This window comes from Neobacillus cucumis (assembly GCF_016908975.1).
GTDB classification, from domain to species: domain Bacteria; phylum Bacillota; class Bacilli; order Bacillales; family Cytobacillaceae; genus Neobacillus; species Neobacillus cucumis.
This window is the reverse complement of the sequence record NZ_JAFBEX010000004.1, coordinates 230,687-322,548: the sequence shown is the minus strand read 5'-3', so window position 1 is coordinate 322,548 and position 91,862 is coordinate 230,687. Positions and strand designations below refer to the sequence as shown.

Here is a 91,862-nt window from a genome sequence, read left to right as displayed (position 1 = left end):
AAAGGTGACATTTCATCAAATTTAAGACGGAATGTCACCTTTTTTTATTAGCTCAAAATGAAAAGTTTAAAAAACGTAAGTTTTTCAGTGCCCTCCGCTTTAGCGCCGAGGAGGCTCCCCGGCACGCCCGCGGAAAGCGAGCGCCTGGAGCGGAAATCAACATCCATGTTTAACACAGCCAATAATAAAAAAGGCATAAAGACTTTTTCTACAAAAAATCCTTTATGCCTTTCAATCAATTATGAACAGCGTGTTTATGATAGTACTTATCCAATACTTCCAAGGTCGTTTCTTTTGCTTTTTTTATGACTTCATTAAAATTTTTGTCTTTAACCTTCTTCGGTGTTCTTTCCGATTCCCCTTTAGAAATTTATTGAAGAAACTGGTGTTAGACTCATTATTTTTTTAGAAATGGGGCAGCAAATTCAGTAAGAGAGCCATGATCAATCCAACAATTCCGATAATTGATTGAATAATGGTGATCGTTTTAAAGGTTTCTCCCATTGACATGCTAAAAGATTCCTTAACTAACCAGAATCCTGCGTGATTTGCGTAGTTAAAAAATAATGAACCTGCACCGATGGCAACCACTAATAATTCCTTATTAATGTGCGGGTCTGATCCAACAAGTGGTGCTAACAAACCTGTAGCCCCAACTATACCTACGGTAGCAGACCCTGTGGTGACAGAAAGTAAAGCAGCAATCAGCCAACCTATTGCAATGGCTGAGAGTTTCAACCCAGATGAAAGGTGGATGATAGCGTCTCCAACATGAGAGTTTACGAGTATCTTCGCAAATGCACCGCCGCCAGCAATAATTAATAAGATTCCGGCAATTGGTTTAAGACTTGCGCCGAGTGAATCACGAATTTTTTGTGTATCTGCTCCACGTCCATACCCCAATAAAATTATTCCTACTATTAGCCCGATTAATAAAGCTATAAATGGTTCTCCAATAAATCCTGTTATTATATTAAGTGTGACTGATTTTTTAAACAATGTCTCCGCTAATGTATGGCTTAACATCATTAGCATTGGAAGTAAAACAACGATAAATGCAGTTACAGGAGAGACAGGCTTTTCGACGGTTGCTGCCGTAAAATTTGAAGCGTCAATTTGGTCTGATATTTTTCCCTTTGATTCTACCGAAAGAGCCGTATATTGATTAAGCAGTTGTTGGTCAGGACGAACAGTCATCCGTGGCGCTATAAATTTAGCATATACAGGTCCTCCAAGAATAGCAGCAGGAATTGCACAGATAGTACCATAAATCATTGTAACTCCTAAGTTTGATTTAAAGCCTGCAATAGCAGTTAGGGGACCAGGATGTGGAGGGACCATGCCATGCATTGTAGCCAGTGCAGCTACTACCGGCACACCGATAAGAACGAATGCCGAACCCTTTATATTCCCTTGTTTCTCAACTTTGGCAGCCACAGTAAATACAAGAGGTAAAAGCATAATTAATCCTACTTCAAAGAACATTGGGATTCCGATAATGAATGCCACAGCACCCATTAACCAGGGTAAAGTTCGGTTAGTGGAACGCTTCAGTATAGTCGAAGCAATTTGGTCACTAGCACCTGAATCGCCTAAGAGTTTTCCTATCATTGCACCAAGTGCTACTTGTAGGCCGACACCGCCTAAGGTTCCCCCAGCACCTTCCTCAATTGTATTTAATATGCTCTCAGTATCAAGTCCCGATGCAAAGCCTACACAAACTGCTACCACTAAAAGGGCTATCATAGGATGAAATCTTAATTTTGAAACAATGAGAAGGACTAACAATAAAATGCTGCAAACTGCCACAATAAGTAATGAAATATCATGACCTGTCATAATTAACCACCCCTTAATTGAATAATGAATGCAAGATTCATAAATTTGAGCAAGAGAGCGCTCTCAATTCTCCCTAGCAATATAGATAACGCTTTCAAGTGTGCGTTTCGGTTGCTAATAATATAAATGTACATTCTTTTAAGAAAAATGAGAATATTAACTAAATTAACTGAATTAAATGAATTAAAATATTATTAACATTATTTGTAAGTTGTGAATAAAAAAATGTCTAACAGTGTCTAAACAAGTTTTCTTCAAAAAAAATGATTGGCTTTCGCCAATCACTTTTATAACTTCTTTTTACATTTGTATTTTCGTTCAGGGCGACCAACCATTCCATATTGAATATCAACTTCCAATTCATCAATTGAAGAAAGGTATTCTAAATACTTTCGTGCAGTGGAATCCGTGATTCCAAGGAGAACCGCTAATTCCTCAGCACTTACACTTTCTTTTTCGAATCGGAGTTTATCCCTTACTCTTATTAACGTAAATTTGTCAATGCCTTTTGGCAGTTGTTTTTCATTTGTACGTATTTGATTTGCATTCTCTTTTAAGGAGAAATAGGAATCAATTTCTCGCTGATCCATCGTTTTCTTTACTTTAAGTTGCTGCATTGTTTGTTTGTATCTAATCATTTCATCAGTAAATTTCTTTACATCAATTGGCTTAATTAAATAACTGAAAACTCCCCCGCGAATCGCCTCTGTAACTGTTTCAGCATCATTAGCAGCAGTTATGGGAATAACATCAATACCGCGATGATTCATTCTTATTATCCGTAATAAGTCTATTCCATTCACATCCGGCAGATAAATATCTAATAAAATTAATTGGGGCTTAAATGTCTGGAGATACATAAGCGCCTCATTCCCAGAATTAGCAATAGCTGAAACTTCAAAACCATCTATTTTTTCAGCGAATTGTTTATAAACCTTTGCTGCTAGGGGATCATCTTCCACGATCATAACTTGAGTGAGGTTCTCTCCCATTTGCATTCTCCTTCTTATCTTTTAGGAATTACAAGTGTAAATTTTGCACCGCCCAATAAGCTGTTTATTATATATACTTGTCCATTTAATTTTTGTAGAGAATTCTTAACGATACTTAGTCCGATGCCGCGATTATTTCCTGGTTTGGTGGTATATCCTTCTGTGAAGATATCGTCTTGTTCTTTAGCTAAAATACCTGTCCCATTGTCTTGTATATCGAAAACAATATCCCTTCCAATGTCAGTAAAGGAAACAGTTACGGCTGCACTTGCATTATTTTTTTCTTTCGCAGCTTCCATAGCGTTATCAATAATATTACCTAAAATGGTCACCAGCAGATGCGTATCAATTGAATCAGGGATTTCATCCAAGCAGCTCTCCTGATCAATTTTTAGATTTACTTTTAATTCTTTGGACCGATTTATTTTACCCAGAAGGCAGGCAACAAGCAAAGGTTCCTTAACTGCAGTCATTAGAAAAACAATCGTACTTTGACGTTCTGTGACTTCACTTGAGATGAGTTCCCGTGCTTTATCGTATTCTTCTATGCATAACAACCCATAAATGGTATTTAATTTGTTTAAAAATTCATGGTTTAGTGCTCGGATATTTTCAGAATAAGACTTTATTTTTGATACCTCATTAAAGAGTTGTTCAATTTCAAACTCTGTCCGGATCGTCAAAACTACTCCGTCTATCCGGTCCATTTGTTTAACTAGTGATAAATCAATTACATACAATTGATCGACAATAAATACCTTTTGATTGCTTTTTTCTTTTTTTGAAAAAATAACTTCTTGAATCAATTCCCTTAACCGGTGGTTTTGGATAAAGGAATCATCCAGTTGCAAATTTTGTACAAGTAATTCGCGTGCTCGTTTATTCATAGAAAGTACACGGAAATCCTTATCAACTGCAATAATTCCATCGCGAATGGATTCTAAAATTGCTTCTTTTTCTTTAAAAACATAGGATATCTCTTCCGGCTCAAGACCAAACATTTTTCGTTTTATTCTCCTCGCAATAAAAAAAGAGGATATTATTCCAATTAGCAATAATAAAAAAGCAAGTGCAATAATTTCTTCTTTATATGTTAGGATTCTTTTTTTTACATCAACCATTAAAAATCCGACGGAAGATACACCAATAATATCTCCTTTTTCATTTAAAATCGGTGTTTTGGCTTTAATTGCAGGACCAGAGATTCCCTCTCCAAAATAAACAACTGAAGTATGCTGTTTAAAAACAGGATCATTAGTTGTGCCCATTGGTTTACCAATATATTTTGGATTCGGGTGAGAATAACGAATTCCTTGTTTATTCCCAATTACAATATAACTTGCCCCTGTCAATTTCCTCATCTTTTCTGCAATCGGTTGAATTTCCTTTGAAGGGTTAGTGCTATCAAAAGCATGAATGATCCTTTTATCATTCGCAGCTAATTGAGCGACAGACATAGCCTCCTTACCGAGATATTCCGTTGAAAGATCGTCTATAATTTTTGTGAAAAAAAGGGCTGCCAGAATGGATGTTACACATATGACAATAGATATGTGTAATACCATTTGGGTAAACAATTTCAATTTCATGTTTGGTAGTTTCATCTTTTAATCTCCGACTTTAAAGCGTATTATATTTCAAGTATACCAAATTGTTTTACCGCGAAACGACAAAACCTATATATGATTTTGGGTTTATGCGAATTGTGAAAGTTTACACTTAAAGTAAACAGGATCTATGTCCCAACCAGCCTGAAAAATGATTATACAAGCAGGGGGTGGACAGTTTACTTGACGGGTTCAAGATCCACGGGTGCTACGTCCTCCCCCGATTACCGATATAATAAAACCATATAAAAAAAGGTCAACCAGAAAAATCTGGCTTACCTTATATTTCGAACGTAGGCTTTAACACAACAAGGAATAAAAGAAAAGAGCCTAAAATATGCAAGGTTTAATGGGATCCCTTGCGTATTTAGGCTCTTTAATTTTTACATACAAAAAAGATTCTATCATTTATAGCATTTACTTATTGCCAAATACAATAAAGGACCTTTTCCACAAAAAATCCTTTATGCCTTTCAATGAACAGCGTGTTTATTATAGTACTTATCCAATACTTCCAAGGTCGTTTCTTTTGCTTTTTTTATGACTTCCTCAGGATCCATTTGATAATATTCCGGTCTGAATAACTCAACGGATGCGACAAAATCATAATTCAATTCTTTTAATCTTTTCAAATGCGCCTCTAGATCAATCACACCGTGACCAGGCCATACTCTGTTAGTGTCATGCATTTGGCCAATCGGAAAATCCTCAACATCATTGATATGGAAAATAAACAATTTATCTGCTGTTTCATCTGTTACATCTTCTAATCTTGAGCCCATTCCAGTGAATTGGAATGTATCATACACAAGACCCACATTATCTCGATCAACTGCTTTTACAATGTTGTATGCTTGGGCAAATGTATTAACGGTATTTTGCGGAATTCCGATAAACTCAATCGCAATCTTTACGCCGTATGGTTCAGCCAAATCAGATAGATGAGTTAAAACCCGAATACAACTTGCATTGACTTCTTCCGTCAATGTTTTTCCTTTTTCGGTCACATCAATATTAGAAGGTACCACGCAAATATATGGGCAATCTATTTTTTTACAAATCTCTAAGTATTCTTTGAATTCTTCAATAATCTTCTCTTCGTCTTCCTTCGTACGGTTATTAAAAAAGCATAATGCGTTCAAAGAAAGTGGTTTAATATGATGGGTATCAAAATAGGCTTTTAAATCATCTAATGTATATTCTTTAAGATAATCCTTTAACTGATCAATTGAGCGAATTTCAATAAAATCGTAACCGTGTTTTTCACAATACTCTAAATTTTGTTGAAGAGTCGCACTTTCCCATGTTGTTCCTTCGTTAAATGATAATTTCATTGGTAAACCTCCATTATATAACTTATGTATGCGATTTCAGTTTAAAGGAAAATTTCCTTGTTTATTCTATATAATCTTGCTATAAAATTGTGTTTTGGTGCTATTTTATAAAAGTTTCTAAAATAAACCATTACTTTTGAGTCAGTATAAAATATACTATAATAGTAATGTTAGTGTTTCCGATTAGTGAGAGGTGAAAAAATGAATTACTATATTCCAAACGTAGAACCAGGCATCAAATCAAAAGGATTATATTTTTATGAACCCTCCGCTTTAACGAAAGAATTATATCATTATGTCCTATGGGGCGGTGAATATATAGTAGATGTTCCATACAGCATTAAGCGTGATTACATGAATTCCTTTATCATTTTTTATATAAAAAAAGGATCGATGCAATTCCACTATCTTGACCAATCATTTGTCGCCTCGAAAGATGACATTGTTATTTTAGATTGTAAAGAAAAAAATAACTACTCTGCACTGGAAGAAACAACCTTCCAATTTTTTCACTTTACAGGCGGTCACACTCAAGATATGTATAACGAGTTATACAAAAGAAAGGGTTGTACGTTTAGACTGCCGGCTGAACAAAATAATATTCCAGATATTTTATCCCTTATTGCGTCGAACCAGGAAATAGACTTTAAAATATCCTTAGAAATTTATAAACTGTTGGGTAATTTAGTAGAGAGTACCCGTAAGACGTTTGAAAACAGGGATGCTAACGTGGCAAAAGCAGTACCAACCGAAATTCAAGCCGTACTATCATATATAAGTGAGAATTACTCATCCAAAATTTCCATCGACCAGCTGAGTGAAATATCTAATATAAGTACCTATCATTTTTGCCGTACGTTTAAAAAGTATGTAGGAACCAGCCCCCATCAATATGTACTAAATTACAGAGTGCTGCAAGCCAAGAATCGATTGGTGGAAACCAATCTCTCAATCGAGCAAATTAGCATGGAGTGCGGATTTAATAGTATTGGCCATTTTATTAAAGTATTCTCCCAATCTACTGGCGGCATTACCCCTGGAAAGTTTAGAAAACTTTGTTTTTAATTATTATCTATTAAACGAAATTGTTGCTTTTATACTAATTTGATTGGAGCGGAAGGTGCTCGACTCCTCGAAAATGCTATCGCATTTTCTTCGTGCGTGGGCGAATTCGAGGAAGAATTTCAATGTCCTGCGGGAGTACGGGGCCGAGGAGGCTCCCCGGCACGCCAGCGGGTTTGCTGAGCACCTGGAGCGGAAATCAACTGAGCATATTTTTAAAAGATATCCATTTTTCGTGGATATCTTTTTGTTATTTTTTGATAAACTTATAAAAGTTTAGCAAGAAATGATAATTTGAGAGCAATATTTTATAATACAAAGATTCGCCATAATTTATAAAATAATGACATCAGGTTCTCCAGAATTTATAAAATGGGGACATCAGGTGAAACAGTCCTACTTTAAAAGGAAGAAGGTTAAACGATGGAAAATAAAAAAATTTCATGGGGGATTGCACCAATTGGATGGCGCAATGATGACATTCCTGAAATTGGGGCAGAGAATACATTGTCCCACTTATTAAGTGATATTGTGGTGGCAGGCTTTGAAGGAACAGAAGTTGGCGGTTTTTTTCCAGAGCCTAAAGTATTGAACAAAGAGCTTCAACTTCGCAACTTAAGAATTGCCGGACAATGGTTTAGTAGTTTTATTATTCGGGACGGTGTAGAGGAAGCCGCTAAAGCTTTCCATAAACATTGCGAGTATTTGAAAGCGGTTAACGCAGCTGTTGCTGTCGTTTCAGAACAAACCTATAGTATTCAAGGTACAGAGAAAAATGTTTTCAAAGAAAAACCATACTTTACAGATTCAGAATGGGATCAGTTATGCAAAGGACTAAATGAATTAGGAAAAATTGCTGAAGAATATGATTTGAAGCTCGTTTTTCATCATCATATGGGGACAGGCGTACAAACATTAGCCGAGATTGATCGTCTGATGGAAAACACGGATCCTAATCATGTTCACTTGCTGTATGATACCGGCCATATCTACGTATCTGATGCTGATTATATGACTCTCTTAAATAAACATATCAATCGTATCCATCATGTTCATTTTAAAGATATGCGTCTAGCGGTTAAAGAACAATGTGAAAAAGAAGGAAAGTCGTTCTTACAATCCTTTTTGGCAGGAATGTTTACAGTACCTGGTGACGGCTGCATTGATTTTACTGAAGTATACAACAAGCTTCTCGAAACGAATTACTCAGGCTGGATTGTCATTGAAGCAGAACAAGACCCCTCAGTTGCACATCCGTTGGAGTATGCCTTGAAAGCCCGTAATTATATTAACCAAGAATTAATTCCGTTAGAAAATGGTTCATTGATTAAAGCTTAAAAAAAAACGAACCCTGGGGAGGGAGAACATGAGTAATCAGGCGATTGGAAAACCACGTGATTACGAGAAAGCTTTAAAAAAGATTACGGTTATATCCACATTTGGAGGACTTCTTTTTGGATATGACACAGGTGTTATTAACGGTGCATTACCTTTTATGGCCAAACCTGACCAGCTAAACTTGACACCGGCGACGGAAGGTTTTGTTACCAGTTCATTACTTTTTGGAGCTGCATTTGGATCCATATTTGGTGGGCGATTATCGGACCGTTTTGGCCGTCGCAAAATGATTCTAAATCTTGCATTACTATTCTTTATTGCCGCAATTGGATGTACGTTATCACCGTCTGCAGGTGTTATGATCGGCTTCCGATTCTTGCTGGGGTTGGCTGTAGGGGCTGCATCCGTAATGGTACCGTCCTTTTTAGCAGAAATGTCTCCAGTAGAGAAGCGGGGAAGGATGGTTACCCAGAACGAATTAATGATTGTTACCGGTCAATTGTTAGCGTTTGTCTTTAATGCCATCCTAGGAAATACGATTGGTGAAGGTGCTTCACATGTTTGGCGTTATATGTTATCGATTGCGTCACTTCCGGCTGTGGTCTTATGGTTTGGAATGTTAGCGGTTCCAGAGAGCCCTCGTTGGCTGGCATCAAAAGGAAAACTGGGGGATGCACTAAAAGTCCTTAAAGAAATACGCGAAGCAAACGCTGCGGATTCTGAGCTTAAAGAGATTACAGATAATCTTGATCAAGAATCAGGAGTTCAACATGCGACATTTAAAGATTTAAACGTACCATGGGTTCGCCGAATTATCGGGATTGGAATTGGCATTGCGATTGTCCAACAAATAACTGGTGTTAATTCCATCATGTATTATGGTACTCAGATTCTTGAAAAATCAGGTTTTTCAACCAATGCAGCACTTATCGGTAATATTGCAAATGGAGCAATCTCAGTCATAGCCACTTTTGTAGGTATTTGGTTACTTGGAAAAATTGGACGACGTCCGATGCTTATTACAGGATTGGCGGGAACAACAGCAGCACTTGCCTTAATAGGGGTATTCTCGTTAGTACTTAAAGGATCACCAGCACTTCCGTTTGTCGTTCTTAGCTTGACGGTTATCTTCCTTGCCTTTCAACAGGGTGCGATTTCGCCTGTAACCTGGTTAATGTTATCGGAAATCTTCCCGTTAAAATTACGTGGTATTGGAATGGGTGTAACGGTATTCTGCTTATGGATCACCAACTTCCTTGTTGGGCTATTTTTCCCAATATTACTAAGTGCAGTGGGCTTATCCGTCACATTCTTCATCTTCGCTGTGTGTGGAATTGGTGCCATTACATTTGTGCATAAAATCTTGCCAGAGACCAAAGGAAAGTCACTTGAGCAGTTAGAAAGTTATTTCCGTAACTATGGACAAGAAAGTGAACAAGCTTCCAATCAGGAATCTTATCAAACACTGGTTAAATAATGAATGAAAGTTAAAATGAGAGCGTTGTCTAGATCTATCACATAATTTCGTAAACATAAAGGAGAGTATAAACATGACTTTAAAATTTGGTGTTGTAGGAACTGGTGCCATTGGCAGAGAGCATATTAATCGGATTACTAATAAATTAGCCGGTGGAAAAATTGTCGCAGTAACGGACGTTAATCAGGAATCCGCTAAACAAACGGTTGAAATGTATCAATTAGATGCTGTTGTTTATTCAGACGATCAAGCCCTAATTGCCGATGAGAATGTGGATGCAGTTATAGTAACAAGCTGGGGACCAGCACACGAGGCAACTGTTGTAGCTGCAGTTGAGGCTGGTAAATATGTTTTCTGTGAAAAACCGTTAGCGACTACTGCGGAAGGCTGTATGAGAATCGTGGAAGCGGAAATAAAACAAGGGAAAAAATTGGTCCAAGTAGGCTTCATGCGCCGTTACGATAGTGGATATGTTCAATTAAAACAAGCCATTGATAACAATGCAATTGGTGCGCCATTAATGATTCATGCTGCACACCGTAATCCAACTGTAGGTGGAAATTATGTAACAGAAATGGCTGTGGTCGATACATTAATTCACGAAATTGATGTTCTTCACTGGCTTGTAAATGATGACTATAAATCTGTTCAAGTTGTGTTTCCAAGGAAAACAAAGTACTCACATGAAAAGCTGCATGATCCACAATTATTTACAATCGAAACCAATGGCGGAATTGTGATGAATGTGGAAGTGTTTGTCAATTGTAAGTATGGCTATGATATTCAATGTGAAGTCGTCGGTGAAGATGGAATTGCCAGATTACCTGAATTCTCAAGTATTGTAATGCGAAAAGATGAAAAACTGAGCACAAGCATTTTAAATGATTGGAAATACCGTTTTATGGATGCTTACAATGTTGAAATCCAAGATTTTATTGATTCCGTTACTAAAAAGGGTGAGCCACAAGGACCAACATCATGGGATGGCTATATCGCAGCCGTAACAGCGGATGCATGTGTGAAAGCCCAGCAAACAGGAGAAAAAGAAGCAATTACCCTTAATGAAAGACCAGCATTTTATAGTGAGAAGCAGCTTCAACAGGCGTAATTCTTGAGTGGTGGTAAAAAAGCTGAGAGGAATCCAAGTGGTTCTTCTCAGCTTTTTTTGTAATGATAAAGGGAGCAAATTACTTGTTTTTGAGTGTTTTAATAAGCTCTTTTTGTTCCTCTTTTAGTGAAATGATTTCTCTTTCTAACGTTTCCATCTTCAAAAGTAACGGTGACAATGCCTCTTGAAGCATTGTACGTAGACGATCACTTTTTTCAGTATCCATTTTTTTATCCTCCTTAAACTCTAGCGGTGAGATTCTTATTTTTATATTTTCTTATTAGAAAGCTTATTTAACACCACATACAAACTAACACGGTCACTACTCGTATTGGCAAAAGAAAGTTCCTCTTCATCACTGGTATGGATTACATCCGTTTCTGTTACTTCCGTTTCCTTACCGTCAATGATCATGGTGCCATTTCCGGACACAACAAACAGATAGACTTCTGCGCCAGGGTGTTTATGTGCAGGGAGCTTTTGACCAGGCAAGAAGTTTAGAACAAAAGCGGTACTGCTGTCATTATTATAAATTACTCGTTTTGTAAACTTGTCCTCATTAAATTCCTGTAATGTCTTAATCGATTGCTTATCCATGATACACCTCCAAATTTTAAGTATAACTTTCCTATCAGGCATAAGTGCGACTACGCCTCATGAACCGCCTCTTACGGAGCTCGTCAATATGGCTCTGTTATTATTCATTGTTGATTTTCGTGTAGGTATGAGAATTCATAGGCGGAGAATTTCCGTCTAATGTATATAGAGACCGCTTAAGAAGCAAAGATAAGCGGAAATCTTCCGCTTAACTGTTCTAAATAAGACGAAATCCAGAGGTTTGGATCATATAAACGGAAAAACTCCCTTTATTTTTAAAGAAATAAGGATATTTCCCAATTTAAACGGAATTTTTCCGTTTATTTTTAAACATAGTGAAATCAACATTAAGTTATAACGGGGCCTATTTATAGTATAAATGAAAATAATTATCAATTAAGTGAGATGAATCACTCATTTCGATATTTTGATATTTTGATCTGGAACCAACGCTAATATGTAATGATGCTCAGACACCACCGCATCAAAACTACTTGTATATATTTAGGTTGTAGGATTTTTTAGATAAAACAATTGACAAAGCCAAAATAAAATTATATGATTATCTCGAATTAAAAATAAATCACTTTGAGATACTCACATCAGAGATATATACAACAATAAGGGGTGCAGGCAATGGGCTTTTTAAATCGATTATTTGGTCAAACACCAGAGGAGGAAAATAAAATGACAAAATTAAACATCGGAATCATCTTAGGAAGTACACGTCAAGGACGCGTGAGTCCACAAGTGGGCGAATGGGTGAAAAGCATTGCAGATAAACGCGGAGATGCGAATTACGAAATCGTAGATATCGCAGATTTCAACCTGCCATTCTTAGGTACTACAGATGGTACAGAACCAGGAATTGCTGCATGGAATCAAAAATTAGACAGCTTAGATGGTTTCGTCTTCATCGTTCAAGAATACAACCACAGCATTACAGGTGCACTTAAAAATGCCCTTGATTTTGCCCGTGAAGCATGGAATGACAAAGCGGCAGGTATTGTAAGCTACGGATCAACAGGTGGTGCCCGTGCGGCTGAACATTTGCGCGGTATCTTAGGAGAACTTAAAGTTGCAGACGTTCGTACACATCCAACTTTGTCTCTATTCACGGACTTTGAAAATGGCAGTGTCTTCAAACCTGCTGAACTACACCTTACAAATGTAACTGCGATGCTTGACGAAGTCGTCAAATGGAGCGGCGCATTAAAAACAATCAGATAATCTGGTGCTGTCACCGTTTTCCCTATAAACACTCCTTCCATAGTGAAGGAGTGTTTTTTGTTTTATAGGAAATTATAATTTTCGCTTGTGGATAACTGTTAATATAAGGACTGTCGACGTCCAGCTCCAGCGCCTAGCCCCTCGATGGTCTACAGCCACTCAGGGAATGAAGGCAAAGAACGCCTTCTTTCCCTGAGCGTCTTATGCTTGTCGGGGCTGTTCAAGGCGCTTGCGCTTTTGTTCGTGTCAGGCAGCTTTCACATTAATTAGGAATCATTTGGTATATTTACCTGCTATGCAGTTAATCCTATAATCGGAAATTCTTAAACGTGAGAGGTGGTTTAGCCATGATGATTCATAGCTGGGTAAAGGGCTTGGAACTTCAACTTGTAGAAGTACTTACGATGGAAGGAGCCGCCGCCATTCTTTTTTATTTCACGATTTATTCATTTATAGGCTGGCTGCTTGAAAATAGTTATAACTACATCACCAAACGTGAATTTTTTAAGGAAAATTTTTTGTTTGGTCCTTTCAAGCCAATGTACGGTATTACTCCAGTGTTGTTAGTGTATTTCACTCCACAGCACTCACATTGGGCATACGTACTTCTTTTATGTTTTCTTATTCCTACCTTCATCGAGTATGTAAGTGGGGCAATGCTGCAGAAACTTTTCCAAAGGCAGTGGTGGGACTATTCAAATACACCTTTGCAGCTGCACGGGCATATTTGTTTGCCCTTCTCCATCTGTTGGGGTTTCTTATCATTGCTCTGTATCAAAATGCTTCATCCAGCCATTGTTTTGATGTATGGAGTCATCAATCCATTTTGGGCGTGGATCTGGTCAGCTGTAGGACTCTACTTCCTAGCAGACCTCGTCCTCACCATCCGAAAACACTCCCTGCAAGATCTCGCTGGTGCCTGACACCATTTCTAAGATAAACACTCCTTCTATAGTAAGTAGAAGGGGTGTTTTATTTCTAGGCTTAATGGCCCGAGCTGTATGAATATTTTGATACAAAAATCATATAATCTAGAGTTCGAAATAATGGTTAGTGATTCAGCTTTCTCCAATTTCCATGAGCACATCAGGATTTATCAGGGGGAGGAAGAGGTGAATTTTAGATGTTAGAGGTGTTTTTTCTTGAAGGTCAATTAGAGTGGAACATTCCATTATTAGTTATTCTTATTGGAATTGGTGTTTCATATGTGGTTCTATTGCGAATATTTACAGACAACAAAATTTACCATCAGCAGCCCGTACTCTTCTTCTTCTCGCTCACCTTACTTTATCTGATCATCGGCAGCCCTTTTTCCACACTCAATCACCTATCAATCAGTTTGCACATGTTGCAGATGAGTGTCTTATTTTTTGTCATCCCGCCACTGTTGATTCTAAGTATTCCGAGCAACTTTCCTCCCATCTCGATTGCATTCAATATTCCCCCAACAGTACCTCTTATTACTTTTGCCGTGATGTTTTTCTCCTATCATCTTCAAGTGGTATTAACGTATCTTTCATTACATCCATTTATCCATAACAGCTACCTAATCCTGCTATTGCTTCTATCATTCTTTATTTGGCAACCGATTGTAAAGAAACACGATCAACGATTCGCCTTCTTAAGTGGAATCGTCCTGCTGCCGGCGTGCAGTCTGCTTATATTGAACGGACTTCTTGGCGATTCGGAGAATCCACTCATGAGTGGCATAATGTCTAGTCTGTGTATGTCACCATCGACTTTAAGTTCTCTCCATATCCTTCCTGCACCTTTCAATACAAGGGGAGATCTCATTTTGGCTGGTATCTTAATGATGGGCATGCATAAATTTGCGTTACTCCTAACCATCCGGTTGAAAAATAAGGTACAACCAGGGAATAGCTGACGGCTATTTCCTTTTTTCTGACCACTTTCCCACTTCGAGAATCGTCCAGCTTCAGGCGCCATCGGCTCGAGGTCACAAGCTTATCCAGTTGGGGCTCCTTGGGACTCGAAGTCTAAGCCGCCCCCTGAAGAAGGCAAAAAGCGCCTTCTTACAGGGGTCATCTTAGCCTAGAGTCCCAGAACAGTCGCCTCCACATTTAAATCAATCCTTCCAAAAGGTTAAAAAGCAACCTTTCGGCCGGCTCGTCTTGTGCTTGTCGCCGAAAGCTAAGCGCCTTGCGTTTTCGGTTAAATATTTGATTAAAATTCAATTAAATCAAGTAAAATAAAGAAAATAAGTGCTAAATTTGAAAAGAATGAAGTAGATTAAAATTTCTCTGCCTTGAAAAAAAGGGGGGCTAATGAATGCAGCAACAACAGCGAATTTTGGTTGTCGAAGATGAACGACATATTTCAAAAATCTTAAAAATAGAGCTTCAATATGAAGGATACGAGGTGTTGACTGCCTTTGATGGGAAGTCAGGCTTGCAGATGGCACTAACAGAAAAATTGGATTTAATTCTATTGGATGTTATGCTGCCTGAAATGAATGGGATCGAGATATTAAGAAGGATTCGCAAAGAAAACAATCTTATCCCCATTATTTTATTAACCGCTCGGAACCTGACAATGGACAAGGTGACGGGTCTTGACCAAGGGGCCAATGATTACATCACAAAACCATTTGAAATGGTAGAAGTATTAGCACGCGTCCGTTCCTGTCTACGGCAAAATGCCTTGGCAATGAAGGTATCACAAGCAGCGGAGGATACGATCTTATCGTTTCAAGATCTCACCGTAAATCGTGAAACACGTGAGGTGACAAGAGGGGATATTTCGATTACGCTCACCCCGAAGGAATTTGATTTGCTCGTTTATCTGCTAGCAAATAAAAATAAAATTGTTACCAGAGAAAATATCCTTTTTCATGTCTGGGGCTATGAATATGAAGGGGAAACAAATGTAATTGATGTGTTTATCCGACATTTACGAAAAAAAATTGAAGAAGGCTTCCCAGAGCCGACCATTATCCAAACAGTGAGAGGAATTGGTTATACGATAAAGGAGAATTAAGCAAATGAAGATTACCACCAAAATTAACATCATGACCTCTGCTTGGATTCTCTGTGTATTAGTGGCTGTTAATGCGGTCGTTTTTTTGTCATTTATGAAAATAACCGTCAACATGGAAGATACGGATCTTTATCAAAAAGCAGACAGCATTATAAAGGAAATTAATCTGGGTGACTCTTCTGCAGAAATAAAAGAACATTTAACTCCTTATTTATCGATGCATTCGTTTATCAGAATCATTCAGCCAGATGCAAAAATCATGTATGAAGTCACCAATGCGGAAGAAATGGCAGAGAAAGTGAAACCTCATTTTGTAGAGAAAAAACAATCCGAAAGGAAAATCATTACTGAGAAGCACCGTGAAGAGCAAATTGTCATCGTCAGGGTACCGATCTCTTCCAAAGGTCAAATTGTTGGGACATTAGAGATAGGTGAAAAATTATCAGGATTAGAAGCTGCGAAGGATGTATTACTCTCGATTCTTACCATTTGCACGATTTTAGGTGCCTTATTTGCTATGCTCGGCGGCAGATGGCTATCGAATCTAATCATGAGGCCAATCTCCAATATGATCAACACCATGGAGGATATTGAACAAAGTGGAATCCCCAAAAAAATTGTCATCCAGCATGAGACAAGGGATGAACTACAAAAAATGGCCGTCACTTTTAATCGGATGATTGGAAGATTAGAAGAAAATCTCGAGAAACAAAAGCAATTTATTTCTGACGCTTCCCACGAATTAAAAACCCCGCTGACGGTCATTAAGAGTTTTGCTGACCATTTATTAAGAAGGGGAATTCAAAATGAGGCTGATGCTTTAGACGCGATTGAAACAATTCATTCAGAGGCCACAAGAATTCAAAAAATGACCGAAAGATTCCTAGATTTAGCTGCGACGGAATCAGCCGCTGTTTTAGAAGTAAAGCAGCTGGATTTAGTTGAGCTATGCCAAAAAATCATCAAACAACTACAAAGTGCCTATAAGCGGGAAATCCAGCTTCACTTTGCCACACCGTCCATTACGGTCACAGCAGATGAACTAAAGCTGAAACAGGCGATTATTATATTAATCGATAATGCCATTAAATATAGTACCGACAAAATAGATGTTTATCTAAATGTGAACGAATTAAATACGGTCATTAAAGTAAAAGATTATGGGATCGGGATTCCGGAATATGAAATTCAAAATATCTTTGAACGTTTTTACCGTGTGGACAAGGCAAGAAGTCGGGAAACAGGTGGGACAGGCCTCGGTCTTGCGATTGCTAAAAATATCATGAAACAGCATCATGGCGAAGTCAAAATAAGCAGTACTGAAGGAGTCGGAACAGAAGCGGAATTATTTTTACCAAAACAGTAATGAAGTGAAATAGTATGAAACTAAACCGGGCAATTTTGCCCGGTTCCATTTCTTAAGGCCGTTAGTTATCTATATGATGTATGCGGTGGGAGCTTTTATTTTATGGCAAAAAGGCAAGCGATGATGAAGACTTTTGTACCAATATGCCTCGTTGCAGAACTGGTTGTCTTATTCTGTGCGGAACGATGAAATTGTTTATCGGGTTGCTGGAAAGCCATCGGTCAAAAATTTGCAGTTAAATACAAATGTGTTTAAGAAAATGGGCGGAGAGTATATCTTTTTGCTGTACCCATTCTAAATGCCAAGGAAGATCATTTAGAATTGAAAAAGACCTTTAATCAAAAGGATTCAGCCTGGAAAATTTACCTTTATCAAATTATGTAAGGAAGGAGGCTAATTCAGAATGAATAAGCCGATTTTAACGATTGTCGTTCCGTGCTATAACGAAGAAGCGGTTCTGAATGAAACCATTTTGCAACTAACTGGGGTAGTGAATGATTTAATCGAGGATTCCCTTGTTTCTAAAAATAGTAAACTATTATTTGTTGATGATGGCAGTAGTGATCAAACCTGGAATATGATCGAGCAAGAGTGCGAGAAAAATAACTTTGTTACGGGATTGAAATTAGCAGGTAATGTCGGTCATCAAAATGCTTTGATTGCTGGCCTTGAGACAGCCAATCAATACTCCGATTGCGTCATTTCGATCGACGCTGACCTTCAGGATGATATTAATGTAATCAAAACCTTTCTGGAGAAATACTGGGAGGGAATTGATATTGTCTATGGAGTGAGAGACAGTCGAGAGACTGATACCTTCTTTAAACGGAACACTGCGTTGTTTTTTTATCGATCCATGGAGCGGATTGGCATCAAACTGGTCCCCAATCATGCCGATTTTCGGCTGATGAGTAAACGGGCATTGGATGAATTATTGAAATATAAAGAAACCAATTTATTTTTGCGCGGTCTAGTCCCTCTAGTTGGATTCTCGTCCGCGAAGGTCTATTATGACCGGAAAGAAAGGCAGGCTGGGGAATCGAAATACCCGTTGAAAAAAATGCTTGCCTTCGCCTTTGATGGAATGACTTCCTTTAGTGTAGCGCCAATTCGATTGGTTACCTTTATAGGTTTTCTCTCTGTGCTGATTAGTGTCTTGGTTGGCGCTTATGCGATTATTCAAAGAATACTGGGTCATACTGAGTCTGGATGGACCTCAATCGTGATTTCAATCTGGTTTATGGGCGGACTGCAATTAATGGGCATCGGGATGATTGGCGAGTATATCGGTAAAATCTATCATGAAGTAAAGCGCCGGCCAAGGTATGCCATCGAAGTGGACCGTTTTACATCATTGATGAAAGAAAAACAACAAGAACTTGTTATGAAATAAAGGATGACGAAGGACCTATGATGGGTCCTTTTTGTGTGCCCATTTTTTCATAGGACTAGGCTCTCTTCTGTGGAATGTATAATAAATCCTTACTTGGAAAATATTAAGTCGAAATAATATTTTATAAGAAGTAGGTTAAGTTTTGTCATACGCAAGACTTTTATCAGCAGTAGGGAGAAAATGTATGGCTAAAGAGAAAATAAGTTCCCTCCAACTTTTTTATTTAATGACGGGATATGTCTTAGGGACTGCCATTATTTTAGGATTAGGTGCACCAGCCAAACAAGATGCATGGCTCTTTATACTTATTGGTATAGTAGGCGGTTTAGTTTTAATGGTTGTATTTTGTCAATTATCCTCCTACTATCCTGGTGATACCTTGGTTCAGATGCTGCCAAAAATTATAGGAAAGTATCTTGCATACCCAGTTGCCATACTCTACATTATCCATTTTACCTATTCGGCTGCTAGGGCCTGCAGAGAATTAGGTGATCTTATCGTTACAACCATATTAAGTGAAACCCCTATGATTGTGGTAATTGGAAGTTTTATGGTGTTAATGGTTTATTGTTTACTCGGTGGGATGGAGACCATTGGCAGAATGGCCGAAATTGTTTTCCCTATTTATATTTTTGCTCTTATCCTGATTTGGATTTTATTACTCAGTATTACAGAATTTAATCTTAAGAATCTTACACCTGTATTAGGGAATGGCCTAATGCCATTATTGAAAAATGCATTCCCAACAGCCATCAATTTTCCATTTGGAGAAACCATTGTCATCATGATGTTTTTTCCTTTTCTAAATAAAAATGGACGTCAAAGAAAGATAGGAATGCTTAGCATTACCGTTGGCGGGTTCCTCTTAACAGTTAATTCAATTATGATGATCTCTGTATTGGGACCAGAAATTTACAGTAGGGATCTTTTTAACCTTCTTGCGGCTACTCAAATGGTTTCGATCGCGGATTTCCTAGAACGCTTTGATGCTCTAGTTATTTTAATGATGGTCACAGGCGTTTTTTTTAAGATGGGTGGGTTTACACTTGGAGCCGCCCTTGGAATATCTCAATTATTTAAATTAAAGCAGACTCGTTCTGTAGTGCTTGTACTTGGTATCATCATTCCCCCCTTATCGCTAATAAGTGCATCTAGTTATGTGGAACACTTAGAATTTGGATTCAAGTTTTATGTTCCTTATATTCATACCAGTTTGCAAATAATCTTACCGGTTTTACTACTTTTCATTGCATTTATCCAAAGAAAAGTAGTAAAAAAATAGTCCCTTCATAAAGGAGGTGTTAGACTTGAGATTTTTAAGAATGATAAAAAAAATCATGTCATCCGATCAAAAACAGAATAAATACCACAGTCTCGACCAAAAGGGGATGGGAGTATTAACTGGAACCCTTTATGAAGATTTTAATCAGATTAAGCAGCTTTTTACAGGTGCTGAAGATTTTGCTTACCGGGAACTACAAATAAATTCTACATGCTTTGCCATCATTTTGTTCCTTGATGGTTTGGTCGATATCGAAAGAATCGAATTACATGTGATAGACCCTTTGGTAAGACAAGCTGAAAAACTCCTGCAGAAATCAAAAGCTGAAATAAATCACATAAAAGCAGTCCTTAGCTCAGCTCAAATATCGGAAGGAGATACGTTTGAGCAAATCATTGATCAAATTTTGTCAGGAGGAACGGTTGTATTAATTAATGGTTGTCCAAAAGCACTTATTATAAGTGAACAATCATGGGAACAACGGTCCGTTGAAGAACCTCTAACGGAAGCAGTCGTTTTAGGACCGAGAGAAGGCTTTACTGAAAATATTCGAACCAATGTAAGCTTGATTCGAAGACGCTTAAAAACAACAAAACTGAAATTTGAATTTATGAAGATAGGAAATCTATCTCAAACAGAAGTGGCAATTACCTATCTTGATAATATTGCAGAATTTTCAATAGTAGACGAGGTACGAAGCAGGTTAAAACAGATTAACATCGATGCGATTGAGGACAGTGGGTACATACTAGAATTAATTGAGGACCATCCTTATTCCGTGTTTCCACAAGTTGTGCAGACTGAACGACCGGATCGGGTAGTAGGAAATCTTTTGGAAGGCAGAATTGGGATTATCGTGGATAATAGTCCATTTGCTCTCATAGTTCCTGTCACTTTTTTTCAGATGATGAATTCTCCAGAGGATTATTATGGCAGGTTTATCATGACATCGTTTATTCGATTCATACGGTATTTATTTTTATTGATTGCATTGTTATTTCCCGCCATCTATATTGCTGTGACCACATTCCATCATGAATTGATGCCAACAAACCTTATATTCAGTGTTGCGGCGTCAAGAGAGAAGGTACCATTTCCCGCGGTCATAGAAGTTCTGTTAATGGAAATTACTTTTGAAGCATTACGCGAAGCTGGTTTGCGGCTGCCAAGGCCAATAGGGTCAACAGTAAGTATTGTTGGAGCGTTGGTGATTGGTCAAGCAGCTGTGGAGGCTGGTATTGTTTCGGCTCCATTAGTCATTGTCGTATCAACAACTGGTATTGCCTCATTTATGTTTCCCAATTATGCCTTTACTGGAGCTATTCGACTCCTTCGTTTTATCATGATGTTTCTAGCCGCAAATCTAGGGTTTTATGGCATTTTGCTTGGAGTTTTCTTCATTGTGGCTCATCTTGTTCAACTTCGTTCTTTTGGTGTACCATATCTGGCACCTTTAGCTCCATTTAACTTTAATAACCTTAAAGATATACTTATTCGAGCCCCATGGTGGAAGATGAATGAACGTCCAGAACAAACTGGCAAAAGAAATCTGAAGAGGTTAGGCCCTCGAAATCGTAAATATTAACTCGTTTATCATATGACAGGATGGGCACTAATGAAAGCAATTAGACAACTGATACTATTAATTATGATCGTTATGGTGCTTACAGGTTGTTGGAACCGTATTGAAATTAATGATGTTGCGATTGTTACTGCAATTGGATTAGACCTTGTGGGAGGAGACCGGATTTTATTAACACTTCAAGTAGCGGTTCCATCAAAGTTAGGTCCAACTGGAGCTAGTAGTGGAGGCAGCAATGAAAAAGGGACCTTTGCCATTTCAGAGACGGGTTCAACGGTTTCTGAAGCCTATCGAAATATACAATACAAGTTGTCAAGGCGTATTTTCTTTTCCCAAAGCAGGGTATTATTAATCGGAAATGAGTTAGCTAAAAAGGGTGTCTCTCATATAATTGATTTCCATACAAGGTATCAAGAACCCCGGATTAACAGTTTTATCATGTTTACAAAGGGAAAAGCAAACAAAATTATTAAAAGTACACCAAATTTTGAAAGTGTCTCGACAGAAGAAACAAAAGAGCTTGCAAAGAGTGGGGTGGGTCTAAAAATTACCGTAATGGATTTTTTAAACATGCTTCTTACCGACGGTTTAGAACCCATTGCGCCACAATTTACATTAGTATCTAGAGAAGTAAATATCAAAAATAAATCAAATAAGACACAAGCGATTAATGGGGCAGCGGTATTTAAAAAGGATAAATTAGTGGGCTGGATGGATAAAAGTGAAATTCGGGGACTTTTATGGCTTCGAAATGAAATAAAGGAAGGCGTTATAACAGTTAAGATCCCCAATCAAAATGGCGGTGGAAAAGTTAGTTTTGATATTGTTAGTACGAAAGCAAAAATCATTCCAACGCATAGGAACGGAGTAATAAATCTTGGAGTTAAAATTACTTCAGAAATGAATGTTATAGAAAATGATTCTACATTGAATTTAACTGAGCAAAAAGTACTCGAAGAATTACAAAAAGATATTGAAAAAAGGATTAATAAAAGAATTCAGGTGGCAGTAGATATTGCTCAGAAACAATATCAGTCAGATATTTTGGGATTTGGACAAGCGATATATAAAAAATATCCAAAGGAATGGCATACACAGTACAAAAATAATTGGGAGCAAGAATTTCCCCAAGTAGGTGTTTCCATCCATTCACAGGTTACTGTAAAAAGAATTGGATTAACTAAATAAAAGCTAAAAAGACACCAAGTGGACATTTTCAGGTGTCTTTTTAAAATTGTGACCTTATCTGTGAAATTTCCTATAAAAATACGATTTAAATTTTCACAATATGTTTGACATTCAAACGCACATTTAAATATCATATAATCAAACAATCGTTTGAATGAAGAGAGTGACGATAAATATTATCTGTGAAAACGAAACGTTACTCTGTCAAACATGTATGGAAAAATAAACATGAGAAAGACTAGCCTAAATCGGAATATTTTCCGTTTAGAAAGAGAAAAGAGCCACTTAACCTATAAGAGCTCTGGGGGGATAAACATGGGTCATCATCACCATCACGGACATTCACACGGCCATGGACACCATCATGGTCATCATCATCACGCACCAGCCAATTATGGATTTGCTTTTGGTTTTGGAATCACTTTAAATATTATCTTTATTATTATTGAAGTCATATTTGGACTTCTTGGCGACTCACTGGCATTACTAGCCGACGCAGGACATAATTTAAGTGATGTTTTAGGATTAATTATTGCATGGATTGCGGTTTGGTTAGGGAAAAAAGCCCCTACATCCAAACGGACCTATGGCTTTAAGAAGAGTTCCATTCTTGCTGCCCTTTTTAATGCCGTATTTTTACTCGTGGCGATTGGGGCAATTGCTTGGGAAGCTGTTCAAAGGTTCTCCTCTCCAGCCCCTGTAGCTGGCAAGACTGTTATCATTGTAGCTCTTATTGGAATCGTCATTAACTCGGTTACTGCCTTATTATTTATGTCAGGCAGAAAAAGTGATTTAAATATCCGCGGAGCCTATTTACACATGGTTGCCGACGCAGTGGTATCTTTAGGGGTTGTCATATCAGGCTTCATTATGCTGTGGTCCGGCTGGCAATGGATTGATCCCCTTGTAAGTTTAGTCATTGCGGTTGTTATCTTTATTGGAACGTGGGGATTATTGAATGAATCTCTCAATTTATCATTGGATGCTGTTCCAAATGGGATTGATATCAATAAATTAAAAGCCTATTTGATGAATCAACCGTCCGTTTTAGAAGTACATGATTTGCATGTGTGGGGAATGAGCACAACGGAGCCGGCACTAACTGTTCATTTAGTGCGCAAAGAAACTGCAGATAATGATCAATTGTTACAACGATTAAATAAGGAATTACATGATGAATTTGGAATCGAACATACCACGATTCAGATCGAAAAAGGGACCTTTAATTGTTCGCAAGCGCCGGTTGATTCGATTTAAACATCATAATCTAACACGATTAAGAAACAAAAATATGGCAAAAACCTGTCGATAGTTAAGCTAGGGCAGGTTCTAAAGAAAAGTAGATATTCTTTACTAATTATTTTTATAAGAGTAATATAATATTTAATCAAGTTTGTATAAACAATAGCACTAGGGGAGCCGGGTGAAGCCGGCTGAGATTAGACCGAAAGGCCTTAACCCTTACTACCTGATCTGGTTAATACCAGCGTAGGGAAGTGTTTATATCATAGGAATGGTTTATTGGACCGTAATTTTGATATTTTCAACTCCTCCAGTGCTATAAAACGGGGGGGTTTTTTATTTTGTAAAGATATGAATTTGTATACCTTGTGTTCTCTTAATAAAGAGGTACATATGGTCCGCTTTACAGTCTTCAAATAGAAAAGGGGTTTTTGAAATGAAAGAGACAGATAACTATCAAGAAAATCAAGTAACCATAGGAATCGATGAAAGGCTTCCTGGTTTAAGGACTTTTTTATATGGTCTCCAGCATGTTTTTGTTTCTAATGTTTGGCTCGATCCTATTTTTGTAGCGGCAATGATTGGGCTGCCGCTTTCACAATCGGCAAATATTGTAAATGCTATATTTATCACGGCGGGGATTGTAACTTTGATTCAAGCGACCAAGCTTGTTAAGCTGCCGATTATACAGGGCCCTTCAGCTGCATTCGATGCACTAATGATTTCTGCTGGTAAGACAAATAATCTGGCAGCTGCAAGCGGAAGTATTTTTATTAGTGCTATTATTGTTTTTTTACTGTCGATTACCGGTATAATTGGTAAATTAAAAGTCATTTTTACTCCTGTTGTATCAGGCACAGTCATATTCCTCGTTGGAGTTTCTTTATCCCATTTTACTTTATATGAATTTTTAGGCGGTGTACCAGGGGATAAAACATTTGCCAGCCCTGATACGCTGATCTTGTCTATCTCAACAGCTGTTATTGTTTTGCTGTTATCCCTTTTTGGTAAAGGCATGTGGAAGTCATTTTCCTTTTTAATTGCCTTGATTATTGGAGATATCACAGCTTTCGCGATAGGAAAAACCAATTTTTCCATCCTTTCGGATAAAGCTTGGTTCGGCATTCCTGATGTATTGCCATATGGTGGTCTAACTTTTGACTGGAGCACGTTCTTGACATTCTTTATCGCCTATATGGTAGCAGTCATTGAGGCAATGGGTGTATATCAGGCTTCAGCAGCAATGATTCATACCGAATTAGATTCAAAACGTATCCGAAATGGATTTGCAGGGGAAGCCGCGGGCTCATTTGTTTCTTCTTTAATCGGAGGATTTCCTACTACTGCTTATGCCCAAAATGTCGGGCTGCTGCGTTTAACGGGAGTCGGCTCTAGATTTCCGGTTATGGTAGCAGGGCTTATTTTCGTTGTACTAGGTTTAGTACCAAAGGCGGGAGCACTGCTTGCTTTAACACCAGACGCGGTAGTTGGGGGAATCTTTTTACCAGCAGCAGCTACTTTAATCTATACCGGGATCTCTATTCTTAAAAAAGTTGAAAGCTTGGAGAAAAATTATATGATTATAGGTTTATCGATTTTGCTTTCGATCTCATTACCAGCTTATTTTGAAAATGCCAAAGGAACCCTTGGCGCGTTCCTATCAAATAGCATATTGATTGGAGCCTTTTTATCGGTGCTTCTACAACTTCTATTCGTCAATATTCCTAATTGGATCAAGAGAGGAGAGTCTGTATGAGAGAAAATTCAATAAAATTAACCACACAAATTTTACAGTTCATAGAGACGTATAACGAGAAAACGGCTAATGAAAAGGAATATGAGCGCGATTTTAATGATCTTGCTCTAACGCTTTTTCGATTTCAGTTTGAGCATAATCTGCCCTATAAGAAGTTCTGCCAAACTAGCAGGAAGACACCTTTAACCATCAAGCGATGGGAACAAATTCCTCCGATGCCTATTCAGGGTTATAAATATTTAACCCTTTCTTGTGAGCCAGTTGAAAATGCTCGTGTGTTTATGACAAGTGGAACCACCAACCCTGATGAGAAGGGGAAAAATTTTCATCCGACGTTCTCGGTGTGGGATTCATCCATGAAGGGTCCTTTTAAACAATATGTACTGCCAGACAGGGAACGAATTAAAATTTTCGTTCTATCTCCTGCAGAGGATTTGAATAAAAACTCTTCCCTTTCTAGATATTTAACCAATGCCGTTTCCTTCTTCGGTAAGGAAGGGAGTCAGTTTTTCTTTGGTCAGGAGGGTTTGAAATTAGATGAACTTGTTTCCGCACTGAAACAATCAGAGGATGATGGGGAACCGGTCATGCTGATGGGGGCGACTTTTTCTTATGTCCATATTCTAGATTACTTAAAAGAAAAGGGCCTAAAAGTTTCCCTTCCTAAAGGTAGTCGTCTATTTGATACGGGAGGCTTTAAAGGACAAGCGAGGGAGATTGAAAAAGAAAGTTTATATGATATGTTCCAAGAATTTTTCCAAGTTGGCAGAAATGGGATTATTAATATGTATGGAATGACAGAATTAAGTTCACAAATCTATGATCAAACGATTAGAAGTGCCTATTTTAAAAAAAGTGTTACACATGATAAGGCTGGACCAGCGTGGGTGAAAACCAGGGTGCTTAACACCGAAACATTGGAGCCATTACCTGACGGGGAAATCGGGGTTCTTGCCCACTATGATCTGGCCAATTGGAACTCTTGCCTTGGCATTCTTACAGAGGATATAGGGTATAAAACAGAGAATGGATTTGTATTGCTTGGAAGGGTGAAAGGGTCAGAGGCAAGGGGATGTTCGATTGCCGTCGATCAACTTTTACAAGCAAATTTAGGCGGTGCGAACGGCTAGTGGATAAGAACATCGAAGTAAAGGTCTATAGGGTCCCAAACACAGTGGTCATTGACCAAGAAGGGGAAGAAAGGATCCAGAGTGAGGATACAGTCTTTGTCATAAAATATCCAATCCTTCATCGAGAGGATATTCATAGAATGGCCAAGGAAGTCCAAAACAATAGAGAGAACTATTTATTCACTTTATCCATAAATGAAATAGTAGAAAAAATAGATTTGGCTGTTCAAAAATGGTTGGATCCCGACTATCCTTTACGCCAATTAGCAGAAAAGGTCATCCCGTTGATGACTGGATATGATGCCGAGATGGTTCGGCTTGAGCTGAAAAGATATATAAGAACTTTCCGCAAAAAGGAATTGCTTCGTTTTCTGGATGAAGAATTTGACCAGCCGGCGATCCTGGATGAATTTAGGCCGCGAAAAACGGGTGGAATGAGCAGAGCGTATGGCCCATCGACTATATTTCATGTCTTTTCCGGAAATGTGCCGGGGGTGCAAATCTGGAGTCTTGTCATGGGGCTCTTGGTAAAATCAGCTGCCATAGGGAAAACCTCCATGTCTGAACCGCTTTTTCCGGTATTATTCGTACAGTCATTAGCAGAGGTGGACGAAAAGCTTGCCGACTCGGTGGCCATCCTGCCTTGGAAAGGGGGAACAGCTGAACTCGAGGAACCAGCGATTCAATCATCCGAAGCGGTCATTGTCTATGGCTCCCAGGAGACAGTTGAAAAAGTGAGGTCCCAAGTACCTGCCGGCAAGAAGTTTTTATCTTATGGGCATAAAATTAGTTTTGCGATGATAGGGAGGGAAGCGTTAAGCCCGGATCAGTATTACACAACGATCCATAATCTTGCTAAGGATATATGCGTCTATGATCAGCAAAGCTGCTTAACCCCCCAATCGGTTTATGTAGAAGAAGGTGGAGCTATTAATCCTGTGCAAGTTGCAGAGATGCTAGCTGCGGAACTAGAACGGTATAACCTTAAGCATCCTAGGGGAAAGGTTTCCAATGAAGAAGCGATGGCCATCCATAAATTCCGAAATCGTTATCAGCTGCAGGCATTCGATAATGACAACATTTCTCTCTATACTAGTACCGGAAATACCTCATGGACGGTGGTTTTTCATGATGAAGCAGGATTTGAAGGCTCTACTTTAAACAGGTCGGTGCATGTTTATGCTGTTGCACGACTGGAGGACTCGTTGAGTTCGATAAAACCTTTCCGGTCATTTTTGCAATCCTGCGGGCTGGCGTTGTCCCCTCATCGACTTTTTAAAATGGCTGATTTGTTAGGCTCTATCGGGGTCAATCGGATTTGTTCGATTGGAAGTATGAATCATGCAAAATCAGGCTGGCATCACGATGGGGGATTTAACCTCATTGATTTAGTAAAGATTACCGATATTGAGAGGGACGTCGAACAGTATATGGAACATTATGACCCGGATGTGGAATAAAGGAGACGCAGGTATGAATGTAAAGGATAAAGTCGTGTTAGTTACAGGAGCGAGCAGAGGAATTGGCGCAGCTATTGCGAAAAAATTTGCTGCAGAAGGTTCATTTGTTATCGTCAACTATTTAAAAAACCAGCAGCTGGCCGAAAATTTAGTAAAGGAAATAGAGCTCTCAGGAGGCCAAGGACTTGCCCTGCAGGCAGATGTAACGGATAAAGACCAGGTAAACAAGATGGTAGAAATCATTATTCAGAATCTTGGCGGAATCGATGTTATTGTAAACAACGCTCTAAGTCATTACACCTTTAATCCCAAAACAAGGAAAACAGCATGGGAATTGAATTGGGAAGACTATCAACGGCAATGGGAAGGAAATGTGAGGGGAGCTTATCATGTTTGTAAAGCTGCCATGCCTCATATGAAAAAACAAATGTTTGGTAGAATGATTAACATTGTTAGCAATCTAATCGATTTCCCCGTTGTTCCTTATCATGATTATTCAACCGCAAAAATGGCTTTACTCGGGTATACAAGAAACCTCGCTAAAGAACTTGGAGCCTTTGGTATTACAGTCAACGCGGTTTCTCCCGGCTTAACCTATGGAACAGATTCAAGCAGAGACACACAGGAGGATGTGAGAGAATCAATAATTCAACTGACTCCTATGGGGCGCTTAGCTTTGCCTGAGGATATTGCAGGGAGTGTCTTATTCTTGGCGTCGGATTTATCTTCATTTATTACCGGACAATGTATTAATGTGGACGGCGGGCTTGTTATGAAGTAATGGACTGAAGGCAAAAGTGTTTTTACAAGAATTTTAGTTAATGTTCTCCCCTATAGACCTGTCCTTATTTATTTCCAAGGGCAGGTTTTTTATTGTCAAATTATCGTACTCTCCCATTTAATAGAAAATCAAACATTCCAACTGTGGTTATATAAAAATCCATAGTTTCTGCAAATTTTTTTAGTAGGATTGAGTATGTAAATTAAATTCTGGAGGGGAAATAGGATGAAATCAAAAAAATTATGGATTGGAATTGCTTCATTGTTACTAATGTTTATGTTAGCAGCTTGTTCGAATAATAGTAATGGAAAGAGTTCTGATCAAAGTTCGAAAACGGATCATGAAAGTATGGACATGGGGAATATGGATCATTCTGGTTCAGGTACAGTTCCTGAAGGGTTAAAAGTAGCAGAGAATCCAACCTTTAAAGTAGGTAGCCAAGCAATTATTAAAGCAGATCATATGGAAGGCATGAACGGGGCAAAAGCAACCATTGTAGGAGCATATGATACGATTGCATATGCTGTTACCTATACTCCGACTACCGGAGGAGAACCCGTAAAAAATCATAAATGGGTCATTCAAGAAGAAATTAAAGATGCTGGTGATCAAGCATTAGAACCTGGAACAAACGTTACCTTAGAAGCAGATCACATGAAAGGGATGAACGGTGCAACTGGAACTATTGAGTCGGCAGAAAAAACTACCGTTTATATGGTTGATTACACTCCAACTAATGGCGGAGAAAAGGTGACAAATCATCAATGGGTAACAGAAAGTGAGCTTTCTACTAAATAAGTTTCGTGTAAAATGTAAGCAAACAAAAAATAGAGTGCTTAAAAAGTGAAGGCGGATTGCATTGCAATCCCCTTTTTATATGGTATAGCCAAAATTCCCCCATTAAAAAGAAAAAAACAATCACAAAACTTTATAAGTAAGTTATTTAAAAAATTGGATTATTGTCGGAAATTAGGAGCAAATTTAAGTAAACTAAAAACAGTGATTCCATCGAATGGAAGCACTGTTTTTAGTTATTTAAATATTTATTGTTCTTTTCAGGATCTTCCTTTACCCATTTGTACCCAATACCCCAAACTGTAAAAAGGTGACTATCTATAGGGAACCCTGCACTCCGTAACTTTTCTCGTAAATTCCTAATATGGGAATCAATCGTTCGATCATCTATATTGGACCTAAGCCCCCATATCGATGACATCAAGTGGTCACGGGAGTACACTTTTTGAGGATTTTTAATAAACAAACCAATTAAAGCAAATTCTTTGGGAGTAACGGAAATTACCTGGCCTTTATACTTTAATTCCATTGATTCTTCCTTCCATTCTAGTCCATTGAAAATTAGAATATGCTTGTCCTCTGTTAACTTTTTCGATCTTCTTAACAATGCCTCGATTCTAGCCAGTAATTCCTCTTCATTAAAAGGTTTCGTTACGTAATCGTCCGCTCCAAATTTTAACCCTCTGATAATGTCGGGTGTTTCACTCCTTGCAGTTAACATAATAATGGGGACATCTGAAAATTCCCTTATTTTTCGGCATATCGTCCAACCATCCATCTCGGGGATCATAACATCAAGGATTACCAAGTCAATTTTTTCTTTTTCAAAATAAGTCAGAGCCATTTTCCCGGAGGTTGTCTTAACGCATTTATAACCATGAGGGGCTATATAGAGTCCTAAAAGGTCAAGCATTCGAGTTTCATCATCGACAAGTAGAATTGTCTTCATATCTCCATCCACCTTAGCAAAATTTATACCATTATAATAGAATAAAATTTTGAAGAAACTTTGCAGATTTAATAGTTTTATCCTTATTTATTAAAATTCAACCTTCAATATTTAAGGTCCTTCCAAACTTTATTTCAATCTAGTGGCAAATCGGGATTTTTTTGCAAATGACATATTTTATACAAAGAAAAATCAAAGTTTCTGCAAACTTTTCTATTAAAGTTTTAGTTGTCAAGCAATTATCGTATTATACACATACTTTGGAATGAGGTGAAGGCTTTGAAGGGAAAATGGTTGTTAATCATTATCCTTGTGGTTGTATTTTCAGGGGGCAGAATCGCGTTAGCTGATGGAGATCATAGTATGGTTCCGTCTACATCTAGTCAGAACGAACAATCGGAACATGATATGGAAGGAATGGACATGAGTTGGGAAAACTCTAAGAGTCATGAAACGAAGAGCGTTAGTAGTGAGCATAACACTAGTGATGGTCATGATATAGAAGGAATGACTGAAGGGGATGACATGGAAGGCATGGATAGGGAGGGCTCTGGCGGTCACAGTTATGAACCGGTTAAAGAGAAACCAGCAAACCTTAAAGTGTTAGGAACTTTTGGTGCAGTTAATCTTGTCTTTATAGTGATTGGCGTTTGGAATAAATGGTTCAGAAGAAAGGATGGTTCCAATGGCAATCCCAAAAGAGAAGTTATCTAAAGAGAATAAACAAATGGAAGATAAGAAGACTTCAAATCTATTATCCATTCCTATCGTTAAGACATTCATAAAGAGTAAATGGTATCCGGGAATTTTTCAATGGATTGTCCTTGCTGTTTTTTCTGTCATTGTTTATGAATTAGTGGCAGGAACCGTTGATCCAACCCGAAATGTAGGAACATCACTGACATGGGTGTTGTGGTGGCCATTAATACCAATCTTCTTCTTAGTCATCGGTCGATTCTGGTGTACCATCTGTCCATTTGGTAAGGTCAGCGACATTGTTCGGAAAACAATCGGCAGTAATCGTCCAATGCCAAAGTTCTTAAGGAAATATGGACTTTGGATGATTGACCTTTTCTTTATCGCCATTACGTATAGCGATCACATATGGGGAATCGTTGAATCACCAAGAGGATCGGGTTATTTACTTCTTCTACTAGTAACAATGGTGGTGGCAACCTCAGTATTTTTTGAGAGAAGAACATTTTGTAAAACTTTATGTTTCTTAGGAGGACTTTCTGGTAACTACTCTCGTTCTGGTGCATTAGAACTTCGCGGCACACCTGAAATTTGTAAAACTTGTAAAACACAATCATGTTATAAAGGAAGCGAAGAAGCAGAAGGTTGCCCAATGTTCCAATTTGTTCGAACCATGGATACCTCAGCTGATTGTAACTTATGCGGAAACTGTGTAAAGAATTGCCCAAATAACTCTATTCGGATTTCCCCTCGTATACCGACATCGGAATTGTGGGTAATCAAAAAGCCTATGATTGAGCATACTTTCCTCGCTGCTGTCATCATGGGAATTGTGTTTGTACAAAATATTACCATGGTGGCCATCTGGCAGGATATTTTACATGCAATTGGCACTATAACTGGTACTGATAACTATAATGTAAACTTTACAGTTGCCTTTATCATTGCAATGGCAATCCCAGTGGGACTTTTATGGGGAACAGCCAAAATTGCGACTTTAACAGGTGGTTCGGTAGAAAAAGTAAAGAAAAACTTTGTTAGATTCGGTTATGCCATAATTCCACTAGACTTAGCAGGACACCTTGCTCATAACTTATTTCATATTATTACAGAGGGAAAAGCCATCTGGTACAACTCTGCTGCATTATTTGGCATGAATGTAAATAGGGGGGACCTTGCATTTGCGCCAGCTTCATCTATTCAAATGTTGCAGTATATCATTATTGTAATCGGAATGATTGGTTCTATTTATACAGCCTACCAAATCGGCAATAAGGGGTCATTTAAAGCATTAGCTCCATATTATGTATTGATGGTTTTGCTTGCAGTTGCAAATATCTATTTGTTTTCACTTCCTATGATGCATAGGGTTTAACCGTTTATTTATGACCGTGAATAAAAAACGGTTTTTCGACAATTTACACATTTTCTCCAAAGTTACATCGCAGAACTGCATCACTCAATGACATGATTTAAAGGGATTGCTCTGCAATCCCTTTTACGATCTAAGATATAGAAAAATGACGGTCTTTTTTTAATGGTACTGTTACATTAAACGAAGTGAAATCAAGAGATGCCAACGATACTAACACCTGACATATTTGCGTTTGAAACCAATTCTTCCTCGGTCTATTTCCTTTTGGATATTTTCGGAAGCTAGCAGAATACTGCTTTTTTTCTTGTCTCTCTTGATTTCGACTGGTCCTACTGCCTTTGCAGTTTCAACCGCTTTATCATGAAGAGGCAAATAAGAAATTCCGACGGTGTAGATAAAATTGTTCATAGCAGATTTTGTCCGATCAGGAGAATCGTGAATCGTCTTTTCTACCTGATCAAGCATACTAGCTATCTTGCTTGTACTAAATTCGCTGTCCGGGCGATTCCCCAAAAGCCAGCAGTAACAGCTCCAACCTGCCGACATTCTAAGTTCTTCACCGCTTGCAATCCATTTATCGGCAACCGCTTGCGCAATATCGGTTTCAGCCAAAGTTACGGCCACCACATAATCAGACAGCATATAAAAATACGCTGCTTCTATCCAACGCTCAAAATCTGCCTCCGTCATTGCGGTTGGGTCCGCTATGATGCCGGCAAAATACATAGCATCATAGTTCCCGGAAGCATAAAGCTGCTCGGCTAAAGGCTGATTTTTCTTGATTTTTTTTGCCAGTGGCTTCATTGCACCTGTAGCCACACCAAAAAGAGGCTCGTGTGCACCATTACTTAAGTAAGTTTTTTTCGTTCGGTCCTTGCCGAGTGATTCCAGCTCCTGCATAACTAATGCGTAATCCATCATTTTGCCATCTCCTTCCCATTTAAACATAACATGGAAGAATGCATTACATATAATGCTATTTATGGGATATTATAAAAATATTATACATATCAAATTGACTTATATACAGGAACTAGAAAAGCCTTCTTAGTCATGTGAAATTATATAAAAAATGGTGGATATGGAGTTATGGATAAAACAAAAATTTCATCTTTCCAATTGTTCGCACTTGTTTATTTATTTGAAATGGGAAGTGCTATTTTAGTTGGGATTGGGGCTAGTGCCAGACAAGATGCTTGGATAGTGTTACTTCTCGGAATGATAAGCGGACTATTGATGTTTCTTATTTATTATCGTTTGTTCCTCTATTATCCAGACCTTCCCCTGACAAGTTATATACAAAAATTAACAGGTGATTTTATAGGTCGTATCCTTTGTTTTATTTATATCATTTATTTTATTTATGATGCATCGAGAGTTTTACGAGATTTCGGGGAATTATTAACTACAACTATATATACCAATACACCGCTATTAGTCATCAATATGTTGATGATTCTTACCAGTATGTATGCCATCATTAAAGGACTTGAAGTATTAGTTAGAGTAGGTGAGCTTTTTTTTATAATCGTATATTTAATCTCCATTGTCGGCTTCATACTTGTAGTATTTTCTGGGTTAATCCATTTAGAGTATCTTAAGCCATTTTTGGAAAATGGCTATATTCCAGTGATAAAATCAACTATGCGTGAATCGATACTATATCCATTTGGTGAAATGATTGTATTCTCAATGATCCTTCCGCAGATAAATGAATACAAAAAGGCAAAAAAAATATGCCTTACAGCGATACTTTTAAGTGGGATCAATATCATCATTACTACAATCATTAATATTACTGTTTTAGGAGTCGATTCTTATATTCGATCTCCATTCCCTTTGTTAAACACAGTTCGAAGTATTCCTTTTGGTAGGCTTGATGTACTTTTTATGCTCTACCTTGTAATTGGAGGTTTTTTTAAAGTAACCGTATTTTTTTATGCTGCCGTATATGGAGTCGTTGATTTATTTCAAATTAAAAATCCCCGAACACCTATTTTTCCAATTGGATTACTAATTTTATTTGCCTCTATTGCTATCGCAATAAATTCTGCCGAGCACTTTAAAGAAGGGCTTAATGTTAAATATATCTACTATCCATTAGAAATTTTTATTCCTTTCTTTTTGTTTATCATTGCGCATTTTAAAAATAGAAATGAGCAATTAAAAGTGAAATCATGATGGTAATGTTCATTACTAGGTGCGGCCATGGTATTTAGTTCTGTATCTATTGATCTCCATGCCTTTCGTTTACAAAAAGTAAAATGATAATAGTAGAACCCTTTTCAAATGAGAAGGGTTCTTTTGATTACGCACCTTAAGGAAAAAATTATTAGCTTATCCAACAAATACCCAATCAATTGATGAAGATCGTTCATTTAATAGAATAGAAAGGAGTTGATAGTTAATGAATAGAAAAGATTTTATGCATTTCGCATCCGAGCTTGTCGGAAAAGAAGTAGAAGTTATCACAAATAGAGAAACATATACTGGAACACTTGAATATGTCGGAAGTGACCATATTATATTGGCAACTAGAATAAATGGGCGTAGAGTAAGATTAGCAATCCGTATCGCTTTAATCATTGCTCTATTCAGGTTATTTACTGGACGAGCTTTTACTTTTTAACTGAAATATTCAAGAAACAATGGAGAAAAGAGTGGAAATCCACTCTTTTTCTCATTTTTTAGAAAATTATAGATTTAGTTATTGTGGATAACTTTTTACAGGTTTAGAACGTCCAGCTCCAGCGCCCAGCGGCTAGTGTCCTTCGCGCTTCTCCCTACGATAAGTCAACATCAAATCGCTATCGCTCTTCGTGTTTCCTTTATCTCAGTCGAAGCACTCCAGGCCATACGCCGCTAAACGGGCGCTTGCGCTTTTGTTCCTCTTGCGTCTTGTTTTTCAATATGTACATAGTTGTCAGAGGATACTTAACATATTGTCCCCTAACAGGATGTTAATCCAAGTAGACTATTTACCGGTTAAGATTAACTTTCGTGTTTTGATATCGTATATTTTATAACTAATTTCAAACATATGGTCTTTTGTAGCGGTCACCTTACAATAATAAGGGATTGACTTTCCATAAGCATCAAGTGCAGGAATATCCTTGAAAGTGAATACTTCATCTGAATCAAGCATTTTAAAGTCCGCTTCAGAAGAACGACCTGATGAATTGATATCGATCACACATTTCCCACTAACGACATCGTATTCCTTTAGCATGACATATTTTAGACTTGGCAGTGTAACTGCTAAAAGTAAAACACCAAATATCAAGGCTACAAGGCTTTTACCGATAGTTAATAATCGATATTTTTTATCAACAAACATCACAATAAAGGCAATGACTGCGCCTATGACAAACACTGCTCCAAGTATGAGCATAAAATAGAAATAGAACATTTTTTCACTTCCAATAACAATTAATTGGTATACATTATTACTTCTTTGCACTACCTGCTCTTTTTCTTAATAAAAATATAAATTGCATAATTCAATATATCACAGACTTTTCTCTCTTTTTTAATTAGTTTGATTCAACTGCTTTCCTTTTAATTAAAGGTTTAGAGGCAGACGAAACTTCTAATACTAAGGATAGTTTTTCTATTAGCAACGTCGTTTTAGGGGAGAGACAAAGTTGGAAACCATTTACCGGACAATCATTGTTTTTATGGCAGGCTATTTGTTTTTAAGAGTGACAGGAAAAAAGGCTGTATCACAAATGCACACCTATGATTTATTATATATTTTTGTCTTAACAAACATTATCAGTACCCCGGTAGAGAATGATCATTTAGGAAAGGCTATCATCTATGCAGGCATTACGGTCATTTTATATAAAATTTTCATTCGTTTATCGTTACATAATAAATTAAGATGGATCTTAAATGAAAGCCCTACGGTCTTAATTCATAATGGGGATATAGATCGAAAAGGGTTGAAAAAGGCACGGATGCCAATTAATGAGTTATTATCACACTTACGAGTAAAAGGGTACACAGATATACAGAATATTGCGATTGCAATCATGGAGGAAACCGGAAATATTAGTGTGATCCCTAAGGCGGACTACCGCCCGGTTCAACCGAATGATTTAAACATCTCTGTTAAGAAAGAGTATCTCCCTATACCACTGATCATGGATGGCCAAATCGTTTACCATAATTTAAAGTATTTACAGCTAGACCGGGAATGGCTATTGAACGAGCTTGAGAAAGTAGGGGAGAAAATAGAGACGATTATTTTAGCCACTTTTTTAGATGATGGGACGTTATTTATTGATAATAATGAAGTAGAAGAACACGATGGCGATCCTTATTATTACAAGCCGGGGAGAGATAATTAACTACAATATGATCCATCAAAAAAGAACCCCAGTAAAAAGGGGTTCTTTCTTGAAATGATAAGAAAGTATAAATTTCGACTTCGAGAATTGTCCAGCTCCAGGCGCCATCGGCTCGAGGTCACAAGCCAATCCGTCCGAAAGGTTAAAAGACAACCTTTCGGCCGGCTCGTCTTGTGCTTGTCGCCGATAGGCGGGCGCCTTGCGCTTTTCTTATTCTACCTGAGGTTAGGCTTTGCTAATACTATCTTTATCGAGCGTATTCACTTGATCCTTTGCCACATTTTTATGCAGCCATTCATAAATAATCGGGATGATTATGAAACTATTGATTGTCGATGTTACCATACCACCAATGACGACAATACCTAGTGTTTGAGAAATAACTGTGTCGGCATTATGAGAAAAAGCAAGTGGTAATAACGTAAGGACAGTTGCTGCGGCCGTCATTAAGATCGGTCTAATCCTTGATAGACTGCCACTTAAAACAGCATCTTTTACAGGCATACCTTCTTTTCTATTTCGTTCAATTTTGTCAATTAACACAATTCCATTGGTCACTACTATACCTGTTAGCATAAGAACACCAATTAATGCAGCTAAATTCCATTCTCCATGGAATAGGATAAGTGCAATGACAACACCGCTCAAAGCAAGCGGAATACTTAAAAGTACGGATAACGGTGCTCTCCATCCTTTGAAAATAGAAGAAGTAATCAGTAGCACTAAAAGAATTGAAAATGCCACTGCAACTGACATATCGAAAATCATATCTTTTACTTGCTGAGTAATACCACCCATTGAATACGTTACATCTTTAGGAAGCTTCATGTTGCCTAATGCTTTCTCCGCTTGGCTTGACACTTTACTAATATCATTTGATGTAATCTGTGCTGTCACAAGGGAGAATGGCTGACCATCTCGTTCGCTAATGGTAGAAGGAGAGGTATCCTTTGAAATTTTAGCGATTTGGTCAAATCGTACCATTTCACCATTCGTTCCAGGTAATGTTTCAGCAGAAAGAGAAGCTAAAACATCATCGGCAGTTGCGTTTAACGAAATGCCTGAGTTCGTTCCAGTTGAAATTTGATCTAAATATTGGTCTACAGGAAGTGCTTGATGGTCAACTGTAACGGTAGCATCTTTCGATGAGGACATATAACGATTAATCACCGTTAGAATGTCAGCTACTTTTACACCTTTATCTTGAATCGCTGTTTGGTCAAAAGTAACCTTATACTTAGGTGCACCATTTGTTAAATCCACTTTTCCATCTACACTTAGATCAGCAATTTTTGAAAGGTTAGTTCTTGCCTCTTGAGCTACTTGATCCAATGTTGCTTGGTCTGAACCTGTAAACAGAATACGCATTTGTGAATCATCGCCAGAGATGTTCTGGCTTGTCACCGTATAAGTAACATTTTTTGATAATGACGGCAACTGCTGTTGTAATTGTTTAATGACTGAATCAGCATCTTTATCATTCTTCAATACAACGGCTAGGTTAGCTACGTTTGGATAAGTGATAAAGCCACCACCTTGGTCAAACACATCATCACTTTGAGGCGTCATGGTAGACCCAAAATTGGATGAATACGCAGCAACCTTTGGATTATCCTTTAACGTTTTTTCAATTTTTTGTACTTCAGAATCCACTTGAATTAAGGTACTTCCCTTTGGCAATTCTGCTTTAATGGCAATTTGTCCGATTTTTCCACTAGGTAATAAACTTACAGGAAGGAATGCGGAATAAGTGCCAGCAGCCAAGAGCACTAAGATCGAAATAATAATCATGGCTTTCTTATGTTTAAAAGCCGATTGCAAGATTGGTTTCATTTTTGAATCGAGCTTGACTGTTTGTTTCTCTCCGTTTCCGCCTTTCCATCCCATGAAAGCAAGGGCAGGGATGACAAGCATCGCAACAAAGAATGAAACGATTAAGGCAATAACGACAGACCATGCAAATCCGCTATATGAAGCACTGATTACGCCTCCGACAAAAGCAATCGGAATATATACAGCAATCGTTGTAAGCGTTGATCCTAAAATTGCTGGAATCATTTCAACAACAGATGATGCAAGAATGGAAAGTAATGGTTTTTCCTTCTGTTCTTCGCGCTTTCGATACATATTGTCTAGGATAACGATCGAGTCATCGACAATACGACCCATTGCTACAATCAAACCTGAAACAGTTAAAATGTTTAACGTGATACCCATTGATTTTAAGAAAGCTGTGGTTGCCAGTAATGAAATGGGCAATGAAATGGCAATTAATAAGGTGCTTCTTACATTTCGGAAAAAGAAGAATACACAAATCATAGAGAATAAACAGCCGAGCAAACCTTCGCGTACTAAGCCAAAAAGAGAACTGTTTAATTCTTTTTCGCGGTCTAACAAAATTTTAAACGAAACATCCTTTGGATTTACCGTATCCAATTGAAGGTGTGCTACACGGTCTTTTACTTGATTTGCTACATCTGTAATATTAGATGATGGTGTTTTGATTACATTTAATGTAACACTTGGTGCTCCGTTTGTTCTTGAAACGGTTTTGACGTCATTTAATGAGTGAGTGATAGTACCAAAAGCTGATACAGGAATGACCTGACCTGCCTTATTCTTAATCGTTGCGCTCTCCATTTGTTGTACCGTTAATGGTAATCCATCAAATGACACTGGAATTGATAATTGGTTGTTTACAATATTTCCTTGAGGCATGGATGGAACTGCTAAAGCAAACGATTTATTTACATCATCCAATGTTAATCCGTTTTTCATCAAGTCTTTCATACGGATAGTTAAAACATATCCATCTTTTGCTCCACCGATTACGGATACATCCGATACACCAGGAACAGATTTTAATTGTTTGACAATTTCTTGTGTTGCAGTGGAACGTAGTGTTTGTTCATCTAATTTTGAACTTGTTAAGCTGTAAGTCAAAATGGGGAATGAACTTGTTGTTAATCGTGTTACAGAAGGAGTGGTTGTAATAGTTGACGGAAGGTCTGCATTTGCTAATGCTTTGTTTACTTGATCCTCCGCTTGTTTCATGTCTGTATTCATTGGAAAATACAAACTCATAAACAAGCCTCCGTCATAAGAAGTACTTTCTACATTAGAAAGTCCATCTACTACCTTGGCTGCACTTGCTAGATTATCGGTTACTTGCTGTTTTACTTGTTCCGCCTGTAAACCAGGAACTCTCATACTGACTGAAAGGGTAGTATTGTTAATCCCAGGCAAATAATCTCGTTGCATCTGGTAGGCAGATATACCTCCCCAAGCCAAAATAATGACAACACACACAATCATAAGAATCGCGCGCTGCATAGTCGCCTCTACTAATTTTTTCATTTATGTACCTCCCTAATTTATAAACCCATAACTTTATGAAACAATGTCATCCATCAAATATGATACTGATATCCAAAACTGGGTAATCTAAGTATATAAAAGCAAACTTTTTATTTTATAAAGAAAAGGTTAAGAAATCCTTAAGATGCAAAAAACATTTGGTTAGGATGGTTTTTAATACAAATGCTATTAAATGGTGTTTGATGTCAGGGGGGAACCTAGTTGGTTAGTCGTGTAGTAAGAGCTATACCTAATTTATTTACGATGGGAAATTTATTATGCGGAGTTCTTTCCATTACATGTAATATGAATGGTTTTTTTGAAGCATCGGCCGTTTTGATTTTTTTATCGGCTGTTTTTGATCTTCTTGATGGAAGAATTGCAAGAACACTAAAAGTGAACAGTGAATTTGGGGTAGAATTAGATTCCTTGGCTGATATTGTTAGTTTCGGAGTTGCTCCTGCACTTTTATTTCATTCCATTGCACCGCCATCCATTTTAACATCTTTAGCTTTCGTTCTTTTTCCCATGATGGGGGCATTAAGATTAGCTAAATTTAGTGTTAAACCCACCATTGGTTATTTTAAAGGACTTCCTATCCCAGCAGCAGGTTTGCCATTGGCAGGTATGGGTTTCTTTTTATATAGCAATGCGTGGGTTACCTTAATACTTGCTCTTTTAATGGTAAGTCCAATTAGAGTTAAAAAACTTTAATTTTTTCTATTTTAAAAGAGCTAGTAACCTTTTCGAGGTTGCAGCTTTTTTATTTTATCTCAAATCTTTTTGTTCTCTTAATAGTCGATTAAGAATTGATTAACATAGAAAATGGATGCTTTTATCGTGCTAAATTATATGTAGACTTAGTTTTTTACTTTGAGAATTGTCTAGCTCTAGCGCCTAGGCCTTCGACAAGTCTTCCATATCGGGGCTACCAAGGCGCTTGCGCTTTTCTTGAAAAATGGAGGCATTCATATGTCACACTTAATTACTTTATTTGAACAGCACAGTTATCTCATATTATTTATAGGCATTTTTCTAGAACTCATGGCGCTGCCGATATCAGGGGAATTTTTAATGAGTTATGCGGGGTATTTTGTGTTCCAAGGAAAGATGAATTATATCTTGGCACTCCTGACAGTCTTTCTTTCAGGTGGTGCAGGAGTAACGGTAACCTATTGGATTGGGAGGGCCGGAGGATATAAACTAATCGAAAAATATGGGAAATATGTCCATCTCGGACCTGAAAGATATGATAAAATAGCTGCCTGGTTTGAACGGTCTGGCAGCAAATTGTTGGTCTTTGCTTATTTTATTCCAGGTATAAGGCATTTTTCAGGTTATGTTTCAGGGATTTCTCGAATGCCGTTTCGAAAATTTATTATTCCAGCTTATATAGGTTCTTTTTTATGGGGAGTTTGTTTTATTACGTTAGGAAAAGTATTAGGACCTCACTGGGAAGCTTTTCATCAAGCAGCAAGTAAATATTTTATCATCTTCCTAATCGTTTTTGCGATATTGTTAGTTGCATTTTTTGCATATCGGTTTTATAAAAATCAAATTAAAAATATATTTATTCAATTTATTAATTGGATAACCAATCGACTTAAAACAATAAGAAAAACGGAAATCTTTTTTATTTTTCTTACCTTAGTATTAATCGGTATGGTGACGTTGATGCTGGGAATGGCTCAAGATTACTTAGATAACGAATTTACAATGTTTAATGAAATTGCAGAATACCTCATTCATTCTGTTATTTATATGAGCTGGATGAAAGGATTTTTAGTATTCAAACAACCGTTTGCCCTTGGCAGTATGATCGCTATATCGATCATTGCCATTTGGATAAAAGGTCAAAATAGGGTATTAGAATATGTTTTACTTATCGTTTCCCTATTCGGAGCCTTGCCTTTTCATGAATTAATTACCAAAACATTTTCGTTTCTTCAGTCCTTTGGTTTCGTTGGTAAATTTCATTCCGCCAATTTCCCTGATTTACAGGCCACTATGATCTTCATCATTTATGGGACATGTATATTTTTACTTATTCGTCATTCCAAAAAGATATATATGTCCATATATGTTCCTCTATTGGGTTTATTACTACTAGTAGGATTAACCGTTTCAAACATTGCATCGACCCATTTACTCCCAAGTGATATTTTTGGAGGATATGTATATGGAGGCGTCTGGATCTTTTTTAACTTCTTGTTGTTTGAAATGTTGAGACTGGTCATAGGAAAGAATTAATCAAGATTGTATGAGGGGATGAGTGGAGTTGAAAACACATATTCTTGTAATTGAGGATGAAACGCAAATAGCTCGTGTTTTAAAAGTGGAATTAGAGTATGAGGGTTATCAAGTCACAGTTGAACATGACGGTAAAGCAGGATTAGAAACGGCCTTGCATACTAATATCGACTTAATTTTATTAGATGTTATGCTGCCAAGATTAAGTGGAATTGAGGTATTAAGGAGATTAAGAAAGGAGAATCGTCATATTCCTGTTATTCTATTAACAGCCCGAAATACCACATTTGATAAAGTAGCGGGATTGGACCAAGGTGCTAATGACTATGTTACAAAACCTTTTGAAATTGAGGAATTATTAGCACGTATCCGTGCCTGTATGCGTAATAATCCAAAAACAGTAGGATCACAGGGAGAAGAATCGATATTAAAAGTAGAGGATTTGATTATTAATACGGATTCAAGAGAAGTTAAAAGGAATGATAAAACCATTTCCTTAACACCGAAAGAATACGACTTCTTGGTTTATTTAGTCATGAATAAAAATAAAGTAGTTACACGGGAAGGCATTATCAATAACGTTTGGGGGTATGAGTACGAAGGAGAAACCAAAGTAATTGATGTCTTTATTACCCACTTGCGAAAAAAAATAGATGAAGGATTTTCCACTCATCTGATAACGACCGTTAGAGGAGTTGGTTTTACCATAAAGGAGACAACGGATGAAGATCAGAACAAAAATTAATCTTCTAACAACTGTTTGGATGTTGACCATCTTAATGATTATTAATTTTGTGGTCTTCTTTTTGTTTATGAAAACAACAGTAAATATGGAAGAAAAAGTTCTTTTTCAGAAGGCAGATGATATTCTTACAGAATGGAATAAACATCCATCCTCTACAAATGTTAAGGTAGAGTTAAAAGATTATTTAACAGACCATTCATTCATAAGAATCATTCAACCGAAAAACAATGTGATGGATGAAGTATACAATGACCCAAAACTCTTAAAAAAAATAAAGGGAAAATATACAAAGTCAAAGCAGGCTCAAACACATTTGATTTCGGAGGAAAATGGAGAAGAGGAAGTACTGATTGTTCGTGTACCGATTAACAAAAATCAAAGTCTGGAAATTGGGGAATTGTTATCGGGTCTAGAAACGAGAAAAGAAATTCTTCGTGGGATTTTAGGATTTTGTACAATTTTAGGGGTCTTATTCTCCTTACTCGGAGGCAAATGGTTAGCTAATCTAATTATGAGACCTATCTCAAACATGATCAAAACGATGGAAGAAATTGAGAAGAGCGGTGTTCCTAAAAAGATCATTATGCAAAATGAAACGAAAGATGAGCTTCAAACAATGGCAAGTACATTTAATCGTATGATTGATAGACTTCAAGAAAATATGGTGAAGCAATCTCAGTTTGTTTCAGATGCGTCACATGAATTAAAAACGCCCTTAACGGTGATTAAGAGCTATGCCAATCTCTTACGAAGGCATGGGTTAGAAAATAAAGAGATGGCGGACGAGGCCATCCACGCTATCCATTCAGAGGCAAACAGAATACAGAAAATGACGGAGACTTTTCTAGACCTAGCTAATTTAGAGAAAGAAAACATACTAGAAATAAATAAAGTAGAATTGGTTTCTTTATGCGATATCATTCTAAAACAACTTAAAGATGTATATAAAAGAGAAATAATACTTTCCTTTGAAGAAAAGCCAATCACTATTTATGCCGATGAGTTAAAGATCAAGCAGGTTATTATCATCTTGCTTGATAATGCCATTAAATATAGCCATGATAAAATTGAAGTCTTTTTAGAAAGGAACCATGAAAATGCCATTATTCATATTAAAGATTATGGTATTGGTATCCCAGAGAATGAAATAGCTAATATTTTTGAACGTTTTTACCGGGTAGATAAAGCAAGAAGCAGAGAAACTGGAGGTTCTGGACTGGGCCTGCATATTGCTAAGAGTATTATTAAACTGCATAAAGGTGACATTAAAATAAAAAGCAAAGAAGGGTCAGGGACGGACGTAGAAGTGCTTTTACCAATCAGCAATGGAATCTAATAGAAATTATTTAAGCAGGGGTGAAGTGATGGATTCAGAACAACAAAAAGAAACGAGAAAACCATTTTGGGGCTTAAATTCAGTCATTTTAGTTCTTGGAATCGTAAGTCTTATGACGGACCTTTCGAGTCAGATGATTGTTCCAATCCTTCCCTTATACTTAACTTCCATCTTACATGTACAAGTCGGGACACTGGGGATTATCGAGGGGATTGCGGAGAGCACAGCAAGCATTTTAAAATTTTTCTCTGGTTGGATGTCTGACCGATTTGGCAAAAGAAAATGGCTAATGGTAGGAGGTTATGGACTCTCCAATCTGATCAAACCTTTTTTCGCCTTATCATCCACGTGGGGACAGGTTCTTTTTATTCGTTTTGCTGACCGTATTGGTAAAGGGATTCGTACTTCACCACGTGATGCCATCCTCGCCGATACGACGACAAAAGAGGAACGTGGAAAAGCCTTTGGATTTAGAAGGTCCATGGATACTTTAGGGGCAGCTCTTGGACCTTTGGTGACCTACATGATTCTGACTCTATGGAACGGAAGCTATCAGTCTGTCTTTTGGTTTTCGGCAATCCCGGGATTAGTGGCAACATTGCTCCTTATCTTCTTTTTAAAAGATAAAAGAAATCAAAAAACACCACCAAGCAGTGTGAAAAGGCTGCCGAAGATTAGCTTCAAGGGACTTCACCCACGTTTTGTGTGGTTCACATTGATCACTTTACTCTTTACTATAGGGAACTTCTCTGATGCATTCCTAATTTTACGAGCGAAAGATGTGGGTATGGCTGCGGCGTATATCCCGTTGACCTATTTTGCCTACAACATTGTTACCAGTATCTTTTCTACTCCTTTTGGCATGATTTCAGACCGTATCGGCCGACGCCCCGTGTTAATAACCGGCTATCTCATGTTTGCACTTATTTATCTTGGTTTTGGCCTGGTCCATACGGTCTCGGGGATTTGGGTTTTATTCTTTGTTTATGGGGTGTACTACGCAACGACGGAAGGGATTCAAAAGGCTTATGTTTCAGATATGGTACCAGAAGGACAACGGGGTATGGCGCTGGGAACCTTTAATGCCTTAATAGGTATAGCTGCCTTACCCGCAAGTGTAATGGCAGGATTTTTGTGGCAATCATTCGGTGCTTTTACTGCTTTTGGTGTGAGTAGTATTTTGGCCATCATTTCTGCCTTGCTGATGCTCATTTTTCGGATATAAATATGAGAAGTCATACTCGCTAGATTCATAGCGGGTATTTTTTTATAAAAAGGCTCTGTTTTACCTGAAGGTTGATTTCACTGTGTTTGAAAAATAAACGGCAAAATTCCGTTTAAATTGGGAAATACCCCTATTTCCTTAAAAATAGAGGAAGTTTTTCCGTTTATATGATCCAAATCTTTTGATTTTGTCTTATTTAGAGCAGTTAAACGGAAAATCTCCGCTTATGATTTCTCATACCTACACGAAAATCAGCATTGAATCTTAACAGAGTATGCAAAACTCATTCAAAACCTCAAATAATAAAAAAATGTCTTATTGTATGGTAAAATGTTCTAACTTGGAAAAAATCTAACTAATAGAGTATACATACTAGGGGTGAAATAGTGAAAAAATCGGTGAATTCGTTGGACAAGCGTTTTAAGATTGCCCATAAAGAGGCACTTATTGGAATTATTCTCATGATTATCAACTTTATCATTTGGTACGGCTTTGCCTACGGACTTGGGTCAGCCAATGTCAAAGATTATACATACGTGTGGGGTCTGCCAGCATGGTTCTTTTACAGCTGCATTCTTGGCTCCATCATTATGATTGTTCTGGTGATTGTAACGGTAAAGTATATTTTCCAAGATATACCGTTTGAAGTGAATGAGGAGGAAAACAAATGAACTGGGCTGTCATTACACCATTGATTCTGTTCTTACTAATTATTTTTGCCGTCGGCATTTGGTCCAATAAGTTTGTCTTGAAATCTAATTCGTTTTTGGAAGAGTATTTCTTAGGAGAGCGGCAAATGGGCGGGTTCCTTTTAGCCATGACGATGGTCGCCACCTATGGGAGTGCCAGCAGTTTTATCGGCGGTCCTGGTATTGCCTATACACAAGGGTTGGGATGGGTTTTGCTTGCTGCGTCTCAGCTGGTGACAGGTTATTTTACCTTAATGGTTCTCGGGAAAAAGTTTGCCATTGTGTCACGTCAGTATAAGGCGATTACATTGATTGATTTTTTAAAAGAACGATATCAAAGTAAGACCGTTGTGATCTTGTCAGCGGTAAGCATTATCATTTTTCTTTTTTCATCGATGACTGCCCAATGGATTGGCGGGGCAAGACTTGTAGAATCGCTGACAGGCGTGCCCTATACATACGCCTTATTGATTTTTGTCCTTTCCGTGCTCGTCTTTGTCATTGTCGGCGGCTTTCGAGCGGTTGCCATCACGGATACGATTCAAGGTGTCGTGATGTTTTTAGGAACCTTAATTCTACTGATTGCTACCATTAAAGCTGGAGGAGGAATTCCTAAAATTATTGCTGATTTAGCAGCGGAGAACCCAAATCTCATCAGTCCGTATGGTGCCGAACGTAATTTGACACCTGCTTATGTTTCCTCTTTTTGGATCCTTGTTGGCGTCGGGGTTGTCGGCTTGCCGCAAATAGCGGTCAGAGCGATGTCCTATAAAAACTCAAAAGCGATGCATAATGCCATTATTATTGGAACGATTGTTGTTGGTTTTATTATGCTTGGGATGCACTTAATCGGCGTATTTGCAAGGCCAGTACTGCCAGGAGTAAAAATCGGTGATACGGTTATGCCGCTGTTATCGATGAAAGTCTTGCCTCCGTTTGTAGCCGGCATTGTACTTGCTGCCCCAATGGCTGCAATTATGTCAACAGTCGATGCCTTGCTGATTTTAGTGAGTTCTGCTTTGGTAAAGGATATTTATTTAAATTACATCAAGCCTAATGCAGAGGATTCCCTTATTAAAAAGGTGAGTTTTAGTGTAACAGCTGTTATTGGGATAATCGTCATCTTCCTAGCGTTAAGTCCGCCTGATTTGATTGTTTGGTTGAATTTGTTCTCTTTTGGTGGTCTTGAGTCTGTCTTTATTTGGCCGGTAATCTTGGGCTTGTATTGGAGTAAAGGTAACAAGTACGGAGCCATTGCATCGATGATTATCGGAATGAGTTCTTATATTCTATTAGATCGTTTTTATCCAAATCCCTTTGGTGTTCATACGGTCGTTCTGCCAATTATCCTGTCCTTGCTGGTTTTTGTCATCGTTAGTCTTAGCTCACAGCAAAAGTCGGCATCAGCTAATTTTGTAAAGGCTAGTGAATAAGCAATTTTAGTTGCATTTTTATGAATAACTTTTTAGAATTAATTAACGAGATTGCTAAATGAGGTGTACCCATGTTTGAGGTTATTAGGATATTTGCGGCGCTTACGATGCCTGGATTACTGGTTTTACTTTTTTCACGGGTCACTTATAATCGAGTTATCGGCCTTGTTTTAACAGTTGCCCTGATTGCGGCATCGGTCTATAAAGGCTATACCGACGGTTTTTACCTGATTGTAATTGATGCTTTTTCACTTACAGCCGGGTTCTGGCTGGCAGCTAAAATGAAACCTCGTTTAATTAAAAATAGCTAGTAAACTTATCAAGTCTTCTAAGTCTGTCTGGAACCCGGCAGGCTTTTTTATTTTAAATTGAAGAAAAGTGCTGATAAAATCAAATTTTCGCCGATAACAACCGGAAAAGTAACGATAAATACACGAAAACTGCCGATAAGTTCCACAAAACCGCCGATAAAATAACGAACTGCCTTACTTTAAGGAAAAAACAAAAAAAACGAATATTCGTTCGCATATTATTGGTTTGTTTTTGGGTGATTGTGGTAAAATGTTAATATGTATTTTCGAGATTTTGCACCATCCCGGATAATAAACAGTTTCTAAGCTTTAGAGGGATAATTTTTACGGGAGGAATTGAATCGTGAACGACCAATTTGAATTAGTTTCCAAGTACTCGCCACAAGGTGATCAGCCTGAAGCCATTCGCCAGTTAGTGGAGGGGATTAAAAACAATAAACGCCATCAAACCCTGCTCGGTGCGACCGGAACGGGAAAGACTTTTACCGTTTCAAACGTGATTAAAGAAGTTAACAAACCGACGCTTGTGATTGCCCATAATAAAACGCTGGCTGGACAGCTCTACAGCGAATTCAAAGAATTTTTTCCGAACAATGCGGTGGAATACTTCGTCAGTTACTATGATTACTATCAGCCGGAAGCCTATGTTCCGCAAACCGATACCTTTATTGAAAAAGATGCCAGCATTAACGATGAAATTGATAAGCTGCGCCACTCGGCGACCTCGTCATTATTTGAACGGAAAGATGTTATTATCATCGCCAGTGTATCCTGCATCTATGGTCTCGGTTCGCCGGAAGAATATCGAGAGATGGTGGTATCATTGCGTTCAGGCATGGAAATTGAACGCAATCAGCTGCTGCATCGCTTAGTCGATATACAATATGAACGAAATGATATTGATTTTAAAAGGGGAACCTTCCGTGTCCGCGGCGATGTAGTGGAGATTTTTCCTGTTTCCCGCGATGAACATTGTGTCCGCGTTGAATTTTTCGGAGACGAAATTGACCGGATTCGTGAAGTCGATGCCTTAACGGGTGAAATCATGGGGGAACGCTCACATATCGCGATTTTCCCGGCATCCCACTTCGTCACTCGTGAAGAAAAAATGCGTCTTGCCATCGAGAATATTGAAAAAGAACTCGAGGAACGGCTTACTGAACTTAGAGATAATGATAAACTGCTAGAAGCCCAACGGATTGAACAGCGGACTCGCTATGATTTAGAAATGATGCGGGAAATGGGCTTTTGCTCAGGGATCGAAAATTACTCCCGTCATCTGACTCTAAGACCGGCAGGTTCAACTCCTTATACCTTGCTAGATTATTTTCCAGAAGATTTTCTTATCGTCATTGATGAGTCGCATGTCACCTTACCGCAAATCAGAGGTATGTTTAATGGAGACAAGGCTCGTAAACAGGTGCTGGTCGACCATGGCTTCCGCCTGCCATCGGCACTTGATAACCGACCGCTTACTTTTGATGAATTTGATAAGCATGTTCACAATGCCATCTTTGTTTCGGCCACCCCTGGCCCATATGAACTTGAGCATACACCGGAAATGATTCAACAAATCATCCGTCCAACAGGCTTGCTTGATCCAACGATTGAAGTCCGTCCCATCGAAGGGCAAATTGATGATCTAATTGGGGAAATACAAGATCGAGTGAAGAAAAATGAACGTGTCCTCGTGACGACGTTAACGAAAAAAATGTCAGAGGATTTAACGGATTACCTAAAGGAAATCGGAATTAAAGTGCAATATTTGCATTCCGAAGTCAAAACGCTGGAACGGATTGAAATTATCCGCGAGCTCCGCCTTGGCAAGTATGATGTCCTCATTGGGATCAATCTGCTCCGGGAAGGTCTCGATATTCCGGAGGTTTCGCTGATTACGATTCTTGATGCCGATAAAGAAGGCTTCCTCAGGTCCGAACGTTCCTTGATTCAAACGATTGGCCGGGCTGCCCGAAATGCCAATGGTCATGTTATTATGTACGCCGATAAAATTACAAATTCGATGGAATTGGCGATTAATGAAACGAAACGGCGTCGGGCGATTCAAGAGGAATACAATGAAAAGCACGGGATCACACCACAAACGATCCAAAAAGAAATCCGCGACGTTATCCGTGCGACCCAAGCTGCGGAGGATCAAGAAGAGTACAAACCAGCAGCTTCCTTTGGCAAGATGTCGAAGAAGGAACGAGAAAAACTAATTATGACGATGGAAAAAGAAATGAAAGAGGAAGCCAAGGCACTCAACTTTGAACGAGCCGCCGAGCTTCGTGACTTATTATTGGAATTGAAAGCGGAAGGATGACGATTAGATGGCAATGGAAAAACTGATTGTGAAAGGCGCCCGCGCCCACAATTTGAAAAATATAGATGTCACCATTCCGAGAGATCAGCTTGTTGTACTGACTGGACTTTCCGGCTCAGGGAAGTCCTCCCTTGCATTTGATACGATTTATGCGGAAGGGCAGCGCCGCTATGTGGAATCCCTGTCTGCCTATGCACGGCAATTCCTCGGACAAATGGATAAGCCAGATGTCGATACGATTGAAGGGTTGTCACCGGCGATTTCAATTGATCAAAAAACAACAAGCCGAAACCCGCGCTCCACTGTCGGGACGGTAACGGAAATCTATGATTATTTACGATTACTTTATGCCAGAGTCGGACATCCAACCTGTCCGAATCATGGTATTGAAATTTCCTCGCAAACGATTGAACAGATGGTAGACCGTATCCTTGGTTATCCAGAGCGAACCAAAATGCAAATCCTTGCGCCGGTGGTTTCAGGCCGGAAAGGAACACATGTAAAAGTGTTTGAGGATATAAAAAAGCAAGGGTTTGTCCGGGTTCGTGTTGACGGAGAAATGCTGGATCTTAGCGATGATATAGAATTAGAGAAAAATAAGAAGCATTCAATTGAAGTCGTCGTCGACCGGATTGTCGTGAAAGAGGGCATCTCTGCCCGCGTCGCTGATTCTCTTGAGACGGCCTTAAAGCTTGGGGAAGGAAATGTGATTGTCGACGTCATCGGTGAGGAAGAGCTGCTGTTCAGTGAGAATCATGCGTGTCCGCTTTGCGGTTTTTCAATTGGTGAATTAGAACCAAGGATGTTTTCTTTTAACAGCCCATTCGGTGCCTGCCCGGAATGTGACGGACTCGGCTCAAAACTGGAAGTGGATCTTGATTTAGTCATTCCAAATAAGGATCTAACTTTAAAGCAGCATGCCATTGCCCCATGGGAGCCAACCAGCTCGCAATATTATCCGCAGCTTCTTGAAGCGGTCTGTGATCATTATGGCGTTGATATGGATATCCCAGTTAAAGACATCCCGGATAATCTAATGGAAAAAATCCTTTATGGTTCTGGCAAGGATAAGATTTATTTCCGTTATGAAAATGATTTTGGACAACTCCGTGAAGGTCATATTCAATTTGAAGGAGTGATCCGCAATGTCGAGCGGCGCTATAAGGAGACTAGCTCTGACTTTATCCGTGAACAAATGGAAAAATACATGGGTCAGCAGCCATGCCCGACCTGTAAAGGCTACCGCTTGAAAAAAGAATCAATGGCCGTATTAATTAATGGAAGCCATATTTCACAAATTACCGATTTGTCGATTGAGGAAGCCCATCAATTTTTTCAAGAGCTAGAGCTTTCGGAAAAAGAAATGCAGATTGCTAAGTTAATTTTCCGTGAGATTAGCGAGCGGCTTGGCTTCTTGATTAACGTCGGCTTAGATTATTTAACACTGAGCCGCACAGCTGGAACGCTTTCCGGTGGTGAAGCGCAGCGGATCCGGTTAGCGACGCAAATTGGCTCACGGTTAACAGGTGTATTATACATTTTGGATGAACCATCCATCGGTCTCCATCAGCGTGATAATGACCGTTTAATCGGAACGATGCAGAATATGCGCGATATTGGGAACACCTTGATTGTCGTGGAACACGATGAAGATACCATGCTCGCTGCTGATTATCTCATTGATATAGGTCCTGGCGCCGGTATCCATGGCGGCGAGATCGTTTCTGCGGGTACGCCAGCAGAGGTGATGGCTGACCCCAACTCCTTAACAGGTCAATATTTGTCTGGAAAAAAATTCATCCCGCTCCCGCTTGAACGCCGAAAGTCGGATGGCCGATATGTCGAGATTAAGGGAGCTTCGGAAAATAATCTGCGAAATGTAAATGTCAAGTTTCCACTCGGTCTGTTTATTGCCGTGACAGGTGTGTCTGGTTCAGGGAAAAGTACATTAATTAATGAGATTCTTCATAAATCATTGGCCCAAAAGCTGAATCGTGCCAAAACCAGGCCAGGAGCCCACAAAGATGTTAAAGGAATTGAGCATTTAGAAAAGGTCATTGATATTGATCAATCGCCAATCGGCAGAACGCCGCGCTCGAATCCCGCCACCTACACGGGGGTATTTGATGATGTCCGTGATGTGTTTGCTGCGACGAATGAAGCAAAGGTGCGCGGGTATAAGAAAGGCCGGTTTAGTTTTAATGTCAAAGGCGGCCGCTGTGAGGCCTGCCGCGGTGATGGAATTATTAAAATAGAAATGCACTTTTTACCTGATGTGTATGTCCCGTGCGAGGTGTGCCATGGCAAACGATATAACCGTGAAACACTTGAAGTGAAATACAAAGGGAAAAATATTTCTGATATTCTTGATATGACCGTCGAGGCTGCCGTTGAATTTTTCGAAAATATTCCAAAGATTAGCCGTAAGCTGCAGACGATAATGGATGTTGGTCTAGGCTATGTGAAGCTGGGCCAGCCGGCAACAACGCTATCAGGCGGTGAGGCACAGCGAGTGAAGCTAGCGTCTGAATTGCACCGCCGTTCCACTGGTAAGTCATTCTATATCTTAGATGAGCCGACGACCGGGCTTCATGTCGATGACATATCCCGTCTGCTTGTTGTCTTACAGCGTCTGGTTGAAAATGGGGACACGGTCCTTGTCATTGAGCACAATCTGGATGTGATCAAGGCCGCTGATTATTTAATTGATTTAGGTCCCGAGGGTGGAGACAAAGGCGGCACGATTGTGGCAACGGGAACACCTGAAAAAGTGGCCGAGACCCCTGAGTCTTATACTGGAAAGTATCTTAAACCAATCTTAGTACGTGATCGCGAGCGGATGAAACAGCAAATTGAAGACAAAAGTACGATTAAGGCATAGATGAGAGCCGAAATCTCCGGGTAACCAACCTGGTGGTTTCGGCTCTTTTTATTTTTTAGTTGAATGGAATGAATCTGGAAAGTGGCGGAATAAAATAGAATGCATGATGAATCGGGTTCCGTAGAAATTTGAAAGTATTTATTAGAAGGTAGGCGGAAAAACAAGCAAATTTGGCGGAAAAAATGAGAAAACCGGCGGAATTAATCCAAGATTAGGCGGAATTAATGAGAAAACCCGCTGAATCCAGCAGCCGCAATCAAAGGCGGAAAAACCAGTGAAGTTGGCGGAAATAACTTAAAAGTTGGCAGAAAAAATGAGAAAACCGGCGGAATTAATCCAATAATCGGCGGAAAAATGACTAATATTGGCGGAATTAGCCCAGCTCAGATACCCAACCCAGATACCCAACCAACCCAGACTCAATCCAGAGCCCACACGCACACCAAAAAATAACAAACAAAATAGAAACCTTTCCCTAACAAAGCTCGTAATAAATGATAGAGGTGATATCCAAATGGAATCTAAAAAAGTATTATCCAGTTTATGCTATTTTAGTATCTTTTTCGCCGGATTTATTTTTCCATTAGCCGTTTTACTTGCCACCGGTGACGAAGGGACCAAACAGCACGCCAAGAAATCACTATACTCACACCTAATTCCGCTAATCACAACACCATTAATTATATTTGCCGTATTCTATGACTTTACTAGCCAGCCAGATGGCATCCCTATCTTTACCATCATTAGCATCATTGCTCTCATCCTGGTTTGGCTCATCGTCATCATCTGGAACATTGTCAAAGGTATAAAAGTGTTAACAGCGAAATAAACGAAAATACCCAATCATTTCAATTGAGGTGGAAAACATGAAAGAGGAAAAAAAACGAATATTACAAATGGTCGAAGAAGGAAAACTGAAGGCCGACGAAGCCTTAGCACTGCTCGAAGAACTAGATAAAGCACAGCAAACCATGGAACAAAAACAAGCACAAATCGTGAATGAGCTCTCAACCGCCGTCCATTTTGAAGAAGCCAAAAAAGAAGAACCATTTCAAGCAAAATACCAATCTGCCAAGGATAAACTATTTGAATTTGTGGATTTAGCCCTCAAAAAAATTAAAGATCTAGACTTAGATTTTAACATTGGCCAATCCGTTGAAATCTCACATATCTTTCACCAAGCGGATGTCGACCTACAAGACATCGACATTGATGTTGCGAATGGAGCGGTCAAACTCATCGGCTGGGATCAAAAGGATGTCCGGGTCGAGTGTCAGGCAAAGGTCCACCGGGTTGACACCCAGGACCAAGCCCGGCAAAACTTTTTACGAGATGTCACCTTTGCTGTGGAGAACCAGAAACTAAGCTTTATCACCCAGCAAAAATGGATGAAGGTGGAAGCTGTAGTTTATGTGCCAAAATCTCTTTATAATCGGGTTCGAATTCGACTGTTTAATGGACCCATTTCTGGGGAACAAATGAATATAGACGAACTGCGCGTGAAAACCGCCAATGGAAAAATTGCTCTCGAAAATTTCACCGGAAAAAATACGGAAATAGAAACAGCGAACGGAAAAATAAAGCTGAAGAAAAGTCAGTTTGAAAAGGTAGAAGCAGAAGCGATTAATGGGGGCATCCAGCTTGATGGAGAATTCAAAAATCTTCAAATGGAGTCATTTAACGGCAATATCAGTGTAAACCTGCATGGAAGCCAGGCGGAATGGATTCAAGCCAAAACGGCTGTTGGCGGCATTGACCTATATATCCCTGAAGGACTGCCGGTAAATGGTCATTTGAAATCCAATCTTGGCGGCTTTCATGTCAACCTTGTCGGCATTCAGATACTGGAAGAGAAGAGTGAAATGATCCATAAATCACTCCGTTTCCAATCCATTCAACACCCTGAACAGCTCGTCAACCTTTTTGCAGAATCCAAAACAGGCACCATCACCATCCACCAATCAGATGAAAAGTAGGAGACCTAATCAATGAGATGGCTGTTAAGTTGTTTGATAAATGCGGTATTATTTATGGCTCTTGCTGGTTATTTTCATGAAAGCTTTCAGCTAACAGGATTTGTGGCTGCACTAGAGGCGAGCGTCATGTTATCCATTTTAAATATGCTTGTACGTCCACTATTGATATTACTTACCTTACCGGCGACCGTATTAACGATGGGGCTATTCTTATTTGTGATCAATGCCATCACCCTTGAACTGACGGATTACTTGATGGGGGATGCCTTAGAAATTAACGGCTTTGGGATGGCCATATTTTTTGCGGTCATGATGTCGTTCGTAAACATCATCATTCAAAAGGCACTGTTCGAACCATCTCGAAAGGCGAAGAAATAATCGAAATAGGTGTACTCCTTATCCCTTAGGAGTGCACCTTTTTGACTTTTTCAAACAATCCATTTGGTTCTTTATCAAAAAATGCTAAAATAGGAGGTATGAATTCTTTTAATTCTAATTTATAAAAAAGCTGTGTTAATCTTGGATGTTGATTTCCGCTCCAAGTCGCTTATTGACCTTTAACACAGCCTATAAAAAAAACAGCCGCCTAAGGAGGAAAACTCTTTGCCAAAAGTACGTACGAAAGATATCTTAGAAAAATTTCAGCTAGAATTAATCAGCGGTGAAGAAGGTATAAACCGCCCGATTACGATGAGTGATATTTCCCGCCCGGGGATAGAAATGGCCGGCTATTTTGAGTTTTATCCGGCAGAACGGGTCCAACTGTTAGGAAAAACAGAATTATTCTTCTTTAGAGAACTTCCGCCGCATGAACGCATTTCTCGCATGGAACAGCTCTGTACAGACATCACTCCGGCGATCATTGTGACAAGAGGAATTGATGTGCCAGAAGAATTAATTGAAGCATCGGAACGAGAGTCTGTTCCGGTTTTAAAAACCAATATGGTTACAACCCGTTTCTCGAGCCGTCTTACGAACTTTTTAGAAAGTAAGCTTGCTCCAACTACGGCCGTTCATGGTGTTTTGGTCGATATCTATGGTATTGGCGTATTGATTACGGGTAAAAGCGGTGTTGGTAAAAGTGAAACCGCACTTGAACTTGTCAAGCGGGGGCACCGACTGGTTGCCGATGATTGCGTGGAAATCCGTCAGGAAGACCAAGACACACTAGTGGGAACCTCACCAGATTTAATTGAACATCTATTAGAGATTCGTGGTTTAGGGATTATCAATGTCATGACTTTGTTTGGGGCAGGAGCAGTCCGCAGTAATAAACGAATCACACTTGTCATGAATCTAGAAATTTGGGATGCGAAAAAGCAATATGACCGCCTTGGTTTGGATGAAGAAAAGATGAAGATTATCGATACCGAGATTCCAAAAATGACAGTTCCAGTTCGCCCAGGACGTAACCTCGCTGTTATCATTGAAGTGGCCGCAATGAATTTCCGCTTAAAACGAATGGGGGTAAATGCAGCACAGCAATTTACCGATCGTCTTGCAGATGTTATTGAAGAGGGAGACCACGAGTAAGGGGAGAGAATGAAGAAATGAATGAAGCCATCCAACCGCTTAACCCGATCGCCTTCACACTCGGGCCAATCCAGGTGCATTGGTACGGAATTATAATCGGATCTGGTTTGGCCCTTGCCCTGTATCTGGCCATACGGGAAGCCAACCGAAGAGGATTGCCGAAGGATACCTTTGCTGATTTAATGCTTTGGGCGATTCCCATCGCAATTATTTCAGCCCGAATTTATTATGTTATTTTTGAATGGGGTTATTATGCCTCCCACCCGGCAGACATCCCGAAAATTTGGAATGGCGGGATTGCCATCCATGGTGCGTTAATCGGTTCGGTCATTACGACCATCGTTTTTGCGAAAAAAAGAGGGATTTCTTTTTGGAAAATAGTCGATATTGCCGCACCAAGTCTCATTTTAGGACAAGCGATTGGTCGATGGGGCAATTTTATGAACCAAGAAGCCCATGGCGGGGAAGTAACAAGGGCATTTTTAGAGAACTTGCATTTACCGAATTTTATTATCAACCAAATGTATATTAATGGTGCTTATTATCACCCAACCTTTTTATATGAATCGGTTTGGGATTTTGCTGGTTTTTTATTGTTAATCTCGCTTCGCCGCGTTAATTTCCGTCGCGGAGAGCTATTTTTAACTTATGTGATTTGGTATTCGATTGGCCGCTTTTTTGTTGAAGGCCTGCGAACCGACAGCTTAATGCTAGGAAGTCTTCGAATGGCACAAACGATTTCCGTCGCATTGATTGTGGTCGCATTAGCCATTCTGATTTACCGCCGCACAAAAAATCGTACTGAAGCTCATTATTTAGATCAAACGAATTAATAGGTGAAGAGCTCTATGATAGAAAGGAATGCACCGATGACCAACAAAATTACGACTGTACTTTTTGATTTAGATGGGACATTAATTGATACGAATGAATTAATTATTTCCACTTACTTAAATACCTTGGAAAAATACTTTCCAAGCAAGTATACACGTGAAGATGTACTGCCGTTCCTTGGACCTACCCTTCACGAAGTGTTTGGGGGTATGACCCCGGACCCCGACCGTGTCGAGGAAATGGTCGCGGCATACCGTGACTATAATCTTTCGAAACATGATGAGTTAGTGAAAGAATTTGTCGGGGTAACCGAAACGATTCAGACGTTGAAGGAACGCGGGCTTAAGCTAGCCGTTGTCACGACGAAGCGACTTGACGTTACCCTAAAAGGTTTACGGTTGATGAACTTAGAGCGCTTCTTTGAAGTGATTGTTGCCTATGAGCATGTGGCGAAGACAAAACCTGATCCTGAGCCAATTTTTAAGGCGCTTGAGCAGCTGGATTCCACTCCGTCGGAAACGATGATGGTCGGCGACAATTTCCATGATATTTTAGCAGGAAAAAATGCCGGTACACAAACGGCTGGTGTAGCTTGGTCGATTAAAGGGCGCGACTATATCGCGAGTTATGAACCCGATTATATATTGGAGGACATGACTGACTTATTAACCATTCTCGGAGAGTGAGAAGGATGAGACATACGACCCGCCATCCTGTTCTGGGTGCGAACTCATTGTGGCATGTTTACAAAACAGTGCCATTTTGGAAGGTTGTCAAAAACTTTATCGTCATTCAATTAGCCCGCTATTCCCCTTTTTTGGGGTTAAAGAATTGGCTCTATCGGACATTCCTTCGAGTTAAGGTCGGGGAGCAGACATCCTTTGCTTTAATGGTGATGCTGGATGTCATGTTTCCGGAAAAAATCAGTGTCGGGCGTAACACGGTGATTGGCTACAATACGACCATTCTCGCCCATGAGTATTTAATCAGAGAATACAGGCTCGGTCCGGTCAACATAGGCAGTGAAGTGATGATTGGGGCCAATTCCACCATCCTTCCGGGTGTGTCAATCGGCGATGGTGCCATCGTCTCGGCTGGCACTCTAGTACATAAGGATGTTCCGCCTGGCTATTTTGTCGGAGGAAACCCGATGAGGGTCATTTATAGTAAAGAAGAACTAGAGAAACGCTGGGCAGAAGACCCCATATATAAAAAGGAAAAATAGTCTGGTCATTATTTGACCGGACTATTTTTTTGCAATAAGTATGACAAATTCTGCTGAATCTCGTGAAAATTCGCGAAATTTCTGCGTACAGCATGTTAAACTAGTTTAAAATAGATAGAAACACAATAGTTTTTGGTTGACGGTTTGAATACAAACAGGTAAACTTTAGTTTATTATCACGTTAGCAGACTAAAGGATTTTTGGAAAAAATCGCAAATCAGAAGAAAAAGGATGAGCAGAATGAGTCGGTTGTTTATGTTTGAAAAGCCGTTGGGAATGCGGGACACATTGCCCGAACTATACGAAAAAAAGCACCGTGTTCGCACCTCTATGGCAAATACGATGAAACTGTGGGGCTATCAATTCATTGAAACCCCAACACTTGAATATTACGAAACCGTTGGCGCAGCCTCGGCGATCGCAGACCAGCAGTTATTTAAACTGCTCGACAAAGAAGGACATACTGTCGTATTACGGCCTGATATGACCGCCCCGATTGCTCGCGTAGCGGCTTCAAAGCTTTTGAATGAGGACTTACCTGTCAGATTAGCCTACTCCGCAAATGTATTTCGTGCACAGCAGCGCGAAGGCGGCCGTCCGGCAGAATTTGAGCAAATCGGTGTGGAATGCCTCAATGAAGAAACCGTTTCTTGTGACGGAGAAGTCATTGCACTGCTTATTGCTTCCTTAGAAAAAGCAGGATTGCCTGAATTTCAAGTCTCCATCGGACATGTTGGTTTTGCCAACGAACTATTTGTACAAATTCTCGGTACCAACGGCAGAGCGACAGCCTTACGAAAATACTTATTTGAAAAAAATTATGTCGGCTACCGCGAGCATGTGAACTCGCTTCAGCTGTCATCGATTGATAAAAAACGTCTCTTAGAGCTTCTCGAATTACGGGGCGGCGAAGAGGTTATTGGAAAGGCTCTTGATATTATTGAAAATGACAAAGGGAAACAGGCGATTCTTGAATTAAAAGAATTGTGGGATGTTATCAAAGATTATGGCGTTGACAAATACGTGAAATTTGATTTTACCATCGTTAGCCATATGAGCTATTATTCGGGGATTTTATTTGAAGCATATGCTGGGAATGTCGGCTTTCCGATCGGAAATGGCGGCCGTTATAGCTTAATTGAGAAGTTTGGAAAAACAGCAAGTGCCACCGGTTTTGCCGTTCGGGTCGATATGCTCTTGGAGGCACTTAGTGATGACAAAATCGAAAATACGACTCACTGCATCTTTTTCAGTCAGGAACGGCGCAAAGAAGCCTTCAAACTGGCAGAAAGCATGCATGAGCAAGGACAAAAAGCTGTACTCCAAGATATTACCGGTGTGAGAAATCTTGATGCTTTTACGAAAAGATTTGCCGAGACAACCTATTTAATTGGAGGTCGCGAGAATGAGTAACTTATTAACCATTGCGATGCCAAAAGGGCGGATTTTTATTGAAGCCGTGGAGCTGCTCCGAAAAGCGGGATACAAGCTGCCACCGGAATTTGATGATTCACGAAAACTAATTATTGATGTTCCCGAAGAGGGCTTACGGTTTATTTTAGCCAAGCCGATGGATGTCGCAACCTATGTGGAACATGGGGTGGCGGACGTTGGAATTGCCGGGAAGGATGTTTTGTTAGAAGAAGAGCGCGATGTCTATGAACTTCTTGACCTTAAAATCAGTTACTGCTATTTAGCAGTGGCCGGTCTTCCAAATACAAAAATGAATGACGTAGCCCCTCGAGTGGCAACGAAATATCCACATGTGGCCGAGGCTTACTTCCGTGAACAAGGCGAGCAGGTTGAAATTATTAAATTAAACGGCTCGATTGAATTGGCCCCGATTATTGGGCTTTCTGACCGGATTGTGGACATTGTCTCGACCGGTCGAACTTTAAAGGAAAACGGACTGGTGGAGTATGAAAGAATCGGTGATGTGACATCCCGTTTTGTCGTTAATCCTGTCAGCTATCGCCTCAAGGACCAACAGATTGATGAAATGGTGAAACGACTTAGCGAAGTAGTGTAATGGGGGCATTCTATTATGAAAATTTTAAAAGTAAATGAACTGGTTTCAATCAAACGGTCGATTGAAGCAGGGACCTCCGAGCAGCAGGAGATTGTAAAAGGCATTATTTCTGAAATTCGCCATCGCGGCGATAATGCGTTAAGAGAATTTACGGAAAAATTTGACCGTGTAACCTTAGCTTCTTTCTCCGTTACGGAAAGTGAAATCGAAGCGGCCTATGCGGAAGTGGATCAACCATATATCGAGATTGTCCGGGAAGCAGCGCAAAATATCAGAGCTTTTCATGAAAAACAACTCCGCCCATCTTGGATGACAACAGAAGAGAATGGCACGATTCTGGGTCAAAAAATAACGCCGCTTGATTCCGTTGGGGTGTATGTACCAGGGGGAACGGCAGCCTATCCATCCTCCGTTTTAATGAACGTGATTCCGGCACAGGTGGCTGGCGTCAAGCGGATTGTTATGGTATCACCGCCTGATGAACAAGGAAAGCTTCCGGCAGCTGTGCTCGTTGCTGCAAAGGAAGCAGGTGTCAAAGAGGTTTATAAAGTAGGCGGAGCCCAAGCGATTGCGGCACTTGCCTACGGAACGGAATCGATTGCTCCGGTTGATAAGATTACCGGTCCAGGAAATATCTTTGTTGCCCTTGCTAAGCGTGAGGTTTTTGGTGATGTTGATATTGATATGATTGCAGGTCCAAGTGAGATTGCGGTTTTAGCAGATGATACTGCACGGGCAGATGAAGTGGCCGCTGATTTGTTATCCCAAGCTGAGCACGACCCGCGTGCTTGCAGCGTCCTTGTGACACCGTCGGTTGCGTTAGCTGAAGCTGTTGCTGAGGAAGTGGAAAAGCAATTGGCAGTGTTGCCACGGAAGGAGATTGCCTCTCGGTCGATCGCTGATTATGGTGCGATATATATTACAGCTGATTTAAATGAAGCAGTTGAAACCGTGAATCAATTAGCACCTGAGCATCTGGAAGTGATTACGGAAAATGCGATGGAGCTGCTAGGGAAAATTCGTCATGCTGGCGCGATTTTTGTTGGGCGCTATAGTTCAGAGCCGGTAGGCGATTATTTTGCCGGACCGAATCATGTTCTCCCGACAAATGGAACGGCTCGTTTCTCTAGTCCACTGAACGTGGATGATTTTCAAAAGAAATCAAGTGTAATTGTTTATAGTGAAAAAGCATTAAAAGAAAACGGGGCAAAAATTGCTAGCTTTGCAAGGATGGAAGGCCTCGAAGCCCACGCTCGTGCGGTTGAGACTCGATTGAAGAACGATAAGTAATGGGTGTTTGAGGACAGATTTGAGGGGAATACGAGGGAATGTCTTTAAAGAGGCGTCTTGAGGACAAGAATCATGTTGAAAATGAAAGAATGTCCTTAAGAGAGGTTCTTGGGGACAAAATACTCTCGAAAATCGAAGAAACTGTTCGCAAGAAGGGGTCTTGAGGACAAGATTCACAGTAAAACGGATGAATTTGTTCTCAACAATATTTCTTAGAGGCAAAACTTCTGCACAAACCGTTGGAATTGTCCTCATAGTCCCCACCACCCAATATAAAATAAAAAAGAAGGAGCACCTCACTAATGGAAAGATCAGCAAGTATTGAACGATATACAGGCGAAACACAAATTAAACTAGCGTTTAATATTGACGGCGAAGGCCGGTCCAATCTCGAAACTGGCGTCCCGTTCATGACCCACATGCTCGACTTGTTCACAAAGCACGGGCAATTCAACTTAACCGTCGATGCCAAAGGTGACATCGAAGTGGACGACCATCATACAACCGAAGACATCGGAATCTGCTTAGGACAGGCCCTTCGCGAAGCCTTAGGCGACAAACGAGGCATCAAGCGCTACGGAAACGCATTTGTGCCAATGGATGAAGCACTCGCACAGGTAGTTGTTGACCTTAGCAACCGCCCGCACCTAGAAATGCGTGCAGAATTCCCAAGCCAAAAGGTGGGAACCTTTGATACCGAACTCGTTCATGAATTTCTTTGGAAACTTGCCTTAGAGGCACGAATGAACCTTCATGTCATTGTCCACTATGGCCAAAACACCCACCATATAATTGAAGCCGTATTTAAAGCACTAGCAAGAGCACTGGACGAAGCAACAACCATTGATCCACGCATCAAAGGCGTGCCATCCACCAAAGGGATGCTTTAATTCGTCAAGACCAACATAGCTAAAAAAGGAAGGTGACATAAAATGATTGGAATCGTGGATTACGGAATGGGCAACCTTTTTAGCGTCAGTAAAGCACTTGAACGGCTAGGGGCGGACTATTTCATTTCAGCCGATCGAGAAAAACTACTAAGTGCCGATGCTTTAATCCTTCCTGGGGTAGGTTCCTTTCGTGATGCAATGGACCGCTTGCAGGTAGAAACGATAAAGGAATTTGCCGCAACAGGCAAACCGCTGCTTGGCATCTGCCTTGGCATGCAGCTTTTGTTTGAAGAAAGCGAAGAAAACGGTCCGACGAAGGGATTAGGACTGCTGCCGGGGAAGGTTCGGCGTTTTAAAGGGACAACAGCAGAAGGTGAAACCTACAAGGTGCCACATATGGGCTGGAATCGACTAGAATTTGTCCAGGAATCACCGCTATTAAAAGAGCTAGACGAAGATTACGTATATTTCGTCCATTCCTATTTTGTCGATGCAAAAGGCAACGACGCTCTTCTGGCAAAAGCTGACTACCACGAACAAGTATCAGCAGTAGTAGGAAGAGAGAATATTTATGGCATGCAGTTTCATCCTGAAAAAAGCAGCAAACTTGGGATGGCCCTCTTAAATAACTTTTTAACAATGGCTGCGGAAAGGGAGACGGTTTAATGAGTTTAACAATTTACCCAGCAATCGATATGCGGGGCGGAAAATGTGTCCGTCTCCTTCAAGGGGACTACGATAAAGAAACCATTTACGGGGATTCCCCGTTTGCAATGGCCAAAAGCTTTGCCAAAGCGGGAGCCGAATGGATTCATATGGTCGACCTTGATGGTGCCAAAGATGGCAAGCGCGTCAATGACCGATTTGTGATTGAAGCTGCACAAAACCTAAACGCGAAAGTACAAATTGGCGGCGGAATCCGCTCCGAAGCGGATATACTTCATTATCTTGAAAATGGCGTTGACCGCGTGATTATTGGCAGTATTGCCGTTTCCAATCCCGAGTTTGCCATCGAAATGATTCAAAAATATGGAGCAAAAATTGCGGTGGGTATTGATGCAAAAAACGGTTATGTGGCAACACATGGCTGGCTTGATACCTCTTCAGTTAAAGCCATTGACCTGGGGAAACGCTTTGCCGATGCAGGCGCCGAAACGTTTATTTTTACCGATATAGCAACAGACGGTACATTAGCAGGTCCTAATATTGACGCAGTTTGGGAGCTAGCTGAAGTCACTGGGAAAAATGTCATTGCTTCCGGCGGGGTCAGCAGTCTTGCCGACCTACAAGCAATCGCAAACAAAGGAATCAACGGTGCGATTGTCGGAAAGGCCCTCTATGAAAACCGTTTTACATTAAAGGAAGCATTAGAAGAGGTGGGAGTAAAGTGACATTAACCAAACGAATTATTCCTTGCCTTGATGTAAAAGATGGTCGTGTGGTCAAAGGAATTCAATTTGTCCAACTTCGTGATGCGGGTGATCCTGTTGAATTAGCTCGCTTTTATGATGAACAAGGAGCGGATGAGCTAGTTTTCCTTGATATTTCCGCATCTGTTGAAGGTCGTAAAACAATGGTCGAAGTCGTCAAGGCAGTCGCGTCTGAACTGGCGATTCCGTTTACCGTTGGCGGGGGCATCAATGCCTTAGAGGATATGAAAAGAATCCTCCGCGCCGGTGCCGATAAAGTATCGCTGAACACGGCGGCAGTAGTAAATCCAGGGCTAATTAAAGAAGGTGCCGATTACTTTGGATCCCAATGTATCGTCGTCGCGATCGATGCTAAGTTTGATCCAGAAATTGGAACATGGCGTGTTTATACCCATGGCGGGCGGACAGCAACCGAGAAGAAAGTCGTTGATTGGGCGGTCGAAGCAGCAGAGCTTGGGGCTGGTGAAATCCTATTGACTAGCATGGACAGTGATGGTGAGAAAAACGGATTTGATTTAGAATTAACCAAAGCGGTTAGTGAAGCCGTAACGATTCCCGTGATTGCATCTGGCGGTGCAGGAAATGCTGAGCATTTTGCGGAGGCCTTTCTAGCCGGCAAAGCGGATGCGGCGCTTGCTGCCTCTATTTTCCATTACAAGGAAACATCTGTGGACGAAGTAAAGAGCTTTTTAAGGGAAAAAGGAGTGAGCATACGATGAATGTAAAATTTGATGAAAAAGGGCTCGTCCCTGCAATTATTCAAGATGCTGAAACAAAAGAAGTATTAACTCTCGCTTATATGAATGAAGAATCATTGCAAAAAACCATTGAATCTGGGGAAACTTGGTTTTACAGCCGTTCCCGTCAGGAATTATGGCATAAAGGTGCGACCAGTGGAAACACCCAAACGGTTGCCAGCATTAATTATGACTGTGATCAGGATGCTTTATTAGTTCAGGTTTATCCGAAAGGACCTGCCTGCCACACTGGTGCGGTCAGCTGTTTTTCCGAACGAGTGGTGGAAGGTCAAAGTAGCTTAGCAGATTATCAAATTCTGCAGTCATTAGAAAAAGTCATCATTGATCGTGAAAAGGAGCGCCCAGAAGGTGCGTATACCACTTACCTTTTTGAAAAAGGTGTCGATAAAATTTTGAAAAAGGTCGGCGAAGAGGCAGCTGAGGTTATTATTGCAGCGAAAAATCGCGATCACGAGGAATTAAGATGGGAAGCAGCCGATTTGCTCTATCACCTTCAGGTTTTATTGGTAGAACAAGGGCTTCCATTTAAAGAAGTGTTACGAACATTAGAAGAAAGACACAAAGACCGGTCCTAATAGGGCTCGGTTTTTTGTTTTGATAGGATAGGCTGTTGATTTCCGCTCTAATCAACAATTTATGTGAAAATCCGCACTCACTTCTTAACACACCATCAACAACCCCTCTTCTCGAACCATCTCAAGTGTGCTATACTACATAAGTTATGTTGAAACATATGGAGGACTTCATGGTGAAAGAAGCGAAAGCAAGAATTCAAAAAGGAAAAATCGTATCATTCGTTCCAACGGGAGAATATTATTTCTCGAAGGGTATTAAAGCATACCATCGACGAGATTTTATCAAAGCCAAGAAATATCTGGGGCGGGCAATTCAGCTTGAGCCGGGTGAACCAATGATTACATGCCAGCTGGCGATTGTCTCAACGGAACTTGGCGAGTTTGAACATTCCAACCGACTCTTGCATCAAATCCTTGAAGAGCTTGATCCAGAAATGGCTGAATGCCACTACTTTTTAGCAAATAACTACGCCCATATGGGATTTTTTAAAGATGCCTATCATCATAGTAAATTATATCTACAGCTTGATCCAGATGGAGATTTTTCCGAAGACACCCAAGAGTTATTAGAAGTACTTACCTTGGAGGCGGAAGAATTTGAAGATGAGCTATATGAACAAGATGATTTAATCATGAAACAAGAACAGGCTCGCGAACTATTGGAATCCGGCTATTTTCCAAAGGCGATTGAGCTGTTAAAAGATGTGGTAAAGGAATATCCGGAATATTGGTCAGCCTATAACAATCTGGCTTTAGCCTATTTTTATTTAGGAAAAGTGGAAAAAGCAGAAGCGATTTTAGCGGATGTATTAGAGCGCAATCCCGGCAATCTTCACGCCCTCTGTAATAAGCTGGTCTTTGCCCATTATCAAGGACAACTAGAAAGAGTAACGGAACTGCTCCTTGTTTTGAAAAAAATCAAGCCTTTGTTAAGTGAGCATCAATATAAACTGGGTGCGACATTTGCTTTAGTTGGCGAAAACGAACTTGCATATCTTTGGCTGAAAAAATTATATAAACACGGTTTTGATGGGGATGGACCTTTTTATTATTGGCTCGCGTACTCTGCTTTTCATACAGGTTTTGAAAACTTTGCAAGAAGCATTTGGAAAAAAGTATTGGAGCTAAGTCCTGATAAAGAAGGTTCCGAACCATGGAATGAGGAAAAATCACCGGTAAACGGGTTTGAAGAGCTAACCGAATCGATTTTTCAAAAGCTTGATAGCGACTATGCCGAAGAGCGGTTATTTGCACTCTTTTTAACATCGGTCTCGAGTAAAAAAGAAGAAATCATTAGCTCTGAGCGTCTTTTTCAAAATCAGAAGTTGATGGGGCTGGAAAAAGAATATCTCTCCATGATTCGCTTGGGTAAACCGTCTCAAACAAAGGATGCCCAAGAAGTGGCGGAACTATTTTATAAAATCCATCAGCCGATTGGGACGATTGAGTCCGGGTTGTATCTCCTCTGGTTTTCGATTTTTGTTGAGGTTGTTAAAGAAGGTGCTGATTTGAAAAATAAACGCGCCTGGGCTGGGGCCGTCGAATATTTGTGGCATAAATTGCGGAGCGAAAAAATCTCCCAACAGGAAATAGGGGACCAGTATGGTTTATCTGCAGCGACGATCGGCAAATATGTAAAATTGGTTAACAACTATCTTCAATAAGCATATTCGTGGACTATCATCCAATTGTTTTATACGATTAAGTGGGAATACTAATACTTAATCGTATTTTTTTTATAAAAAATGTCTAGCTGCAGCGCCTAGGGGCTCTTTGGTCTAAGCCAATCCGTCATGAAGGTTAAAAAACAACCTTCCTGCCGGCTCGTCTTATGCTTGTCGCCCCTGATCAAGGCGCTTCCGCTTTTCGAGTCAGGAGTGAATTTATATGTCAGAGGAAAAAATTTATGATGTAATTATTGCTGGCGCTGGTCCTGCTGGGATGACAGCTGCTGTTTATACGTCTCGTGCAAACCTTTCCACACTTATGATTGAACGTGGTATGCCGGGCGGTCAGATGGCGAATACCGAGGATGTAGAAAACTATCCTGGTTTTGAAAGTATTTTAGGACCTGAATTATCAACAAAAATGTTTGAGCATGCCAAAAAATTCGGTGCTGAATATGCGTATGGTGATATCAAAGGAATCGAAGATCATGGCGATTACAAAATTGTCAACGCTGGTTCGAAACAATACAAAGCCTACTCTGTCATTATTACAACAGGGGCTGAATATAAGAAAGTCGGAGTGCCAGGTGAAAAAGAATTAGGTGGACGCGGTGTTTCTTATTGTGCTGTGTGTGACGGGGCATTCTTTAAAGGAAAAGAACTCTTTGTTATTGGCGGCGGCGACTCTGCTGTTGAGGAGGGCGTTTATTTAACCCGTTTTGCTTCTAAAGTAACCATTGTTCACCGTCGTGACCAGCTTCGCGCGCAAAAAATCCTTCAGGATCGTGCTTTTGCGAACGAAAAGGTTGATTTTATTTGGAACCACACGATTAAATCGATTAACGATAAAGACGGAAAAGTCGGCAGTGTGACACTTGTTTCCACACAAAACGGTGAAGAACAGGAATTACCTGCAGATGGCGTATTTATCTATATCGGAATGGTGCCACTTTCCAAACCATTCAAAAACCTTGGCATCACCAACGAAAATGGCTACATCGAGACGAATGATCGTATGGTAACAAAGGTACCTGGGATTTTTGCAGCGGGAGATATTCGTGAAAAAATGCTTCGCCAAATCGTAACTGCGACAGGAGACGGAAGTATTGCCGCTCAAAGTGCTCAGCACTTTGTGGAAGAACTAAAAGAAGAAATGAAATTAAAAAAGTAATTCTTTTATCATTTTCCTGTAACAGTAGTGAAACACAAAGGTTGTATAATAAAGGAAATTGACCCCCTTTAAAAATATATACCTTTTGCACAAGCCTAGTAGCTTGTGCTCTTTTTTTGTTTCGGCTCTGTTAAATTTGGCTGTTGATTTCCGCTACAGGCGCTCAGCAAACCCGCGGGCGTGCCGGGGAGCCTCCTCTGCGCTAAAGCGTCTGTGGGGTCTCCCCAGTCCCGTACTCCCGCAGGAGTCGAGCGCCTTCCGCTCCAATCAACCATAGTATATCAATCAACAATAGCGTTTTAACAGAGCTCTGATTATTACGGAAAAAGACAAAAATAAAAAGAGCTCATTAGCTCTTACAAAAAAATATACGAGTATCAGCCCCACCTTCGCTCGATACCATGATGGCCACCCTTGCCATCCGACCCACTTTTTATTATATATGGAACCGCTTACATTTACAATAGGTATTTTCTCTAATTATTACTTTTTTTAAAAAGTACCTTTGACCTATCTTCAAAATAGTGCAAATAAATGATGAGAATGAATCTAATTATTAACAGAAATATAAAATTTGTATTCATTGTGACTGTATCCCAAAAATAGTATAATGAAAAGAATAAATTAGATCTGATCATACAAGCTCTAACATGGTGCTTGTTCTTCTAAATTTTAAAATTGTTCTTGCGTCTTACCGACGCTTGTGCCCTTTAAAAGAGGTGAAAAAAGTGCAGCGGGTTACCAATTGTGTATTAATCAGAAATAACCAAGTCTTATTACTGCAAAAACCGCGCCGTGGCTGGTGGGTGGCGCCAGGTGGGAAAATGGAGCCGGGGGAGTCTGTTCGTGATTCTTGTATCCGTGAGTACCGTGAAGAAACAGGAATTTATCTCAAAAACCCACAATTAAAAGGAATATTTACCATGATTATGAAGGATGCCGATGAGCTTTTGTCCGAATGGATGATGTTTACCTTTGTAGCCACTGATTCAGACGGAATCGATTTAGATGAATCAGAAGAAGGCAAATTAGCTTGGCAGCCAATTGACCAAATAAAAGGTCTGCCAATGGCAGCGGGTGATCTACATATCATTGATTACATGATTCATGGAAAAGGGATTATTTACGGAACGTTTACTTATACAAGTGAATTTGAGTTAATTAGTTATCGATTGGATCCTAGTTAAAAAAAGGAGGAATGGAACATGAGTACTGGTTCGACAAGCGAAACCCAAATGGTCATTATTACGGGAATGTCTGGTGCGGGAAAAACGGTCGCAATACAAAGCTTTGAAGATTTGGGGTTCTTCTGTGTTGATAATTTACCTCCTACACTTCTTCCGAAATTCCTAGAACTAATGAAGGAATCGGGGAATAAAATGAATAAGGTTGCTCTTGTAATGGACCTGCGCGGCAGAGAATTCTTCGATCATTTATTTAAAGGGTTAGATGAGCTGGCAGAAACATCTTGGGTAACGCCACAAATCCTATTTTTAGATTCAGATGATGCTACATTGGTCCGCAGGTATAAGGAAACAAGACGAACCCATCCTCTAGCGCCAACAGGATTGCCGCTTGAAGGAATCACGCTCGAGCGAGAGCTTCTGGAGGAATTAAAAGGCAGAGCACAGCTGGTTTACAATACTTCCCAGATGAAACCTCGTGAATTACGTGAGAAAATATTAACAGAATTTACGACGAATAAACAATTAATGTTTACTGTCAATGTCATGTCATTTGGCTTCAAATATGGTATCCCCATCGATGCCGATCTTGTTTTTGATGTACGCTTTTTGCCAAACCCGCATTATATTGAGCATATGCGCCCTAAAACAGGTTTAGATGAGGATGTTTACAGTTACGTATTAAAATGGAATGAAACTCAGAAATTTTTAGATAAGGTAACGGACTTGCTGGGTTTTATGCTGCCTCATTACAAAAGGGAAGGAAAAGCACAACTTGTAATCGCCATTGGTTGTACAGGCGGACAGCACCGTTCCGTTGCATTAGCAGAAAATATCGGTCATTTTTTCCAAAAGGATTATAAAACCGTGATTTCACATCGTGACATTGAGAGGAGAAAGGAAAAAACAACATGAGAGATTTAGGACAGCCTCGCATTGTCGTCATTGGCGGTGGTACAGGATTACCCGTTTTATTGCGTGGATTAAAACAATATCCTGTTGATATTACAGCCATTGTGACAGTAGCGGATGATGGTGGCAGCTCTGGCCGCTTGCGTGAGAATCTGCATATTCCACCTCCTGGCGACATTCGCAATGTGTTAGCGTCATTATCAGATGTTGAACCGCTCGTGGAAGAGATGTTTCAGCATCGTTTTAAAACAGCGAATGAACTATCGGGTCATTCGCTCGGTAATTTAATCTTGGCAGCTATGACTTCGATTACCGGGAATTTTGTTCATGCCATTCAAGAAATGAGCAAAATCCTCAATGTCCGTGGAAAGGTGCTGCCAGCAGCAAATCAGAGTGTTGTCCTGCATGCGGAGATGGAGGACGGCGCCATCGTTTCAGGAGAATCGAAAATTCCCTACTCTGGGAAAAAGATTAAAAAGGTTTTTCTAACCTCCAAAACGAGTATCCGTCCATTACCAGAGTCGATTCAAGCCATTCGTCAAGCGGATTTAATTATTCTTGGCCCAGGCAGCTTATATACAAGTATCTTGCCAAACTTACTTGTTCCGAAATTAGGGGATGAGGTTTGCCGATCATTAGCGAAAAAGGTTTATATCTGCAATCTGATGACTCAGGCAGGGGAGACACATGGCTTTACAGCTAGTGACCATGTGAAAGCTATCTATGATCATATGAGTGGTGCCTGTATTAATACGATTCTTGTCAATAATGAGGAAATTCCGCCTGATATCCAACTTCGTTATAATGAAGAATTGGCTGACCCTGTTGAATATGATTTGCCTGAGTTATCAAAGCTTGGGCTTGAAGTGGTCCATGCGGATATTGCTTATCAGGAAAATGGGGCATTAAGGCATGACCCGAAAAAGGTAGCGAATATATTATATAATTTACTCATAGATGAAACTAAAAAGCGTTATGAATCGTAAAAACTATTACATTTAATTTTAAATGCAGTTTCGTTAATAAAGGTGGTGAGGGGATGTCTTTCGCTTCGGAGACTAAAAAAGAATTAACTAACTTGGAAGTGAAAACGTGCTGTAATCTTGCTGAATTATCAGCGTTGATTCGTATGAACGGTTCCCTTTCCTTTTCGAATCGTAAGTTAGTTGTGGATGTTCAAACGGAAAATGCGGCAATTGCCAGAAGGATTTATACTTTAATAAAAAAAAGCTATCAAGTACAAGTAGAGCTTTTAGTTCGAAAGAAGATGCGCTTGAAGAAAAACAATGTTTACATTGTTCGATTAGCCGAGCGGGCTAAGGAAATTTTAGAGGATACGAGAATTCTTGGGGAAGGATTTACCTTCATTCATGATATATCGCCCGATTTGATCAAAAAGAAGTGTTGTAAGCGTTCTTATCTGCGCGGAGCATTTCTTGCGGGAGGTTCAGTTAATAATCCGGAAACCTCTTCCTATCATTTGGAAATTTCTTCGCTTTATAAAGAACATAATGATTCTTTATGCGAATTAATGAATACATTTGGTTTAAATAGTAAAACGTTGGAGCGTAAAAAAGGCTTTATTACCTATTTAAAGGAAGCTGAAAAAATTACCGAGTTTCTCAATATTATCGGTGCCCATAATGCTTTGCTTCGATTTGAGGATGTAAGAATCGTTAGGGACATGCGAAATTCCGTTAACCGTTTAGTCAATTGTGAGACTGCTAATTTAAATAAAACGATTGGTGCTTCGATCCGACAAGTGGAAAATATCCGCTTCATCGACTCAACGGTTGGTCTGCAGGTTTTACCTGATAAGCTTAGGGAGATTGCGGAGCTGCGAGTTCAGTATCCGGATGTCACCTTAAAGGAATTAGGGGAAATGGTATCTGGCGGAACGATTAGTAAATCGGGGATCAATCACCGCTTACGAAAAATAGATGAGATTGCTGATAAGCTCCGTGTTGGAGAAGCATTATCTAGAAACTAAAAAATAATAACACAAACTGAGGAGGAAGTAATTATGTTGGTGAAAGAAGTAGAAGTAAAATTGAAATCAGGTCTTCAAGCACGTCCTGCAGCCCTATTCGTGCAAGAAGCCAATCGCTTTTCCGCAGATGTTTTTCTTGAGAAAGACGGAAAAAAAGTGAATGCCAAAAGTATTATGGGCTTGATGAGCCTTGCTGTAGGTTCAGGAGTTGTGATTAATATAATCGCGGACGGCGATGATGAAGATAAAGCCATCGTAGCATTGTCTGATTTTATTGCAAAAGAACAGTAAGATTAAAAGGATTCAGCCAGGGCTGAATCCTTTTTTTTATTTTGGGATTATTTGTTTTTCTGTATAAGGTTCCATTGCCCGAGAACGGAAAAATATGGCTTCTCTTGTCCATGAAAGGGTGGTTCATGGACAGGAATTGAAAAGTATGGCTTCCCTTGTCCATGAAAGGAGGGGCATGTACAGAAAAAGGAAAAATATGAGTCAAGTCAACTTAATTGTAAAACTATAATTATCTTCGGACATCTCCGCATGAATTTTGGCTTGAGCTGTCCGAACTGGGCGTGACTTCGGACAGCTCTGCATGATTTCTAGCTTGAGCTGTCCGAACTGGGCATGACTTCGGACATCTCCGCGTGATATCTGGCTTGAGCTGTCCGAATTTGGCATGACTTCGGACAGCACTGCATGATATGTGGCTTGAGCTGTCCGAACTGGGCATGACTTCGGACAGCACTGCATGATTTCTAGCTTGAGCTGTCCAATCTTGGCGTGACTTCGGACAGCACTGCGTGATTTCTAGCTTGAGCTGTCCGAACTTTGACTTCTCTTGCTCATGAAAGGGTGGTTCATAGACAGAGAAAGGAAAAGTATGGATTTTCTTGTCCATGAAAAGGGATATTATTTGCCCGATATGGGTCATACGGTCAAAAAAGTTTGTTTATTAAAACCAAAAAAGCAACCAACGGATGTCGGTTGCTCTAATCGATTATTTTTTTTCAAGGTCAGTAGGCTTACGTGTGATAATGCTATCAATTAAGCCATATTCTTTGGCTCTTTCAGCAGTCATGAAATTATCGCGGTCTGTGTCGCGTTGAATCACTTCAAGCGGCTGACCTGTACGCTCTGCCAAGATACCATTTAATTTCTCGCGAAGGAACAAAATGCGTTTTGCAGCAATTTCGATTTCCGTTGCTTGACCTTGTGCTCCGCCTAGCGGTTGGTGGATCATCACTTCCGCATTTGGAAGAGCAAAACGTTTGCCAGGCTGACCGGCAGAAAGTAAGAATGCTCCCATTGAAGCCGCCATTCCGATACATACCGTGGATACATCTGCTTTAATATACTGCATTGTATCATAGATCGCCATTCCGGCTGTAATGCTTCCGCCAGGGCTGTTGATATAAAGGGTAATATCTTTTTCAGGGTTTTCCGCTTCAAGGAATAATAATTGGGCCACAATGCTGTTTGCCACATTGTCATCGATTGCGCTTCCTAGCATAATAATCCGGTCTTTTAATAGACGGGAGTAAATGTCATAGGCTCTCTCGCCACGATTAGTTTGTTCAATAACTGTAGGAATCAAATTCATTTTTCTTCCTCCTTTGATTAGAAAAGGTAAAAGCTTATGTAATAGTATCATACACTGATGGTCAATAAAGGTCAAACACTTTGACTTTAATTTGTTCGACAACTTTCCCAACAACAGCATAACCATTTCTGTTAAATTTAAAACCTAAACACCACTTGCAATCAAAGTGAAATTAGCATATAATATAAAAGTCGCTAATAATTATGCGCTCGTGGTGCAACGGATAGCACGTAAGATTCCGGTTCTTAAAATGGGGGTTCGATTCCCTCCGAGCGCGTCAATAGTATGAAAAAATCACTACGTTCCCGAAAACGTAGTGATTTTTTTTGCCCATTTTTAAATCTCAAAATAAAAAAAGAAAAAAATGATTATTTTAAGAAAATAAAAAAACGGCAGCGTTAAAATATTAATATAGAAATAGAACAAGCTAGTTATTTAAATGTAAGCGATTGTCAATTATCCCCTAATTTTCCCTCTATATGACAAAAACCCTTTGTTTATCATGTTTAGATCTTCCAACATAGTGAGTTTCCGAATTCCTGCCGATCTTATTCATAATATTATTTTTTTTACAATTGTTTGGTTGATTGAAATTTTATCAAACACAAACTGGGAGTTTGATTGTCAATTTTTGTGTTGATTTCCTTACAGTTCATGTTAGAATAGTTAACATAAAGAAATATTCTGAATTTTTAACTTGTATTTATTATTAAATAACGCTAAAAACGGTTCATTTACTATATATGTATGTTAGGAAATATAACATTTTTAATGAACTTTGATAGGAGGGTATATTGGTGGACAATAGTCAATCATATCGTGAAAAAAAGGTGATAGGAATAGGAACGGTCACAGAGATAACAGGTCTATCCAACCGGAAGATCCGTTATTATGAGATGCGCAAATTGATCTTCCCAGACCGGACTCCCTCAGGGACTCGTAAGTACTCCTTCTCCGATATTGAAAGACTGATGGAGATAGCCGAAAAAATTGAAGACGGTGTACAGACGCATGAAATTCGCAAAGATATAGTCAAAAAGGAAAAACATCAGATGATTAAAGGGCAATTAAATTCACATTTTCATACAAACCGATATTCATAAAATGATATGTGAAGGATGTAACGATGTCATATAATAAATGTTCTAGGAGGATGGAAATGTTTTTGGTACGACCCAACTAATAATGGGATGGTCAATTGGCGCTACGTGAAAATAGGTCATGGTCGTGATTATCGAGACATAGTTCCGGCTATAGTGGTCTACACGGGAGCGTCAGCTCAAACCTTAACGGTTGACGTCGATGTCAAGATTTTGATAGATTGAGAATCTAACTAACTTCAATGGAAAAAAACCAGTGTTTGGCACTGGTTTTTTCTTTCGAAAATTCACACCAATTCCCCATCATCGTGTAAAATAGGGAAAGGAGGGGTGAGGTAGATGGATTTAAAAGCGGGTTTATGGCAGCAGCAAACATTAAAACTAGCCATGACACAAGAGCTGTCACAGGCAATTGCATTGCTTCAGTATTCTGCACAGGAACTGACGGCGTTTTTAGAGGATAAGGCATTAGAAAATCCTTTGCTTAAAATTGATAATGTGAATGTCAAACCGATGAATCCCCTAATTGACCGTCACGTGCGGAAACGTCAAAAGACTGAGAGAGATTGGATTGAACAAATTGCAGACAAACCATTTTCACTAGAGGAACACTTACTCTCTCAACTAAACATTGCAAATCTCACAGTCGAACAATTGAAAGTGATTCGGCATTTAATAAAAAACTTGGATGAAAACGGTTACTTTTTTGGTGATCTGTTTGAAATGGCTCAAAAATTGCAGGTTGAGCAAGAAATTGTTGAAGATTCCCTTGCCATCATTCAAACCCTTGAGCCGGCTGGGATTGGGGCAAGAAATTTGCAAGAATGCCTGCTCATCCAAGCTTATTATCAAAATCCAAACAATGAACTGGCACAAACTATTCTATCAGAATACTTTATCCCATTTGCTGAAAAGAAATGGAAACCAATCGCCAAACAATTAGGCGTAAGTATGAAAGAGCTGCAGGATGTGTTTGATGACATTCAGCAGCTAAACCCAAAACCTGGTGCTATGCTTTTGTATGAGCCGACCACCTATATTATTCCGGATGCAATGATTGAGCAAACAAATGAAGGACTCATCATTCGAATGCCGGATGAATCCCTGCCTCGGATTCGTTTTAATGAGCATTATTATCAAAAGTTCCAAAATCAGAATCAGCAAGTCAGTCGTTTTTTACACGATAAAGTCCAGGACTACCAATGGATTGTAAAAAGTATTGAGCAACGGAAAGAAACCCTTACAAAAGTCGTCGCAAAAATAGTTGAAAAACAACCCGCTTTTTTTCAAAAGGGGAAACAATCTCTCGTACCGATGACGATGAAGGAAATAGCAAACGAACTTGAAGTTCATGAATCGACAGTCAGCCGGGCTGTCCGGGAAAAGTTTGTGCAAACCCCAATCGGAACTTTGCCGCTTAAAACTTTTTTTACTACTACGATTCAAACCGTCTCTGCAGAGGAGAGTACTTCCTCTGCCCAAGTGAAAACGGAGATCAGTACATTCGTTGCTCATGAAAATAAGGAAAAACCGCTGTCAGATCAGGAGATAGCGGAGAGATTAAAGGAACAAAAGGGAATTCTCGTATCACGAAGAACGGTGGCTAAATATCGAGAGCAACTTGGAATAGCTTCATCCTCTAAACGGAAACGGTTTAAATAGAAAGGGAACTCGATATGCATAAAATCACGCTATATACCAGACAACGCTGCCCGCTTTGTGAAAAAGCGAAAACCTCTATTCTAGAATTACAGGAAGAGTGGAAGTTTCACTACGAAGAAACAGATATTGAAACGAGCGATGAATTAACAGAGCTCTATGGTCTTATGATTCCTGTAGTCCATTTAGACGGAGTAGAAGTAGGGTTTGGGTATGTTGACAAAATGGACATATGTAATCGTTTGCGCGAAAAAAACTCAAGTAAATAAGTTGAAATCTATTTTTACTCCTGTTACAATAAAATTCGTGAACAGGGGTAATTTTTTTTCGTGTAGGTGGGACATAATATGTCTAAGGTGGACATTTTACGACCAACTACATATAATAAAGGAGCATGCAGTTCATGCAGTCATTTATTGATATTCAAAAAAGATTATTACCCGATCTCCTTCAAGTCCTGCAGAAGCGGCACACGATTTTACGATACATAGGATACATGCAACCAGTAGGAAGAAGGAGCTTAGCTGTCAGCCTAGGGCTTACCGAAAGAATACTTCGTAGCGAGGTAGATTTCCTTAAAGAGCAGAATCTTATCCATACCAATAATATTGGAATGAGTTTAACCTCTGAAGGGAAAAATTTACTTGAAGATTTAGAAGGTTTAATGCGTGAGCTAAAGGGTATAGACGTCATGGAATTAGAATTAAAACACCGGCTTGGCATTAAAAAGGTGATCATCGTCCCGGGTGATACGGACGAATCGCCAATGGTCAAAGGTGAACTTGGCAAAGCGACTGCTATTTGCATGAAAAAGCTTCTAAGCGGGAAAAATATCATCGCTGTGACTGGTGGTTCTACAATGGCTGCGGTTGCTGAAAGACTGACACCCGATTTAACGAGTAAGGAATTGCTATTTGTTCCGGCACGTGGAGGGGTTGGTGAAGATGTTCATAATCAGGCAAACACGATTTGCTCGAATATGGCACACAACACTGATTCCAAGCATCGAGTTTTATATGTACCAGATCAGGTCAGCCCGGAAATTTACGAGTCCCTGATTAAAGAGCCCGATATCCACGAGGTCTTAACTTTAATTCAATCAGCCAGCATGGTTCTTCATGGTATTGGAGATGCTATGACAATGGCTGAGCGGCGAAAAACCAACCCTAATATTAAGAACAAACTTGAAGAGGGGAAGGCTGTCGGCGAGTCTTTTGGGTATTATTTTAATGAAGAAGGCGAGATCGTTCATAAGGTAGTAACGATTGGACTTCAACTAGAAGATCTTGAGCATATCCCAAACGTCATTGCAGTTGCAGGCGGGGAATCCAAGGCAAAAGCAATCAAGGCGTATTTAAAACAAGCACCCACATCGACGATTTTAATAACGGATGAAGGTGTGGCAAAACGGTTATTGAAAGGATAATTCCTTTTCAAAAATATATCTTCACCCAAACAAAGGAGGAAATTTATATCATGACAGTAAAAGTTGGTATTAATGGATTTGGACGTATTGGTCGTAACGTATTCCGTGCGGCTTTAAAAAATAGCAATGTGGAAGTTGTTGCAATCAACGACTTAACTGATGCAAAAATGCTTGCTCACCTTTTAAAATATGATACTGTACACGGAACTCTTGCAGAAGACGTAACAGTTGATGGTGAATACCTAGTAATCGGCAGCCACAAAGTAAAAGTTATCGCTGAACGCGATCCTGCACAACTTGGCTGGGGCGACCTTGGTGTAGAAGTTGTTGTTGAATCAACTGGCCGTTTCACAAAGCGTGAAGATGCTGCGAAACACCTTGAAGCAGGCGCTAAAAAAGTTATCATCTCTGCTCCAGCAGACAATGAAGATATCACAATTGTTATGGGTGTTAACGAAGACAAATACGATGCAGCTAACCACCATGTACTTTCAAACGCATCTTGTACTACAAACTGCTTAGCTCCATTTGCAAAAGTATTGAACGATACATTCGGAATCAAGCGTGGTATGATGACAACTGTTCACTCATATACAAATGACCAACAAATCCTTGACTTACCACACAAAGACTATCGTCGTGCACGTGCAGCTGCAGAAAACATGATCCCAACTTCAACTGGTGCTGCTAAAGCTGTTGCGCTTGTATTGCCTGAATTAAAAGGTAAATTAAACGGTATGGCAATGCGTGTTCCAACTCCAAACGTTTCAGTTGTTGACTTAGTAGCAGAATTAGAAAGAGACGTTACAGCTGATGAAGTGAACGAAGCATTAAAAGCAGCTGCTGAAGGTCCATTAAAAGGCATCCTTGCATACAGCGATCTTCCATTAGTTTCTACTGACTACAATGGAGCAACTGTTTCTTCAACAATCGACGCATTATCAACAATGGTTCTTGAAGGAAGCATGGTTAAAGTATTATCTTGGTATGACAACGAAGTTGGTTACTCTAACCGCGTTGTAGACCTTTGCGATTACATCGCTTCAAAAGGACTTTAATCCTTAAGATTAAATAATTTAATGTTTTCCAAAGGGGAGCGGGGAAGATTCCCCCTCCTTTTTTGTTTGATTTATGAGCTTTCGACAATATTCGAGCGGTTGTCATGACACCGCGCATAATGGAGGTCCTTTACACATGAACAAGAAAACACTTAAGGATATCGATGTAAAAGGCAAACGCGTTTTTTGCCGCGTTGATTTTAACGTTCCAATGCAAGATGGAAAAATTACAGATGAAACACGGATTCGTGCAGCAGTTCCAACAATTCAATACTTAGTAGAACAAGGGGCAAAAGTAATCTTAGCAAGCCATTTCGGCCGTCCGAAAGGTCAAGTAGTAGAAGAAATGCGCCTGACTCCAGTTGGTGTAAGACTTTCTGAGATTCTAGGTAAAGAAGTGAAGAAAGCTGACGAAGCATATGGGGATTCTGTTAAAGCGATCATTGATACCATGAATGAAGGCGACGTTCTTCTACTTGAAAATGTTCGCTTCTATCCTGGAGAAGAAAAGAACGATGCTGAATTAGCTAAAAACTTTGCTGAACTTGCAGATGTATATGTAAATGATGCATTCGGTGCAGCACACCGTGCCCATGCTTCAACTGAAGGTATTGCTCACTACTTACCAGCTGTTTCCGGCTTTTTAATGGAAAAAGAACTTGATGTTCTTGGTAAAGCTCTTTCTAATCCTGAACGTCCTTTTACAGCGATCATCGGTGGTGCTAAGGTAAAGGATAAAATCGGTGTTATTGAGAACCTTCTAGAATTAGTTGACAACCTCATTATTGGCGGCGGTTTAGCTTATACATTTGTGAAAGCCCAAGGTCATGAAGTTGGTAAATCACTGTTAGAAGCGGATAAACTTGATCTTGCTAATTCTTTCATTGAAAAAGCAAAACAAAAAGGTGTTAACTTCCTTATGCCGGTTGATGTAGTTGTTGCTGATGATTTCTCAGCAGATGCCAATTCAAAAGTGGTTTCAATCGAAGAAATTCCAGCTGATTGGGAAGCACTTGATATCGGACCAAAAACAAGAGAAATTTACAGTGATGTCATCAAAAACTCGAAGCTAGTTATTTGGAATGGACCTATGGGTGTATTCGAAATTGACAAGTTTGCTGGTGGTACAAAAGCTGTGGCTGAAGCACTTGCTCAATCAGAAGGTACATATTCTGTCATTGGCGGCGGAGACTCTGCAGCAGCAGTTGAAAAGTTCGATTTAGCAAACAAAATGAGCCATATTTCAACTGGTGGCGGTGCGTCACTTGAGTTTATGGAAGGTAAAGCACTTCCTGGCGTTGTTGCGTTAAACGATAAATAAGTCTGTTTAAACGGATATTAACAAAATTTAGACAGTTATTAACAAACTTTTCAATTTATTAACAAAAATCAACTAGATATTAACAATTTTTCGATATATATTAACAAATAGTAAGATGAAAGGATGTGCCACCATGCGTAAACCAATCATTGCAGGAAACTGGAAAATGAACAAAACTCTTTCTGAAGCAAAGAGTTTTGCAGAAGAAGTAAAAGGACTAGTACCAGCTTCTGACAAAATGGATTCTGTCATCTGTGCACCAGCTCTATTTTTACAAACTCTTGTAGAAGTAACCGAGGGTACAAACGTAGAAATTGGTGCTCAAAATATGCACTTTGAAGAAAGCGGAGCATTCACAGGCGAAATCAGCCCGAAAGCGATCGCAGACCTTGGTGTTCAATATGTGATTATCGGACACTCTGAGCGCCGTGAAATGTTCAATGAAACAGATGAAACTGTTAACCAAAAAGCTCTAGCAGCGTTTAAATATAACTTAACTCCAATCATCTGCTGTGGTGAAACACTTGAGCAGCGTGAGAGTGGTCAAACCAATCAATTAGTTGGTGATCAAGTAGCGAAGGCTCTTGCTGGTTTGACAGATGAGCAAGTGAAGCAATCCGTTATTGCTTACGAACCAATCTGGGCAATTGGCACAGGCAAATCTTCAACATCATCTGATGCAAATGAAGTATGTGCTCATATCCGTGAAGTTGTTGCAAAGCAATTCTCTCAAGATGTTGCCGATGCAGTACGTATTCAGTACGGCGGCAGTGTAAAACCAGAAAACATTAAAGAATACATGGCACAGCCAGATATTGATGGTGCGTTAGTAGGCGGAGCAAGCCTTGAAGCACAATCATTCTTAAAGCTACTGGAGGCAGGTCAGTATGAGTAAATCTCCAGTTGCGCTGATCATCCTTGATGGTTTTGGATGCAGAAGCGAAACAAAAGGAAATGCGGTGGCACATGCCAAAAAGCCAAACTTTGACCGCTTTTGGGAGACTTATCCTCATTCGCATTTAACCGCATCTGGTGAGGCCGTTGGTCTTCCGGAAGGTCAAATGGGTAACTCAGAGGTTGGCCACTTAAATATCGGTGCTGGCCGGATTGTGTACCAAAGTTTAACGCGTGTAAATATTGCGATTCGTGAAGGCGAATTTGAAAAAAATGAAACCTTTACAGGCGCAATGGAGCATGTGAAAAAGAATGGCACTGCCCTTCATTTATTAGGCTTATTATCTGACGGGGGCGTTCATAGTCATATTCAACATATGTTTGCGCTCCTTAAGCTTGCCCAAGAAGAAGGCGTGGAAAAGGTATATGTACATGCATTCTTGGATGGACGTGATGTAGGTCCAAAAACCGCAGAAACATATATTCAACAAACACTGGACAAAATGAAAGAGTATGGTGTTGGTGAATTCGCAACGATTTCTGGTCGTTATTATTCGATGGACCGTGATAAGCGCTGGGAGCGTGTGGAAAAATCTTACCGCTCGATGGTTTATGGCGAAGGTCCAGCTTACAACAACCCATTAGATGTTGTAAAGGATTCATATGAGCACGGGATCTTTGATGAATTCGTCATCCCATCTGTGATTACAAAAGAAGATGGTCAACCGGTGGCTACCATTCAAGATAATGACGCTGTTATTTTTTATAACTTCCGTCCTGACCGTGCGATTCAGATCTCTAATACATTTACAAATGAAGATTTCCGCGACTTTGACCGCGGGCCGAAGCATCCAAAGAACTTATTCTTTGTCTGCTTAACACACTTCAGTGAATCAGTTGATGGTTATGTGGCGTTTAAGCCAACAAACCTTGATAACACTTTAGGTGAAGTCTTGTCACAAAATAATTTAAAGCAGTTACGAATTGCGGAAACGGAAAAATATCCGCATGTTACCTTCTTTATGAGCGGCGGACGTGAGGCAAAATTCCCTGGAGAAGAACGCATCCTGATCAATTCTCCAAAGGTTGCTACTTATGACCTCAAACCTGAAATGAGTGCTTATGAAGTAACAGATGCCTTAATCAATGAAATTCAGAATGATAAGTTTGATGCTATTATCTTAAACTTTGCTAACCCAGACATGGTAGGTCACTCAGGAATGCTAGAACCTACTGTTAAAGCGATTGAAACAGTTGATGAATGTTTAGGTAAAATTGTGGATTTAATCCTTGAAAAAGGCGGTTCTGCCATCATCACTGCTGACCATGGTAATGCCGACGAAGTGGTAACACTTGAAGGTGAGCCAATGACAGCTCACACCACGAACCCAGTACCAGTGATTGTAACAAAACAGGGTATTGAATTACGTGATGGCGGTATTCTTGGCGACTTAGCTCCAACCATGTTGGATTTATTAAAAGTTCAACAACCAGCTGAAATGACTGGATCAACCATAATTAAAAAATAATTTTTCTTAAGGAGAGAAATGATATGCCATATATTTTAGATGTATACGCTCGTGAAGTATTAGATTCCCGCGGTAACCCAACAATTGAAGTAGAAGTAACAACTGATTCTGGCGCATTCGGCCGCGCTTTAGTTCCAAGTGGTGCTTCAACTGGTGAATACGAAGCAGTTGAACTACGTGATGGCGATAAAGAACGTTACCTTGGTAAAGGTGTTCTTAAAGCTGTTGAGAATGTAAACACAATCATTGCTCCACACTTAGTACAAGAAGAATTAAGCGTTCTTGATCAAGTGGCAGTAGACCGTGCATTGATCGAATTAGACGGTACTGAAAACAAAGGTAAACTAGGTGCAAACGCAATCCTTGGTGTTTCTCTTGCTGTAGCTCGTGCTGCTGCTGACTACCTTGGTGTACCTTTATATCAATACCTTGGCGGATTCAACGCGAAGCAACTTCCAGTTCCAATGATGAACATCGTTAACGGTGGAGAACATGCTGATAACAACGTTGATATTCAAGAATTCATGATCATGCCTATTGGTGCTCCTAACTTCAAAGAAGCACTTCGCATGGGCGCAGAAATTTTCCACACTTTAAAATCAGTACTTAAAGGCAAAGGCCTTAACACTGCTGTTGGTGACGAAGGTGGATTTGCTCCAAACCTAGGATCAAACGAAGAAGCTCTTCAAACTATTGTAGAAGCAATTGAAAAAGCTGGCTTTAAGCCTGGTCAAGATGTATTCTTAGCAATGGATGCTGCATCTTCTGAGTTCTACAATAAAGAAGACGGCAAATACCATCTTTCTGGTGAAGGTGTTGTTAAAACATCTGCAGAAATGGTTGATTGGTACGAAGAACTTACTTCTAAATACCCAATCATCTCAATCGAAGACGGTTTAGATGAAAACGACTGGGAAGGTCACAAGCTATTAACTGAACGTATTGGTAAGAGAGTTCAATTAGTGGGTGACGATTTATTCGTAACTAACACTAAGAAACTTGCTGAAGGTATTGAAAAATCAATCGGCAACTCTATCCTTATCAAAGTTAACCAAATCGGTACATTAACTGAAACTTTTGATGCAATCGAAATGGCTAAGCGTGCAGGTTACACAGCTGTTATCTCTCACCGTTCTGGTGAAACTGAAGACAGCACTATCGCTGACATCGCAGTTGCAACAAATGCTGGTCAAATCAAGACTGGTGCTCCATCACGTACTGACCGTGTGGCAAAATACAACCAATTACTTCGCATCGAAGACCAATTGGCTGAAACAGCTCAATACAACGGACTTAAGTCTTTCTATAACTTAAAGAAGTAATTCTTCTTTATAAAACCTCCAGGCTATGAGTCTGGAGGTTTTTACTGTCTAAGGGCGGCTGTCACAATTACGACTATTGTCTAAAGGACGAGAGTATGGTAAATTTAATATACTGTGAACTGTACGTCTAACAGGAGGTGGCTTACATGCATGCATTGGTTGTAACATTATTAGTAATTGTCAGTATTGCGTTGATTGCGGTAGTTTTACTACAATCAGGCAAGAGCGCAGGCTTATCTGGTGCGATTTCTGGCGGTGCGGAAACATTATTCGGCAAGCAAAAGGCACGGGGAATTGACTTGATTCTGCATCGTATTACGATTGTCTTATCGGTATTATTTTTCTTACTTGCCCTAGCAGTTTCTTATTTTAAAATATAAACATACAAACCTGGCGACCATCGTTAGGTTTTTTGTTTTTTTAGGATGGGATATGAAAAGCTGAGTTCGGAGGAATTATTTTTAAATTCGGCGGAATTAATCCAAAGGTCGGTGGAAATTAATTCAAATTTCGGCGCATTACTGTTCAAGTAAGCGGAAATATCCCAAAAGTCGGCGGAATCCCAAAACAGCTAAGTGTTTGAACCAAACTCTTTCTTCGTTTAAATCTACTAAATCCCCTCACACAAGCCTTTTTTCTGGAATGTTACCTCTTTTAATGCTTAAACTAATAGAAGCAATAGAATTCAAAGGAGTTTTTAAGATGAAAGTAGCACCACCGAAACCATTTACTTTTGAAGGAGGAAAACGAGCCGTCTTGCTGCTGCACGGATTCACTGGCAACTCAGCCGATGTCCGGATGCTGGGCCGATTCCTAGAAAAAAAGGGGTATACCTGCCATGCCCCGCACTATAAAGGACACGGCGTACCGCCGGAAGAACTCGTCCATACAGGTCCTGAAGATTGGTGGCAGGACGTCATAAATGGCTATCAATTTTTAAAAAATAAAGGACATGATGAAATTGCAGTCGCTGGTCTTTCACTTGGCGGCGTATTTTCTTTGAAATTGGGATACACTGTACCTATAAAAGCCATTATACCGATGTGTGCCCCCATGTTTATCAAAAGTGAAGAGGTCATGTACCAAGGAATTCTCGAATATGCTCGCGAATATAAAAGATATGAAGGAAAACCAACTGAGCAAATCGAAGAAGAAATGAAAGAATTCCAAAAATCACCGATGAAAACATTAAAGGCACTACAGCAATTAATTGCCGACGTTCGTGAAAATGTAGATATGGTTTATGCTCCTACATTCGTTGTTCAGGCCCGCCATGACAACATGATTAATACCGAAAGTGCAAATATCATCTATAACAATATCGAATCGACCGAAAAGGAAATTAAATGGTATGAAGAATCTGGTCACGTGATTACACTTGATAAAGAGCGGGAGCAGCTGCACGAGGATGTATATGCCTTTTTGGAAAAACTCAATTGGCACGAATAAAAAACACCCACAAAAGGAGGGAATTGAATGGAAGATAACATTCAAAAGCACATTAATAAGCTTTTGCAATATATGAAAGATGAAGCCTATAAACCACTAACGGTACAAGAGCTTGAAGAGGCATTTGGGATAAGAGACTCCGGCGATTTTAAAGAATTTGTCAAAGCTCTTGTCCAAATGGAAGAAAAGGGTCTAGTGGTACGCACGCGCAGCAACCGTTACGGACTGCCGCAAAAAATGAACTTAATCCGAGGTAAATTAATTGGCCATGCCAAAGGATTTGCATTTGTGGTACCAGATGAACCAGGTATGGATGATATTTTTATCCCGCCGAATGAAACGAACACGGCTATGCATGGAGATACAGTCCTTGCGCGTGTATCTTCAGAAACATCTGGTACTCGCCGTGAAGGAAGCATTATTCGGATTATTGAACGCGGTGTTCAACAAATCGTGGGGACCTATGTCGAGAGCAAAAGTTTTGGTTTTGTCATACCAGATGATAAAAAGTTTGCCAACGATATCTTTATTCCGAAGAATGCATCTAAAGGAGCAGTAGAAGGACATAAAGTGGTCGTAAAACTTGTTACGTACCCTGATGGTCGAAAAAGTGCCGAAGGAGAAATAATTCAAGTACTTGGGCATAAAAATGACCCAGGTGTAGACATTCTCTCAGTCATACATAAGCACGGACTGCCAATGGCCTTTCCTGATGATGTATTAAACCAAGCCAATGAGACACCTGATACAATTGATGAAAGTGAACTAGCCAATCGCCGTGACTTAAGGAACGAGACAATCGTGACGATTGATGGTGCAGACGCCAAGGACTTAGATGATGCGGTTACCGTTACAAAATTAGAAAACGGCAACTATAAGCTGGGCGTACACATTGCCGATGTCAGCTATTACGTTAAAGAGGGTACACCGATTGACGTGGAAGCAGAGGACCGGGCCACAAGTGTTTATTTAGTAGACCGAGTCATTCCGATGATCCCACACCGCCTCTCCAATGGAATTTGCTCCTTAAATCCTAAGGTAGATCGCCTTGTATTGTCATGTGAAATGGAAATTTCATCAGAAGGTACCGTTGTTTCACATGAAATTTTTCAAAGTGTGATTAAAACAACTGAGCGGATGACTTACTATGATGTCAATCGGATTCTCACGGACAAAGATGAAGAAACACGTGCCAGGTATGAATCGCTTGTACCAATGTTTGAATTAATGGAAGAACTTGCAGAAGTTCTTAGAAACAAACGAATGAAGCGCGGTGCCATCGATTTCGATTTTAAAGAATCAAAGGTTTTAGTCGATGATGAAGGAAAACCAACAGATGTTGTCTTACGGGAACGTTCTGTTGCGGAACGGTTAATAGAAGAATTTATGTTAGCAGCGAATGAAACGGTAGCGGAGCATTTTCACTGGATGGAAGTTCCGTTTATTTACCGTATTCACGAGGATCCAAAGGAAGATAAATTACGAAGGTTTTTCGAGTTTATCACGAATTTTGGTTATATCGTAAAAGGAACGGCTAACGATGTTCATCCACGTGCACTGCAGGAAATTATTGAAGAGGTGCAAGGCAAACCAGAAGAAATGGTGATTTCGACAGTCATGCTCCGTTCGATGCAGCAGGCAAAATATTATCCTGAGAGTCTTGGACACTTTGGCTTATCGACTGAGTTTTACACTCATTTCACCTCGCCGATTCGTCGTTATCCGGATACGATTGTCCATCGCTTAATCCGTACCTACTTAATTGAAGGAAAAATCGATTCGACCACGCAGGAAAAATGGAATGCCCGCTTACCTGAGATTGCCGAGCATTCTTCGAAAATGGAGCGCCGTGCCGTTGATGCGGAGCGTGAAACGGATGAATTGAAGAAAGCGGAGTATATGGAAGATAAGATTGGCGTCGAATATGATGGCATTATCAGCTCCGTGACAAACTTCGGAATGTTTGTGGAACTGCCAAACACGATTGAAGGTCTTGTTCATGTCAGCTACATGACAGATGATTATTATCGGTTTGACGAGCGTCATTATGCAATGATTGGCGAGCGCACGGGAAATGTATTCCGAATTGGTGATGAAATTACCGTTCGTGTGGTAAAAGTAAATAAAGACGAGCGTTCGATTGATTTTGAAATTGTCGGCATGAAGGGAACCCGCCGAGAAAGATCGGACACAACGAGAGTCTTTAGCACTGGCAGCGATACTCGTAAGCCGCGTCGAAATAAGCAGCAAGGCGAAGGCAAGCAAGGAGGACGCAGCCGAAATGGTCAAAGGTCTGAATCTGGTGGCGGTCAAGGCGGAGGCAGCAAATCGAAAAACAAACGTAAATTTTACGATAACGTACCGAAGTCCAAGAGCCGGAAACGGAGAAATAAATAATATGAAGGAACATTTTTTAGTAACGGGTTCTCTTCACGGGGAGTTATACCCAAAATAAAAAAAATCTCAGACCATTTCGCCTAATCGGAATGGTCTATTTTCTATGATTTAAAGTCGTTTGTGAGGTTTTAACCGAAAGGCGTTGTTTCAGTATTATAAAAATAATGTAAAATGATTTATGTACTTGCTGATTGGGATTGCAATTTTATTTTCTAAACCTACTGTTAAAAATTGTGCTATTTTTCAATAATTCTCTGTTATTATTTATAGTTGATTTTCGTATAACTATGAGAATTCATAGGCGGAGAATTTCCGGCTATTGTATAAAGAGAAGGGTTAGAAGCAAATATAAGCGGAGAAATTCCGCTTAACTGCTCTAAATAAGACAAAATCAAAAGATTTGGATAATATAAACGGAAAAACTTCCTTTATTTTAAAGGAAATATGGGTATTTCCCAATTTAAACGGAATTTTCCCGTTTATTTTACAAACATAGCGAATAAACCATCAGTTATAATAGAGCCGAGTTAAAGGAATCTCTAGAAATGCAGTCCCTACCTGGCAAACAAGAAGAAAACGAAATGAAGTTTATTGGGGATAATGAATCATTGTGTTAAATGGGGCTAACGCCTTTCTCATTGTACACGCTATCTAATTCTGCTAAAATAAGTCCATAGAGTTGAGGTGAAATATATGCCAAAAGGTGAAGGAAAAGTAGTTGCACAAAACAAAAAGGCTTACCATGATTATTTTATCGAAGAAACATACGAAGCAGGGCTTGTCCTGCAGGGGACGGAGATTAAGTCGATTCGGGCCGGTAAGGTGAACTTGAAGGATGCCTATGCACGAATTCAAAATGGCGAAGCTGTTTTGTTTGGAATGCATGTGAGTCCATATGAGCAGGGAAATATTTTTAATCACGATCCACTAAGAACACGTAAACTATTGCTGCATAAACGTGAAATTAATAAACTGCTTGGGGAAACGAAAGAAGCAGGGTATGCGCTAGTGCCGTTAAAGTTATATCTAAAAAATGGCTTCTGCAAGGTGTTAATTGGTTTAGCGAAGGGTAAAAAGAATTATGATAAGCGTGAATCGTTAAAGCAGAAAGAAGCAAAGCGTGAGATTGAGCGGGCTTTCCGTGATCGTCAAAAGATGTAACTGGAAATTATTTTACAGATAGTTACAATTGAAAAATGTTCTGAGTATGGTATAATAAGTTTGTCGCTAAGGTGAGCGACACAATCTTGCTCTTACAAACGTTGGAGCATCCTAACGTCTGCTGCTAATAATCTTAACTGATTGTGAGCACATTTTATAATGGGGACGCTACGGATTCGACAGGGGTAGTTTGAGCTTAGGTTGCGAGTCGAGGGGATCGGCCTCGTTAAAACGTCAAAGCCATAACTGGCAAAACTAACAAAACTTTCGCTTTAGCTGCTTAATAGCGCTTAGCGGTTCGCCCCTCCATCGCCCATGTGGTAGGGTAGCGGACTCACTCTAAGTGGGCTACGCCGGATTCCACCGCCTGAGGATGAAGGAAGAGAACAACCAGGCTAGCTGACCGGACGCCGGTCGATAGGCAAATGGATCAGTGAAACGCCAATATATCGACTACACTCGTAGATGCTTAAGTGCCGATATCTTTGGACGCGGGTTCGATTAGTAATTAGTCGCCTTGTGTGGTAACACACAAGTGATAATCTGGCTTTATCGGTGAAACCTAAGTCGCTTTAGCGATAGGGCAATGCCGAGCGGTATGTGAAGTAATTCAACAGCCGTGTATCGACTTATAGACTGCCTTTATAGGAGGTAGTACTAGGATGCGAAATTCATGCCTTTTGAAAGAGGTAAATTTTTGTTTCGCATAAGACGCCAGAGGACCTGTTAAAACAGGTTCAAGATATAGTCAGTGCCATGACGAAAGCATGGAAACGCACGTCCCGCCGTCTCCACCATACATAGGTGGATAACAAGACCAGCTGAAATATGTTGGTCTTTTTTATATTTGAAAAAATCTTTCTTCAAACATCATTTTATTCTCTAGTGAATCTGCATTGTACTTTCCATTCTGTGATAATTTCCCTATGATTAATATTCTTTCTTTAGTATAATTATTTAAATATACCCCATGAAATAGATCGTAAGAGTTAATGCTTGCGCATGTATAAAAAGAAAAATAAAAGTGGTGAAGGGTTTGATCATCGCATGTTTAATCGCTTTGATTGGTATGATACCAATCGTTTTAGCGATTTGTCTCATAAAAATATATAAAGGGTCGGAATTAGCAACAGCTTTATTGCTTTATATGCTATTCATTAGTTTTTGGCAATTGGATGTAGCTGTTTTATATACAAAAGGGGTAATTTCAAAAGATCTGATCACTTTCCTTTTCAGACTGTTTAGATTGGGACCGACCTTTTTGGTTCCCATTGTTTTTTACTTAGCTTATATCCTAATAAAAAAACATACAGCCAATTTTAAGAATCAGAGAAGTTATCAGTTTTTATTAGCCGTTTTTAACCGGAAAGTATTGTTCTTTTTAGTTATATGGAGCTTTCTAATCTATCTGATCAACATGACTAAACTTGGAATTATTGGGATAAAGGAAATAAAAATATTGCATTCCTCTATCTATTATTATTTCCCGGAATATGGACCATTGCAATTTTTATATTTACTCCATCTGGGTAGTTGTATTATTTTAATCATCTTCATTTTTATTATTTCGAGACAAATCCAAAATGTCTATTTAAAAGATTTTTTGAGCACCTTTTCCTTTTGTACTTTTTTATTGTATAGCTTCGGTGTTTTAAACTTTGTACCGGGAACCGGAGCATTATGTAGCAGTTTTGGCATTATCATTTTTTCTGTTATTATTGTTTTTTCATTTATAAGAATGCATACCATTCAAACCGTGAACTTTAACCGTTTAATGGAGCGTCAAAAGAAACTCGATAATGCCGGCAATCTCACCGTTAGTTTAGTACATGAAGTAAAAAATACTCTGCAAATTATCAACGGATTTTCTAAATTATTAAATGAGTTGCCCTCTTTACCAAGTGAAGGTAAAAAGATGAATGCAATGATTCAAACCGCTGGACAGCAATTGGACGAACTAATAAAAAATTATACCGAATATCTAAAAGATAAATCAATTGATTT

The 91,862-nt window shown here is 39.6% G+C and carries 83 protein-coding genes, 1 tRNA gene, 1 other RNA gene, 1 pseudogene and 1 riboswitch (1 of these 87 cut by a window edge); of the genes and pseudogenes, 73 read left to right on the top strand and 13 right to left on the bottom strand.

The features are described 5' to 3' along the window. Window positions 1-405 precede the first annotated feature (405 nt). The 4 genes from JOC76_RS07695 to JOC76_RS07680 form a co-directional block, all read right to left on the bottom strand. On the bottom strand, window positions 406-1,839 hold the full coding sequence (locus tag JOC76_RS07695) for a GntT/GntP/DsdX family permease (protein WP_205177000.1): 1,434 nt from the start codon (window positions 1,837-1,839) through the stop codon (window positions 406-408). A gap of 287 nt (window positions 1,840-2,126) precedes the next feature. After that, on the bottom strand, window positions 2,127-2,831 hold the full coding sequence (locus tag JOC76_RS07690) for a response regulator (protein ID WP_205176999.1): 705 nt from the start codon (window positions 2,829-2,831) through the stop codon (window positions 2,127-2,129). A 14-nt stretch (window positions 2,832-2,845) separates the two neighbouring features. After that, a complete protein-coding gene (locus tag JOC76_RS07685) occupies window positions 2,846-4,435 on the bottom strand; it encodes an ATP-binding protein (protein WP_205176998.1) in 1,590 nt (529 codons plus the stop codon). Window positions 4,436-4,911: 476 nt separating this feature from the next. Next, the gene (locus tag JOC76_RS07680; RefSeq protein WP_205176997.1) at window positions 4,912-5,772 is read right to left on the bottom strand and encodes a sugar phosphate isomerase/epimerase family protein; all 861 of its coding nucleotides are present in this window, start codon (window positions 5,770-5,772) and stop codon (window positions 4,912-4,914) included. Window positions 5,773-5,973: 201 nt separating this feature from the next. Between JOC76_RS07680 and JOC76_RS07675 the strand changes: the two genes are divergently transcribed. The 4 genes from JOC76_RS07675 to iolG all read left to right on the top strand — a co-directional run bounded on the left by JOC76_RS07675 (window position 5,974) and on the right by iolG (window position 10,757). Beyond that, window positions 5,974-6,837, top strand: a complete 864-nt coding sequence (locus JOC76_RS07675) for a helix-turn-helix domain-containing protein (protein WP_205176996.1) — start codon at window positions 5,974-5,976, stop codon at window positions 6,835-6,837. A gap of 420 nt (window positions 6,838-7,257) precedes the next feature. Beyond that, on the top strand, window positions 7,258-8,172 hold the full coding sequence (gene iolE / locus JOC76_RS07670) for a myo-inosose-2 dehydratase (protein WP_205176995.1): 915 nt from the start codon (window positions 7,258-7,260) through the stop codon (window positions 8,170-8,172). A 28-nt stretch (window positions 8,173-8,200) separates the two neighbouring features. Beyond that, window positions 8,201-9,649, top strand: a complete 1,449-nt coding sequence (locus JOC76_RS07665) for a sugar porter family MFS transporter (RefSeq protein ID WP_205176994.1) — start codon at window positions 8,201-8,203, stop codon at window positions 9,647-9,649. 73 nt (window positions 9,650-9,722) lie between these two features. Continuing rightward, window positions 9,723-10,757, top strand: a complete 1,035-nt coding sequence (gene iolG / locus JOC76_RS07660; protein WP_205176993.1) for a bifunctional inositol 2-dehydrogenase/D-chiro-inositol 1-dehydrogenase — start codon at window positions 9,723-9,725, stop codon at window positions 10,755-10,757. A 79-nt stretch (window positions 10,758-10,836) separates the two neighbouring features. Here the strand turns inward: iolG and JOC76_RS07655 are convergent, their stop codons facing one another. Together JOC76_RS07655 and JOC76_RS07650 are read right to left on the bottom strand one after the other, a co-directional pair. Further along, complete coding sequence (locus JOC76_RS07655; RefSeq protein ID WP_205176992.1) at window positions 10,837-10,983, bottom strand: hypothetical protein; 147 nt, start codon at window positions 10,981-10,983, stop codon at window positions 10,837-10,839. Between the two features lie 41 nt (window positions 10,984-11,024). Next, a complete protein-coding gene (locus tag JOC76_RS07650; protein ID WP_205176991.1) occupies window positions 11,025-11,354 on the bottom strand; it encodes a cupin domain-containing protein in 330 nt (109 codons plus the stop codon). A gap of 636 nt (window positions 11,355-11,990) precedes the next feature. Between JOC76_RS07650 and JOC76_RS07645 the strand changes: the two genes are divergently transcribed. The 16 genes and pseudogenes from JOC76_RS07645 to JOC76_RS07570 all read left to right on the top strand — a co-directional run bounded on the left by JOC76_RS07645 (window position 11,991) and on the right by JOC76_RS07570 (window position 29,559). After that, complete coding sequence (locus JOC76_RS07645) at window positions 11,991-12,584, top strand: NADPH-dependent FMN reductase (protein ID WP_205177023.1); 594 nt, start codon at window positions 11,991-11,993, stop codon at window positions 12,582-12,584. Window positions 12,585-12,931: 347 nt separating this feature from the next. Further along, on the top strand, window positions 12,932-13,507 hold the full coding sequence (locus JOC76_RS07640) for a putative ABC transporter permease (RefSeq protein WP_239557595.1): 576 nt from the start codon (window positions 12,932-12,934) through the stop codon (window positions 13,505-13,507). A 200-nt stretch (window positions 13,508-13,707) separates the two neighbouring features. Further along, a complete protein-coding gene (locus JOC76_RS07635) occupies window positions 13,708-14,469 on the top strand; it encodes a cytochrome c oxidase assembly protein (protein ID WP_205176990.1) in 762 nt (253 codons plus the stop codon). A gap of 404 nt (window positions 14,470-14,873) precedes the next feature. Beyond that, window positions 14,874-15,581, top strand: coding sequence for a response regulator transcription factor (locus JOC76_RS07630; RefSeq protein ID WP_205176989.1), 708 nt, complete (start codon window positions 14,874-14,876; stop codon window positions 15,579-15,581). 4 nt (window positions 15,582-15,585) lie between these two features. Further along, entirely contained in the window at window positions 15,586-16,947 is a 1,362-nt protein-coding gene (locus JOC76_RS07625; RefSeq protein WP_205176988.1) for a HAMP domain-containing sensor histidine kinase, read from the top strand. A gap of 31 nt (window positions 16,948-16,978) precedes the next feature. Next, window positions 16,979-17,331: pseudogene (locus JOC76_RS29900) on the top strand (DUF6044 family protein); the annotation flags it as partial. 19 nt (window positions 17,332-17,350) lie between these two features. Then, window positions 17,351-18,340 carry a glycosyltransferase family 2 protein gene (locus JOC76_RS07615; RefSeq protein ID WP_205176986.1) on the top strand — a complete coding sequence of 330 codons (990 nt, stop codon included), beginning with the start codon at window positions 17,351-17,353 and terminating at the stop codon, window positions 18,338-18,340. A 184-nt stretch (window positions 18,341-18,524) separates the two neighbouring features. Continuing rightward, window positions 18,525-19,622 (top strand): GerAB/ArcD/ProY family transporter, encoded by a 1,098-nt coding sequence (locus tag JOC76_RS07610; RefSeq protein WP_205176985.1) that lies wholly within the window; start codon window positions 18,525-18,527, stop codon window positions 19,620-19,622. Between the two features lie 25 nt (window positions 19,623-19,647). After that, on the top strand, window positions 19,648-21,207 hold the full coding sequence (locus tag JOC76_RS07605; RefSeq protein WP_205176984.1) for a spore germination protein: 1,560 nt from the start codon (window positions 19,648-19,650) through the stop codon (window positions 21,205-21,207). Window positions 21,208-21,237: 30 nt separating this feature from the next. Further along, on the top strand, window positions 21,238-22,392 hold the full coding sequence (locus JOC76_RS07600; protein WP_205176983.1) for a Ger(x)C family spore germination protein: 1,155 nt from the start codon (window positions 21,238-21,240) through the stop codon (window positions 22,390-22,392). A 315-nt stretch (window positions 22,393-22,707) separates the two neighbouring features. Continuing rightward, window positions 22,708-23,649, top strand: coding sequence for a cation diffusion facilitator family transporter (locus JOC76_RS07595; RefSeq protein ID WP_205176982.1), 942 nt, complete (start codon window positions 22,708-22,710; stop codon window positions 23,647-23,649). Between the two features lie 145 nt (window positions 23,650-23,794). Beyond that, window positions 23,795-23,904, top strand: a riboswitch (TPP riboswitch). A gap of 166 nt (window positions 23,905-24,070) precedes the next feature. Beyond that, window positions 24,071-25,390 (top strand): solute carrier family 23 protein, encoded by a 1,320-nt coding sequence (locus tag JOC76_RS07590; protein WP_205176981.1) that lies wholly within the window; start codon window positions 24,071-24,073, stop codon window positions 25,388-25,390. After that, window positions 25,387-26,520: a LuxE/PaaK family acyltransferase gene (locus JOC76_RS07585; RefSeq protein WP_205176980.1), complete on the top strand. Its 1,134-nt coding sequence runs from the start codon at window positions 25,387-25,389 to the stop codon at window positions 26,518-26,520. The genes JOC76_RS07590 and JOC76_RS07585 overlap by 4 nt, the downstream gene beginning before the upstream one ends. Then, window positions 26,520-27,980: an acyl-CoA reductase gene (locus JOC76_RS07580; RefSeq protein ID WP_307784697.1), complete on the top strand. Its 1,461-nt coding sequence runs from the start codon at window positions 26,520-26,522 to the stop codon at window positions 27,978-27,980. Before JOC76_RS07585 ends, JOC76_RS07580 begins: the two co-directional genes overlap by 1 nt. Window positions 27,981-27,993: 13 nt before the next feature. Beyond that, window positions 27,994-28,761: a 3-oxoacyl-ACP reductase gene (locus tag JOC76_RS07575; RefSeq protein ID WP_205176978.1), complete on the top strand. Its 768-nt coding sequence runs from the start codon at window positions 27,994-27,996 to the stop codon at window positions 28,759-28,761. Between the two features lie 225 nt (window positions 28,762-28,986). Beyond that, entirely contained in the window at window positions 28,987-29,559 is a 573-nt protein-coding gene (locus tag JOC76_RS07570; RefSeq protein WP_205176977.1) for a YdhK family protein, read from the top strand. A 229-nt stretch (window positions 29,560-29,788) separates the two neighbouring features. Here JOC76_RS07570 and JOC76_RS07565 read toward each other — a convergent pair whose 3' ends face one another. Beyond that, window positions 29,789-30,505 (bottom strand): response regulator transcription factor, encoded by a 717-nt coding sequence (locus tag JOC76_RS07565; protein ID WP_205176976.1) that lies wholly within the window; start codon window positions 30,503-30,505, stop codon window positions 29,789-29,791. A 279-nt stretch (window positions 30,506-30,784) separates the two neighbouring features. On the opposite strand from JOC76_RS07565, the gene JOC76_RS07560 reads away from it, so the two are divergent. Both JOC76_RS07560 and JOC76_RS07555 read left to right on the top strand, forming a co-directional pair. Beyond that, window positions 30,785-31,219 carry a hypothetical protein gene (locus tag JOC76_RS07560; RefSeq protein ID WP_205176975.1) on the top strand — a complete coding sequence of 145 codons (435 nt, stop codon included), beginning with the start codon at window positions 30,785-30,787 and terminating at the stop codon, window positions 31,217-31,219. Next, window positions 31,191-32,576: a 4Fe-4S binding protein gene (locus JOC76_RS07555; protein WP_205176974.1), complete on the top strand. Its 1,386-nt coding sequence runs from the start codon at window positions 31,191-31,193 to the stop codon at window positions 32,574-32,576. The genes JOC76_RS07560 and JOC76_RS07555 overlap by 29 nt, the downstream gene beginning before the upstream one ends. 210 nt (window positions 32,577-32,786) lie before the next feature. Here the strand turns inward: JOC76_RS07555 and JOC76_RS07550 are convergent, their stop codons facing one another. Next, complete coding sequence (locus JOC76_RS07550; RefSeq protein WP_205177021.1) at window positions 32,787-33,494, bottom strand: DNA alkylation repair protein; 708 nt, start codon at window positions 33,492-33,494, stop codon at window positions 32,787-32,789. Between the two features lie 171 nt (window positions 33,495-33,665). Between JOC76_RS07550 and JOC76_RS07545 the strand changes: the two genes are divergently transcribed. Both JOC76_RS07545 and JOC76_RS07540 read left to right on the top strand, forming a co-directional pair. Further along, window positions 33,666-34,757 carry a GerAB/ArcD/ProY family transporter gene (locus JOC76_RS07545; RefSeq protein ID WP_205176973.1) on the top strand — a complete coding sequence of 364 codons (1,092 nt, stop codon included), beginning with the start codon at window positions 33,666-33,668 and terminating at the stop codon, window positions 34,755-34,757. 226 nt (window positions 34,758-34,983) lie between these two features. Continuing rightward, window positions 34,984-35,205: a DUF2642 domain-containing protein gene (locus JOC76_RS07540; protein ID WP_205176972.1), complete on the top strand. Its 222-nt coding sequence runs from the start codon at window positions 34,984-34,986 to the stop codon at window positions 35,203-35,205. A 345-nt stretch (window positions 35,206-35,550) separates the two neighbouring features. Here the strand turns inward: JOC76_RS07540 and JOC76_RS07535 are convergent, their stop codons facing one another. Then, the gene (locus tag JOC76_RS07535; RefSeq protein WP_205176971.1) at window positions 35,551-36,036 is read right to left on the bottom strand and encodes a hypothetical protein; all 486 of its coding nucleotides are present in this window, start codon (window positions 36,034-36,036) and stop codon (window positions 35,551-35,553) included. A 184-nt stretch (window positions 36,037-36,220) separates the two neighbouring features. On the opposite strand from JOC76_RS07535, the gene JOC76_RS07530 reads away from it, so the two are divergent. Beyond that, window positions 36,221-36,928 (top strand): DUF421 domain-containing protein, encoded by a 708-nt coding sequence (locus JOC76_RS07530; protein WP_239557594.1) that lies wholly within the window; start codon window positions 36,221-36,223, stop codon window positions 36,926-36,928. Window positions 36,929-37,153: 225 nt separating this feature from the next. On the opposite strand, the gene JOC76_RS07525 is transcribed toward JOC76_RS07530, so the two are convergent. After that, window positions 37,154-40,285 carry an efflux RND transporter permease subunit gene (locus tag JOC76_RS07525; protein ID WP_205176970.1) on the bottom strand — a complete coding sequence of 1,044 codons (3,132 nt, stop codon included), beginning with the start codon at window positions 40,283-40,285 and terminating at the stop codon, window positions 37,154-37,156. A gap of 222 nt (window positions 40,286-40,507) precedes the next feature. On the opposite strand from JOC76_RS07525, the gene pssA reads away from it, so the two are divergent. The 32 genes from pssA (at window position 40,508) to JOC76_RS07365 (ending at window position 73,233) form a co-directional block, all read left to right on the top strand. Continuing rightward, window positions 40,508-40,999, top strand: a complete 492-nt coding sequence (pssA, locus tag JOC76_RS07520; RefSeq protein WP_205176969.1) for a CDP-diacylglycerol--serine O-phosphatidyltransferase — start codon at window positions 40,508-40,510, stop codon at window positions 40,997-40,999. A gap of 258 nt (window positions 41,000-41,257) precedes the next feature. Beyond that, window positions 41,258-42,535: a DedA family protein gene (locus JOC76_RS07515; RefSeq protein ID WP_205176968.1), complete on the top strand. Its 1,278-nt coding sequence runs from the start codon at window positions 41,258-41,260 to the stop codon at window positions 42,533-42,535. A gap of 28 nt (window positions 42,536-42,563) precedes the next feature. Next, window positions 42,564-43,280: a response regulator transcription factor gene (locus JOC76_RS07510; protein ID WP_205176967.1), complete on the top strand. Its 717-nt coding sequence runs from the start codon at window positions 42,564-42,566 to the stop codon at window positions 43,278-43,280. Further along, complete coding sequence (locus JOC76_RS07505; RefSeq protein WP_205176966.1) at window positions 43,258-44,616, top strand: sensor histidine kinase; 1,359 nt, start codon at window positions 43,258-43,260, stop codon at window positions 44,614-44,616. The genes JOC76_RS07510 and JOC76_RS07505 overlap by 23 nt, the downstream gene beginning before the upstream one ends. 28 nt (window positions 44,617-44,644) lie before the next feature. Next, on the top strand, window positions 44,645-45,841 hold the full coding sequence (locus JOC76_RS07500) for an MFS transporter (protein ID WP_239557593.1): 1,197 nt from the start codon (window positions 44,645-44,647) through the stop codon (window positions 45,839-45,841). Window positions 45,842-46,227: 386 nt separating this feature from the next. Next, window positions 46,228-46,512 carry a YhdT family protein gene (locus tag JOC76_RS07495; protein WP_205176965.1) on the top strand — a complete coding sequence of 95 codons (285 nt, stop codon included), beginning with the start codon at window positions 46,228-46,230 and terminating at the stop codon, window positions 46,510-46,512. Further along, on the top strand, window positions 46,509-47,963 hold the full coding sequence (gene panF, locus JOC76_RS07490; protein ID WP_205176964.1) for a sodium/pantothenate symporter: 1,455 nt from the start codon (window positions 46,509-46,511) through the stop codon (window positions 47,961-47,963). The genes JOC76_RS07495 and panF overlap by 4 nt, the downstream gene beginning before the upstream one ends. Before the next feature lie 71 nt (window positions 47,964-48,034). Further along, window positions 48,035-48,274, top strand: a complete 240-nt coding sequence (locus JOC76_RS07485) for a CsbA family protein (RefSeq protein ID WP_205176963.1) — start codon at window positions 48,035-48,037, stop codon at window positions 48,272-48,274. 343 nt (window positions 48,275-48,617) lie between these two features. Further along, a complete protein-coding gene (gene uvrB, locus JOC76_RS07480; protein ID WP_205176962.1) occupies window positions 48,618-50,597 on the top strand; it encodes an excinuclease ABC subunit UvrB in 1,980 nt (659 codons plus the stop codon). Window positions 50,598-50,604: 7 nt separating this feature from the next. Then, window positions 50,605-53,478, top strand: a complete 2,874-nt coding sequence (gene uvrA, locus JOC76_RS07475) for an excinuclease ABC subunit UvrA (RefSeq protein WP_205176961.1) — start codon at window positions 50,605-50,607, stop codon at window positions 53,476-53,478. A gap of 514 nt (window positions 53,479-53,992) precedes the next feature. Further along, window positions 53,993-54,307, top strand: a complete 315-nt coding sequence (locus JOC76_RS07470) for a magnetosome magnetite crystal formation protein family (RefSeq protein ID WP_205176960.1) — start codon at window positions 53,993-53,995, stop codon at window positions 54,305-54,307. A gap of 37 nt (window positions 54,308-54,344) precedes the next feature. Then, complete coding sequence (locus JOC76_RS07465) at window positions 54,345-55,454, top strand: DUF4097 family beta strand repeat-containing protein (RefSeq protein ID WP_205176959.1); 1,110 nt, start codon at window positions 54,345-54,347, stop codon at window positions 55,452-55,454. 12 nt (window positions 55,455-55,466) lie between these two features. Next, window positions 55,467-55,832 (top strand): phage holin family protein, encoded by a 366-nt coding sequence (locus tag JOC76_RS07460; RefSeq protein WP_205176958.1) that lies wholly within the window; start codon window positions 55,467-55,469, stop codon window positions 55,830-55,832. Window positions 55,833-56,057: 225 nt separating this feature from the next. Continuing rightward, complete coding sequence (gene hprK / locus JOC76_RS07455; RefSeq protein ID WP_205176957.1) at window positions 56,058-56,987, top strand: HPr(Ser) kinase/phosphatase; 930 nt, start codon at window positions 56,058-56,060, stop codon at window positions 56,985-56,987. A 17-nt stretch (window positions 56,988-57,004) separates the two neighbouring features. Continuing rightward, the gene (gene lgt / locus JOC76_RS07450) at window positions 57,005-57,820 is read left to right on the top strand and encodes a prolipoprotein diacylglyceryl transferase (RefSeq protein WP_205176956.1); all 816 of its coding nucleotides are present in this window, start codon (window positions 57,005-57,007) and stop codon (window positions 57,818-57,820) included. A 36-nt stretch (window positions 57,821-57,856) separates the two neighbouring features. Continuing rightward, entirely contained in the window at window positions 57,857-58,507 is a 651-nt protein-coding gene (ppaX, locus tag JOC76_RS07445; RefSeq protein WP_205177018.1) for a pyrophosphatase PpaX, read from the top strand. Between the two features lie 5 nt (window positions 58,508-58,512). Next, window positions 58,513-59,046: an acyltransferase gene (locus tag JOC76_RS07440; RefSeq protein ID WP_205176955.1), complete on the top strand. Its 534-nt coding sequence runs from the start codon at window positions 58,513-58,515 to the stop codon at window positions 59,044-59,046. A gap of 240 nt (window positions 59,047-59,286) precedes the next feature. Next, the gene (locus JOC76_RS07435) at window positions 59,287-60,459 is read left to right on the top strand and encodes an ATP phosphoribosyltransferase regulatory subunit (protein ID WP_205176954.1); all 1,173 of its coding nucleotides are present in this window, start codon (window positions 59,287-59,289) and stop codon (window positions 60,457-60,459) included. After that, window positions 60,452-61,075, top strand: a complete 624-nt coding sequence (gene hisG, locus JOC76_RS07430) for an ATP phosphoribosyltransferase (RefSeq protein ID WP_205176953.1) — start codon at window positions 60,452-60,454, stop codon at window positions 61,073-61,075. Before JOC76_RS07435 ends, hisG begins: the two co-directional genes overlap by 8 nt. A 15-nt stretch (window positions 61,076-61,090) precedes the next feature. Next, entirely contained in the window at window positions 61,091-62,365 is a 1,275-nt protein-coding gene (hisD, locus tag JOC76_RS07425; protein WP_205176952.1) for a histidinol dehydrogenase, read from the top strand. A 302-nt stretch (window positions 62,366-62,667) separates the two neighbouring features. Next, a complete protein-coding gene (hisB, locus tag JOC76_RS07420; RefSeq protein WP_205176951.1) occupies window positions 62,668-63,255 on the top strand; it encodes an imidazoleglycerol-phosphate dehydratase HisB in 588 nt (195 codons plus the stop codon). A 42-nt stretch (window positions 63,256-63,297) separates the two neighbouring features. Continuing rightward, window positions 63,298-63,921, top strand: a complete 624-nt coding sequence (gene hisH / locus JOC76_RS07415) for an imidazole glycerol phosphate synthase subunit HisH (RefSeq protein WP_205176950.1) — start codon at window positions 63,298-63,300, stop codon at window positions 63,919-63,921. Next, complete coding sequence (hisA, locus tag JOC76_RS07410; protein ID WP_205176949.1) at window positions 63,921-64,646, top strand: 1-(5-phosphoribosyl)-5-[(5-phosphoribosylamino)methylideneamino]imidazole-4-carboxamide isomerase; 726 nt, start codon at window positions 63,921-63,923, stop codon at window positions 64,644-64,646. Before hisH ends, hisA begins: the two co-directional genes overlap by 1 nt. Then, entirely contained in the window at window positions 64,643-65,404 is a 762-nt protein-coding gene (hisF, locus tag JOC76_RS07405; protein ID WP_205176948.1) for an imidazole glycerol phosphate synthase subunit HisF, read from the top strand. Before hisA ends, hisF begins: the two co-directional genes overlap by 4 nt. Then, the gene (gene hisIE, locus JOC76_RS07400) at window positions 65,401-66,018 is read left to right on the top strand and encodes a bifunctional phosphoribosyl-AMP cyclohydrolase/phosphoribosyl-ATP diphosphatase HisIE (protein ID WP_205176947.1); all 618 of its coding nucleotides are present in this window, start codon (window positions 65,401-65,403) and stop codon (window positions 66,016-66,018) included. The genes hisF and hisIE overlap by 4 nt, the downstream gene beginning before the upstream one ends. A 170-nt stretch (window positions 66,019-66,188) precedes the next feature. Next, window positions 66,189-67,682, top strand: a complete 1,494-nt coding sequence (locus tag JOC76_RS07395) for a tetratricopeptide repeat protein (protein WP_205176946.1) — start codon at window positions 66,189-66,191, stop codon at window positions 67,680-67,682. Window positions 67,683-67,905: 223 nt separating this feature from the next. After that, window positions 67,906-68,856 (top strand): thioredoxin-disulfide reductase, encoded by a 951-nt coding sequence (gene trxB / locus JOC76_RS07390; protein ID WP_205176945.1) that lies wholly within the window; start codon window positions 67,906-67,908, stop codon window positions 68,854-68,856. Between the two features lie 728 nt (window positions 68,857-69,584). Beyond that, complete coding sequence (locus JOC76_RS07385) at window positions 69,585-70,043, top strand: NUDIX hydrolase (protein WP_205176944.1); 459 nt, start codon at window positions 69,585-69,587, stop codon at window positions 70,041-70,043. Window positions 70,044-70,061: 18 nt separating this feature from the next. After that, window positions 70,062-70,955, top strand: coding sequence for an RNase adapter RapZ (rapZ, locus tag JOC76_RS07380; protein ID WP_205176943.1), 894 nt, complete (start codon window positions 70,062-70,064; stop codon window positions 70,953-70,955). Further along, window positions 70,952-71,938 carry a gluconeogenesis morphogenetic factor MgfK gene (gene mgfK / locus JOC76_RS07375; protein WP_205176942.1) on the top strand — a complete coding sequence of 329 codons (987 nt, stop codon included), beginning with the start codon at window positions 70,952-70,954 and terminating at the stop codon, window positions 71,936-71,938. The genes rapZ and mgfK overlap by 4 nt, the downstream gene beginning before the upstream one ends. Before the next feature lie 53 nt (window positions 71,939-71,991). Further along, window positions 71,992-72,942 (top strand): DNA-binding protein WhiA, encoded by a 951-nt coding sequence (gene whiA, locus JOC76_RS07370; protein ID WP_205176941.1) that lies wholly within the window; start codon window positions 71,992-71,994, stop codon window positions 72,940-72,942. A gap of 33 nt (window positions 72,943-72,975) precedes the next feature. Continuing rightward, window positions 72,976-73,233: an HPr family phosphocarrier protein gene (locus JOC76_RS07365; protein WP_205176940.1), complete on the top strand. Its 258-nt coding sequence runs from the start codon at window positions 72,976-72,978 to the stop codon at window positions 73,231-73,233. Between the two features lie 229 nt (window positions 73,234-73,462). On the opposite strand, the gene JOC76_RS07360 is transcribed toward JOC76_RS07365, so the two are convergent. Further along, window positions 73,463-73,840: a hypothetical protein gene (locus JOC76_RS07360; protein ID WP_205176939.1), complete on the bottom strand. Its 378-nt coding sequence runs from the start codon at window positions 73,838-73,840 to the stop codon at window positions 73,463-73,465. A gap of 99 nt (window positions 73,841-73,939) precedes the next feature. Then, window positions 73,940-74,542 carry an ATP-dependent Clp endopeptidase proteolytic subunit ClpP gene (clpP, locus tag JOC76_RS07355; RefSeq protein ID WP_205176938.1) on the bottom strand — a complete coding sequence of 201 codons (603 nt, stop codon included), beginning with the start codon at window positions 74,540-74,542 and terminating at the stop codon, window positions 73,940-73,942. A 205-nt stretch (window positions 74,543-74,747) separates the two neighbouring features. Here clpP and JOC76_RS07350 point away from each other — a divergent pair. From JOC76_RS07350 to ssrA, 15 genes are all read left to right on the top strand, one after another. Then, a tRNA-Arg gene (locus JOC76_RS07350) sits at window positions 74,748-74,819 on the top strand. A 520-nt stretch (window positions 74,820-75,339) separates the two neighbouring features. Then, complete coding sequence (locus tag JOC76_RS07345; protein ID WP_205176937.1) at window positions 75,340-75,645, top strand: MerR family transcriptional regulator; 306 nt, start codon at window positions 75,340-75,342, stop codon at window positions 75,643-75,645. Between the two features lie 336 nt (window positions 75,646-75,981). Next, window positions 75,982-77,304 (top strand): RNA polymerase factor sigma-54, encoded by a 1,323-nt coding sequence (gene rpoN, locus JOC76_RS07340; protein ID WP_205176936.1) that lies wholly within the window; start codon window positions 75,982-75,984, stop codon window positions 77,302-77,304. A 14-nt stretch (window positions 77,305-77,318) separates the two neighbouring features. Beyond that, on the top strand, window positions 77,319-77,570 hold the full coding sequence (locus JOC76_RS07335; protein WP_205176935.1) for a glutaredoxin family protein: 252 nt from the start codon (window positions 77,319-77,321) through the stop codon (window positions 77,568-77,570). Window positions 77,571-77,704: 134 nt separating this feature from the next. Continuing rightward, window positions 77,705-78,727 carry a sugar-binding transcriptional regulator gene (locus tag JOC76_RS07330; RefSeq protein WP_205176934.1) on the top strand — a complete coding sequence of 341 codons (1,023 nt, stop codon included), beginning with the start codon at window positions 77,705-77,707 and terminating at the stop codon, window positions 78,725-78,727. Window positions 78,728-78,777: 50 nt separating this feature from the next. After that, window positions 78,778-79,785 (top strand): type I glyceraldehyde-3-phosphate dehydrogenase, encoded by a 1,008-nt coding sequence (gap, locus tag JOC76_RS07325; protein ID WP_205176933.1) that lies wholly within the window; start codon window positions 78,778-78,780, stop codon window positions 79,783-79,785. A 136-nt stretch (window positions 79,786-79,921) separates the two neighbouring features. Next, window positions 79,922-81,106, top strand: a complete 1,185-nt coding sequence (locus JOC76_RS07320; RefSeq protein ID WP_205176932.1) for a phosphoglycerate kinase — start codon at window positions 79,922-79,924, stop codon at window positions 81,104-81,106. 133 nt (window positions 81,107-81,239) lie between these two features. Continuing rightward, window positions 81,240-82,001, top strand: a complete 762-nt coding sequence (tpiA, locus tag JOC76_RS07315) for a triose-phosphate isomerase (RefSeq protein ID WP_205176931.1) — start codon at window positions 81,240-81,242, stop codon at window positions 81,999-82,001. Continuing rightward, a complete protein-coding gene (gene gpmI, locus JOC76_RS07310) occupies window positions 81,994-83,529 on the top strand; it encodes a 2,3-bisphosphoglycerate-independent phosphoglycerate mutase (protein WP_205176930.1) in 1,536 nt (511 codons plus the stop codon). Before tpiA ends, gpmI begins: the two co-directional genes overlap by 8 nt. A 23-nt stretch (window positions 83,530-83,552) precedes the next feature. Next, window positions 83,553-84,851: a phosphopyruvate hydratase gene (gene eno, locus JOC76_RS07305; protein WP_205176929.1), complete on the top strand. Its 1,299-nt coding sequence runs from the start codon at window positions 83,553-83,555 to the stop codon at window positions 84,849-84,851. Window positions 84,852-84,997: 146 nt separating this feature from the next. Then, entirely contained in the window at window positions 84,998-85,231 is a 234-nt protein-coding gene (gene secG / locus JOC76_RS07300; RefSeq protein ID WP_205176928.1) for a preprotein translocase subunit SecG, read from the top strand. Between the two features lie 322 nt (window positions 85,232-85,553). Further along, entirely contained in the window at window positions 85,554-86,300 is a 747-nt protein-coding gene (locus tag JOC76_RS07295; RefSeq protein ID WP_205176927.1) for an alpha/beta hydrolase, read from the top strand. A 27-nt stretch (window positions 86,301-86,327) separates the two neighbouring features. Continuing rightward, window positions 86,328-88,697, top strand: coding sequence for a ribonuclease R (rnr, locus tag JOC76_RS07290; RefSeq protein WP_205176926.1), 2,370 nt, complete (start codon window positions 86,328-86,330; stop codon window positions 88,695-88,697). Window positions 88,698-89,390: 693 nt separating this feature from the next. Next, window positions 89,391-89,858, top strand: coding sequence for an SsrA-binding protein SmpB (gene smpB / locus JOC76_RS07285; RefSeq protein WP_205176925.1), 468 nt, complete (start codon window positions 89,391-89,393; stop codon window positions 89,856-89,858). Between the two features lie 169 nt (window positions 89,859-90,027). Beyond that, window positions 90,028-90,362, top strand: a transfer-messenger RNA (tmRNA) gene (ssrA, locus tag JOC76_RS07280). 453 nt (window positions 90,363-90,815) lie between these two features. On the opposite strand, the gene JOC76_RS07275 is transcribed toward ssrA, so the two are convergent. Continuing rightward, window positions 90,816-90,959, bottom strand: a complete 144-nt coding sequence (locus JOC76_RS07275; protein ID WP_205176924.1) for a hypothetical protein — start codon at window positions 90,957-90,959, stop codon at window positions 90,816-90,818. A 673-nt stretch (window positions 90,960-91,632) separates the two neighbouring features. Here JOC76_RS07275 and JOC76_RS07270 point away from each other — a divergent pair. Next, window positions 91,633-91,862: the 5' end (the start) of an ATP-binding protein gene (locus JOC76_RS07270; protein ID WP_205176923.1), read on the top strand. The gene runs 463 nt beyond the window's last position; the window shows 230 of its 693 coding nt (coding positions 1-230); the start codon lies at window positions 91,633-91,635; the stop codon falls past the right edge of the window.

Bases quoted from the DNA above. Each gene is read 5' to 3' on its own strand.
- JOC76_RS07695 (WP_205177000.1), bottom strand. From the start codon at position 1,839: ATGACAGGTCATGATATTTCATTACTTATTGTGGCAGTTTGCAGCATT.
- JOC76_RS07690 (WP_205176999.1), bottom strand. From the start codon at position 2,831: ATGGGAGAGAACCTCACTCAAGTTATGATCGTGGAAGATGATCCCCTA.
- JOC76_RS07685 (WP_205176998.1), bottom strand. From the start codon at position 4,435: ATGAAACTACCAAACATGAAATTGAAATTGTTTACCCAAATGGTATTA.
- JOC76_RS07680 (WP_205176997.1), bottom strand. From the start codon at position 5,772: ATGAAATTATCATTTAACGAAGGAACAACATGGGAAAGTGCGACTCTT.
- JOC76_RS07675 (WP_205176996.1), top strand. From the start codon at position 5,974: ATGAATTACTATATTCCAAACGTAGAACCAGGCATCAAATCAAAAGGA.
- iolE (WP_205176995.1), top strand. From the start codon at position 7,258: ATGGAAAATAAAAAAATTTCATGGGGGATTGCACCAATTGGATGGCGC.
- JOC76_RS07665 (WP_205176994.1), top strand. From the start codon at position 8,201: ATGAGTAATCAGGCGATTGGAAAACCACGTGATTACGAGAAAGCTTTA.
- iolG (WP_205176993.1), top strand. From the start codon at position 9,723: ATGACTTTAAAATTTGGTGTTGTAGGAACTGGTGCCATTGGCAGAGAG.
- JOC76_RS07655 (WP_205176992.1), bottom strand. From the start codon at position 10,983: ATGGATACTGAAAAAAGTGATCGTCTACGTACAATGCTTCAAGAGGCA.
- JOC76_RS07650 (WP_205176991.1), bottom strand. From the start codon at position 11,354: ATGGATAAGCAATCGATTAAGACATTACAGGAATTTAATGAGGACAAG.
- JOC76_RS07645 (WP_205177023.1), top strand. From the start codon at position 11,991: ATGGGCTTTTTAAATCGATTATTTGGTCAAACACCAGAGGAGGAAAAT.
- JOC76_RS07640 (WP_239557595.1), top strand. From the start codon at position 12,932: ATGATGATTCATAGCTGGGTAAAGGGCTTGGAACTTCAACTTGTAGAA.
- JOC76_RS07635 (WP_205176990.1), top strand. From the start codon at position 13,708: ATGTTAGAGGTGTTTTTTCTTGAAGGTCAATTAGAGTGGAACATTCCA.
- JOC76_RS07630 (WP_205176989.1), top strand. From the start codon at position 14,874: ATGCAGCAACAACAGCGAATTTTGGTTGTCGAAGATGAACGACATATT.
- JOC76_RS07625 (WP_205176988.1), top strand. From the start codon at position 15,586: ATGAAGATTACCACCAAAATTAACATCATGACCTCTGCTTGGATTCTC.
- JOC76_RS07615 (WP_205176986.1), top strand. From the start codon at position 17,351: ATGAATAAGCCGATTTTAACGATTGTCGTTCCGTGCTATAACGAAGAA.
- JOC76_RS07610 (WP_205176985.1), top strand. From the start codon at position 18,525: ATGGCTAAAGAGAAAATAAGTTCCCTCCAACTTTTTTATTTAATGACG.
- JOC76_RS07600 (WP_205176983.1), top strand. From the start codon at position 21,238: ATGAAAGCAATTAGACAACTGATACTATTAATTATGATCGTTATGGTG.
- JOC76_RS07595 (WP_205176982.1), top strand. From the start codon at position 22,708: ATGGGTCATCATCACCATCACGGACATTCACACGGCCATGGACACCAT.
- JOC76_RS07590 (WP_205176981.1), top strand. From the start codon at position 24,071: ATGAAAGAGACAGATAACTATCAAGAAAATCAAGTAACCATAGGAATC.
- JOC76_RS07585 (WP_205176980.1), top strand. From the start codon at position 25,387: ATGAGAGAAAATTCAATAAAATTAACCACACAAATTTTACAGTTCATA.
- JOC76_RS07575 (WP_205176978.1), top strand. From the start codon at position 27,994: ATGAATGTAAAGGATAAAGTCGTGTTAGTTACAGGAGCGAGCAGAGGA.
- JOC76_RS07570 (WP_205176977.1), top strand. From the start codon at position 28,987: ATGAAATCAAAAAAATTATGGATTGGAATTGCTTCATTGTTACTAATG.
- JOC76_RS07565 (WP_205176976.1), bottom strand. From the start codon at position 30,505: ATGAAGACAATTCTACTTGTCGATGATGAAACTCGAATGCTTGACCTT.
- JOC76_RS07555 (WP_205176974.1), top strand. From the start codon at position 31,191: ATGGCAATCCCAAAAGAGAAGTTATCTAAAGAGAATAAACAAATGGAA.
- JOC76_RS07550 (WP_205177021.1), bottom strand. From the start codon at position 33,494: ATGGATTACGCATTAGTTATGCAGGAGCTGGAATCACTCGGCAAGGAC.
- JOC76_RS07545 (WP_205176973.1), top strand. From the start codon at position 33,666: ATGGATAAAACAAAAATTTCATCTTTCCAATTGTTCGCACTTGTTTAT.
- JOC76_RS07540 (WP_205176972.1), top strand. From the start codon at position 34,984: ATGAATAGAAAAGATTTTATGCATTTCGCATCCGAGCTTGTCGGAAAA.
- JOC76_RS07525 (WP_205176970.1), bottom strand. From the start codon at position 40,285: ATGAAAAAATTAGTAGAGGCGACTATGCAGCGCGCGATTCTTATGATT.
- JOC76_RS07515 (WP_205176968.1), top strand. From the start codon at position 41,258: ATGTCACACTTAATTACTTTATTTGAACAGCACAGTTATCTCATATTA.
- JOC76_RS07505 (WP_205176966.1), top strand. From the start codon at position 43,258: ATGAAGATCAGAACAAAAATTAATCTTCTAACAACTGTTTGGATGTTG.
- JOC76_RS07500 (WP_239557593.1), top strand. From the start codon at position 44,645: ATGGATTCAGAACAACAAAAAGAAACGAGAAAACCATTTTGGGGCTTA.
- panF (WP_205176964.1), top strand. From the start codon at position 46,509: ATGAACTGGGCTGTCATTACACCATTGATTCTGTTCTTACTAATTATT.
- JOC76_RS07485 (WP_205176963.1), top strand. From the start codon at position 48,035: ATGTTTGAGGTTATTAGGATATTTGCGGCGCTTACGATGCCTGGATTA.
- uvrA (WP_205176961.1), top strand. From the start codon at position 50,605: ATGGCAATGGAAAAACTGATTGTGAAAGGCGCCCGCGCCCACAATTTG.
- JOC76_RS07470 (WP_205176960.1), top strand. From the start codon at position 53,993: ATGGAATCTAAAAAAGTATTATCCAGTTTATGCTATTTTAGTATCTTT.
- JOC76_RS07465 (WP_205176959.1), top strand. From the start codon at position 54,345: ATGAAAGAGGAAAAAAAACGAATATTACAAATGGTCGAAGAAGGAAAA.
- JOC76_RS07460 (WP_205176958.1), top strand. From the start codon at position 55,467: ATGAGATGGCTGTTAAGTTGTTTGATAAATGCGGTATTATTTATGGCT.
- lgt (WP_205176956.1), top strand. From the start codon at position 57,005: ATGAATGAAGCCATCCAACCGCTTAACCCGATCGCCTTCACACTCGGG.
- ppaX (WP_205177018.1), top strand. From the start codon at position 57,857: ATGACCAACAAAATTACGACTGTACTTTTTGATTTAGATGGGACATTA.
- JOC76_RS07440 (WP_205176955.1), top strand. From the start codon at position 58,513: ATGAGACATACGACCCGCCATCCTGTTCTGGGTGCGAACTCATTGTGG.
- JOC76_RS07435 (WP_205176954.1), top strand. From the start codon at position 59,287: ATGAGTCGGTTGTTTATGTTTGAAAAGCCGTTGGGAATGCGGGACACA.
- hisG (WP_205176953.1), top strand. From the start codon at position 60,452: ATGAGTAACTTATTAACCATTGCGATGCCAAAAGGGCGGATTTTTATT.
- hisD (WP_205176952.1), top strand. From the start codon at position 61,091: ATGAAAATTTTAAAAGTAAATGAACTGGTTTCAATCAAACGGTCGATT.
- hisB (WP_205176951.1), top strand. From the start codon at position 62,668: ATGGAAAGATCAGCAAGTATTGAACGATATACAGGCGAAACACAAATT.
- hisH (WP_205176950.1), top strand. From the start codon at position 63,298: ATGATTGGAATCGTGGATTACGGAATGGGCAACCTTTTTAGCGTCAGT.
- hisA (WP_205176949.1), top strand. From the start codon at position 63,921: ATGAGTTTAACAATTTACCCAGCAATCGATATGCGGGGCGGAAAATGT.
- hisIE (WP_205176947.1), top strand. From the start codon at position 65,401: ATGAATGTAAAATTTGATGAAAAAGGGCTCGTCCCTGCAATTATTCAA.
- JOC76_RS07395 (WP_205176946.1), top strand. From the start codon at position 66,189: ATGGTGAAAGAAGCGAAAGCAAGAATTCAAAAAGGAAAAATCGTATCA.
- trxB (WP_205176945.1), top strand. From the start codon at position 67,906: ATGTCAGAGGAAAAAATTTATGATGTAATTATTGCTGGCGCTGGTCCT.
- rapZ (WP_205176943.1), top strand. From the start codon at position 70,062: ATGAGTACTGGTTCGACAAGCGAAACCCAAATGGTCATTATTACGGGA.
- mgfK (WP_205176942.1), top strand. From the start codon at position 70,952: ATGAGAGATTTAGGACAGCCTCGCATTGTCGTCATTGGCGGTGGTACA.
- whiA (WP_205176941.1), top strand. From the start codon at position 71,992: ATGTCTTTCGCTTCGGAGACTAAAAAAGAATTAACTAACTTGGAAGTG.
- JOC76_RS07365 (WP_205176940.1), top strand. From the start codon at position 72,976: ATGTTGGTGAAAGAAGTAGAAGTAAAATTGAAATCAGGTCTTCAAGCA.
- JOC76_RS07360 (WP_205176939.1), bottom strand. From the start codon at position 73,840: ATGGACAAGAAAATCCATACTTTTCCTTTCTCTGTCTATGAACCACCC.
- clpP (WP_205176938.1), bottom strand. From the start codon at position 74,542: ATGAATTTGATTCCTACAGTTATTGAACAAACTAATCGTGGCGAGAGA.
- rpoN (WP_205176936.1), top strand. From the start codon at position 75,982: ATGGATTTAAAAGCGGGTTTATGGCAGCAGCAAACATTAAAACTAGCC.
- JOC76_RS07335 (WP_205176935.1), top strand. From the start codon at position 77,319: ATGCATAAAATCACGCTATATACCAGACAACGCTGCCCGCTTTGTGAA.
- JOC76_RS07330 (WP_205176934.1), top strand. From the start codon at position 77,705: ATGCAGTCATTTATTGATATTCAAAAAAGATTATTACCCGATCTCCTT.
- gap (WP_205176933.1), top strand. From the start codon at position 78,778: ATGACAGTAAAAGTTGGTATTAATGGATTTGGACGTATTGGTCGTAAC.
- JOC76_RS07320 (WP_205176932.1), top strand. From the start codon at position 79,922: ATGAACAAGAAAACACTTAAGGATATCGATGTAAAAGGCAAACGCGTT.
- tpiA (WP_205176931.1), top strand. From the start codon at position 81,240: ATGCGTAAACCAATCATTGCAGGAAACTGGAAAATGAACAAAACTCTT.
- gpmI (WP_205176930.1), top strand. From the start codon at position 81,994: ATGAGTAAATCTCCAGTTGCGCTGATCATCCTTGATGGTTTTGGATGC.
- eno (WP_205176929.1), top strand. From the start codon at position 83,553: ATGCCATATATTTTAGATGTATACGCTCGTGAAGTATTAGATTCCCGC.
- secG (WP_205176928.1), top strand. From the start codon at position 84,998: ATGCATGCATTGGTTGTAACATTATTAGTAATTGTCAGTATTGCGTTG.
- JOC76_RS07295 (WP_205176927.1), top strand. From the start codon at position 85,554: ATGAAAGTAGCACCACCGAAACCATTTACTTTTGAAGGAGGAAAACGA.
- rnr (WP_205176926.1), top strand. From the start codon at position 86,328: ATGGAAGATAACATTCAAAAGCACATTAATAAGCTTTTGCAATATATG.
- smpB (WP_205176925.1), top strand. From the start codon at position 89,391: ATGCCAAAAGGTGAAGGAAAAGTAGTTGCACAAAACAAAAAGGCTTAC.
- JOC76_RS07275 (WP_205176924.1), bottom strand. From the start codon at position 90,959: ATGAGACAAATCGCTAAAACGATTGGTATCATACCAATCAAAGCGATT.